The organism is [Flexibacter] sp. ATCC 35103 (assembly GCF_001975985.1).
GTDB lineage: Bacteria > Bacteroidota > Bacteroidia > Flavobacteriales > Flavobacteriaceae > Flavobacterium.
On sequence record NZ_MTQF01000004.1, the window covers coordinates 285,078 to 400,420 of the forward strand.

Consider the following 115,343-nt stretch of genomic DNA (forward strand, 5'->3'; position numbering starts at 1 on the left):
CTTAAAAGATTTAAATAACGTAGAAGAATGTCTTAGGCCTCTTCTCAAAAAAATAATTACTTTTTTTGATATTTTAAGTAATTATAACCCAAAAGCGATTGTTTCAGGACAGTCGCTTTTTTATAAATGAAAAAGCCATTCCACTTTTAGTGGAATGGCTTTTTTTCCTTGTAAGTGGAAATTTATGTTAATGCTTCAACAGCTGGCGACATTACTTCTACATTTGTAATAGATAGAGTTAACGGGTCTGAATATCCCATAAAAAAAGTATTCAATATTTCCTGAAATACAGGATGAGCACCTTCGACCTGAGAAAAAAGTGTCATAGACGAACATAATTTACGAGCACCTAAATCTCCTAAAATACCTTCGATAGATTTTCTTTTAAATGTTAGCAGAAGCTCTGAAATTTCTATAAGATGTTTTGCCAAAATAGGATGATCTAAAAATTCTTTAGCTTCTTCAAGATCAGCGATCGCATAATATTTAGAAATATTACTCGTTCCTAATCCTTTTATTTGCGGAAAAATAAACCACATCCAATGTGTTTCTTTTTTTCCTTTTTTAATTTCGGAAAAAGCGGTAAGATAAAGTTTATTCTGCGCATCTAAAAAACGTGTTATGTCATTATTTGAGTAAGCCATTATAATAGAATTGTATTTATAAAAGTTAATAAAACCGTTTTAATCGTTATTCGTCTTCATCAAAAATTAAATAAAAATCTATTTTAAGATTCGTTTTAATTTCGTTTTAAAGACATTTCAAAACTACTTATCAAGTCGCTTTAAAAAATTATACAATTAATGTCCATTGTTACATAATTTTTAGTCTTCCTATAAAAACAAAAAAGTTGCAGAACATTTCTGCAACTTTTATAACAATATTCATATTCTTTTTTATTCTCTGAAATCATTTAATGATTTCTCGATAATTTCCAGACATTCCTGAATTTGTGCCTCATTCATAACCAATGGCGGCGCTAATCTTATCTTATTACCATGAGTTGGTTTTGCCAGTAATCCGTTATCTCTAAATTTAAGACAAATTTCCCAGGCAAGATCAGAATCTTCTCCGCAATTAATTACAATAGCATTCAGTAATCCTTTACCGCGAACGAGCGTGATCAGATTGTTTCTCTCTGCAATTTCGTTTAAACCTTTTCTTAAAATGATTCCTAAACGTTCTGCATTTTCGGCTAGATTTTCTTCTTTAATTACTTCAAGTGCGGCAATTGCAACGGCAGCAGCAACAGGATTTCCACCAAAAGTAGATCCGTGTTGGCCTGGTTTAATTACATTCATGATTTCATTGTTACACAAAACCGCAGAAACCGGATAAACTCCGCCAGAAATTGCTTTCCCTAAAATCAAAATATCAGGCTGTACATTTTCATGATGCACCGCTAATAATTTTCCGGTACGTGCAATTCCGGTCTGAACCTCATCTGCAATAAACAACACATTATGTTTCTCACACAATGCTTTAGCTTTAGATAAATATCCTTCTGAAGGTACATAAACTCCAGCTTCTCCCTGAATTGGTTCAACTAAAAATCCTCCTATATTTTTTGATGATTCCAAAGCTTTTTCAAGAGCTTCAAGATTATCATATTCAATTTTTAAAAATCCTTCTGTAAATGGACCAAAGTTTTTACGGGCACCTTCATCGTTTGAAAATGATATAATCGTTGTTGTTCTACCGTGAAAATTGTTTTCACAAACGATAACCTGCGCTTGATTTTCCGGAATACCTTTTACTTCATAAGCCCATTTTCTACATACTTTTAGTGCAGTTTCAACAGCTTCAGCTCCGGTATTCATTGGCAGAACTTTATCAAAACCAAAATATTTGGTTACAAATTCTTCATAATCACCTAGTTTGTCATTATAAAAAGCACGGGAAGTCAACGTAAGTTTTTGCGCCTGATCTACCATTGCTTTTACAATTTTAGGATGGCAATGTCCTTGATTTACTGCAGAGTAAGCAGATAAAAAGTCATAATATTTTTTTCCGTCAACATCCCAAACATATACACCTTCTCCTCTTTCTAACACTACCGGAAGCGGATGATAATTATGAGCTCCGTATTTATTTTCTTTTTCTATCAAAACTTCTGATTTTGACGAAAGTGATTTTTCAGTTTGTATCATGATTTATTTCTTTTAAAGGGCAAAAGTATTAAATTTTATTCATTATTAGCCTCTAAAACCATAATTTTGACTTTTAAAACTAATATTAAAGTCAAAAATAACAATTTTAAACCATTAAAAAATCAAATATACTTGTCCTTATAAAGAGTTTTATCCTATTTATTGAAAAAAATAATTACTTTTATGAATCTGAAAAGTAGAATTTTAACTCAATTTAAAATAATGGATATATTAGACGAATTTGATATTAGCATCATTAAAGAATTAGAAAAAGATGGCCGAATGGCGTTTTCTGCAATTGCTGCTAATTTAAAGATATCAAACACAATGGTGCACCAGCGTATTAACCGAATGGTCGAGCAAGGTGTTATTAGCGGTATAAAACCCATTATTCAGGAAAAGAAAATTGGTTATGACTGGGCTTCTTTTACGGGAATCACCCTAAATAAAGATTCTGATTCTGACCGAATTATTGAAGCTCTCAAAGATATTCCTGAAATTACAGAATGTTATTATGTAACAGGTTCTTTTACACTATATATCAAAATCATTGCAACAAATCACGAGCATATGCGCAGGATTCTTTATGAAAAAATCGACAGCATTCCCGGTATTGCCAAGACAGATTCTATAATTGAATTAGGTTGTGCTTTTAAACGCAATATTAGCTTGTAATAACATCAATAATCATGTTCGATTACTTAAAAATACTAAAGTTGCTTTTTATCATTTGCTGCATCAACTTTCAGATTTCGGCACAAAAAATAAATCAAAAAGAAGTCAATCGTCTGGAAAAATCAGCGCAGCAAGTTTCTATTATCAGAGATAAATGGGGAATTCCGCATGTATATGGAAAAACGGATGCTGATGCTGTTTTTGGATTATTATATGCGCAATGCGAAGATGATTTTAAACGCATTGAGATGAATTATATTGAAAAACTCGGTCGCCTTTCAGAAATAAAAGGACAATCCGTTTTATACAATGATTTAGAAATTCGTCTTTTGATTGATGCTGACGAAGCAAAATCAGATTATAAAAAAGCACCACTCTGGCTCAAAAAACTTTTGAATAGTTATGCTGATGCCATCAATTTCTATTTATACAAACATCCCGAAATAAAACCTGCACTTTTAACCCATTTCGAGCCTTGGTTTCCGTTACTATGGACAGACGGAAGTATAGGCGCCATAAGTACGGCAGATCTTTCTACAGGAGAATTAAAAGCATTTTATTCCGGCAATAATGATAAAGTAGCTTACGTGGAACGCGAGAAAAATGTACAAACCGGATCGAATGGTTTTGCCTTTTCTCCCTCTAAAACCGCTGACGGAAATGCTATTTTATACATTAACCCACACACAACATTTTATTTCAGGCCTGAAGTTCAGGCAACAAGTGAAGAAGGACTGAACGTTTATGGAGCCGTAACATGGGGGCAATTTTTTATTTATCAGGGTTTTAATGATTATTGCGGATGGATGCACACTTCATCAAACGTAGATGTTGCGGATATGTATGCGGAGAAAATCACCACAAAAAACAATAAATTATATTATGAATTTGATAAAAAGCTTGTACCGGTTATCGAAAAAGAAATCATAATAAAATATACCGAAGGTGGAAAACTAATTCCCAAAAAAATCAAAACTTATTATACTAATAACGGTCCAATTATGGCCAAACGGGACGGAAAATGGATCAGCTTAAAATCGAATAATCGATCGATGACAAGTTTGATCCAGAGTTGGGTCAGAACTAAATCAACCAGTTTTGACGATTATAAAAAAGCAATGGATTTAAAGGCAAATACCTCCAATAATACTGTATATGCAGACAGTAAAGGAAATATTGCATACTGGCATGGCAATTTTATCCCTGTAAGAGATAAAAGCCTTAATTGGTCAAAAGTAGTCGACGGATCAATTTCTTCTACACAATGGAAAGGTTTGCATGAAGTCAGCGAAACTGTTCATATATATAATCCCGTAAATGGCTGGCTGCAAAATTGTAACTCAACTCCTTATTCTGTTGCCGGAGAAAACAGTCCTAAAAGAGAGAATTATTTGCCTTATATGGCGCCTGACGGAGAAAACTTCAGGGGAATAAATGCCGTTAGAATTTTTAGCAAAGGCGACAAATATACTCTGGACAAGGTAATTACTGACGGATACGACACAAAACTATCTATTTTTGAAATTTTGATTCCAAGCCTTATTTCTGTTTTCGAAAAAAACATCAAAACTACAGATCCGGACTATACAGAACTTAGTGAAGCAATTTCGATTTTAAAAAATTGGGATTATTATGCCAGAGAAAATTCAATAGCAACAACATTAGCGGTAGAATGGGCTTATAAATTAGATCCCATTATCTTAAAAGCTTATATTAATGAAGGTCAGACAGATCAGGTTCAAAACACCAAAATTTTTGCTGCAAATGCAACCGTAGCACAACTGATACCACAACTGCAGGAAGTTCTAAAAGATTTAAAATCAAAATGGGGTTCCTGGAAAGTGGCTTGGGGAGAAATCAACCGTTTTCAGCGTTCCAGCGGTGATATTGATTTAAAATACGACGACTCTAAACCAAGTTTACCAATTGCTTTTGGTCCGGGTTCCTGGGGAAGTTTGCCTTCTTTTAAAAGCAGTTATCAAAAGGATTCAAAAAAACGTTACGGATATAATGGCAATAGTTTTGTTTGTGCCGTTGAATTTGGTACAAAAATAAAAGCAAAATCATTATTAGCCGGAGGAAACAGTGGTGATCCTAATTCAAAACATTTTGATGATCAGGCCGAAATGTATCAAAACGGACAATTTAAAGATGTCTTATTCTATAAAGAAGATGTTCTTAAAAACGCAGAAAAAACATATCATCCCGGCGAATGATTTTATAAAATAAAGTAACATACACGAACCTCGAAAGAAATATTTTTTCGAGGTTTTTTTGTAACATAATATTTCTGATATTTGTTTAAAATTGTATTACTATGAAAAATTCAGCCCTTGTATTAGTTGCTACCATACTGTTTTCTAACACTATAGCAGCACAATTAAAATCTGTAAAATATACAGATGGTTCTCAGGCATTAAATGGATTATTTGCAAAATCCACTAAAAAAAGCAATCAGAATCCAGGAATTTTATTGCTGCCGGCGTGGCTGGGAATCGACAAAGCATCAAAGGATATTGCAGAAAACTTATCTAAATTAGGTTACAATGTTTTCATCGCTGATATTTATGGCGAAGGTAATTATCCAACAAATACAACCGAAGCCGGAAAACAAGCCGGTTATTACAAAAAGAACTACGAAGTGTACCAAAAACGTATTAATGCTGCTTTGCAGGAATTGATAAAATCAGGCGCAAATGCTGATAATATTGTCGCTATTGGGTATTGTTTTGGAGGAACCGGAGTACTTGAGGCAGCACGCGGACATTTGAATCTAAAAGGTGTTGTGTCTTTTCACGGAGGTCTTGGTAAAGATACAACCCGTAAAGTTGAGCCAATTACCACAAAAGTTCTGGTTTGCCATGGTGCAGATGATCCGTTTGAATCTCCAGCAGAAATTACTGCTTTTCAGCAAGAAATGCGTGACTCAAAAGCCGATTGGCAAATGATTTATTATGCAAATTCAGTTCACTCATTTACAAATCCAGAAGCCGGAAACGACAACTCAAAAGGCGCAGCTTACAATGCAGTTGCAGCAAAAAGATCATTTGAGCATTTACAGCTTTTCCTGAATGAAGTATTGAAAAAATAAATTTTGAATAGCTTACAGATGTTATGGATTTAAAATGATTTACACTGATTTTACGCTATTAAATTAAATTTAAAATTTGCGTTAATTCGTGGCAAAAAAAACAGCGTAAACCATTTTAAATCTGTGATATACGTGGGCAAAAATTAACAACCAAAACCAAACCAACCAATTAACCAATGTCACACAGTCCGATTAGAAAAGATAAAACCTGCCTGAATTGCCGGCACGTTGTCGAACAAAATTTTTGTCCGCATTGCGGACAGGAAAATACAGATAGCAGAAAAACATTTCATCATTTATTTATTCATTTTTTTGAAGATCTGACGCATTACGAAAATGCCTTTTGGAAAACCATTCGAAATCTGCTTTTTAAGCCTGCTACATTAACCAAAGAATATCTTTCCGGAAAAAGATTGTCCTACCTCGCCCCTGTCCGGCTTTATATCTTTATTAGTTTTATTACTTTTTTAATGATCGCCTTATTTCCGGGTCATGATAAAGAAATTGTAACATCTGATAATTATACAAAATCCGGTAAGAAAGAAATCCCTAAAAATATTTTTACAGGAGATCTCAATGATCTTAAACCCGGAAAAGATTTTGACAATTTTACAAAGAATGTTGATTCGTTACAAAAGTTTGCTCCGGAAGAAAAGAAGCTGGATAGTTTTAGTTATTGGATTATCAAAAAAGCTAAATACGTAAAGGATCATAATACGAAAGAAAACATCATAGAAAAATTTACGGAGTCATTCGTTCATAACATACCTAAAGTATTATTCATTATAATGCCATTCTTTGCTTTCTTTTTATGGCTTTTTCACAATAAACGAAAATGGTATTACTTTGATCATGGCATATTTACACTGCATTATTTTTCATTCTTGCTCTTAATATTCCTGATTTTATTTATAATTCGAAAATTGATTGGTTTATTTGGAGAAGACAATCCGTTTACTTTTATTTCAGATATAGCTGACTTTGTGGGTTTTATATGGATGAGTTATTATTTTTATCCGGCACATCACCGTTTTTATGGAGAAACCAGATGGGTTTCGTTTCTAAAAAGTGTCGCTTTGTTTTTTATTAACTCCTTTTTTATTCTATTTTTACTAATCATATATGCGTTTTATACATTTCTAAACTTACATTAAACAACAATGAAAAAACTTATAATTTTATTATTAATCGGTACTGCTTTTTCTTGCAAGAGTCTCCAGTCGACCGCATCAAAAGACAATTCGGACCCAAGCAAATACATCAAAGCAATTAGCGAAAAAGACCTTAAAACAATGTTATATGTTGTTGCTTCTGATGAAATGGAAGGTCGCGAAACCGGATCAAAAGGACAGAAAAAAGCGGGTCTTTATATGATTGAACAATACAAAAAAAGTGGAATTTCTTTTCCTAAAGGTGCAACAGATTACTACCAACATATTCCGGCTTCTTTCCTGAACGCAAGACGAAACGAAAATTTACCGGATTCAGAAAATATCTGGGCTTATATTGAAGGTTCTGAAAAACCGAATGAAGTGCTTGTAATTTCTGCACATTATGATCACGTAGGAATAAAAAATGGCGAAGTTTATAACGGAGCTGACGATGATGGTTCCGGAACTGTAGCTGTAATCGAAATGGCAAAAGCATTTGCAAAAGCTAAAAAAGACGGACATGGACCAAAACGTTCGATCCTTTTTCTACACGTAACCGGTGAAGAACATGGTTTACACGGATCACGTTATTATTCTGAAAATCCTTTGTTTCCAATCGCAAATACTATTGCAGATATCAATATTGATATGATTGGCCGTCGTGACGTAGAACATGCTCAAACTAATAATTATGTATATGTAATTGGTGCCGACAGACTTTCAACAGATTTACACAATATTGTGGTAGCTCAAAACGAAAAATATGCCAAATTAGACTTGGATTTTAAGTTTAATGACCCAAAAGATCCAAATCATTTCTATGAGCGTTCTGATCATTATAACTTTGCCAAATTTGGAATTCCTGCAGTTTTCTTCTTCAACGGAGTTCACGAAGATTACCATGGAAAAGGTGATGAACCTCAAAAAATCGAATATGATGCTTTGACTAAAAGAGCTCAATTAGCATTCTCAATCGCTTGGGATTTAGCCAATAGAGAGAATAGACCGGTAGTTGACAAACCTATTAAATAAAGGCGCTAAGTTGCTGAGGGACTAAGGTACTAAGTTTTAAAAATTTACAAACAAAAAGGGATGAGTTTAAAACTCATCCCTTTTTTATATTGTAGATTCCAAAAAGAAAACATCAGAACCTTTGTAACTTTGAAACTTAGAACCTTCCTCTAGTCATTCATAGAGATCAAAAACTCTTCGTTATTTCTTGTTTTCTTGAAACGATCATTTACAAAATCCATAGATTCTACAGGGTTCATATCTGATAGATATTTACGCATGATCCACATTCTTTGTAATGTTTTCTCGTCTAATAATAAATCATCACGACGTGTACTTGAAGACGTAAGATCGATTGCAGGGAAAATACGTTTGTTGGCAATTTTACGATCCAGTTGAAGCTCCATATTACCGGTTCCTTTAAATTCTTCAAAGATCACCTCGTCCATTTTAGAACCTGTTTCAGTAAGTGCAGTTGCGATGATACTTAACGAACCGCCATTTTCTACATTTCTGGCAGCTCCAAAGAAACGTTTTGGTTTTTGTAATGCATTTGCATCAACACCACCACTTAAAACTTTTCCGGATGCTGGCTGAACAGTATTATAAGCTCTTGCCAAACGTGTAATCGAGTCTAAAAGAATTACAACATCATGACCACATTCTACCAAACGTTTTGCTTTTTCAAGAACGATGTTAGCAATTTTCACGTGTTCTTGCGGCTCTCTGTCAAAAGTAGAAGCAATTACTTCTCCACGCACACTACGCTGCATATCTGTAACCTCTTCAGGGCGCTCATCTATCAAAAGAACAATAAGGTAAACTTCAGGGTGATTTGCTGCTATCGCATTTGCAATGTCTTTTAATAACATTGTTTTACCTGTTTTAGGTTGTGCGACAATCATACCACGTTGTCCTTTACCAATTGGCGAAAATAAATCGATAATACGGGTTGAAACAGAACTGCCTTTTTCGGCTAATTTAAATTTTTCAGAAGGGAAAACAGGTGTCAGGTGTTCAAAAGAAACTCTGTCGCGAACCACTTGCGGATCGTGACCATTGATTTTAAGTACACGAACTAAAGGAAAAAATTTCTCGCCTTCTTTAGGAGGACGAACCACCCCTTTTACAGTATCTCCGGTTTTAAGACCAAATAATCTGATTTGTGAAGTTGATAAATAAATATCATCCGGAGAAGCTAAATAATTATAATCTGATGAACGTAAAAAACCATAACCGTCCGGCATCATTTCAAGAACACCTTCACTTTCGATAATTCCGTCAAACTCAAAGTCTGAATCTCTGAAATTATTTTTCTTGTTTTTATGATTTGGATTTTGATTCCCATTATTGCCATTTCCGTTACCATTTGCATTTGGATTAGCGTTTGGATTAGAATTTGGATTTGGATTTTGGTTTGGGTTCGGGTTTTGATTTGGATTCTGGTTTGGGTTCTTATTTTGGTTCGGATTAACCTTTTTAACCGCAACGGGTGCTTCTGTTTTTTCAGCAGTTAAAGGTTCTGCTACAGCTTCGCCTTCCGGAGTTACTTCCTTTGTGGCTTCTTTTTCTTTTTGCAAAGCGACTTTTTTCTCGTAAGCTGATTTATTAAATTTTACGATTTTTGGTCCTTTTTTTTCTGGCACAGTATCCTCAGCTATTTCCTGAACTTCAGGATTTTCCTGCTCTGCAACTATCTTTTCTTCCGGAGCTTGTTTAACTACAGGAGCTTGTTTCGTTTTAGGAGCTATTTTTGCTACTGGGGTTTTTACAACTGCCGGAGTTTCTATTTTTTCTGGAGTTTCCTCTACTTTATCAAATTCTAATACTGGAGCATTTTTGCTAATAGGCGCTTTTTTTACAGGAACAATCCTTGCTCTTTTCGGCTTATCATCAACTTTTTCAGTTTCAGTTACAGCACTAGCAGGTGGTGCTACAGTTGTTTCCTGATGTGCTAAAATCTGGCTGATTAAAGCCTCTTTTTTGACACCGGTAAACTTTATAGTTTTAGCTAACTTAGCTATTTCTTGAAGCTCAGAAAGCTTCATTTCTTTTAATGCAGAAATATCAAACATGAATGTTCTATGAATTTAATTATTTTAACGGAAATACTGTAAAAAGAATAGGTAGATAATTGTTTTCGATTGACCGCAGTATGAAGTGCTTACGGTATTATGATGCAATAATACGAATAAAATTTAATCATACAATAGTATTTTAAAAAAAGAAAATATATTTTTGTAAAACAATTTTACATCATGATACAACGAATTCAAACTGTATATTTAATTCTTACCTTTTTAATTACGGGAGTATTATTATTTTTTATTCCGCTTTGGACATTAAATAATGGTAAAACATTTTATTTTATGCAAGATCAGTTTTACACAATCTTGCTTGGATTAAGTACTATGCTTACTATTATAAGTATCATTTCATACAAGAAAAGACAAAATCAGTTTGTAATGGGCAGACTGAACATAATATTAAATTTAATTTTATTAGGATTGTTTGTATATCGTTCTCTAAATTTATCTGGAGAAACACTAGCTGTTTCAGAGAAAGGTATTGGGATGTTTCTACCAATTGTTGCTATCGTATTATTAGTTTTAGCTAATAAGGCCATCAAAAAGGATGAAGATCTCGTAAAATCTGTAGATCGTTTGAGATAAACCTATAAACTTAAGTTTTTTGTGCGAAGAGAACCCGAATTTTATAATTCGGGTTTTTTTGTATCTCCTGTTTTCAAAATTATCTTATAGGATTTAAAACAAAGACTAAAACAACTTTGTAAGATATTTTTTTCATAAATTTGCTTTTTTAAGTTCCAAAAAAATCATGAAACAAAAAATAAGGATACATCTAGCTGATGATCATCAAGTACTTATCGATGGCCTTACTAATCTACTTCAAACCGTAAACAACTTTGAGGTTGTAGGCAGTTCACTAGACGGAACTACTGTTTATGATGATGTCATTCTGGACAAAGCCGATATTTTGATCCTGGATATAAGCATGCCTAAAAAAGATGGAATTGAAACGCTAAAAGAATTCAGTCAGAAACAGTTTCCCTGTAAAGTGATTATTTTATCCAGCTATGATGATCTAAAACTTATAAAGGAAGTGATGAAATTAGGCGCCAGAGGTTATCTCACAAAAAAATGTGCCGGTGAAAACATTATTGAGGCTATTGAAGCTGTTTATCAGGACCAGGAATATTTTTGTGATGCAGTCAGAGAAAAAATCTTTAATAGATTCACTCACAATAATCCTAAATTAAACAGGGATCTCTATGTTATGAATCCGGTTTTAAGTGCCCGAGAAATCGAAATTACTATATTGATTTCACTCGAATACAGCAGCAAAGAAATAAGCGAGGAACTTTTTATAAGCATGAATACAGTTGAAACCCATCGAAAAAACATCATGAAAAAACTACAGATTAAAAGCACTATTGGTCTTGTAAAATATGCATTGAAAAACAATTTAATAAATTCTTAACCACATTCAAAAAAATCAAATCTATTTCGTAATTCACAATTGGTTATGACTTTAATCAGAGTTTTTATAGCATTTATTTTCTTTACTTCCATAGGCGGAAATACCGTATTTGGTCAGCAAAAATTGTCCTTGAACACGAATGAATTAAGTATAGTAACTCAGGAAAATTTAAAGAAAATAACTGATGCCAAAATTCAAAAATTTGAGCAATTACGCAATAAAAAAATAGTCAGCCTGTCTATTGTTATTATAATCATACTTTGTTTTTTATTCTATTTCTTTTACCAGAACAACAAACTAAAACAAAAAATCAAACGAAAGGATACCAAGCAAAAGATATTACTTAATATTATTAATGCCGGAATTGACAGTAATGAAATCGAACGCAAAAAAATCGCCTCATTCTTACACGACAATATCAATTCGTTATTGTCTTCTGTTGGTTTGCATTTAAACACTTTTACTGCACAAAATAATATAAAATCTGAAGAAATCCAGAAAGCAAAAGCAATTCTACAAGAAGCGCATGATCTTTTACGAGATATTTCACATGACCTGATTCCAGCACTTTTGGTTCGTTTTGGTTTAATTTTTGCGTTGGAAGATTTATGTGAAAAAAACTCAAATTCCAGTATTAATTTTGAGTTTTCAAGTAAAATCCCAACAGATAAAAGGTATACCGAAAAATTTGAAATGAAAGTCTATTTTATTGTTTCAGAACTATTCAGCAACATTATAAAACATAGCTGCGCAAAAAAAGCCAGCATTTTACTAGAGGAAAAAGAAAACAAATTCAGCATTATCATAAATGATGACGGAAAAGGTTTTAAAACCGAAAAACTAAATGACTCCGAGGGTTTTGGTCTGAACCAAATCAGAGCCAGAATCAAAAAATACAAAGGAAGTCTGTCAATTGTTTCAAAGGCAAATGAAGGAACCTTGATTAAAATTAAAATTCCGCTTCCCCATTAGCCCGAACTACTTCTTGCCGATCTCGATAATTTCCAGATCTTTTATCTTATCATCATCAATTACAAACCTCAGCATGGTTCGCACCTGATGAAATCCACTTTTTCCTGCTGCACCGGGATTCATGTGCAATAAATTATTCTTTTTATCGAATATTACTTTTAAAATATGCGAATGCCCGCAAATAAATAATTTAGGCGGATTTAAAGCCATTTCTTCTCTAATTGCCGGATTGTATTTTCCCGGATAACCACCAATGTGAGTAATCCAGACAGAAACATTTTCGCATAAAAATCTGTTATGCAAAGGAAATTCTAACCTGGCTTGTGCATCATCTATATTCCCGTAAACGCAACGCAAAGGTTTTAGCTTTTTTATTGTATCCGTCACATTCAAATCACCAATATCTCCGGCATGCCAAACCTCATCGGCTTGATTAACATATTTTAAAATAGTATCATCAATATGACTGTGAGTATCGGAAAGGAGAAGGATTTTTTTCATTTTTTTTGAGGGGAAAAGATTCAAAGGCGCAAAGATACAAAGGTTTTCTTTAAAGATGCTAAGGTTCTAAGACACTAAGTTGCTAAGCTTTCAATTAAAAAAATCCGATTCGCTTACGCAAATCGGATTTGAAACTTTGCTTTAGACGCACTGCTGTGCATCTCTACGTTATAAGATGTATTTTACATCTCACATCTGATATTTCACATCTAACATTTTACAACAATTATTATTTCTTCGGATTTTTTACGTCTTTAGAATCTTTGGTATCCATCATTTCCATTAGTTTTAATCCTAATAAACCACTAATAGAACCATCAGAACCGCTATTTCCTGAAATCAATACGTCCGGAATTACTTTGATATTTCCTTTACCAATTTCCTCAGTTACTTTATATCTTGTAAAATTGTCTCCACCCATTGCTGTAACCTGAAGTTGATACGATTCTGCAGTTGATTTACCAATTGCCATGATTTTCTCTGCTTCGGCTAAACCGGTTTTTGAGATTCTTTCAGCTTCTGCACTTGCGTTCAGTTTTGTCGCTTCTGCCTGCGCTCCTGCTCTCGCTTTTGTGGCTTCGGCTTCGGCATTTGCGCGCATTTTTGTTGCTTCTGCTTCAGCGTTTACATTCAGTTTTAAACTGGTTGCATCTCCTTCTGCTTTTTTAACCGTTGCATCTGCGGTACGTTGTGCGATTTCGACACTTTGCGAAGCACGAACGATCTCTTTTTGCATATCTGCAATCGCGGTTTCTTTCTCCATTCCCTGACGCTGTTCTTGCGCCATTCTTTGGGTTTGATACGTTTTTTGTTCCTCTTCTGCCAGTTTTCTGTCCGTTAAGGTTTTCATCAATGAATCTGGCGGAACGATATCCCCAATCAAAGTATCAACAGCGTTTACATTATATTCGTCAAGTACTAATTTTATATGGTTTTTAGCTGATTCCTGACGTTCTTTTCTTGTACTTAAAAAAGAAATAACATCGCTGTCCTGCGCCGAGTTTCTAAAATAATTACCAATTGTAGGCTCTAAAACCTGAGAAACCAGATTGTTCATACTTCCAAAACGCGCAATTACTTTTGGTGCTTCGTTTGCCGGAACGTGAATAATTTGTGCCACATCAAGATTAAATGGAAAACCATCTTTTGAACGCACCGTAATTGTAGAAAGATTTTTATCTAAATCATGTGATTCACTTCTGGCATTTGCCCAGTTTAGCACTAAGTTAGTTGTTGGAACCGGCTCTAATTTTGTCGTGTATTTATTCAATGCATATTTTCCTGGTCCAAAAGGCTCCATCCAGACACCACGTTGTCCTTTAGAAACAATATTTCCATGTTTGAAAGTATCTCCGGTAACATCTTGCCCATCTTCGCCAATATACGAAATCACGACGCCAACATATCCAATAGGCACATCTGTCATTGGGTTTTGTTCAATTAAAATTCCCCAAGTATTAATGTAGTACGAACCTGCTAACATTACCTGAGGCTGTAATCCACGGTTTCCGCCTTTGTCCAGAAATTTATCAAAATCCTGAAAGTTATTATGGCCTTCAACAAATTTACCCGCAATTTGTCCTTGCGGAATTGGTTCTCCGTCAAGAGCCGTTACGATCCCAATCATGTTCTCGTAGATTTTGATTTGATCTGCAATTACAATTTCGAACAAGAACGTATTTATACGATACGAACCTGTTGTGATAAAAGCAGTCTGACGTCCTTTTTGTCCGCCATTGTTTAAGAAAAAAGTAGCATCCTGAAAGTTATCACTGTCTACTTTTCTGGCCAGGATTCGTCCGGTTGGAATTTCCTGTCCGTCCTTACTTAAAACCAATCCAATTTTACCTTCCGGTATAACTGTAAATCCCGTCATATCTATCGAATATTGCCAGATCCACATTCCCCAGTATAAACCCGGGGCAAGCGTTTTTGCCTGATATCCTGCTTCTCCTTTTGTCGCAATAATACGACCATCAGGAAGCGATTTATCCGCTCCAAACAAAACGAATTTCTTGGTCACTAAACCAATTTTATCTTCCGGAACCATTACCATTCCGAAGAATACACGTAAAATAAATTTGTAAAAAATAATGGAGAATAAGATTAAAATTATCCACCAATAAGAAGTAATTTCATTCATAATTTTTGGTTATATTAGATTACAAACATAGTAGAAATATTTCCTATTAAAATGAAATAATTTTAAAATTAACTATTGTCAATTTTTTCAAAATAATGTTAAAAAAAGCCTTTGATTAAATCGTTGGAATTGTCAATTTCTGACACGATTTTTTGCTGTGTAAACTATGATTGGTATTTTTGGTTTTAACAGTTTTTAGAAACGTTCTGAGGTTCATAGATGCAAAGGTTCAAAGGTTTTTATATTTGATTTTTAAAAATACAGCAATAAAAAAAATAAACATTTTTCTGAGAAAAGATTTCCGCAACGTTTATCGTAGAGACGCACTGCAGTGCGTCTAACTCAATGTTAAATATCCAGTTAAATACGCCATATACCTTTACATCATCTGTTATGTAAGATGCACAGCAGTGCATCTCTACAATAGTGTCATGTAAAAAACCTTTGAACCTTTGCATCTATGAGCCTTTGAACCTATAAAGAAAAAATCTTTGTACCTTTGCCACTCAGAACCTTTGAACCTTCACTTTGAGATATTTTATTCAATTCGCTTATAACGGAACCCATTATCACGGTTGGCAATTTCAGCCCAATGCCTCATCTGTTCAGGAGACTTTAAACAAAGCTCTTTCGGTTTTATTAAATTCGCCTATTAATGCAATGGGTGCCGGAAGAACTGACACTGGTGTGCATGCACGGGAAATGTACGCACATTTTGATTTTGACACTTTAATCGATATTCCGGTTTTAATACATAAACTCAACTCGTATTTACCAAAAGATATTGCGGTTTTTGATATTATATTGGTTCACGATGATGCGCATTGCAGATTTGACGCCACTAAAAGAACCTATGAATACCATATCAATACTGTTAAAAATCCGTTTTTGCAGGAATTGAGTTGGTATTTTAATCAAAAATTAGACGTAGATTTGATGAATGAAGCGGCAAAAATCTTACTGAATCATACGGATTTTCAATGTTTTTCGAAGGTAAATACAGATGTAAATACTTTTGATTGCACGGTTTTTGAAGCGTATTGGAAAATAGAAAACAACAACCTGATTTTTACTATTTCGGCAAACAGGTTTTTGCGAAATATGGTTCGTTCTATTGTGGGAACTTTGGTGAATATTGGTTTACATAAAATTTCCCTAAGTGATTTCGAAAATATTATTGCCAGTAAAAGTCGGGAAAAAGCCGGATTTTCGGTTCCGGCACACGGTTTATATTTAACCGAAATAAAATACAATTACATCATAAAATAGCCCTGATTGCAGTGAAAAGCTTTTTTGAAAAAAATGTAGTTTTTGTGATTTTTATGGAGCGACCAACGGAAGCTTTATAAAAATAATACAAAAACATATTTTTGAGAAAAACTTGTAACGAAAAGCAGGAATAGCTCCAGAAAACAAAAATGAAAGCAAAAGCATTTGATACCGGATTATTTAAACGAATTTTAAAATATACCAAACCTTATAAATGGCGCTATTACGGCGTTATCATTTTTGCTGTTTCGCTGTCAATTTTTGCAGCACTTCGTCCCTATTTATTAAAACAAACGGTCGACGGCTATATCAAGACGCATGATAAGCAAGGTTTGTTGATGTATATTATTTTAATGGGTGTGGTTCTTTTATTTGAAGTTTTCTCTCAGTTTTATTTTGTGTATTGGGCAAACTGGCTGGGTCAGGATATTGTAAAAGATATCAGGACAAAACTTTTTAAGCACATTTTGAGTTTTAGAATGAAGTATTTCGATTTGGTTCCGGTGGGACAATTGGTTACCAGATCAGTTTCTGACATTGAATCGATTGCACGTATTTTTAGTCAGGGTTTGTTCATGATTATCAGTGACCTGATGAAAATGTTGGTCGTTTTGATTTTTATGTTTTACATGAACTGGAAACTCACCTGGATTGTGGTGGTTGCAATGCCGATTTTGGTTTTTATTACCCGAATTTTTCAGCGTAAAATGCAAGTAGCTTTTGAGGAGGTTCGAACTCAAATTGCCAACATGAACTCGTTTGTACAGGAACGTGTTACCGGAATGAAAATCGTACAGCTTTTTAACCGTGAAAAAATCGAAGCCGAAAATTTCAAGGTAATTAATGATAAACACAGAGTAGCGTGGATTAAAACGATTTTATACAACTCGATATTCTTCCCGATTGCTGATATTATTTCGTCGATTACTCTAGGATTGGTAGTGGTTTATGGTGGATTTAAAATCCTTAACGGCGATCATTTCACCACTTTTGGAGATTTATTTTCGTACACCATGTTTATTGGGATGTTGTTTAACCCATTGCGTCAGATTGCGGATAAATTCAACGAGATGCAATTAGGAATGATTGCTGCCAATCGTGTTTTTGATATTATAGATACTCAGGATCATATTCAGGACACCGGAACTCTTGAAGCGCCTGTTTTTGATGGAAGCATTGAATTTAAGGACGTTCGTTTTAGCTACATTCCGGAAGAGGAAGTTATTAAAGGTATTGATCTTTCTGTAGCTTCCGGTCAAACTATTGCAATTGTAGGTTCTACGGGAGCAGGAAAATCAACTATAATAAATTTACTGAATCGTTTTTATGAAATAAACAGCGGAACTATTTTTATTGATGGTCACAACATCGAAAATTATACGCTGGCATCGTTGCGAAAACAAATTGCAGTGGTTTTGCAGGATGTCTTTTTGTTTGCTGATACGATTTACAACAACATTACTTTGCATAATCCTGAAATTACGCGTGAGCAAGTTTTAAATGCTGCCAAAAAAATTGGTGTACATGAGTTTATCATGAGTTTGCCGGATAATTATGATTTTGATGTTAAGGAACGCGGTGTGATGCTTTCGTCAGGACAAAGACAATTGATCGCCTTTTTACGTTCATACGTGAGTAATCCTAGTATTTTGATTTTAGATGAAGCTACATCATCAATTGACACTTATTCTGAAGAATTGATTCAGCGTGCAACGGAAACAATTACCAAAGGACGAACTTCTATCATTATTGCGCACAGATTGGCAACAATTGTAAACGCAGACAAAATTGTAGTAATGGATAAAGGCCTGATTGTAGAGCAGGGAACGCATCAGGAATTACTGAATAAAGCCGACGGTTACTACAAAAACCTCTATGACTCCCAATTTTCGGTCGCTAACTAGATTTTTAAATGCTAAAAAATTTCTTAAAAAAGTTAAATTAGCGTTATAGGAATCATAAAACTGGTATTACATAGAAATTATGTAACAATAGTGCTTTTTGAATTAATTATATTTGAGAATCTATAATTAAATGTAAAAGAAAATGCCACAAAATAGATTTTATCCAAACGAACAATTTAAAGAAATAGAAATAAACGCATCATTACAACTTAGATATGCAATTTCAAATAAAGGTCGTCTAATTAGTTTTTCTGATGAAATACAAAACGGACGTCTTTTAAAAGGCGGTTTAAGCGATGGTTATCCAACTTTTAGATTTAAGGTTAAAAATGACGACAAAATTGTCAATAAATATCTCTTTTTATACAAATTAGTTGCCCAATATTTTATTCCGAAATCATCAGAAGATCAAACATATGTTTTGCATCTTGATTATAACCGAAGCAATGATGATGTAAATAACTTACGCTGGGCGACAAAAGCCGAAATGATGGCACACAGTCGTAAAAGTCCACGTGTGATTCAGGCTAAAAAGAACCTGATTGAACACAACCTAAAAGCCGACGGAAGAAAATTAACAACGACCAAAGTAATGTTAATCAAGAAAATCCTGGCTAGACCTGAACAAAAAACCCGCCTAAAAATGATCGCAAAACAATTTGGCGTAAGCGAAATGCAAATCAGACGTATTGCCAGCGGTGAAAACTGGGGACACGTTAAAGTTTAATTGTCTTTTTTTGTTAAATGATAAAGGTAAAATGTGAAATGTTTGAATATTAAATCAACATTTCACATTTTACCTTTTTTCTTTTTACATCTTAAACATTTATACAGCTCACATTTTTCACAATTTACCTTTTACTTTTTTACAACTTACTAGTTTTTTAAAATAAATCCTTAAATTCGCAATCACAAATAACAAAAGAATAAAATCGGAAAATGAGTTTCGGAATTAAACTTCGTTTTCGGTAATAAATACTAAAAACCAAAAAAATGAAATACGACGTTATTGTTTTAGGAAGTGGTCCTGGCGGATATGTAACAGCAATTAGAGCTTCACAATTGGGCTTTAAAGTAGCTGTAGTTGAAAAAGAAAACCTTGGTGGTGTATGTTTAAACTGGGGATGTATCCCAACAAAAGCATTATTAAAATCAGCTCAGGTTTTTGATTATTTAAAACACGCTTCTGATTACGGGTTGAAGGTTTCTGAATTCGATAAAGATTTTCCTGCAGTAGTACAACGCAGCCGTGGTGTTGCTGAAGGAATGAGCAAAGGAGTTCAGTTTTTGATGAAAAAAAACAAAATTGACGTTATTGAAGGTTTTGGAAAACTAAAACCAGGTAAAAAACTTGACGTTACTGATAAAGACAATAAAGTTACTGAATATAGCGCTGATCATATTATCATCGCAACCGGAGCTCGCTCTCGTGAGTTACCAAACTTACCACAAGATGGTGTAAAAGTAATAGGTTACAGACAAGCAATGACTTTACCAACACAACCAAAATCTATGATTATTGTAGGTTCTGGAGCTATTGGGGTTGAATTTGCTCATTTTTACAACTCAATGGGAACTGATGTTACTATTGTAGAATTTATGCCAAACGTTGTTCCTGTTGAAGACGAAGATATCTCAAAACAATTTGAGCGTTCTTTGAAAAAAGCCGGAATTAAAGTGATGACTAACTCATCTGTTGAGCGCATTGACACAACTGGTGCCGGAGTAAAAGCATTTGTTAAAACTGCAAAAGGTGAAGAAGTTCTTGAAGCTGACATCGTACTTTCGGCAGTTGGAATCAAAACTAACATTGAAAACATAGGTTTAGAAGAAGTTGGAATTGCTGTTGACAGAGATAAAATCTTAGTAAACGCTTACAACGCAACTAACATTCCAGGATATTATGCAATTGGAGACGTTACTCCGGGACAAGCATTGGCTCACGTAGCTTCTGCTGAAGGAATTAACTGTGTGGAGAAAATTGCCGGTTTACACGTAGACCCAATCGATTACGGAAACGTTCCTGGTTGTACATATGCAACTCCTGAAATCGCTTCTGTAGGTTTAACAGAGAAACAAGCTAAAGAAAAAGGATACGAATTAAAAATTGGTAAATTCCCATTCTCAGCTTCAGGAAAAGCGAAAGCTGCCGGAACTCCGGACGGATTCGTAAAAGTAATCTTTGATGCTAAATACGGAGAATGGTTAGGATGCCACATGATTGGTGCTGGTGTTACAGATATGATTGCTGAGGCAGTTGTAGCGCGTAAACTAGAAACTACAGGTCATGAAATCCTTAAATCTATTCACCCTCACCCAACAATGAGTGAGGCTGTTATGGAAGCTGTAGCTGATGCTTACGGCGAAGTAATTCACTTGTAAAAAAATATTGTATTGATGCTTTTGCGTCAATACGAGTTACATATTATTTTCAATTTAAAAAATCCGATTTGTGAAAGCAAGTCGGATTTTTTTTGAAAGCTCTTGAAAAATCAAGCTAAACAGCATAAAAAAATCTTAAAAATTGATCGATAACATTTTCATTTTGTAGCAAAAATTTTATATTTACCTAATATGAAATAATATTCTAAAATATCAGTAATGGAAAATACACCAATATTTTTTGCAGACGGAGAAAACCCAAAAATGATTGAAGCATTCAAAAAGGCACAAGAAACTTTTAAATATTTCTGGAGAGAATTATCCTGGGAATATCGCCGCATAGTTCCTGCCCTGGATGTTGCCTGCGTAAAATTAGCTTTTACCCAGGAAATAGATAATGAAACAGTAGTAGAACATATGTGGATAAACGAAATCAATTTTGATGGCGATAAAATAAAAGGCATATTAGTAAACGATCCTAATGAATTAACAAATGTCAGCAATGGCGAATATGTCGAAATTCCTGCAAATCAAATCAGCGACTGGCTATTTGTTACTCAGGATAAAACATATGGAGGTTTCACAATACACGCCATGCGATCAGAAATGAACGAAACCGAAAGAGAAGAACACGATGAAGCCTGGGGATTAAATTTTGGTGATTACAACGATATTCTGGTTGCATATGAGCAAAAAGAAAACCCGGAAAACCTGATCGAGCATCCAATGAGTAAAAACATGAACGAAAGTCTTCTGGAATTTATAAAAACCAATCCAGCCGAACTTACCTCTCAGGACGAATCAGGATATACTTTTTTACATCGAGAGGCAATTGCAGGAAACAGCACAACGGTAAAAATATTAATAGATGCCGGCGCAGATGTAAATGCAAAAACCCACAATAATAAAACTGCTTTAGATTTTGCAGAACAACTTAAATGGGAACATTTAATTCCAATCTTAAATTAAATTATTTAAAAACCGATTTGTGAGAGCAAGTCGGTTTTTTTATAATCCAATTATACTTTATTACAAAGTATTCTTTAAACTCATCAAAAAAACTGATTTGCAAACAAGTTTAAAAAAAAATTAACCTCGTCAACTTTTAATATGACAACTTTCTCAAAGAATTATATCACATTTGATTTCAATTCGAAACAAACTAAGAAGGCAATAATTAATTGACAATGATAAACTCAAGAAAAATAAAAATTCACACAAAGTCCAAATCTGGAGTGCATATGCCTACAAAAATTCCGGTGATAAGACTTGAAGGCAAATGGCTTAAAAAACTAGGTTTCAACGAGGGACAAATGATAAATGTAGCACAAGAAATAAACAGGCTCATAATTACTATTGACGATCAGGAGAAATGATCTTATTTTAATAATTCAACAAAAATTAAAGGCTATATTTTTATAACTTTATACCTAAATAAGTAAAGTCATGAAAGAAATATGCATTGTTGAATTTCCATCAAATTTGGGTCTAAAAGAACCTCAACCCGGAAAAGAACCAGGCGTAAAAAAATTGCCGGACTGGTTATGGAAACATAATTTGCATAAAGCAATTGATCCTAAAAATATTCTAAGACTTGATGCCCCAAAATATACCACTATCAAGGATCCGGAAACTAATATTCTCAACGCAAACACATTAGTAGATTATGCCAGAGAACAAGCTTATTTAATAAACAATTTACTTTCTCAAAATAAATTTCCGTTTGTACTTGGCGGAGATTGTAGCATATTATTAGGTACTGCAATTGCTTTAAAACAAAAAGGCAATTACGGATTATTTTATCTCGACGGCCATACTGATTTTATGGATGTTTCTTTGTCTGAAACTGGCGGAGTTGGCGGAATGGCCGCTTCGATCGTAACCGGAAAAGGACCTGAAAAACTAACCAATATTCTTAATCTGGCGCCTTATATAAAAGAAGAAAATCTTTGGTGCGCAGGAAATCGCGAATACGACGATGAATACGAAAATGAAATTCGCAATTCGGCTGCCACTTATATAAGTCTTTATGAATTACGAAAACAAGGCATTTCAAATTGCATTGAAGCTTTTCTTTCAGAAGTTAAAACTAAAAATCTTGATGGTTTCTGGCTTCATATCGATGTCGATGTTCTAAACAACTCCATAATGCCATGCGTAGACAGCCCAACTCCGGACGGACTTACTTATGAAGAATTCAATGAACTTACCTCCTCTTTATTTGAAAGTGATAAACTATGCGGACTCGAAATAACAATTCTCGATCCTGATCTTGACCCGACAGGTCAATACACAAAAGAATTTGTAGAGAATCTTACGAAGACCTTTAATAAGTTCAAAAGTTAGATTTTATTTAATATATAAAAAACTTTTTGTGGCAGTTTCAATTTTAAAAGGCAAGTAATTTTGCACGGTTCTATTAAAAATAATAGATCACAACTTTTAAAAATTGAATTATGAAAACAAAAATCGCAATATTATCCCTAATATTCTTTACTGTACTTGCCTGTAAACAAGGAGAATCACAAAATAATAATCCTACTGAAAAAGAACTTACTCCTTTAGAAAAACTAACAACCGGAAACCAACGTTTTCTGGATCAAAAATCACTACATCCGCATCAAAACAAAAAATCTGTTTTAGAAAATCAGGATTCACAAAAACCTTTTGCTGTAATTATTACCTGCTCAGACAGCAGGGTTTCTCCAGAAATTGTATTTGATCAGGGTATTGGCGATTTGTTCGTGATACGAAATGCTGGTAACTTAATTTCTGATATCGATATGGGAAGCATCGAATATGCGGCAGAACATTTAGATACAAAACTAATTGTAGTTTTAGGACACACAGAATGCGGTGCCATAAAAGCCTATATCAATGATAAAGACGGCGCTTACAAAAAGCATTTTAATCATATTGATAATATTGTTGAAACAATTTCTTTAGAAAATGAAGAAATCGAAGCCGATAAAATTACTCCTAAAATAAACAATTATCTGGGCACCATAAATGCCAATATCAAACACTCGGCAAAATTAATAGAAGATAATCCGGTTTTGAAAAAACAAAAAGTAAAAATCGTTTCGATGCAATACGATGTACATACCGGAAAAATAATTCAGTTATAATTCCAGAATAAAAAAGAATAAGAATCCGATTTGTGAAAAGCAAGTCGGATTTTTTTATTGTATTTTCTGAGTATTTCAATTTTTATTAGGACAATTTAAAAAAAGTTTTAAATTTATAATATCAATATTCAAAGCTCAAAACATGACATTAGACGAATACAAAAAACAATTTTCAGATGATGATGCTGTAGGCTGGTTGTCTATAGACAAAGAGCTTGATGCGCTTTATCCGGATCAGGAACCCAAACATTATGTACCGCCAATAAGTTATATGCTGGGCGGCCCGGATCCGCTTGACGGTATAAGTGTTTACGAAAGCAGCAAACAAACAGATCATTTGCATTTTGTAACCTATGGTTTTTCGGAGTTGTATTATGACGAAGCAAAACTAGAAAGCGAATTTAGCAAATGGGGTTTCGAACTCACCTTTAGACTTAAACCTTTTGAAGCAGATAACGGAAATCCAAGCTGGGCAATTGCACTTTTGCAAAACATTGCCAGATATGTTTTTGACAGCGGAAACTGGTTTGAGGAGTTTCATTATATGCCCGCAAACGGACCAATACGTCTTGAGACTGAAACGGATATAACTGCGTTGATTTTTGTGACAGATCCGGAGCTGGAAAAAATACAAACGCCACATGGCGAAGTTACCTTTTTGCAAATCGTAGGAATCACATCTGCTGAATATGATCAGTTGATAGAAAACCCTGAATATGCCGAAGAATTAGTAAATAAACTCAAAGAAAATAATCCGTTGCTGATTACAGATTTGACAAGAAAATAACCCAGGAATCCGATTTATAAAATTAAGTCGGATTTTTATTTGGGCATTACCCGCAGAAAAAGCGGGTCGGGCTTTCGGCTTTATCTTTTGTTCCGTTCCTCTTCACAAAAGGATACCGCCTCTATCCCTAACGCAAACCGGTTCTTATAAGAACATTTTATTTGTAAACTAGATTATTATAATAAAAAGATTATTTTAGCTTTGTTTAAGGTTCAGCTTCAAAGCAAATACATTCAATTAGTTACAATCTAAAAAAGGTATTATTATGAATGCAGAAATACTGGAATACAACAATTTACAAGCTCCGGCAGATCAAGAAATCTGCAATCAGTTAGCCGCTATAATCGATAAAAATTTGCCCAATGCCGAAAACAAAATCTGGCACGCGCATCCGGTTTGGTTTCTAGACGGTAATCCTGTCGCTGGTTACAGCAAACTAAAAGATAGCGTTCGTTTATTATTCTGGAGCGGACAATCCTTTGACGAAGAAAAACTAATTGACGAAGGTTCCTTCAAAGCTGCAGAATTACGCTATACAAATGCCCAACAAATCGATACTCAAGATTTAGAACGCTGGCTCAAAAAAGCACAGGAAATACAATGGGATTATAAAAACCTAATCAAGCGAAAAGGAATTTTAATACGATTAAAATAAAACAAGCATAAATAAGGCAAGAATAAAATTATTATGAAAATTGTAACGATCAAAAAAAATCATTACGACGCTTTAAGAAAACTATTTTTAAAAGAAAGAAAAAACACGTTCTCGTGGCTGGATCCTTTAAAATTTAAACTCGACGATTTTGAAAAGCATACAAAAGGAGAATTAGTTTTAGTTGCTTTAGATCAGGAAATTCCAATTGGATTTATCTCTATTTGGATGCCAAATAAGTTTATTCATCATTTATTTCTCGATCAAAAATACCAAAATAAAGGCGTTGGAACTCAATTACTCAAAGCTGCAATTCAGGAAACAGGCCTGCCAATTACCTTAAAATGTTTAGAGAAAAATATCAAGGCAATCAATTTTTATGAAAAAAAAGGATTTATTGCCATAGAAAGAGGTCCATCTGAAAATGGAGATTATATATTATTTGAATTAGCAGAAAATTTACAATAACAGTACCCAAATAAACCAAACAATAACCTAAATCAAAACATGAAAACAAATACCATTATTCTACTCGCAGGTTTAATACTTATTTTAATTTCTATTTTTACTTCTTATAGAAAAGCCCAGAAAAACGAAAGTCTCAAAGATATAGATCCAAATCAATTAATTCCCGGACCAATAGTTCATGATAAGTTAAGTGATGAACAAATCGAAAAAATCACCAAAATTCAATCTGTTTTTTCAGATGTTTATCCTATATCACTCGAAGACTCTATAAAAAACTTTAAAAGAGACCGAAATCCGGATAACGAAATTAGAGTGTGGTATAACATGATGAACGCTTATGAAAAATTCGTTTCTAAAGACCCGCAAATTACATTAGAAAAAAAATCTGAAGCTTTTAAACTGATTTTATCCCGCTCCATGATGGACGAAAGCAAAGTAAGAAATCAAACCGAATTTAGAGTATTAAACGATAATGAAGTAAATGAGATATTTGCGAATTACACCTTACAATCAAAACCAATAATTACAGCATAACATCCCTTAAAAATAAACAATAATGGCCCATACTTTCTATTCTTATTTAGCATTTATAACACCTGGTTCTGACGCAAGCCTGATTACTTTAAAAAACAATTTAGAAACTTTTTATGAAAAATCAGAAATAGAAAACAAACCCGAAATTGTACTTAACGATCAACAAATTGATATTGTTTTTGATGATGAATACCAATTTTACATCGCTTTCTCACAAGAAGAATATGTAAATGAAGAAGCACTAGAGCTTGCACAGGAAAATGAACTTGACTGGAATGAAAATGTCATAGATAAAGCAAAATTAGAAACCTGCCATAAAAGATTTGAAATTTGGGGCGATGACGATTTTGATATGGATTATTTTAACGATAGCTTATTTATTATAGAACAAATAGAGAAGTTTAACGACGTGATTATTTTTGCTGTTCAATAAGAGACTTAACACATATCTGCATTAAATTTTACAAAGAGAAAATAATAAACAACTCTTTTAAGATATTAAGCAACAACAACGCAACCATTTAATAAATCTTACATCTATTAATTAAACCAACGTAAAATTTATAACTATGAAAAAATTGTTCTTGTTAATCGCAGTTGTCTTATTTTGTTCTTGCAGTAATGATGATAACCATTCGTCTCAAAACGAATTAAAAGGCAAATGGAACCTGACTAATACTTCTGGAGGTATCACCGGTACAACATATCCTAACCCTGCAGATCAGCAAATGGTTTTAGAATTTTCTGAGAATACTTTAAAAACCTATTTAAATGGTACTTTATTAAATACGCAGACCTATAGTTTTCAAACAAAAAAATCGATTTTTGGAGGCATTAGAAAAATGATCGTTACCCAAAGTAATTCAATAGCAAATGACATTAACAGAGTACAATCTTTTAAAATTGTTGGCGACAAATTATACTTAAGAGACGAATGTTTAGATTGTTACACATCAGAATATACGCGTATAAATCTTGCCGCATTTTAAAAAAGTTAAATCGCAAACAGCCTTAAAAAGTCTGATTTTTTAACCCTAAAAAAATCAGACTTTTATTTTATACCCTTAACACTCCAATTCTCTATTCTCTTTTCTCTATTCTCTATTTTCTATTCTCTAATTATCTAATTATCTAATCTGTTTTTAATTTGTATTTTCGTTCAGTAGAAAAGAATTGCAAAAATATAAATAAGCCAATCAGAAATTGATGGAAGAAGCAGTAATCGAAAAATCAGTTTTTGAAGAAATCCCAACAGAAAAAATTTATACCGAAAAAGCCATTACTGTCGGCACATTTTTAGGAGGTCCATTAGTAGCCGGTTATTTTATGGCAGAAAATTTTAAAGTTTTTGGTGATTTCGATAAAGCACGAAAAACCTGGATTATAACGATTCTGGCAACTCTGTTTATCTTTGGCCTGATTTTTTTGATTCCGGAAAATATAAATATTCCAAATATGGTTTTTCCAATTATTTATATGGGAATCGCAGCTTATTTTACCAAAAAATATCAGGAAAAACAAATCAATACACACATTGAGAATGGCGGGGAACATTATAATTGGTGGCGCACCCTATTAATTTCGATAATAGGGATTTCGGTTTTGCTTGGTGCAATATTCAGCATTTCCTTTTTGACAGAAACTGTAAACGGAGGACTTACAGAATCAACAAAAAAATATGGAACCATGAATCATGAAATTGCCTATCAAAGCAATATCAATGAAAATGAAGCAGACAAAATTGCTGCCGCTTTTGAGAAGACAACCTTTTTTGACGATTCTATAACTAAATATGTCTATCTGGAAAAAATCGATAACAATTACGAAATTTCTATTTCATGCAATGAATCAGTTAAAGACGATGCCGCAGCCGCACAACCATTTGTACAATTAAGAAATGATATGCAGAAATATTTCCCTGATAATAAAATCATCCTGAAACTTGTCGTTGATAACCTTGATAATGTGGTCAAGAGAATTGAATAGATATTCAAACTAAAAGGTTTTAAAAACCTGTTAGGATTAGCTCAAAATTAATTTCATCCTCTTATTGCTTCCCACTTTTAGACTACGACAAAAATAGTTTTGGCTAAATCTGCCTGATGAATGTTGCGCAACTTTGTACTATAAAAATATAGACAAATGAAAATTACAATTACAGGTTCTTTAGGGAACATTAGCAAACCGCTAACACAAGAGTTAGTACAAAAAGGACATCACGTTACAGTGATTAGCAGCAGTAAAGAGAAACAAACGGAAATTGAAACTCTTGGAGCTCACGCAACAATTGGTTCTGTTGAAGATGTAGCTTTTTTAACAAAAGCTTTTACTGGTGCAGATGCCGTGTATTGCATGATTCCGCGTGCAAATTATTTTGATCCCAATCTTGATCTCGATGCTTTTACCCAAAGAATTGGAGACAATTATGCAGAAGCCATTCAGAAATCAGGTGTAAAACGTGTCGTATTTTTAAGTAGTATTGGCGCGCATTTAGAGCAAAATTCAGGAATTATCCAGCGCTATAATGAGATCGAAACTGTTTTGAAACAACTCCAGAATGTTTCGATTACGTTTATGCGTCCGGTTTCTTTCTTTTATAATTTATTGCCTTATATTCCGCAGATTAAATCGCAAGGGATAATTTCCGCAAATTATGGCGGAGACAGCATGATTCCGTGGGTTTCACCAAACGATATTGCCGCTGCAATTGCTGAAGAAATAGTAAATTTACCTCAACAAAATACTATTCGTTATGTAGCAAGTGAAGAACTTACAGGCGATGAAACGGCACAAATTTTAGGAGAAGCTATAGGAAAACCAGATTTAAAATGGGTTTTAATCAGCGACGAAGAAACATTAAACGGTTTGGTACATGTTGGTATGCAACCCAAAATAGCTGCAGGTTTAGTCGAAATGTATGCCGGACTTTACAATGGTTTATTATCTGAAGATTACCTGCGCAACAAACCTGCTGTTATGGGAAAAGTAAAACTGGCAGATTATGCCAAAGAATTTGCTGCAATTTATAATCAGAAATAAGTACCTTAGACTATGTCAAATCATCAACCTGTTCGAATAAAAACGATAAGCGAATTTCATAAATTTAGAGATTTGCAAAAACCGGAACATCCGTTAGTGAGCGTTTATAATTTTGAGGATCTTAAACGCCTTAACGAAGATGAACCCAAAAGTTTAATGCTGGATTTTTATTCGATTGCCCTAAAACGAAGCCCAAATGCCAAGATGCGATACGGGCAACAGGAATATGATTTTAACGAAGGTGTTTTATTGTTTATTTCGCCTGGACAGGTTTTTTCTATAGAAGGTAATGCAGAATTAGAACATACAGGATGGGCATTAATTGTTCATCCTGATTTTTTGTGGAATACGCCACTGGCAAAAAAAATCAAACAATACGAATATTTTGGTTATTCAGTTCATGAGGCTTTGCATTTATCAGATAAAGAAGAGAAAATGATTATAGGCATCATGAAAAATATCCAGCACGAATATCAATCCAATATTGATAAATTCAGCCAGGATGTTATTATCGCCCAAATCGAATTGCTGCTTACTTATGCTGAACGCTTTTATAACAGACAATTTATTACCAGAAAAATAAGCAATCATCAAATTCTGGCCCGCTTAGAAACTTTACTTGAGGATTATTTCAGCACAGATTCATTGGCTAAAAGTGGCTTGCCAACCGTGCATTATATTGCAGAAACCCTAAATGTTACGCCCAATTATTTAAGCGGTTTGCTAAAATCACTTACCGGTCAAAGTACGCAACATCATATACATGATAAACTGATCGAAAAAGCCAAAGAAAAACTATCTACAACAAACTTATCAATAAGCGAAATTGCTTTTGATCTGGGTTTTGAGCACCAGCAATCATTCAGTAAATTATTTAAGACCAAAACCAATGTTTCGCCTCTAGAATTCCGACAATCTTTTAACTAAACAAAACTTTATTTTTAGTAAATTCGCTACAAAAAAAGTTTTATGAATCCAGTTTTTAAAAATACTTTAGCTGTAATAATTGGTCTTTTTGTTGGCAGCGTTGTCAATATGGCAATTATTTTAATGAGTGGTTCTGTAATTCCTCCTCCAAATGGTGCAGATGTTACAACCATGGAAGGACTAAAAGCTACGATGCATTTATTTGAACCCAAACATTTTATTTTTCCATTTTTGGCACATTCCATTGGTACTTTTGCAGGCGCGGCAACAACCGCATTAATTGCAGCAACCCGCAAAACAGAATTGGCTTTGGTAATTGGTGCCTTCTTTTTATTGGGCGGGATTGTAAATGTTTGTACATTGCCTTCACCAATTTGGTATAATATTATAGATCTTGCATTTGCATATTTGCCAATGGCTTATTTTGCCAGAAAAATAGTCGCTGGCAAAAAATCATAAAAAAGTATCATTTAAACTATTGTCGAAATGAATGAGAAATCAAACACCAGAAAACCGGCAAAAATGTGCTACGAACATATTGGTGGAAAACTAGGCCAATTGCTTCTGGAAAATTTTGCCGATAAAGGATGGATTGCTAAAAACAAACCAACCGATAAAAATTTTTATATTACTGATTTAGGACAAAAAGAATTTGTGAAATTAGGTATAGATGTTTCGCAGATAAAATCAGAAGTTTTATAAATACACAGCTGATTTTGCCCCATAATAATAACAATAACAGAATGAAAAAAGTTGGACTTGTAGGCGGAATCAGTTGGGTTTCTACCATAGATTATTATAAATTAATAAACGAAGGCGTAAATAAAAAACTGGGCGGACTGCACTTTGTAGAATGCCTGATTTATTCCCTAAACTTTGCCGATATTCAGGAAAAAACCTGGACAGACTCCTATGAAATTATTTTAAATGCTTGTTTAAGTTTAAAAAATAGCGGTGTCGATGCCATCGTATTATGTGCCAATACCGCACATATGTATGCAGACAAAATCGAAAAAGAAATTAATTTGCCTTTAATTCATATTGGTACAGAAACGGCTAAAGCTGTAAAACAACAAGAAATTACCACGATTGGACTTTTAGGAACTTCGTTTTCTATGGAAATGGATTTCTATAAAGATCGCCTGAAAAGTTTTGGACTTAATGTGCTGATTCCTGAAAAGCAGGAAACAAGAGACTATATTCAACACGTTCTAAAAGAAGAACTTGGCAGAGGTATTATTAATCCGGATTCAAAACAAAACTATATTAAAATAGCAAATGAACTGATAAAAAGTGGTGCCGAAGGTATTATTGTAGGTTGTACCGAAATTCCGTTATTGATCGATCAATCTCATTTTTCGGTTCCGGTTTTTGATACAACCAAAATACATTCTGAAGCTATTGTAAACTTTATTCTCTCTTAAAAAAACAACAATTCCCGAATTATTTTTAACTGTAAAATCATTTATGAAAAATCTCTTTAGAATATTTGTTGTTTTATTAGTTTCAGCCTTACTTTTTAATTGTGCTTCGTTTTCTAAAAAAGATTTTAAAAAGGACTATATCAGTTTAAATCCAGTTGATATCTACAAATTTAACGGAAAATATACTTTTGCACCAATAAAGAAATACGATAAAAAAAATGAACATTCTGATTTAGAAAGTATAAAAAAATATATCAATTCTTATAATTATATCACAAATGATATTTTAAAATTTGAAAATATAGATTCTACCGTAAACAATGTTTCCCAGTATTACATTGAATTAAAAATCCTTAATACTACTGAATTAAGTGTTGAATTATTTAAAAATAATAACAGCCTGAAAAAGCAGCAAATAAAAGGGACCTTAAAAAAAGACGGAATGTTTTATCTGGATAATAATTATCTGAAATGTACCGGAATCCCATATCTTTTTGGAGGATGTAACAATAATAAAAGGCGAATTGCTGTTTCGAAAAATTATAATTTAATTATAAATGAAGCCGTCGATAATACAGGTGCGCTACTATTTCTTTTTTGGGCTGGTCAAACTTACAATGATGTATACGAATTTAAGCGTCTGGAATAAATTATTAAGTCCTTTTTGGTTTTCCTAAACACATATTTTATAACTTAGTTAGCTTTTAAATTTTAAAATTATGACTAAGAAAGAAATAGCCCGGGACTTTTTAAAACTTGCTGCAAACGGACATTCCCATGAAGCGTTCCGTCTTTATGTTGGCGAAAAATTCAAACATCATAATGCCTATTTCAAAGGCGATGCAGATACTTTGATGCTTGCAATGGAAGAATCGACCAGAACAAACCCTAATAAAGTTTTTAAAATTCACCACATTCTCGAAGACGGAGATCTGGTCGCCGTACATTCTCATTTAAAACAAACTCCCGTAGATTTGGGTTTTGCCGTAGTTCATATTCTAAAATTCAAAGCAGATAAAATTGTTGAACTTTGGGATTTAGGACAACCCATCCCAAAAGAACCTATTAACGAAAATGGAATGTTCTAGTTCGCAGTAATATAGTATACAGTCTCAGTTTTCAGTCGCAGTTGTATACTGTTAACTGAGACTGAAAACTGAGACTGAGACTGAAAACTGCGACTGAAGACTGAAAACTAAATAATATGGCAAAAAATAAAACTACAGAAACACAAAGCAGCGTTCCTGATTTTATAAATGCTTTTGTTGAAGACCAAACCAAAAGAAATGATGCTTTTGAAATTATCAGAATAATGCAGGAAGTTACTCATTTTGAACCCAAAATGTGGGGACCAAGTATTATTGGTTTTGGAAGTTATCATTACAAATATGCCAGCGGTCACGAAGGCGATGCACCAATTGTTGGTTTTTCTCCCAGAAAAGCCGCAATTTCGCTTTACATTTATAACTCGCCAAAAAATAGAGAAGAGTTACTTTCTAAGCTGGGAAAAAATAAAGCATCAAAAGGGTGCATTTATATTAAAAAACTAGCCGACATTGATCTCGAAGTCCTTAAAAATATGATTACACTTTCTTTAGAATATTTTAAAAAAACATATCCCTCAAATTAAATACTACCATGATTATTACCCTTATTATTCTTTTATTCGCCTTGCTTATTTTTGTTTTTCAACATCCCAGATATGGTAAAAAACCTTCAGGCGAGAGATTGGCTTTGATTCAAAAATCACCTAATTATAAAAACGGAAAATTCGAGAACGTCAACTTTACGCCTGAACTTGCAGAAGGTTACGGGTATTTTAATGTAATTTCTGAATTCTTATTTAAAAAAGTAGAGAGAAAAATTCCAACTGATCTGATTCCGTCAATCAAAACCAATTTGCTTGAACTTTCTATAGGTCAGGATGTTTTGGTTTGGTTTGGGCATTCGTCCTATTTTATTCAGCTTGAAGGAAAACGGTTTTTAATCGATCCGGTTTTTAGTGGTAACGCCTCCCCTGTTTACGGAACTACAAAAGCCTTTAAGGGAACTGATATTTATACCGCCGCAGATTTTCCTGAAATTGATTATTTACTAATCACACACGATCATTATGATCACCTGGATTATAAAACAATTATGGAATTAAAACCGAAGATTAAAAACATAATCTGCGCGCTTGGCGTAGGTTCGCATTTTGAATTTTGGGGATTTCCTAAAAATACTATTATCGAAAAAGACTGGCATGAAAAAATAGAACTCGACCAAAATTTAACTCTTTATACTACGCCTTCAAGGCATTTTTCAGGCAGAAGCATTAAACGCTGCAATACACTCTGGACCTCTTTTGTATTAGAAGCCCGCAATTTTAAAATGTATTTGGGCGGAGACAGCGGTTACGATTCTCATTATGCTGAAATTGGTGCTAAATTTGGTCCTTTTGATATTGCACTTATCGATAACGGACAATATAATCTAGCCTGGAAATACATTCATAATCTACCCGAAGATGTCATAAAAGCGATGAAAGACATAAAAGCAAAAAGAGTTTTTCCGGTTCATTCCTCAAAATTTTCACTGGCGCTTCACCCTTGGGATGAACCTTTGATAAAAGTAACAGAATCGAATGCCGCTTCAGAAAATCCAATTCCGCTAATCACACCAAAAATTGGAGAATTGGTAGAATTAAAAAATGAAAAACAAGAATTTCAGCAATGGTGGAAAGGGATTAAGTAATTTTAGATTGCAGATTTTAGATTTTAGATTTTAGATTGAAAACTGGAACTGAGACTGAAAACTGAGACTGAGACTAAAGACTAAAAAAAACTGAAAACAAAAAAATGAAACTAAAATTCATAACAACGATTATTTTCCTGATCAGCTATACTATTTTCTCTCAAAATACATATGTGTTTTTAGGAAGTTATAACAGGGATAAAACGGCTGAATCTATTCAGGTTTACCAATTAGATACCATAAACGGAAACTTAACCAAAGTAACCTCAGCAAAAAACACCATTAATCCATCGTATTTGACTGTTTCGCCAAACGGAAAATATTTATATGCCTGTACGGATACCAGAACGCCAAATGCAGGAAGTGTAAGCAGTTTTGAATTTAATACCAAAAACAAAAACCTGACTTTTTTAAACAAGCAGTCCAGTGGTGGTGAAAATCCCGTTTATCTGTCAGTTCATAAAAGCGGAAAATGGCTCGTAAATGGCAATTATACAGCAGGAAGTGTTTCAGTTCATCCGATATTAGAAAATGGCCAAATCGATTCGCTTGCACAGAATTTCCAGTATACAGACGGAAGTGTCAATAAAGAAAGACAAACCAAATCGCACGTTCATTCGACTGTGTTTTCTCCTCAAAATGATTATTTATTTCTTCCGGATTTAGGTGCGGATAAAATTCGTTGTTATCGTTTTGATGAAAATCAGAAACAGCCTTTAGTCGAAACAAAAGTTCCGTTTACAAAAACAGATTTAGAAGCCGGACCAAGACATTTTACTTTTCATCCCAATCAAAAATTTGGATATTGCATCGAAGAAATGTCAGGATCAATAAGCGTTTATCAATACAAAAACGGAACTTTAAAAAAGATTCAGCGTATCAATACACATCCGGATACGATAATATCCGGTTTCGAAAGTTCAGATATTCATATCTCGCCTGACGGAAAATTTCTATACGCATCAAATCGGGGAAAAGAAAATAACATTGCTATTTTTTCTATTGCCAAAAACGGACTTTTGAAAAACATTGGTTATCAATCGACTTTTGGCAATCATCCGCGAGTTTTTGCCCTCGACGAAAGTGGAAACTTTTTGATTGCAACCAATATGAATTCCGGAAATGTCACTGTTTTTAAGAGAAATTCTAAAACAGGATTACTTGATAAAGTTGGAAATGAAGTTAAAATGGAAAATGTAACCTGCGTTCAAATCAAAAAGATATAATAATCCGCAGATTTACAGTTTAAAAAAATAAATTCGTGTCTTCTTGACAAAAAAACAAAACTTAAAAAAATGAATAAATCAGAATTCAATTTGCAGCCTGAAATTTTAGAAGACGACATTACAAAATTAGTTCCGCTGCAGGAAAGTGATTTTGACGCACTTTTTAAAGTAGCTTCAGATCCATTAATTTGGGAACAGCATCCCATGAAAGACCGTTATAAAATAGAAGTTTTCAAACCGTTTTTTGATGCAGCCATAAATTCTAAAAGTTCCTTTTTGATTTTAGATAAAAAGACTAATGAAGTTATTGGCAATACCAGATATTATGATTACAATCCGGAGAAATCCAGTATTGCAATTGGTTTTACCTTTATTGGTCGAAAATTCTGGGGAGGTTTGTACAATAAATCAAATAAAAAACTATTGATCGATTATGCTTTTCAACATGTAGATTCGGTATTATTTCATATTGGTACAGATAATATACGTTCGCAAAAAGCAGTATCAAAATTAGGCGCTGTAAATATTGGCGAAGTAAATATTATAGGTAATATTCCGGTCAATTTACCTCATTTTGAATATGAATTAAAGATTGAAAATTTTAAATTATAAGATATAAATAAACAATTATAAGTTATTAATTATTATTGGGAAACCTTTTCTATTTTTTGATACTTTAGCTTCAAAATGTGCCGTTAGGCACTAAATATTGGTAACAATTTCGATTCAAAATTCATTGGCGTGCCGTAGTATGCAACATAAAAATACTATTGCGTACCTACGGCACGCTAAATATATTATAATGTATCTTTTCTACCAATATTTAGTACCTAACGGCACAGAACACAGATTTAAAATATTTGATTAAAATTATAACTTCAACATTTAACTAACAACATATAACTTCTAACATATATAGAATGAAAAGAATTACAGTTTTCTGCGGATCAAGCTTTGGTACCGAAGAAATTTATAAAGAACAAGCCGAATTACTGGGAAAAAAATTAGCACAACAAAATATAGAATTGGTTTACGGTGGAGCAAACGTTGGTTTAATGGGTGCTGTAGCCGATGGAGTTTTAAATGAAGGCGGGAAAGCAATTGGCGTTTTACCAAATTTTTTAAGATCGAAAGAAATTGCCCATCTCGGTTTAACCGAATTAATTTTGGTGGAAAGCATGCATGAAAGAAAAACCAAAATGAGCGATTTATGCGATGGTGTAATTGCGCTTCCGGGTGGTTTTGGAACTCTTGAAGAGCTTTTCGAAATGCTGACCTGGGCACAATTAGGACTTCACAAAAAACCAATTGCCATCTTGAACATCAACGGTTTTTATGATGCCCTGATCGAATTAACGAAGGTTATGGTAGAGAAAGGTTTATTGAAAGATGTAAATCAACAAATGCTTTTGGTAAGCGATAACATTGATGATTTATTAGATCAAATGAAAAATTATGTTGCTCCTGCCGTGGGAAAATGGATCGATAAGAATAAGGTATAAATTCGTTTTATTTTAAAGGCAATCGTGTATTGCTGAAATGGCACTAAATAATAAACTACAATACGGGAATAGGAATATATTTCCAGCATTTAAAATCCATACAGGTGAAAACCTTTGTGGATTTTTTTATTGAATGTATTTGAGATTTCTTTCTTAAATTAGGGGCTGGAAAAATGTTTCAAGTTTTTTTGTTTCAAGTTTCAGGTTATGCGCCATTTTTGTCATTTCGATCCCGAAGCATCGGGATCGAAATGACAAACTAAACTTTATTCAAATTTTACATCTTACAAACAACATTTTACAAACAATCTTTTACCAATAAAAAATGAAAACAGAAAACAACCACTTCGCAAAAGCCGAAATGCTGATTAGAAAACCTGTTTCAGAAGTTTTTCAGGCTTTTATAAATCCGGAAATAACAAGTAAATTTTGGTTCACAAAAGGTTCCGGAAAATTAGAACAAGACACAAAAACCGAATGGACTTGGGAAATGTATGGTTTTTCATTAACCGTAACAACTCATGTTTTGCAGGAAAATAAAAAAATCGTAATCGAATGGGGAAATCCTGATGAAAGCACCATTGTAGAATGGATTTTTAATGCGTTAGACGAAAATGAAACATTTGTAAGCATTATTAATTCCGGTCTAAAAGGAGATCATGATAAAATAATCGATCAGGTTCGCAATTCAACAGAAGGTTTTACGTTAGTTTTAGCAGGAGCAAAAGCATATTTAGAACACAATATTCAGTTGAATCTGGTATTAGATCGATTTCCTAAGGGATTAGCGTAAAAAGTTTAAAGTTTCAGGTTTCAAGTTTAAAGTTACTAAGCGGACTTGAAACGTGAAACCTGAAACTAAAAAAAACAAAACCATGGATACAAAAAAACCGGAAAATATTGATGAATATATTGGTGCATTTCCTAATGATGTTCAGGAGATTTTAGAAAAAATAAGAACAACGATTCAGAAAGCAGCGCCTGATGCCAAGGAGAAAATCAGTTATTCGATGCCAGCTTTTGATCAAAACGGAATCGTAGTTTATTTTGCCGCTTTCAAAAATCATATTGGTTTATATGCTTTGCCAAGCGGTCATGAAGCTTTTAAGGAAGAACTTTTAAAATATAAATCAGGAAAAGGTTCTGTACAATTTCCTTTGAAGCAGCCAATACCATATGAATTGATTACCAGAATTGTAAAATTCAGAGTAAAAGAAAATATTGAAAAAGTAAAAAAGAAATAATTTTAAATGAACTTAATCCAGCATTACAATCAACTTTACAAAACATCATCTGAATCTATTTTAGAAGGAAATTATAAATTTGATACACAAATAAAAGACACTTCAGATTCCCGATTTGGAATCACTTTACTTATCCGCCCAAACGAAACTATTAAAGCAAATATTCAGTTGTTTTTAGAAGAACTAAAGGCGACAAATCCTGAACAATATTATTATCCGGATTCAGATCTTCACATTACCGTGCTCTCAATTATTTCGTGTTACGAAGGGTTTACTTTAGACAAAATCGAGATTAAGGATTATATCAACGTGATTCAGCAAAGTCTTGTGCATCTGGATAAAATAAATATTGAGTTTCGCGGTGTAACAGCTTCTCCTTCTGCAGTGATGATCCAGGGTTTCCCTACAGATGAATCTTTGAATAACTTCAGGGATAAACTGCGTGAGAACTTTAAAAAATCAGATTTGGAACAAAGTATCGATAGCCGATACGCCATTGCAGCAGCACATTCTACTGTAATGCGATTTCAGGAAACGCTTCAAAATCCAGAAAAGTTAATAGAAATCACAGAGAAATTTCGTGATTATGATTTTGGAGAATTAAAAGTAAAAAACTTAGAATTGGTTTATAATAATTGGTACCAGAGAGAAGAAAACACCATTCATCTGGCTGATTTTATTATTTGAATTTTTAGTCCCGAATTTCAAAAATTGGAATTTTTAAGTTTATTCTAATTAGTGTAATTCGTGGAAAACTTCAAGCATTAAAATTATTTATTAAACTTGCCAAAATGCCATAAAATACCTGAAGGATCGTGTAAAAAACATTCGCTTCCCCAGTCTAAGTGGCGAATTGGCGTTAGTTTTACACCATATTTTTCAGTTACGTTCAAAGCTAATAACTGATTGTAATAATAATCGACATCCTCGACTTCAAGAAAAATCATGGTATTTTCTATCCATTCTTTTGCATAATAATCCTGAAGATAAAAGGCTAAATCCCCTGTTTTAAAAACAGAAAAATTAGACTCTAATACGGTTTCTTCAAAACCTAAATCACAGTAAAAAGTTCTGGAGACTTCAAAATCTTTTGCTCCAATAAAAGGTCGGATTGATGTTGCTTTGTGATTCATCTTTCTCTTATTTAAAATTATTTACACCACTCAAAACTAATTTTTATTTATCAAATCCAAGTTGTTTTCTCAAATCCAGATTTAGACTGTATTGTTCCTGAACCGGAATAATTTTGCGGGAACTTTTATTTATATCACTTCCTTCGGCAGACCAAAGAAATGGATAAAAATTAAAAACTTCATCCCCTTTCAATTTAGAAACTTCCTGTCTCCAGCCATTCCATCTGTTGCCTTCGTAAAACTTATCCAAATCATTATTAAAACAAAATCCTAAAAATTCAGAATACGTAATATCCAGTTGTTCATACTCCAGATTATCAGGCGAAAAATAATAGACTTTTCCAACATCCGTTCCTAATCCTCCTCCATTTAAAAGATAAAAACCACCTATTGCATCATCTGCAATCAATAAAAAAGGAGGTGTTTCACCAAACTCCTTAAACGATTTTCCTTTGTTCCAATCCGGAAGTGTACGATTAAATTTTAAATTTCCTGAACCCAAAATCCTGATCCAGCCGTCATCAATTAAAAGACCGCCTGTCATAAAAACTATTGCTCCCATTGACGAACGCGTTGTAACCTGGGTTTTGTATAAGGCATCTTTCGCTTTTGATGCATCTACGGGTAAAACTTCTACTTTGTTTTTTGCTGTTTTAATCCAATCTTCGACAATTGTCCAGCCCGGATCTGCTTTATCTATAAGTTCTTCTGCTTTTTTCATTTTGGTTTGTGCAGTTACTGCAAAAGTTATAAATGTCAATACAATTAATGGAAACTTTACTATCATTTTTCAATTGTAAAAATTAATATAATATAATTATCCTTTCTTTAAAATATTACCTAAACCTCAAACTATCTCTTCAAAACTTAAATTACAATAAAACTTTCAGAATATTGAAGTGTTGATATGGCTATGGTTTTGTGATTCATTTTTATTACAACATTAAAAACATCATTAATTTTCTTTACGACCATTCATCAGTACCGTAGCAATTCTTTTATAGGCAACGACAATAGTTAACCATATAGTAATAAAAAAAGAAATTTTACCTAGTAAGTCATTCATGTGATTAGTATAAACATCTCTCAACATTGAAAATATAATATAAAATGGAATAAATCCGATTAAAATTACGGGAATCAATACAAGTAAACCAAAAGTAATTTCGACTTTTTTTGCCTTTTCATTAATAAAATTTGAAATTGAATTTGTAAAAGCATAAGGTTTATAAATTCTGCTCAAGTAACTATTAGAATCTTCTTCTTTAAACAATTTATCAAATCTAACTCTGGTTATAATATTAAATGCGAACAAAATTTCTTTCTTTTGATAACTTACTGAATTTAAATCATACAAAAGATACACAAAAACCAAAGGTATTAATTTCAATAATAAAGAAGTATCAGTTATAGATACAGGTCCTAAATTCAAATTTTCAATTTTAATATTCCCCGCAAATAAATAAAGAAAAATAATAATAATTTCCCACAGAATTAACTTATCATGTCTTTCATTCAATACCGTTAAATTTTCAAACAATTTATCATGATAATCCTTAATTACTGATTCATCATTATTAGCTATAAATTGATCTACTTTTTCAGAATTTTTCATATAATTAAAACTATCTTAAAATAGGTTTATTTTTTATCCTTTCTTCAGGATATTCCCTAAACCACGACCTATTTGTTCTATCGCTTCAAGACCTTTTGTCAATGGCGTAGCAGTAAAATCTTCATATGCATCCATAGAAGTTCCTTTGCGATCGTCATGGGCATACACTAAAATCAAGTTGTTTTCATTGAATGATTTTTCGAATTTCTGAGGCAATTTATCAAAGATCGACTGATAGGAAACAGAACCTTTTCTGGATAAATTAAATACAATCAGATCGGTTGGTTTGATTTCATCTGAGATTGATTCGAAATCATCCCAATCCAGAATACTTTTGAAGCCTAATTTTGCATTTAGTTTTAAATTAGCGGCAACTTGCTGGATCGCCTGATGTGTCTTATACTCGGCATAAATCACAATCGGAATACTTAATTCTTGTGACAAACGGCATATTTTCTGTAATAAAAGGTGAAAACCAACTCCTCTTTCTGAAAAAGGCGGACAAATAAAAACCAATCTTTTTTCTTCTATAAAAGTCTTTTGAAACCTGCAGATAAATAAACTCTTGTCTACATTGTTGATAATTGAATCTACGTTTTCTCCAAAAATTTTATCCAGGAAACCTGTTTTTCTTGGCCAGCCCACAATCACAATATCCGACATGATTTCTTTTGATGTTCTCGCAATTCCGCTTGCAGGATTATGGTCGATTCTCGCAATCGTATTTATTTTCACTTCAGATGCTGATCCCTGAATTACAAATTTATCAACTGCTTTTCTATACTTTAAAATATTTTTCTCAGCCTGATCATTATTGGGAACAATCGTTAATAAAGTCACTGGATTAGCTGATTTTTTATCCTTTATCAAAAGTGCAAAGTCTAATAAAGTGGCTGTAGCCGAAGTTTTTGCTAAAGGAATCAAAATATGTTCGTCTAAAATCTGATCGCTGTGAGCATCTTCATGTGAAACTTCTTCTTCGCAAATCGCAATTTTTTTTGCTGCTTTTTCAGTTGCGAAAGAAGCTACGATACACGTAATTAAAATTAGAATAATAGTTCCGTTAAGGATATTTTCATCCAGGATTTTCGCTTTAAATCCAACCAGAATAACTGCTAAAGTTGCTGCAGCATGTGCACTGCTTAACCCGAAGATAAGCTGTCTTTCGGTCTTTGTATATTTAAAAACGATTTGTGTAAAAAAAGCGGCGATCCATTTTCCAAAAATAGCCACAACACTCAAAGTACCGGCTACAATTAAAGCCGTTGGTCCGCTAAGGATTACGCTAATATCTACCAGCATTCCTACAGAAATCAGGAAAAACGGAATAAACAATGAATTTCCAATAAACTCAATTCTATTCATTAATGCAGACGAATGCGGAATCAGTGGATTTAATGCCAAACCAGCAACGAACGCCCCAATAATTGGCTCTACTCCTGCTACTTCGGCTAAAAATGCTGCAAAGAAAACGACAGATAATACGAATATATAATGAGCATGTTTTTCACTTTCCAATTTCTTAAAAAACCATTTGGCAATTCTTGGAATAACCAGAAACATAATAGCGGAGAAAATTGCCAGTGAAACCGTTAATTTTATCCAGAAAGCCTGATTCAGGTTTCCCTGACTGCTTCCCATAATAACCGCCAAAATGATCAAAACGGCAGTATCCGTTAAAATAGTTCCACCAACGGTAATGGCAACGGCCTGATTTTTTGCGATACCAAGTTTACTCACAATTGGGTAAGCTACAAGCGTGTGCGTTGCAAACATACTCGCAGTCAAGAAACTGGCATTAAAATCATATTGCAATAAATAATAACAAACCGGAAAACCAATCGTTAAAGGAAAAATAAACGTGAAGAAACCAAATAATAAACTCTTATTTCTATTGGCCTTAAACTCATTCATATCCAATTCCAGACCCGCAATAAACATAATGTATAAAAGTCCGATTGTGGAGAATAAATCTACGGCTGAATTTTTTGCCAGAATATTAAGTCCGTGTGGCCCAATGATAACTCCGGAAATGATAAGACCGATAATTCCTGGAATATTTATTTTTTTTAGTAAAATAGGTGACAACAGAATAATGAAAAGTATCAAAGAAAAAATCAATACTGGGTTGCTGAGTGGTAATTCGAATTCTTGTAAAAAATGCTTGAAAAATTCTATCATAATGTAATTTTATCTTCTCTGAGTTATTTTAGTTTTTCGTAAAAAGAGTATTCAAATTAAAATAAAACCAAGAAGTATTTACCGATTTATTTAAAACGAAAAAATCGGATTCTTTAGTGATTGCTTCATTACAAAAATACCTAAAAAAAATGCGAACTTTTCACGAAAACCGCATATTAAGCAATAAAAAATGTTTCGTTGCCAAATTATTAATATTTAATATATTTTTTAACAAAACTGCAACATTAACAAACGAAAATAAATGTTCATTGCATTATTCAATTATCTTTGTCTTAATAAATATTGCACAATGGAAGAATGTATCTCTGTTTTTGATATGCTTAAAATTGGCGTTGGTCCCTCAAGTTCTCATACTTTAGGGCCTTGGAGAGCCGCAGAACGTTTTTTAGAAGAGTTAAAAGACGAATCAATTTTAGACCAGATTAAACGTGTAAAAGTAGACTTATACGGATCTCTTTCTTTAACCGGAAAAGGTCACGCTACAGATTTGTCTGTGATGCTGGGTTTAAGCGGACAAGATCCCGAATATATTCCTATTGATGATATTGCGGGAATCATTAAAACTATCGAAGATACAAACGAAATTATTCTGGCAAACGAATATAGAATTCCGTTCTATTTTCTTCAGGATATTGTTTTCAATAAAGAGTTTCTTCCTTTTCATGCCAACGGATTAAAATTCACTGCCTATAAAGAGGATGATTCTGAATATGAATCTACTTTTTATTCTATTGGAGGAGGTTTTGTCGTTAAAGAAGAACGTACAAATGCCAAAATCAAAGAGGTTATTAAATGTGCTTTCCCCTTCCCGATTCAAAATGCTGTTGAGCTTTTAAATTATACGGTTTCAGAGAACAAATCAATATCTGAAATTGTGTATGAAAACGAAAAATCGATGCGTCCCGAAGCAGAAATTCATTCTGAATTAATGCGTATCTGGAACACAATGTTAGAATGTATGTATATTGGTTGTCATACCGGAGGCGTCCTTCCGGGCGGATTAAACGTTCGCCGAAGAGCTTTTGATATGCACCAAAACTTAATAGGTTTATCGAATTATTCGAACCCGCAAACGTGGCTGGAAGAAATTAGAAAAACCGAAGTAAAATTTCGTCAGATCTTAAAATGGGTAAGTTGTTTTGCACTTGCCGTAAATGAGGTAAATGCTTCTTTAGGCCGCGTAGTTACAGCGCCTACAAACGGAAGCGCTGGTGTAATTCCGGCTGTTTTAATGTATTATCTGGTAATCGAAAACCATAATGCAGGCGAAAAAGAAATCAAACAATTTTTGATGGTTGCCGGAGAAATTGGAAGTATCTTCAAAAAAGGATCAACCATTTCAGCCGCTATGGGCGGTTGTCAGGCCGAAATTGGCGTTTCATCATCTATGGCCGCCGCGGCACTTTGCGAATTAATGGGCGGAACTCCTGCTCAGGTTTTAATGGCTGCCGAAATCGCAATGGAACATCATCTTGGTTTAACCTGCGACCCAATTGGCGGATTGGTTCAGATTCCTTGTATCGAAAGAAATACAATGGGTGCCATAAAAGCCATAAATGCTGCCGAATTAGCGCTTGAAACTGATTCTAAAAATGCAAAAGTGCCATTGGATAAAGTGATCAATACCATGTGGCAAACCGCAAAAGACATGAATTCTAAATACAAAGAAACCTCTGAAGGCGGATTGGCAATTGCCGTAAATATGGCAGATTGTTAAAAAATATTTTTGTTTCACGCAGATTTGAAAGATTAGAGCAAATTAATTTTAGATTTTTATTAAATTAATCTGCGCTTATCGGCTTAAATCTTTTTAAATCTGCGTGAAAAAATAATTCGTGAATTCGTGGCAAAAAATCAAAATCAACTTCATGAAAAAACAGTACTTTCTCTTAATCTTATTATTTTGCTCCGTTTTATTGCATTCACAAGAACGCTATTTCCTTAATTCGGATACGCGTTTATATACTTCACCAAACAATTCTGCTGAATTTCTGGGCTATTTTAGATATGGTGCCGAAGTACAATTATTATCCGAAAGCAAAAATGGCTGGTATAAAATAAAAGCCGATAACTTATCTGAGGGTTATATTCCTGAAAAATATGTCGCCACAAGATTAAATGCAAAAGATATTAAAGTCAAAGACAATGAAAATCCTATTTTAGAAGGCGGAGACAATTACTATGGAGGAAACCACCTTTTTGTTTTAGTAGCCGGTTTAAAGGCACGTGCACAACCAGATAAAAATTCAAAAATTAAGGAAATCCTATATACCGGCGATCCTGTAGCCATAAATTATTTACCAAAAAATCAGGATGAATGGGTAAATATTAGCGGTCAGTTTAGTGACGAATATGCCAAATTTACCTTAAGAAAATTTGTTGGAAACAGACCTGATTTCAATACTTTAATAAAAGAATTTGACAAACTCGATGTTACTAATATTACAGAACGCAAAACCATTGGTGAACGACTTGTAGAACTCGCCTGGAATAGTGACAACACAACATTAGCTCCTGCTTATCAAAGGCATTATGAAGTTGTAAAGCAATTAAACGATCCTAAACTTCTGGCTGATACAGAGCTAAATATAGCTATAGCCAAAGGAGTATCCAAACATAAAAAACCGGAAGAGATCCTGGCTTTCGTTAAAAAATCAGAATTCGTTTTGAAAGGATTAAAAACCAAAGCCTGGTACCTGACTCAAAAAGATCTGGTAAAAATATTTGGAAAACCTCCCAAAAAGGCAAATGTAAGCGATGAATGCGGTGTTTATCTAAGCGAACTTTTTTATTATTATCCAGACTTGCAAGCTTCTGTAGACGAGCAAAAAAATCAGGCAGAAATCACTAAAGTATTCCTAAACGAAAACAATAAACTGGTTTTAAATCCAAATGCAATATTAGATCACACACTATCTGAAAAGGCATTTATAGAAAAATACGGTACTTATATTGGCGCTTCTATAAAAGCACCACATTCTTACTCAATACAAATAGAAGACAGCGAATTTAGATTAGAATTTAAAGATGGAAAGTTATTTACCATCGAAATATTCTTCTATTGCTGATTTCAATCTATAATTATTCAATACTTTTACATCTTCAAAAAAAAACAAAATGTCAGTAGCAAAAAAAGATTATAAAAGAATCACAACAAAGTCATTAATCGAAATGAAAAGCAATGGAGAAAAAATCTCTATGCTAACGGCTTACGATTTTACAATGGCTAAAATTGTTGACACCGCAGGAGTCGATGTGATTTTAGTGGGCGATTCAGCATCAAATGTTATGGCAGGTCACGAAACGACATTGCCAATTACTTTAGATCAAATGATATATCATGCTTCATCTGTAGTTCGTGCTGTAGAAAGAGCTTTGGTTGTGGTAGATTTACCTTTTGGAAGTTACCAGTCTGATCCTAAAGAAGCATTGCGTTCTGCTATCAGAATCATGAAAGAAAGCGGCGGACATGCTGTAAAACTTGAAGGAGGAAAAGAAATTAAAGAATCAATCAAAAAAATATTAAACGCAGGAATCCCGGTTATGGGACATTTGGGTTTAACACCTCAGTCTATCTATAAATTTGGAACTTACAGCGTTCGTGCCAAAGAAGACCAGGAAGCTGAAAAACTAATTGAAGATGCCAAACTCTTAGAGAAAATTGGTTGTTTTGGAATTGTTTTAGAAAAAATACCAGCCGATTTAGCTCAAAAAGTGGCTGAAAGTATTTCAATTCCTGTTATTGGTATCGGTGCCGGAGGTGGTGTTGACGGACAGGTTTTGGTGATTCACGATATGTTAGGAATGAACAACGAATTTAGTCCGCGTTTCTTGCGTCGTTACTTAAACCTATACGAAGAAATGACAAAAGCAATTGGCCAATATGCCGCTGATGTTAAGTCAAGTGATTTCCCAAACGAGAGAGAACAATATTAGATTAGACTTACTTAGATTTTTAGACTGACTTAGACTTCTTAGATTTCACTCTTTAGTTCATTAAAACATAAATCGAAGAAGTCTAATATCTGAGACATCTAATCTAAATCTTAAAATATGCATCAATTTAAAGAGCTTTTAATTTGGAAAAAAAGCAGGTTATTTTGTTCTAAAATTTATAGCGTAACTTCTACTTTTCCAAGTGAAGAGAAATTTGGAATAACGAATCAATTACGAAGAGCTTCTGTTTCTATTCCTTCAAACATAGCAGAAGGTTCCTCAAGAAAATCCAATAAAGATTTTGCGAGATTTTTAGAAATTGCAATTGGTTCTGCTTACGAAGTAGAAACGCAACTTTTAATCTCATCTGATTTAGGATTCATTAATGAAGAAAAAACTAGTGAATTAATCCATATGTTAGAAGAAATTACAAAAATGACATCCAGATTTAGAGCGACTTTAATAGTATAAAAAAATAAATCTAAAAAATCTAAGTCTAAGAAGTCTAAGTCAGTCTAAGTCAGTCTAAAAATCTAAGCCAGTCTAAAATGAAAATTCTATCCAATAAAAATAACCTCCAAATTCTACACGAAGACAACCATATAATTGTCGTAAACAAGCGTGTGGGCGATATTGTTCAGGGTGATAAAACGGGTGACAAACCTTTATCTGATGTTGTAAAAGAATACATTAAAGACAAATACAATAAACCCGGCGATGTATTTCTGGGTGTAATTCATCGTTTAGATCGTCCTACAACCGGAATTGTTGTTTTTGCCAGAACGAGCAAAGCCTTAACCCGAATGAACGAAATGTTCAGCAATCGTGAAACGCAAAAAACATATTGGGCAGTTGTCAAGAATAAACCTCAGGAAACAAGTGCTAAATTGGTTCATTATTTAAAGAGAAACGAAAAAAACAACACTTCAAAAGCACATTTAAAAGAAGTTCCGGACAGTAAATTAGCCAGTTTAGACTATACTGTTTTTAAGGAGCTTCAGAATTATGTGGCGCTGGAAATCAATTTACATACAGGGCGTCATCATCAAATCAGGGCACAATTAGCAGCGATTGGATCTCCTATAAAAGGGGATTTAAAATATGGTTTTGACCGAAGTAATCCAGACGGAGGAATTCACCTTCATGCCAGAAAACTGGTTTTTGTACATCCTGTTTCTAAAGAGAACATTACAATTGTTGCGCCAACTCCGGATGAAACAATTTGGAATGCACTCTGATTTTATGATACAATTCAGAAATTTTTAAATTTTATCGATTAACTTGCATAGGAAAAATCAAGCGAATCACAAAAATGGACTATAAAAACGACATCGGATACAGAAAAGAAACGCTAAAAAAATTGTTGTATAACATTCAGAAAAGCGAAGACTTAATTGTAAAAGCTTTATACGATGATTTTAAAAAGCCAGAATTTGAAGCTGTTTTAACCGAAACAAATTATGTTATTTCGGAACTGAAAGACACGATAAAAAACATCCATAAATGGGCAAAACGAAAACGTGTTTTACCATCACTTCTCAACTTTCCTTCTACAGATTATATTTATAAAGAACCTTACGGAAACGTGTTGGTTATTGCACCTTGGAATTATCCTTTTCAATTGGCATTATGCCCTTTGATTTCTGCTGTGGCAGCCGGAAACAGAGTTGTTTTAAAACCCTCTGAACTTACGCCCAATACCTCAGCGATCATTTCGAAGATAATCGAAAAAACATTCCACGTTAGTCATGTCGAAGTTTTTGAAGGCGGTGTTGAAGTCTCTAATAAATTACTGGCACAACGTTGGGATTATATTTTCTTTACAGGAAGTGTCTCTGTTGGAAAAATTGTTGCCAAAGCCGCAGCCGAAAATTTAACGCCCGTAACATTAGAATTAGGCGGAAAAAATCCTTGTATTGTTGATGAAACTGCGAATCTAAAACTGGCCGCAAAACGCATTGTATGGGGAAAATTCATTAATGCCGGACAAACTTGTATTGCTCCCGATTATATTTTGGTTCAAAAAAACATGAAAGTTAATTTCATCTCTTTTTTAATCGAAGAAATCATAAAATCTTACGGTAAAAAATTAGAAAAATCACCTGATTTTGCACGTATTATCAATACTAAAAACTGGTTAAGGCTCGCTAATATGATAGAAGCCGAAAAAGTAATTTTTGGCGCAGAAACAGATGCTAATAAACTTTACATATCTCCAACATTAATTGAAGAACCCGCATTGGACAGTCCGGTGATGAAAGAAGAAATTTTTGGACCCATTTTACCAATTCTTACTTATGAAACAGAAGCTGACATTGAAAACGTAATCAGACGTTATGAGAAACCCCTTGCATTTTATATTTTTAGCGAAAATAAATCGTTTGCCAGAAAATTAATCAAAACCTACTCATTTGGAGGTGGTTGTATCAACGATACAGTCGTTCATTTTTCTAATAAAAGGCTGCCTTTTGGCGGTGTTGGACATAGCGGAATCGGCGCATATCATGGTCAGTTGAGTTTCGATATTTTTTCGCATCATAAAGCAGTTGTAAAAAAAGCAAACTGGCTGGATTTACCCATGAGATACGCACCTTACAAAGATAAATTAGCCACTATTAAAAGAATATTGGACTGGATGTAACAACAAAAAACAATTTCGTAATGTTTTTGAGATTTTCATATGAATTTGATTAAAAATATTATATTTACGTCACATTATTTATCTTAAATCCCAGAATATAAAACAATTCTACTTTTACAAAAAATGAAATCCACAATTGATCAAATCAAAGACATTAAGAATCATGGCTATACCTTAGATTTTTCAACTGTCTTTAACAATGCTTTTGAAAACTATAAAAAAATAGCGCTTTATGCCGGATTAATACTTCTTGTATTTTCGATATTGTTTGGTGTAATCGCTTATAGTATTTTAGCTGCAATTTATGGAATCAATAAATTAAGCAACCCTGAATTTTTCAACATACAAACACAACATTTATCACAAATCAACCTTGTTTATTATTTGTTGGGAACAGCATTTTTTTCTGCCATATTAAGCCCTTTTGCTGCCGGATTTTTAAAAATGGCAGAGTGCGCAGATAAAGATCAGGAATTTAAAGTTTCTACAATTTTCACGTATTATAAAACCCGTCATTTTTTCCAGCTTTTTATTGGCACGTTGCTTATTTCATTATTAGGAGGTATAATAACGACCTATCTTGAAACTCAAAAGCTAAATAGTTTAGGCATTATAATCTCATTATTGATCTCCTATTTTACGTTTCTAATGGTTCCTCTTATAATATTTGGAAACCTAAATGCCATTAATGCAATCAAATCAAGCTTCATTCTTATTTTAAAACAGCCTTTTGTCCTCTTAAGTTTAATGATAACTATTGTAGTTGCTTTATTCGTAGGCTTTCTGGCACTTTTTATAGGAATCCTTTTTACTGTTCCGCTTAGTTATTCAATTACATATACTATATATTTTTCAATTTTTAAAAATGACAAAGAAGATCCAATTGATACTATTGGGCAATCGGATTTAGAATAAAACCGAAAATTCTAAGCACAAGCAGGGCTTAACCTACTCTACTTTTAGATTTTTTCAAAAAGACATTTACTAAACCAAACATACCCCGAATTCTATGGTAGAAAACTATAGTTTCTTCAATTCGTTGATTTCTGGAATTGCCGTTATTGGCAATGGCCTAAAATCAATTATTGCAAACTGGTATGTTTTTACTTCAGATATTATTTTTTATAATAATCCTAAACTCATTATTTTAGGATTATCATTATTTGGGTTTCTGGGAATTCTCGTTTACCAATTTTTTAAGATCAAAGCCAGGATTGGTTATTTTATCGAAAAGAAATTAGAAACCGAAACTGCCAACAGAGAATATCAGCTTTATCTTTTATTTTTTGGTATCGCCATTATCGTTATCGAAATCATCAATGAAATATTTAAAATCAGACCTCGCAGTTTATTGGTTTTAAATGTAACAATTGGCTCAGCAGTTCTCCTGATTTACCTCATCACAGATAAAGTCCAATTTCTACGCAACAAAGTCCAGCAAATTTTTATTGCACTATTTTTAAGCTTTCTTGTTTATGTAGGCTATAACATTATATATCTGGATAATGATGTCGTTCCTATCGTGGCTTTTTTAATCTCATTTTACTTTTCATACAGCATTTTAAAACCCATAAAAGTATATTGGGCTTTTGTTGGGATTGTGTTTATCTATCTGATTATAAATGTTATTTTTCATCTTATCCCCATAAAATCATCCATTTTACTGATCAACTACTGTATTATTGTCTTTATAATTAATCAGGTTAAATATGCTGTTTTATTAAATAACAAAGATAATTTCAGGTTTACAAATGAAATTGTTCATAAAGGAAATTCCCTGACAATTGCTACCAATAAAAAAAATGAAGTCGTTTTTTGCAGCGAAACCATCACCTCAATCTTAGGCTATTTGCCAGATGATGTAATGGGTTTGAAATTCTGGAAATTAACAAAAGAAACAGAGTTTATTGCTGATATAAAAAACCTCAATCACGAAGAAAACAAACTGTATATCCGGAAATTAAAAAGCAAAAATGGTGAGTATAAATACATTCAATGGAAAGACAAAAAATTCTCTGAAGATTTAATTATCAGTATTGGTCAGGACGTTACAGAACAAATAAATGTTCGCGATCAATACAAAAATCTAATTCAGACTGCTACTGATATTATTTTTGAAATTGACACTGATGGTTATTTTACTTTTGTAAATGAATTTGGGTTTTCGATTTTAGGATATTCTGAAGATGAAATTATCGGACAGCATTATTCTAATTTTATTCATGAAAATTATCAGAGAAATGCGGTTGACTTCTACGAAAATCTGGAGATCAACGAGAACAATTTTCCAACAATCGAAATTCCGATTTTAAAGAAAAATGGAAAAACATTATGGATTTCACAAAAAATAATTGTTCGCAAGAATGATCTCGAACAAACTATTGGTTTTGCTGGTATAGCACGTGATATTACAGATATTAAAAACATAGAAAACGAGAAGAAAAAGCGTCTTAAAAAAATCGAGTCTTATAACAGTTCTACAAAAAAATTATCGACCTCAGATTTTAGCCAATACGATAATTTAGATTCTGTCATAGATTATATTATTAAAGAAGCAGCGACAGTCAGCAAAACAAATCGCGTAAGTTTCTGGAAATATTACAACGATTTAATTACTTGTAAAAATCTATTTAGCGTAGACAATCAAAACTTAAGTGACAAAAATATTCTGGATAAGGAATCCTATCCCATTTATTTTGAAACCTTAAAAAGCAAGGCCATCATAAATGCTCCGGATGTTTTTAATAAATTAGAAACATCAGAATTCCAACGATTATATTTTACTAAAAATCATATTAAGTCAATGCTGGATGTCCCGATTTTTTTAAACGGACAATTGGCAGGTGTGGTTTGTTTTGAAAGTACAGATGAAAAAAGAGATTGGGATAATGAGGATATTAATTATGCCAGAACAATCTCTGATGTGATTTCCTTAGCCATTTCGTCGCAAATGCGCCTTGAAGCTGAACGCAGGTTAGAGTTTAAAAGTCAGTTACTTTCTGCGCTTTCTTTATGTACCGAGAAATTTTTATTGAGCAAAACAACTCATGAAATGTTTCAGGAAACATACGATTTAATTGGTAAAGCCGCAAAAGTCGATCATATGTACTATTATGAAAGAGACTTTACAACAGATACTGTTTCTCAAAAATACAAATGGTCGAGAAAAGGAATCGAACACCAAATAACCGAATTACGACAACTTACCAAAGATAATCTGCAGGAAATCTACGAAGCGGCGCAAAACAAAAAGATTTTAAACACCCATACCCGTAAACTCGAAGATACTTTTTTTAAACAATTATTAATCGAAAACGAAATTCAGTCGATTTTGATTTTACCATTGTACATCAACGATATTTTTACTGGTTTTATTGGTTTTGATGATTGTACAAAAGAAAGAAAATGGTCTGATGAAGAGATTTATATCTTTCAGGTTCTTGCCAACAACATTTCATCAGCTCTGGAAAGAAATAGAAATGAGACCCGAATTCTCGAAAGCGAACAGAAATTTAAATTAATTGCCAACAATATTCCCGGCACAGTTTACTTGTCTAAGTTTGATGCTTTTTCGACCAAGATATTTCTTAACGATGAAATCCTAAACCTGACAGGATATTCAAAATCTGAATTCATAGAGAATAATTTATCCTTTTTATCGCTAATTCATCCGGACGACAAAGATGAAGTTATTAGCAATCAGATTGATAATTTACAAGCCGGAATGCCACTGCACAATGTGTATAGAATTCGTCGAAAGACCGGTGAATACATTTGGGTAGAAGAATTTGGCGACGTTATAAAAAAAGGGGATGAAATTGAATTTGTGGGCGGAATTTATTTTGACATCACCAACAAAAAAGAAACTGAAGATGCCATAAAAGCCAAACAACTTGCTGAAGCAGCTAATAAATCCAAATCTGATTTTCTTGCCAATATGTCGCATGAAATCAGAACGCCACTAAACGGGATCATAGGTTTTACGCATTTATTGATGAAAACTGAACTGGAGGAAATTCAGGAAAAATACATGACAACCATCAATCAGTCAGCACATTCACTGTTAGAGATTATAAATGATATTCTTGATTTTTCTAAAATCGAAGCCGGAAAACTCGAACTTTTTATTGATCTGTATGATATTAAAAAAGTGCTGGGTCAGGTTTTTGATTTAATTGTTTATGAATCAAACCAGAAAAATCTTAAGTTAGAATTAAATGTAGATCCGGATGTTCCTAAATATATCTGGACTGATATTGTGAGGATCAAGCAAATTTTAATCAATTTACTTTCGAACGCGGTAAAATTCACGAATGAAGGCTCTATCAAACTGAATGTTTCTGTTTTAGAAAAAAATAAAAACAACAATTGCGTTATTAGATTCTCTGTTGTAGATACCGGAATTGGAATTCTGGAGAAAAACCAAAAGAAAATTTTCAAAGCTTTTTCACAAGAAGATAGTTCCACAACGCGAAAATTTGGAGGCACCGGTTTAGGTTTAACAATTTCGAATCAGTTATTAGCCTTAATGGAAAGTAAACTTCAGCTGGAAAGCCAAATTGATAAAGGAAGTAACTTTTATTTTGATTTAAATTTAAAAACAAGCAATCAGAGTATTAATGAAAAATACAATTCCGAACTTAAAAAAATCAATCTTGAATTAAGCTCAAATGGAATCACTACGAACCATAAACACATTACGTTTTTGATTGTAGAGGATAACAAAGTAAACATGTTATTACTAAAAACCATTATTAAAAACCTCTACAGTACAGCTTATATCTACGAATGTGAAAATGGCTATGAAGCCGTAAATCAATTTGAGACTATTAATCCGGACCTTGTTTTTATGGATATCCAGATGCCAATCATGAATGGTTACGAAACTACAAAAGCAATTAGAAACACCATTATAGGTAAAGATATCCCTATAATTGCCGTAACTGCGGGAGCAGAAAAAGACGAAAGAAACAAATGTATCTCTGCAGGAATGGATGATTATATCTCAAAACCAATCATAAAAGGAACGGTAGAAGAAGCTTTGGTAAAATGGTTAAAATAGTAAAAACTAAATTGTAACTGTAATGTGTATCTCCTAAAAAATATATAAATTCGTACAAGAAAAAAAATATAATAAACTAAAAATACACTATAATATGAAGTGGTTAGGCAGAAGACAAAGTGATAACGTAGAAGACAGAAGAGGTGTTTCCGGTGGTAAGGTCGCTCTTGGAGGCGGAGTTATTGGTATCATTATTTTATTATTAAACGTATTTGGAGGTGAAACCGGTCAAACCGTAGGAAATGTTTTGGAGCAAATGCAAGGCGGACAGCAAACACAAACCGAAGCTGCAGCTCCGTTAAGCAAGGAAGATGAAGAAATGGGAAATTTTGTCAGAGTTATTTTAGCCGATAATGAAGATATCTGGAACAAAATATTTGCAGAAAACGGTATGAAATATAAGAATCCTAAATTAGTACTTTTTAGAGGTTCTGTAAATACTGCCTGTGGTGGTGCATCATCTGCTTCGGGTCCGTTTTATTGCCCGGGCGATCAAAAAGTCTATATGGATTTAGGCTTCTTTGAGGAGCTAAAAAATAAATTTGGTGCCAAGGGTGGTGATTTTGCAATTGCGTATGTTATCGCGCATGAAATTGGGCATCACGTACAGACTTTATTAGGAACCTCAGCAAAAATGCGTCAGGAACAAGAAGGAAAAAGCGAAGCCGAAGCCAATAAACTTTCGGTAGCATTAGAACTACAAGCTGATTTTTATGCCGGAGTATGGTCACATTACAACGAGAAAAATTTAGATGTTGGTGATATTGACGAAGCTTTGAGTGCTGCAAATGCCGTTGGAGACGACGCGATTCAAAGCAAAATGCAAGGACATGTTGTGCCGGATTCCTTCACACACGGAACATCTGAACAAAGAATGTACTGGTTTAAAAAAGGTTTTAAAACCGGAGATATCAAGCAGGGAGATACTTTCGACGAAATACGATAATTCATAAACCAAAAATAACAACCAAAAAAGCATGACTTAATCGTCATGCTTTTTTTATATTTTTTTCCATCTAATATAGATGAATTTTCTATATCCGGTTTAATGTTTTATGGGCTAAGAAAATTATACGCACAAAAAAAGCCTTGAATTTCTTCAAGGCTTTAAATTTCTGGGTGGCTGACCGGGTTCGAACCGGCGACCCGCGGCACCACAAACCGCTACTCTAACCAGCTGAGCTACAACCACCATTTTTGCTTAGCGAGTGCAAATATACAACAAAGGTTTATTTATGCAAAAAAAAGGCTTTAAAAACCGGAGATATCAGGCAAGAAAATGGTTTTATAAAACAATACATTTCACAAACTAAACCGTAACAATCAATAAATCAATATTTAAACATTGATCTTTTTTTTGATTTATTTTTAAATTAAATAAGTGATTTAAGTTCGTTTTAGATAATGTATTAACGAAGATCCTCATTCTTTATTTCGAAAAACGGCAAACCAGACGGAAATGTTATGATGAAATGATTGTCCTAGCCCCGATAGAAGTGGAAATCCTTTTGTGGCGGCGTTCGCCACAAAAGATTGGAATGTATAGCGGGATTAGCTCCTAAACAAAAAGATTATATTTTATGATAGAAATTGAAATGACAAAAAACGTTCAAAAAAATAAATGCACAAAAAAAGCCTTGAATTTCTTCAAGGCTTTTACAATTCTGGGTGGCTGACCGGGTTCGAACCGGCGACCCTCGGCACCACAAACCAATACTCTAACCAGCTGAGCTACAACCACCATTTTTCTTTGCGGTTGCAAATATACAACAAAGGTTCGCTTCTCCAAAGAAAAAAATGAAATTTTTATATCAAAATTACATCAAATCTTCTAAGCTATTGACTGCCAAACATCTTTCGACAGTAAAACCTTCTGCAAAATCTTTACCAACTAACCTTCCTAAGTCCTGCGCACGATAATTTAAGCTTTCCATAAAGTTTTTACTTGTAATTGGCGTAGTAGGTTCTTTTGAATTTGGATCATAAAATTGCGTTTTATACGCCATGACAGCTTCAATTTTCTTGTCTTCAAATCCTGTAATATCGACTACAAAGTCTGGTTCGATATTTTTCCACTGAATATAATGGTATACGACTTTTGGTCTCCATGCTTCTTGTTGTTCTCCATCTATAGCAGTTTCAATTTTCATCAATCCTGATAAAAAGCAAGCATCAGATACTAATTTGCTTCCTTTACCGTGATCGATATGGCGATCATCAATAGCGTTGCATAACACGATTTCAGGTTTGTATTTTCGAATCATTTTTATGACTTCTAATTGGTGCTTTTCATTATTGGCAAAAAAACCATCACGCAAACCTAAATTTTCACGAACTAAAACCCCTAAAATTTCAGCCGCATCTTTTGCTTCCTGATCTCTGGTTTCTGCCGTGCCGCGAGTTCCTAATTCACCACGCGTTAAATCAACAATACCTACTTTCTTGCCCAGAGATACTTCTTTTAAAATTGTTCCCGCACAACCCAATTCTACATCGTCCGGATGTGCACCAAAGGCTAATATATCTAATTTCATTTTTTGTCTTTTGTTTTTTTTGTTTCAAGTTTTACGTTTCACGTTCTCTTAGCAACTTGAAACGTGAAACTTTAAACTTCAAACTATTTTTTCAAAACTCTTTTCATCGTCATTGACTTATTCACGCTTTCCTCCCATTCTTTTTCAGGAATACTTTCTTTGGTGATTCCACAGCCCATATATAAAATGGCTTTGTTTTCCTGAATTTGCATGCTACGTAAATTTACAAATAAATCAGAACTAATATCATTATGTGCAAAACTGCTGTTTAATTCACCCAGAAAACCGGTATAAAAAGTTCTGTCGTAATTTTCGTTTTCTATGATAAAGGCTTTTGCTTTTTTCTTTGGCAAACCACAAACCGCAGGAGTTGGATGCAAAGTATCAATGACTTCTTCCAGAGTCGAATTATCATTTAAAACTCCTGAAATATCAGTTTTAATATGCCATATTGAACCCGCTTTTACACTGTATGGCTCTGTTACATTCACTGAAGAAGCAACTTCGCGCAATCTTTTTACAATAAAATCAGTTACATATTGCTGTTCGTCTTTTTCTTTTTGCTGCCACGAAATTTCAGCTTCTAAATTGGCTTTTTGAGTTCCCGCCAAAGCTGTAGTTTCAAAAACACTTCCGTTTGCCTTTAATAATTGTTCCGGTGTTGCTCCCATCCAAAGTCCAACTTTTGGATGAAAAAAACAATACGAAAAAGTTGTTGGATATAATTCGATCAAATGCTGAAAAGTCGTTACAAAATCAAATTCGGCAAGATCAACTTTTTCGCTTCTGGATAAAACTACTTTTTTGAATTCATCGTTTTTGATGGCTTTAATTCCTTTCGAAACTAAATCTTCATATTGTGCTTTCGCATCTGAATCAAAATTTAAATCTTCGATTTCGATCGTATCAAAAGAAGTTTCGTCTTGTTCTGCTGTTATAATTTCAGACTCGTTCTCCGGAATCAAAATCAGTTGTTTTTCATCAAAAGAAGCAAATACAAAACCTTTTTCTTTATAATTAAAGATTTTATGCAACGTATCATTTTGCTGTAAAAGCCCAAAAATATTTCTGGAATTGGGTTTAGAATACATTACAAAAGGCAATTGCTTTTCGTAATGTTTTTTTATTTTAGAAAAAAAGTCATTCATGTTCTATTCTGTTTTCTTTTTTTCTAAAACCATATTCGTCAGTTTGCAAAGCGATATGAGATTTCCGGCTTCGTCTGTAATTTTAATTTCCCAAAGATGAATACTTCTCCCTTTATGGATGATTCTTGCCGTCCCGAAAACCCAGCCTTCACGAATACTTTTTAAGTGATTGGCCGAAATCTCAATTCCGCGTACTTCTTGTTCTTTTGGATCGATGAAAAAAAATGATGCTGCACTTCCCACACTTTCTGCCAAAGCCACAGATGCACCTCCATGCAAAAGTCCCATTGGTTGGTGAACTGACGGATTTACTGGCATTTTTGCTGTCAAAAAATCTTCGCCGGCATCTATATATTCTATTTTTAGCGTTTCCATTAGCGTGTTTTTAGAAAACTCATTACAACGCGCTAATATTTGCTCTTTTGTATAATTCATTTAAATCAGGCTTTAAAATCGTAAAATTAAAGAAAAGAAGAGATACAAATTAGAAAATCCAATTCTAAATTAAAAATCATCTGCAAGCGTGTAAGTTTTTTGTTATTTTTACAAAAACAATCAATATTTGTCTGCGGAAGAAAATTTATTTTTTTCGCCACAGATTATCACAGATTATCACAGATTATTATTTTTTTGCCCTTGAGCAGGAAATCATTAAAATCTTTTTTAATCTCTGGCAAAAAACAAACCTATCAAATGCGTCAATACTTTATACTTTTTATTTTTGGTTTACTTATAACTTTCGGCTCTTGCAGAACTGATTTTGATACCGTTGCCAGTTCCGGAGATTTAAAGTTTTCAAAAGATACCGTATACTTAGATACTGTATTTAAAAATATTGGTTCAAGTACGTATCAGCTTAAAGTATATAACAAAAGTAAAGACGATATTTCGATTCCTGTGATTCAGTTAAAAAACGGATTAAACTCAAAATACCGAATGACGGTTGACGGAATGAGCGGAAATAACGGAAAAATCTTTAAAGATATTACGCTTTTAGCCAAAGACAGTTTGTATATTTTTATAGAAACTACAGCAGATATTACAGATGCAAATCCTGCAGATTTTTTATACACAGATCAAATTCAGTTCGATAGTGGCGCAAATCTTCAGGAAGTGGCGTTGGTTACTTTGGTTCAGGATGCTGTTTTTCTTTATCCAAAACAAAATCCTGACGGAACTAAAGAAAAAATTAAAATAGACGGAAAAGATGTTGATGGTTTTTATCTAAATGAAAGTGACGCTGTAAATGGAAATGAATTGCTTTTTACCAAACAGAAACCGTATGTGATTTATGGTTTTGCAGGCATTCCTGAAGGTAAAACCGTTACTTTTGAAGCCGGTGCACGAGTTTTTTTTCATGCTAATTCAGGACTTTATGTAGACAATCAGGCATCACTTCAAATCAACGGTACGGCATCTGTAACTGATAAACTGGAAAATGAAGTTATTTTTGAAGGTGACCGTTTAGAATCTCTTTACGATGATATTCCCGGACAATGGAACTCCGTTATTCTTGCCAAAGGAAGTAAAAATCACTCAGTAAATCATCTTACACTAAAAAATGCTATTACAGGCTTAAACATAAAAAGCCCTGATAATACAACTACAATTCAAATAAAAAATACACAGATTTATAATTGCGCGGAATATGGAATCCTGGCTCAAAATGCCCATATTAATGCAGAAAATATTGTAATCAATTATGCTGGTTTAGCAAGTTTATCCTGTGTTTATGGCGGAAATTATATTTTCACGCATTGTACCTTCAATAATAATTGGCAGGGAAGTTCGCAGTTTGCCGTTAATTTAAGCAACAGTTTAGCCGGAGCAACACCGGAAACAAATCCTTTAACTCAGGCAACTTTCAATAATTGCATTATTTATGGTTCAGGAACCAACGAATTTAATTTAAGTAAAAATACAAATACTGCTTTCGTTTATCAATTAAACAATTGTTTATTAAAATTTAGTTCTACTTCAAATCCTGATTATCAGTTTAAAACCGATGTGGCGCATTACAACCAAATCATCTTAAATGAAAATCCTAAGTTTTTGAATGTTTCAAAAAACAAATTCAATATCGACAATACTTCTGCCGCTTTCGCGAAAGGGAATCCTGCTTATATAATTCCGTTAGACATTATTGGGGCAACCAGAACTTCTCCACCAGATTTAGGCGCTTATCAAAATGCGGTATTTCCTAAATAGTTTTGTTTTCACCATATAAGTGATATAAGTTAATTTAAGTTTTTTTTGCTCGTAAACTCACGAAGCCTCAATATTTTTGAATACACATTATATGTGCTATTTGTCATTTCGATCCCGAAGTTTCGGGATCGAAATAACAAACTTAATGATAAAAAAAACTTTGCGACTTCGCGTCTTTGCGAGATTATTTAAAAAACTTTCAAAATGTACTTATACAACTAAAAGTCAAAGAGTAAGAAAATTTTTCTAAAATTAAAGATCACTTAACACAGTGTATTCTTAAAAGTAGTATTTTTGATACAATTAATAAATTAGACCTTTAGAATTCAATTTATTAAACCCAAATCTTAAACTATTTTTATGAAAAAAAACTACTCTTTGCTCTTATTGATTTTTGTTACGCTGGGTTTTGCCCAAATACCTTCAGGCTATTATAACACAGCAACCGGAACAGGTTACACCTTAAAAACTCAATTGTACAATATTATTAAAGATCATACTAATAATGGTTATGCCGGTTTGTACACTACTTATCAAACCTCCGACGTTGATAATTTCTACGAAAATGACGGAACTGTTTTAGACATGTACTCTGAAAATCCTTCAGGAACAGATCCTTACAATTACAGTACCGGAACCACACAAAGATGCGGAAATTACTCTGCAGAAGGCGATTGTTACAATAGAGAACACATTATACCTCAATCTGTATTTAATGAGCAATCACCAATGGTTGCTGATGCACATTTTATAACTCCAACCGACGGAAAAGTAAACGGAATGCGTTCTAATTATCCACATGGAACTGTAAGTTCTGTAACTTACACTTCACAAAATGGAAGCAAATTAGGATCAAGTTCTGTATCTGGATATTCAGGAACTGTTTTTGAACCTATAAATGCTTTTAAAGGTGATATTGCCAGAATGTATTTTTATTTTGCAACCCGATACGAAAATAACATTGCCGGATATTCTTACCCAATGTTTGATGGCTCAAGTAATAAAGCTTTTACAACTGCCTTCTTAAATATGCTCTTAGCCTGGAACGCACAAGATCCGGTAAGCGCGAGAGAAATTGCCAGAAACAATGCCATTTACGCACGTCAGAATAATAGAAACCCATATATAGATCATCCGGAATATGTAAATCAAATTTGGGGTGGTACTGCACCTTCAGGAGATACTCAGGCTCCAACAGCTCCTGCAAGTCTGGCTTCTACAGCAAAAACAGCGACTTCAATCACGGTTGCCTGGAATGGTTCTACAGATAATGTTGCCGTGACTGGTTATGATGTTTATGCTAATAATGTCCTGAAAAACACAGTTAGCAATTTAAATTACACCATTACAGGATTGACTGCTTCAACAAGTTACAGCGTTTATGTTAAGGCAAGAGATGCGGCAGGAAATACTTCCGGATCAAGCAACGTAATTTCTGTTACAACAAATGCAAGCGGTGGAACCGGCGGAACGGCAAGCGATATTTTATTCTCTGAATACATAGAAGGATCCGGAAACAACAAAGCCCTTGAAATCGCCAATAATACCGGAAGTTCTGTGAGTTTATCTGCTTATACGGTAAAAAAACAAACCAATGGCGCCGGATCATGGAGCACAGGTTTAGCATTAAGCGGAACATTAGCAACGGGAAGTAAATTTACGATTGTAAACAGCTCGATGTCATCAACTTGTTTTGCAACGAGTTCTGCAAATATCTCGACAACAGCAACTGAATTGACTTTTAACGGAAATGACGCTGTAGGTTTATTCAAAAATGGAGTTTTGATTGACATTATAGGAACTTTTAATGGCGGAACTGCCAACTTCGCTGCTGATGTTACTTTAAGAAGAAAATCAACAGTAACTGCTCCAAGTACAACATTCAGCCTAAGCTCACAATGGGATTCATACGCAGTAGATACTTGCTCTAACCTGGGCGCTAAACCGGGACAAACTCTATCTGTTGAAACTCCGGAAGAAACCATTACTGAATTGAGAGGCGTTATTTTATATCCAAATCCATCTCACGGAAGCTTTACTATTTACTTTGACAATACAAGTTCACCATATTCTATCGAGATAATTTCTATATTAGGTCAAAAAGTATTTGAGAAATCAAACATTACTGATTCATTATCTACGATAAACAATTTGCCAAAAGGCATTTACATTGTTCGTATTAATAAAGATGCTGAAACTTTTGCAAAAAAAATCATTATCAACTAATTAAAACGAGTGCTTACTAAAGTAAAAGCGGCAATATTGCCGCTTTTTTTATTTTACTAAAGTTTTAAAATTAATCTTTCCCGCAGATTTGGCAGATTGAGCAGATTTAAATTGATTCGGATTTTATCATAAATCTGCATAAATTTTTTATTCAGTTTTGTAATCTGCTCAATCTGCCAAATCTGCGGGAAACAAAAAAACTTTACGTCTTTGCGACTTTGCGAGATTAAAAAAAAATGTTTGTGAGATAGACGCACTGCTGTGCGTCTCTACGTATGTAGGATTCAAAAAAGCACCGCATATATTTTTTCAAAAGAGTTTGTTTTCAAATTTGCGCTTACTATTTATTTACACTAAATTTGCACCTCAATACAACAAACTACACATCACAATGATCCATTTCTTTGAAAACCAAAGCAAAACTGTTTTTGCCGTACAAACGCAAAACGAAATTTCGGCTCAAGACATTTCAAAACTAAACTGGCTTTTTGCCAACTCTAATAAGATCGAAAAATCCGCGCTGTCGGATTTTTTTGTTGGTCCTCGTGCCACTATGATCACACCCTGGAGTACAAATGCTGTAGAAATCACTCAAAATATGGGTATTCCGGGCATTATCAGAATTGAAGAATTTCATCCTGCAACGGAAGATTTTACCGATTTTGATCCGATGCTTTCACAAAAATTCAATCAATTAGATCAGGAGATTTTCACGATTAACGTTCAGCCTGAACCAATTCTGGAGATCGATGATATTGCGACTTATAATAAAGTTGAAGGTTTGGCTTTAAGCCAGGAAGAAGTAGATTATTTAGACAATCTTGCTGTAAAACTAGGAAGAAAGTTAACCGATTCTGAGATTTTTGCTTTCTCACAAGCAAATTCAGAACACTGTCGTCACAAAATCTTCAACGGAACTTTTGTAATTGACGGTGAAGAAAAAGAAACTTCTCTTTTTAAATTAATCAAAAAAACATCACAGGAAAATCCTAACGATATAGTGTCTGCTTACAAAGACAACGTTGCTTTTGTAAAAGGACCAAAAGTCCAGCAGTTTGCACCAAAAACAGCTGACAAACCTGATTATTACGAGATAAAAGAATTTGATTCAGTTTTATCTTTAAAAGCAGAAACGCACAATTTCCCAACAACTGTAGAACCTTTCAACGGAGCTGCAACAGGTTCTGGAGGAGAAATTCGTGACCGTTTAGCTGGAGGACAAGGTTCACTTCCATTAGCTGGAACTGCAGTTTACATGACGTCATATTCTCGTTTGAATGATGACAGAAAATGGGAAAATGCTGTTGAAGAAAGAAAATGGCTGTACCAAACTCCAATGGATATTTTGATCAAAGCTTCAAACGGAGCTTCTGATTTTGGAAATAAATTCGGGCAACCATTAATTACAGGTTCGGTTTTAACTTTCGAACATTCAGAAAACGACCGTAAAATTGGTTACGATAAAGTAATCATGCAAGCGGGCGGAATTGGTTACGGAAAATTAGATCAGGCAATCAAAAAGAAACCACAAGAAGGCGATAAAATCGTAATTCTTGGTGGAGAAAATTATAGAATTGGTATGGGTGGAGCTGCGGTTTCATCTGCAGATACCGGAGCTTTTGGTTCAGGAATTGAATTAAATGCAATCCAACGTTCAAATCCTGAAATGCAAAAACGTGCTGCCAACGCGATTCGTGGTTTAGTAGAAAGTGACAATAACCCAATTGTTTCGATTCACGATCACGGAGCTGGAGGACACTTAAACTGTCTTTCTGAATTGGTGGAAGAAACCGGTGGATTAATCGACTTAGATAAATTGCCTGTTGGAGATCCTACACTTTCTGCAAAAGAAATTATCGGTAACGAATCTCAGGAAAGAATGGGATTGGTTATTGGTCAAAAAGATATTGATACTTTACAAAGAATTGCTGACAGAGAGCGTTCGCCAATGTATCAGGTTGGAGATGTAACGGGAGATCACCGTTTTACTTTCGAATCAAAAACTACAGGTTTAAAACCAATGGATTATGCTTTAGAAGATTTCTTCGGAAGTTCTCCTAAAACGGTTATGACGGATAAAACTATCGATAGAAAATATGCTGATGTTGCTTACAACGCAGGAGATTTCGAATCATACTTAAAAGACGTTTTACGTTTAGAAGCTGTTGCCTCAAAAGACTGGTTGACCAATAAAGTGGACCGTTGTGTTGGTGGAAAAGTTGCTAAACAACAAAATGCAGGACCATTGCAATTGCCTTTGAATAATGTTGGGGTTATGGCGCTGGATTATTTAGGAAAAGAAGGAATCGCGACTTCTATTGGCCACGCTCCTATCGCTGCTTTGATTGATCCGGTTGCAGGAAGTAGAAATGCTATCGCCGAATCATTATCAAACATTGTTTGGGCACCAATTAAAGATGGTTTAAAAGGAATTTCATTATCTGCAAACTGGATGTGGGCTTGTAAAAACGAAGGTGAAGACGCTCGTTTATACGCTGCTGTTGAAGGTTGTTCCGATTTCGCAATCGAATTGGGAATCAATATTCCGACAGGAAAAGATTCACTTTCGATGAAACAAAAATATTCAAACGACGAAGTAATCGCGCCGGGAACGGTTATTATTTCGGCTGGAGGAAACTGTACAGATATTAGAAAAGTAGTTGAACCGGTTTTACAGAAAAACGGAGATTCTATTTATTATATCAATTTGTCTCAGGATGATTTCAAATTAGGAGGTTCATCTTTTGCACAAATCAGGAACACAATCGGAAACGAAACTTCTACAATTAAAGACGCTTCTTTCTTCAAAAATGCTTTTAATACCGTTCAGGAATTAATCGGCGAAAGCCAAATCTTAGCCGGACACGATATCGGAAGCGGTGGTTTAATTACCACTTTATTAGAATTGTGTTTTGCTGATGTAAATCTTGGAGCAAAAATTGATTTCAGCGCTTTCGCGGAAAAAGACTTATTGAAAATCCTTTTCGCTGAAAACATCGGAATCGTTTTTCAGGCTAAATCTGATGCAGCTGTTGAAGCTAAATTAAAAGCAAACAATATCGAATTTTTCAAATTAGGAAAAGCGACAACTACTGAGACTTTAGACCTTGGACTTTGGACTTTAGACATTAAAAAGTACAGAGATATTTGGTTTGAAACTTCTTATTTATTAGATCAAAAACAATCTAAAAACGGAAGAGCTCAGGCACGTTTCGAAAACTATAAAAATCAGGTTTTACAATATACTTTCCCAGTGCACTTTACAGGAAAAAAACCAGTAATCGATGCTTCAAAACCAAGACCAAAAGCAGCTATTATCCGTGAAAAAGGAAGTAATTCTGAGCGTGAAATGGCAAATGCTATGTACTTAGCAGGTTTTGATGTAAAAGATGTTCACATGACGGATTTAATTTCTGGTCGTGAAACGCTTGAAGACATTCAGTTTATTGGTGCAGTTGGAGGATTCTCTAACTCTGATGTTTTAGGTTCTGCTAAAGGTTGGGCCGGAGCATTTTTATACAACGAAAAAGCAAAAACAGCTTTGGATAAATTCTTCAAAAGAGAAGATACTTTATCTGTTGGAATCTGTAACGGTTGCCAATTATTCATGGAATTGGAAGTGATTAATCCGGAGCATGAAGTTCACGGAAAAATGCTTCATAACGAAAGCCAGAAACACGAAAGTATCTTTACATCTGTAAAAGTACAAGAGAATAATTCGGTTATGTTATCAACTTTGGCCGGAAGTACTTTAGGAGTCTGGGTTTCACACGGAGAAGGAAAATTTAATTTGCCTCTTGCGGAAGAAAACTACAACATTGTTTCTAAATATGCTTACGAAGGTTATCCTGCAAACCCTAATGGTTCTGATTATAACACAGCAATGATGTGTGATAAAACCGGAAGACATTTGGTTATGATGCCTCACATTGAGCGTTCGACTTTTCAATGGAACTGGGCTCATTATCCAAAAGACAGAAACGACGAAGTTTCGCCTTGGCATGAAGCTTTTGTTAACGCAAGAAAATGGATTGAGAAAATCTAAAAAATATATTTTTACTAAAAGCGCCCGATAAATTCGGGCGCTTTTTTTGCCACGACCCGAGCGATAGCGAACAGGCGAAGCAATTTCACGAATTAGCACGAATTATTTTTTAATTATTTGCGCTAACTACAAATAAATGAACAACTTTTAAAATCATTTTAATCCTTTAATCTGTGGCATTTTTTTGCATAATTAATTCGTGCTAACTCATGAAATTCGTGGCGAAAAAAAACTCGTGGCAAAAAAACACTTAAACTACTCTAAGCCTAATTTAATGATATCTTAAGGTACTTTAAGAAGCTGTATTTACTGGGATAAATATCTTTGTCTCATGAAAAAATGGAGTCAAAATCTATCGCTTTTAAGTATCTTATTTATATTAAGTCAATTTTCATTTGGACAAAACTCTTCTATAAAAGGAACTGTTTCTGACGGAAAACTTCCTGTGGAATTTGTAGATGTTATTTTAAAAAATGCAAACGATTCTACAAAAGTTGCAAGTTATACTGTTACGGATGCTTCCGGAAGTTTTGATTTAGAGAATATAATTTCCGGTGATTATCAATTATCATTCAGATTAATTGGGTTCAAAAGTATTTCTCAAAAAGTAAAGCTTAACGGTTCTCCTCTTTTTATAGGAAATATAATTTTACAAAATGACACTAATTTACTGAATGCTGTTATTGTAAATTCCCAGAAAAAACAAATCCAGAAAACAGACGAAGGTTTTGTTTTTAATGCTGTTTCGAATATTTCTCAATCCGGAGGAACAGCGACAGATATGCTAAAAAGTATTCCTACGGTTGCCGTTGATGCAGATGGAGGAATAACACTGAGAGGAAAATCGCCTATGATTTTAATCAACGGAAAAAATTCTGCCATTACCAATATGGATCAGATTGCAGCAAGCAGCATTGAAAGCATTGAGGTGATTAGTAATCCTACGGCTAAATATGATGCAAATGCAGAAAGCGGAATCATCAATATCAAGCTAAAGAAAAACAATCAAAATGGTATTAATGGCGCTGTGGTTTTGGGCAGCGGATTTGGTGCAAAGGGAAGACTGAACAGTTCTGTACTTTTAAATCAGAAAACCGAGAAATGGAATTTTGGTTTAGGTTACGACAATCGATTTGCGGGAAGAACAAAAAAGATAAAAGGCGAAAGAATTAATAATTTTATTGATGATGAACATTTTATCAATCAAAACAGAAATGACGAACGAACTGAAGGATTGCAGAATCTAAAACTGAATATTGATTTTTCGCCAAACGATCGAAACAGCTTTTCGTTTGAAGCTTTGGGCAATATGGAAAGTCAGGATAATGATGAAACTTTACACACTCAGGTAAACACTAGTACAAATCAGTTTTACTCCTATAACAGAAGACATTCTCTAGAATTAGAACGTTCAAAAGTGGGCGAACTGGCTTTTAGCTATGATCGCAAATTTACTGATGACCGCAAAAACCTCAACGCCAGTATCACTTCCTCTTTTAATAAACATAGGGAAAATACCAATATTGACACTTTTAATTATGATCAGTATAATACTCAGATTGCTGATGCTTTTTTACAAAGAACACACAATTATGAGCATGAAAATATATCTAATGCTATTGTAAATTATACCTTTCCTATTTCTGAAAAATCAATTGTAGAAACGGGTTATAAAGGAACTTTTCGTTTTTTTAATTCTGATTTTGAAAGTGCTGATTTTACAAATGGAGAATATGTAATAAATCCGCTAGCGAGCAATAGTTTTAAATTCAACGAACAAATAAATGCAGTTTACGGAATGTTGAATTCTTTTATGGGTGATAAAGAGAACCCAAAATGGAAATACAATCTGGGATTGCGTGCAGAAAATGTTTCTAACACCGGAGCAACGCTAAATAATAGTGATCGTTTTAATAATGATTATCTAAAACTTTTTCCTTCGGCATCATTGCAAATGAATTTATCTCAGGATGAATTTGTGAAAATTGGCTATAGCAAACGTATTAATCGCCCGGATTTAGATGATTTGAATCCTTTTGTAGATATTACAGATGCCCTGAATCCTCATGGTGGAAATCCGTATCTAAAACCTGAGATCATACATATTACCGAAATGAGTTATAATAAAGACTGGTCGAAATACTCGTTTTCTACGAATGCTTTTTACAGAAATGCTACTAATACGATAAAACAATATGCAGAACTACAGGATAATGGAGTGATTTTGCTGCAGCCTCGTAATATAGGAAGTACCATAACGTATGGTTTGGAAACTATTTTTAGTCTAAAACCAATTGGGTTTTATGACGCCAATATTAGCATAACAGCTTTTGAGCAGAATATTGATGCTTCAAATCTGGCGCAAGATGTTGTAAATAGCGCTTTTAGCTGGTACGGAAAAATTATCAATAATTTTGCTCCCTGGAAAGGCGGAAAACTACAAATAATTGGTAATTATAATTCGGCATTGGCAACTCCGCAAGGAAAAAGAATTCCTATTTATAATGTTGATATGGGTTTTCAGCAAAAGATTGGTAAAGGAAATGCGCGTTTAGGATTAGTGGTCACAGATATGTTCAACACACTTGAAAGCGGCTATAAAAACAATACGTTGTTATTTAGTAATAACAGAACTTCAAAATCAGACACTCGTGCAATAATGCTAACTTTTGCTTATACTTTTAAGTCTGATTTTAAAGAAAAACTTTTGGAAAATCAATTTTCTACAGAGTAAAATTATTAAGTAAATAAAAATTTCATTCTTGTAATTCAGATTCATTTTATTTATGAAATTTGAACTATATTCGCCAAAAAAAATCTGCCACCAAATTTTTTTTACGTTTCAAAGAACACTTAAACCTACATAGAATGAAATCAATACATTTATTGCTTATCACGTTATTTTTTGTCTCTGCACAATCCTATTCTCAAGTTCAGGTTGACCAAATTACCTATAACGGTCGTGATCATTATATTACAACTACTATTGGTTATCCTGCTCCGGGAACTTATATCCCAACAGGTCAAAAAGCACCAAGTACGATTTTAAATCCGGATGGAACAGGTATAATTCAGGCAGATGATTTGACTAAAACAAAAATAAACTGGGGAATCGAATGTACTGAAGAAGGAATTCCGGTTTTTAAAGAAGGTTTCAATAGTGCATCTTATACATTCTGGTATAGAAATAACGGAAGTGAAGCCTGGAATTATTCTCAATTCTCTATTCATTTTACCAAGAAAAAAATGTTTTTAATGGGCGAAAGAGTAAAAGATTATGTAGATTATAATGTGCAATAATCTTAATTGATATTTGATCAAATTATAAGATTTTCTCTGTATTTCAAAAAATTACTACAAAAAAGAAAACGTTTTCGTAAAATTTCTATATTACCTATAATTTTTCCCATAAAATTGTATAAAATTAAAAATCATACCTAAATTTTATTTAATTTGCGGTAAAATTCAATATATTAAACATGGTTTCAATCACACGCCTTTTTGATTTTCCCTATTATCAACAAGAAACTTACAACCTTCCAGTTGCTTTGGCAACCAAAAAAAATGGAGTCTGGGAAAAAACATCTAGCCAGGAATATATTGCAAAAGCTAATGCTGTTTCCAGAGCATTATTACGTTTGGGGGTTCAAAAAGATGATAAAATTGCCTTAATTACCTCAAATAATCGCAGCGAATGGAATATCATGGATATTGGTATTCTGCAAACCGGAGCTCAAAACGTTCCAATTTACCCAACAATTGCCGAAGAAGATTACGAATACATATTAAATCACAGCGGCAGTATTTACTGTTTTGTGTCTGATGAAGAAGTACTTCAAAAAGTAAATGCTATAAAAGCAAATGTGCCTGCGTTAAAAGAGGTTTACTCGTTTAATGAAATTGAAGGCTGCAAACACTGGTCAGAATTATTGACGCTTGGTGAAGACGAAAGTAATCAGAACGAAGTTGAAACAAGTAAAGACAGTATCAAAGAAGACGATTTAGCTACTATTATATATACCTCAGGAACGACAGGAAGACCAAAAGGGGTTATGCTGTCGCACAAAAATATTGTGTCTAATGTTTTAGACAGCGCACCAAGAATTCCGTTTGATGCAGGAAAAAGTACCGCGTTAAGCTTCTTGCCTATTTGCCATATTTTTGAAAGAATGATTTTGTATATCTATCAATATTATGGTGTTTCTGTTTATTTTGGAGAATCGATTGATAAAATTAGTGACAACTTAAAAGAAGTACGACCTACAGTAATTACAGCTGTACCGAGACTTTTAGAAAAAGTTTACGATAAAATTTATGCTAAAGGAAGTGAATTGACCGGCATCAAGAAAAAACTATTTTTCTGGGCTATCGATTTAGGTTTAAAATATGAGCCATACGGAGCAAACGGTTTCTGGTATGAATTTCAGTTAAAAATTGCCCGCAAACTTATTTTCAGTAAATGGAAAGAAGGATTGGGAGGTAATTTAGACTTAATGGTTTCAGGAAGTGCTGCTTTACAACCCCGCTTAACGAGAGTTTTTGCTGCTGCCGAAATTCCGGTTATGGAAGGTTATGGTTTATCTGAGACATCGCCTGTAATTGCCGTAAACGACCAAAGAAATAAAGGTTTTAAAATAGGAACCGTTGGAAAAGTAATTCGTAACGTTGAAGTTAAGATTGCACAAGACGGAGAAATCCTTTGCAAAGGACCCAATGTAATGTTGGGATATTTTAAGGATCCTGAAAAAACTGCCGAAGCCTTACAAGACGGATATTTTCATACCGGAGATATTGGAGAAATTGACAGCGAAGGTTTCCTGAAAATTACAGACCGTAAAAAAGAAATGTTCAAGACTTCAGGCGGAAAATATATTGCACCTCAATTGATTGAAAATGCCATGAAACAATCTCGTTTTATTGAGCAAATCATGGTGATTGGTGACGGAGAAAAAATGCCTGCAGCTTTTATCCAGCCAAATTTTGAGTTTGTAAAAGAATGGGCAAAGATTCACAAAATAACTTTAGGAAGCAGTAATGCAGAAATTAGTGCAAACCCTGATGTAATAAAACGTATCGACGAAGAAGTAGAAGGAATTAATGAAAAATTTGGTCATTGGGAAAAAATCAAACGTTTTGAGTTAACTCCGGATGTTTGGTCTATCGATGGCGGACAATTGACGCCAACTTTGAAACTGAAACGTAAAATTATCAAAGAAATTTACAAAGATCTTTACGCTAAAATCTACGATCATAATTAAATCAAAATAATATAACCAAACGGAAAACGGCTGTCTACAAAGACAGCCGTTTTTTATTTCACGAAGATTTCTCTCAATTGAACAATGGCGTTCTAGCCACTTGAAAACCTTGGGTTTCCCGGATAGCTTTCCTGATCTCTTTTCTTAGAAAACAGCGTTGCGAAATTTGAAAAAAGATTTCTTTGTTTAGGATATTCTCCTGATTTTTCATTTTTATCTTGTCCAAAACCCGCTATTTCTCTTCTTTTCTTCTCTGGTCGAACAACCGGTTTAGCATTGTAGCTATTTTCAACTTGTTTTGCATCTTCGATTCTACACATTTTATTAAAGTTTTTAAAAGGACGCGGTTGAAAATCAACCATAACCGCTGCCAGATTTATTGCATCAATATTCGATGGATCTGTTTCACCTTTAAAAAAGGTTTCAATAGGTCTGAACTTATCTTTTTGCTCCTTAAATTTATTCTTTTTGGTATGATCGAAATCAATAGAAAATAAATTTCTAAAAACATTCAAGTCATCCTGAGTTGCGTTGTTCTCGAAAATAAGCCAGCAAAAATCACGTAGTTTTCCACGAGAAGGGCTGTACAAATAATCGAAGTATTCGCCTTCTTTTTCGATCTCATATTTATTTCTGATCGCTTTTTTGTATTGGTCTAATGTATTGTTATTCATAATATTTTATTTTAATTGGTTAGTTATTGTTAATCTTAGGTAATTTGCCACTAAGGCTCAAAGACACTAAGGTTTATTTTTTATTTTTACGAGATAATCACTCGCTTTTTTGTTTCATCAATATTTTGTCTGTCTCTCGCTAAGACGCCAAGTCGCTAAGCTTTTTACTTTGAATCTTTGCGCCTCTGCGACTTTGCGCGAAAATCATTTACGGATTACTTTTTCAGTCTGTTGCTAAGTCACTAATTTTTTTAATTCAGTTCTTTATAAAAAATCTTTGTGCCTTAGTGCCTTCGTGGCAAACTTTATTTTTTTTGCATAAAAAAAGCACCCGATTAAAGGTGCTTCATGAGATTGCATAAGATATGTATATCCTACTGCCATTCATGCACCTGTATTGTAAAACATCCCAAAACGAATCCTGGGGCGTGTAATTCTGTACTATATGAGTTATATTTAAAATCCATTTTGTTTTTATTTGTTGTGTTGTATTTATTCTATTGTATGTTTAAATCATTGTTGTTTGAAATTCTATCTTCAGATTTCTTCGACAAAGATATAGTGTAAAAGATCAATTATCCAAATCATTTTTAACATTTATTTTACTGACAATCAATCACTTATAACCAAAAAAGAGCATAAGAATTCCTGTCCGCATACTTGAGCAGATTCTTAATTATATCAATTGATTGTATCTCACCAGATTACTTTTCAAGATTATATTTTGCTATTAGATTTAATCATTAAATTTTGGTTCATTATTTTTTTAATTATTTTTAGTCAACTGTTATTTTCTATCATTTTCTATCCTAATAAGTAATCTATAATGTCGTTTTTCGACTTTATGCAATCTCACAAAAACAAAAAAAGCGCCCCGAAAAGGACGCTTTTATATATTTATGTTGATTTTGTAACTATCATTTACACTTCAATTCATTAAAATACATATCACATCCTGAACCTTTAGCAAGAACAAATCCGGCTAAAAGATCACTATATTGTCTTTCTGACAAGTTGATATTTATGTTTTTCATTTCCATTTCAGGTACAAATCTACAATATATTTTAACATTTCTAAAATATTCTCACATAATTATTTATAAAACGGAGACGAATTTTAACCAAAATTTTCATTTAAAAACACTGATAAACCTTAATAATTTTATATTTTTGAGAATATACGCACACTTTATTTTTTATCAATACAGTCCCTAAAATAGCATGAAAAAATACCTCAAATACATCGACGGAAACTCTGATAAGTTTTGGCAAATTGAAGTTACAGGATTAGAATATACTGTGACTTACGGAAAAAACGGAACATCAGGAACTTCTCAAACCAAATCATTCTCTACAGACGAAGAATGTCTGAAATCAGCAGAAAAAATACTGGCCGAAAAAGTTAAAAAAGGATATTCAGAAACTGGTGACGCTGCTGTGGCTTCAAAACCCAAAACAGCTAAAAGCGCTAAATCTGATGAAGTTCTGGAAGAATATGAAGCTATTGTAAAAGCTAAAAATATAGATTTATTACTGCCTCTTCTTAAAGAAAAATCTAAAGGAAATATTGAAGCCCTAAAAAAGCTGATAAAAAAAAGCAAACGTTATTTTATGACCTATACAGATCTTACAAAAGATCCGGGTTATGCAAAAAAAGACAAACACGATTATGGCTGGGGAACCCGCGGCGATAAAAAGCAAAGCGATATTATCATACTTAGCGCCATCGCCTTATTTGATAAAACCGAAATTAATTCCTGGGATGAAGCATTGAGTTTATTGAACGAGCTTGACGAAAAAAAACAAGTACTGGAAGTTTTACAGTGGGCAAAACCCAACTGGCTTGACACTTTTATTTTAGATAAAGTAAAAAGACAAGATTGGGTAGGTTTCAATTATCATACGCTGCGAAAATTAGAAGAACAAGGTTTAATGCCATTTAATCCTGAATTATATGCCTTAGCACTTGCCGCGACAAATGAGTGGCGCGCAAAAGTAAAAACACGGGCTTTTATCAATAATTTACTAAAGGACAAACTCGCTTATGAAAGGGATATTCCGGAATTATTTAATTATGAAACGATTCTGCACAATAGTTATTTCAGAGATAATGACTCGCAAAAACACGATGAATATCTAACTTGGGCAGTTGTTTATCAATCATTATTAGAAGAGAAAAAGATGGATCGTGCTTTTTTTATCGAAAATGCCATCCTGATCCAGACCAAAGAATGGAACAATAACCTGAAATCTTTTTTTAGAAAAAGAATCGAAGAATTTAATCTTACTGCTGACGAACTTATTATTCATCAGGAAAATATATTCTCGTATTTGCACAATCCGTATCCACCAATAACGAGTTACGGAATTGAACTGATCAAGAAAATTTACGATCATCCAAAATTCAAAACCAAATCATTTCTGGAATGGCTTGAACCGCTAATGATGCGAAGTGATTGCAAAGCAGCTATTAAAAATGTTTTGCCAATTCTGGAAAAAATCACCAAATCAAACCCGAAATTAAGCCCATCAATTGCTGCTATCATTGCAGATATTTATGTCATTGCAGATCTGGCGCTGCAGGAACGTGCTACCAAAATTATTACCAAAATTGCGAACGTAAAAGATAAAGTACTCAAAGAGAAATTATCATCGTATGTAACGCTGATGCAGGGAAATATAAAATCAGGATTGACGCAATTTATAGATGAAGATTCCTTGACAATTGATGATTCTGCACTTGAAGAATATACATTTAATCCTCAAAAAGAGTTATTGCTTAATGAGGAAGTTCAATTGCCAAAGGATTGGAATGATGTTGTTTTTCAGTTTGGAAATTTCATCAATTCAGAAGAAACCGTAGATTCAGAAATTCTATTGAATATCTATATTTCACAAAGAGATTTATTTCCGGCAGATTATGCTTCGCAATTGCAGCCTTACGAAAAACAATTGCAGAAACATTATTTTGAAGCCGTTCATAAAAATTTTGTGAAAGCATTTTTACAAAACAAAATAGCAAATATCGATAACAGGTTCAACAGCAAAGTCAATCATTATTCTAAGATTAATACCCTTACCTTAATGCAGTCTTTGATGGAAAAAGTACAGCAAAAAATAGATTCAGGCTCTACTTTGCCCCTGCTTTCTTTACCGAGTCATAAACCATATTGGGTTGCTCCAAAGGTTTTACTGGAAAGAGTTATTGCGTACCAAAATACCAATGAAGAAATTGATTCTGTCGATTTAGCAATTGCAATTGTACGTATGCCGAGAGAAAATGTAGCAGAAGCGATTCCGTTATTAGATAAAATCGAAGGCGAACTCAAACAATTATTATCATTTTGCCTGGGCGTAAATGAAAAAGTCGAATTAGATCCTACATCTTTATTCTCGAAACTTCTGGCAACAATGGGTAAAACAACCAAAGAAACCGGAAATTTATCGTTATGGGCGGTTGCGGCAAGAACTTTTTATCCGGACAATACTTTCCCTGAATTTGAGAATACGTATCTAAAAGAGATTCCGTTTGTGGTTGCTCCTTTTCAACCTCAGCTTAAGTTTAAGGAAAAATGGAACGAATGGACGAATTACAAAACCAAAGAAAAAGAGAGAACGCCGTCGTGGTATGAATTAAGATTCGACTTGCCTAATTATGCTAAAATTCCTAATTATTTGCTGTACAGCCTTGATATCTATCAGCGATCAAACAGTTGGGATTATCTAATAAATTATGCCGGAAATACCTATTACTGGCACAGTCTTACACCACAAAACTCAGATGCGCTGACTTTGACTTTATTACAAAATTGCGGAACTGCCGATGGTGCAAAACCGGAATTAAAAGGTTTTCTGGACGTAATAAACCGACCAGAATTTAGATTCTCAGACATTAGTTTGCTTTTGTATGCGTGTTGCTTTTTTCAGGAAAAGAAAGATTTACGATTAATGGCATCCGAAGTTTTGATTCAGCTAATCGAAAAACAAGCGATTGACATTGAACTTTTTGCCCAGAAAATTGCCTATCTCGCAACCGAAAAATATGGTGTGTTTTTAAGATTGGTCGACGGGTTAATCGCCATCAAGGATGTTTCGTCCTTGCATAATGATGCTTTATTGAAGTTGTTGAACTCATTTTTTTCAACTCTTGATTTAAAAGACAAGTTGCCAACCAACTTCAAGAAAATTATAGAAAACTATCTTGATATTTTAACCAAAACAAATCAGAAACCATCTGCTGAGGCAATTGTTTTCTTTGAGCAATGGAAAGATAACGCATCGCTTAAATCATTGATTAAGCAAATTTTAAAATAAAGAAAATGACAGATCTAGAATATAATTATAAAGGAATTTCGACTTACAGTAAAACCAAAGGCATCAACAATCTGGTTCTGGCGCACCAAACCGAAATTGAAGAAGTCAATAACATTCCGTGTTTTTTCTGGGGAAGTTTGACTGATCCTTACATTACCGCAAAATGCTGGACTACGATTGCCAAAGTGGTTCGTTCCAGTTTTGGATCAATTCCGCCAAGTCTTCGCGATCCTATTGTTTCAGCAGGATCTGAGCGATTGCGTTTCGAAGGATTTTCGTCTTGCAACGGTGTTTATGTGCGACTCGACATGAAACCCGAAGCCATCGACGGAGAATTTATCGCGAACGGAACGACAAATGTCGACTTTAACGACCCGATGCTGAATGCGTTAAACGCTATCCAGAAAAACGAAAAAGTAACCCTTGCCGTTGGTCAGCAGGATGTTCAGGTAATTACCAGCAAAGCAAAAGTGACGGAAAAAAAAGTGACTTTGCCCATGCGCTGGATAAAAGGTTTAACAAGCGTTCAGTTGTATCTGGCAGATATGGATATTAAGTTTGAATTGAATAAAATTCAGACCATTCAATTGTTTCAAAGTTTACCAAAAGGAGCTGTAAAAGGTGATTTTTTCATAACCAAAAGAGCCGGAAAATTTATGTTTTCTACTTTGGCAACAGCCGATAGTGTTAGAATTGGCGGTGTACAGCGATTACGATTATTAGAAGGAATTCTGGCCATTGTAGATAAAATTTTCATCTACGAATCATCAGACAAGCAAACTTGTGCGATTGTGGCCGAGTTTGGAAAAATGCAGCTTCTCATGGCTTTTTCTCCTGATTCGTACCGAGGATTTTCGGGAGAAGGAAATGTCCTCGAAACCATGACCGAAAACCTGCCAATAGAATGGGTTTACGGTTTGAACAGTTTATTAAAATCAAACGAAACTTTTGACCCAACAATGCTTTCTATCGAAAATGATATCGATTTTGGCACAATGGACAACCTGACTTCAAATTTATCATCGATGGGATTATTGGGTTATGATTTGAGCGAAAAGGCGCATTTTTACCGTCGTCTTCCGTTTAAGACTGAACGTATTTTATCGCTAAACCCAAGACTTAAAAATGCAAAAAAACTAATCGATAACGAAGACATCGAAATCGTAGAGCGAAGAGCTGATTATATCGAAGCCAAAGTAAAAGGTTCAGGCGTTTTGCACAAAGTAATAATCGACCACAATTCGCAAAGATGTACTTGCGACTGGTTTACGGCTTATCAGGGCAAAAGAGGAATTTGCAAACATATTTTGGGAGTTAAGATGATGGTTTCTTAGAAATGATAACTTTTATATAAAAATAAAAATCGCCCTGATATTGGGGCGATTTTAGACGCAGATTATACGGATTCGCTTTCGCGAAAACGCTGATGTAGAAGGATTTTTGATTATTGCTTTAATAATTTAAAGTTTATAGAAGTCTTCTGTAAGATAAAAAACGGTGTCGATAAAAAATAAAGTCCCCTGAAAAGTCAAAACATTTTCATCATGTAAATCTTCAAGGATAATCCCTAATTCCGGATTAAAATAATCGTTATTTCTAGTGTTAATAAAACCGTTTGAAGTTAAAAAAACTTTTACGTTTTCTAATTCTGTATCACTATCAGACTTTACAAACTGCTGTTCTACTACGGCATATACTATTTCATTTTGTTCATAAAAACCAATTAATTGATATGCAGTATCAGGAAAATAGAAATTATTTAATAATAAATTATTCAAATAATCTTCCCAACTTTCATAATAAATACTATCATTTAGCTTTATTACTTTATGTTTGTTTTGAAGGTAAACTTTTTGTTCTGCTCCCGAGGAAATGAAAGCATTGATATTAATTGCTGTAATCCAAAAACCATTCCTGTCACAGAACTGTTTTATTAGCGCTGTTTCTTCACTTTTGATTTGCTTGCCTGACTCAAACGTTCCGCTTGGGCTCTTGCTTTTTCTAAGGTAACCGGAGATTGTTTGGATAGAATTTCCATGCCTAACTTGGCTCTTTCCTGAAATGATATTTTGTAGTTCATTTTTCATGAAGTTTATAATGCAAATATAAAGATTATAAATTTACTATTTACTTTACCCTTTATAAAGTAAGAAAAAGAATATATTTATTAAATAAGAAAAACAATTAAAATTATACTTTTTTGTAAATCATTTTACTTTTAATCGTCTTCATAAAACTTGTTGAATTTTACAAACGTTTCATTCAGGCTGAAAAGAAAACCTAATATTTAGAAAATATCATAAAATCTACACTATTCTTGATAAGAGAATTTCTCATTATATAAAATGTGCAATGAAAATTGCACATTTTTTTTTGTTCTACAACAGTTAAGATTAGTTTTATAAATAATTATTTTTTAGATTATTTCTTATTATTTTATAAAATTTATGTTTAAAAAATTGTTTACTATATTATTTTGTAATATTTTTACCTCAATTTATTTCTTCAACACAAAGAACAAGTAAGAAATATTTTATTTTACAATAATATCAAATTAGTATAAACCAACAATTTTTATTATGTTTAGAGATAGATTTGGAAAAAATGGAAATCCATTTGACAGCGATGATTTTATGAGTGATAACATCTGGGAAAGAAAAGATGTTATGGGAGGAATGCTGGACGCCAGAAAAAGTAAAGATCGTTTTGATTCCTTTTCTTCCAGCAATAATTTTTTTGCTGATGGCCCAAATAGAAGAGCTACTGAAGGAGAACTTTATTTTGAGAGTAAAGACAATACCATTTATCGAGGAAACCGCGACGGCAGCTGGACAAGAGCGACACAATTGAGCGAAGTTGTAGTAAAACATTTAGTAAGTATAGGAGTAAAAAGCGATGGTATAAGAGTTTTTGGGTTTGGTGCAGACCCAATTGCAGGAAGCGGAAGTATAAAAAACGACAGAGGTGCCGGATCTATTGATGCTCCGGGTCATGATTTTAATACTTGTATTGATTTAGGCAATTTATTAGGTAAATTATTTCCTAAATCTTCATTAATGATGCCGTGGCTTCTAGAATTAGAAATGAGATTAAGATATGGAGTTCCTGTCAGACAGCCATTAGTTACAAAAAATGCAACTTTATCTGATCCCGATTCAATTCGTATGCCGTTGTATCATTATAATGTTTTTGACATAGCAAACAATGAGCGTAAAGTGATTGCATCTAGGCATCATGATACAACTGTAACACGATCACAATCAAAAAATATTGATACAATCAATGCAAAAAACAAAAATATTCAAGAAAAAAAATTAGATTCAATTAAACGAGAGCTCAAGAAATAAAACATTAATACAAAAATAAGCGATGAAAAAAAATGCAATCTTATTAATCATCTTGATGTTGGTAATCTGTTGTAAGAAGAACAATGATAATGATATGGTAAAGAAAAAGTATTTGAAAAGTTCTACTATCTCTGTGGATTTTCCTGATACCGTTTTTATTGGTAGAGGATATGATGGTAAAATAAATTATCAAAATGGTTTAGATACAGTAACAACCAAACTACTGGACATTAAAAGATTAAGATTTATTGAATATGGGTTTTTAAAAACTACTACAATAAATTACGATTATAAATATTTAAAAAAAAACATGATAGATACTTTTACCTCAGAAACTAATAGAACTATCCCTTTATACAATATTTCCTTTAACAAATTAGGAGTAAATTTTATCGACGGTATAATTACTGACCAGGTTAGAATTGATACTATTATGCTCCACGATGGTATAATGCAGCCACGTACAAGAATTATAACCGATGAGTTTAGAGTCACAAAAAAAGTGTTAGTAATTAAAGATCGTACCAAAAAGTAATTTTAACTTTCAAGAAATGAGCAATAAAACAATAAAAAGCCTACCCTGTTTCTTGACAACTATATTCGTACTTCTAGTCTCTTGCAAGCAAGAAACTAAAAAAATTCAAGAAAAAAAAACTACTGATTCCAATATAGAATTTAATTTCCCAGATACAGTTTATGTTGGTAAATATTACAATGGAAAGATATTTTACAAAAATATTTTTGACACAGCAACAACTAAATTACTAGATATTAAAAAACTTAGAATTATTAAATATAGTTTTTCGGTAACTAAAAATTTAAACTATGATATTGAAAATTTAAAAAAGTCAATAACTGATACTTTTATTGCTGATAACAATAGAATGATTCCATTATACAATATCAGTTTTAATAATCCTGGAGTGCGTTATATTGATGGCGTCATTACTGACGAGATAAATATAGACGGTATAACGCTTCTTGAAGGTAAAATGCAACCAAGTACTAGAATTATCACTCATGAATTTAGAGCGACTCATAAAGTAATAGTTATCAAGGATCGTACTCAAAAAGTAATTTTTGATCATGTAGATAATGAACAATAAAAGAATAAAAAGTCTCACCTGTTTCTTGACAACTATATTTGTGCTTTTAGTTTCTTGTAAAAAAGAGAAAAAGATAGTGGAAACAAGTGATAATTATAAAATAAGTTTTGTTTTTCCTGACACTGTATTTGTAAATGAGCTATATGATGGAAAAATTAATTATAAAAATAGTTTAGACAGTATAACAACTAAAGTTCTCGATGCAAAAAAGCCTAGATATATTAGTTATGCTTTTACGATAACAAAAGACATTAATTACAATATCTCACATTTAAAAAAAATAGAGCAAGATACTATTTACACAAATAGCAGTGAATTTATTCCTCTTTCTATAATATCATTTAATCAATTAGGAGTTAATTACATTGACGGAATTATTACTGACAAAGTAGAAATTGAAAACGTTAGCAAAAATAATCAAGGTGAACTTATGACTAGGGTAATTACCAACGAATTTAGAGTTACGAAAAAAGTGCTAGTAATTAAAGATCGTACCAAAAAGTAATTTTGACTTTCAAGAAATGAACAATAAAAGAATAAAAAAACTAACCTGTTTCTTGATAACTATATTAGTTCTAATTTCTTGTAAAAAAGAGAAAAAGATAGTAGAAAAAAGCGCTAAGGACAATTATGAAATAAGTATTGTTTTTCCAGATACGGTGTTTATAAATAAACCCTATAATGGAAAAATAAATTATAAAAACAGTCTCGATACCATTACAACAACTTTAGATGACATACATAAAGCAAGGTTTATTGAATATGCTTTTATAAAAACTCAAACTATAAATTACAGTGACAAATATTTAAAGAAAATAGTAACTGATACATTTGTTACAAGAAATAATAGGGAAATCCCTTTATACAACATTCGATTTAATCATTTGGGTTTAAATTACATCGATGGCATCATAACCGATAAAGTCATGATTGAAATTGGTGAAGAAGACGAGAAAGGCAATATATTGACACGAATAATTACTGATGAATTTAGATTTACAAAAAAAGTGTTTGTGATTAACAATCGTACCAAAAAGTAATTTTGACTTTCAACAAAATGAATAAAAGAATAAAAAGTCTAACCTGTTTCGTGATAACTATATTCGTAGTTCTAGTTTCTTGTAAAAAAGAGAAAAAGATAGCAGACAGAAGCACCAAGAACAATTATGAAATAACTATGGATTTTCCAGATACTGTTTTTCTTGGTAAAGGATATTATGGTAAAATAAATTATAAAAATGATTTAGATACAGTAACAACCAAATTACTTGACATTAGAAGGTTAAGATTTATAGAATTTGGTTTTTTAAAAACTACTACACTAAACTACGATTATAAATATTTAAAAAAAAATATGATAGATACTTTTTACTCAGAAACTAATAGAACTATCCCTTTATACAATATTTACTTTAACAAATTAGGAGTAAATTTTATTGACGGGATAATTACTGACCAGGTTAGAATTGATACTATTATGCTCCACGATGGTATAATGCAGCCACGTACAAGAATTATAACCAATGAATTTAGGGTTACAAAAAAAGTGTTCGTGATTAAGGATCGTACAAAAAAATAATTTTTTGACTTTGTAAGGATGAACACTAAAAGAATAAAAAATCTAACCTGTTACTTGACAACTATATTTGTACTTCTAGTTTCTTGTAAAAAAGAGAAAAAGATAGTGGAAACAAGTGATAATTATAAAATAAGTTTTGTTTTTCCTGACACTGTATTTGTAAATGAATTATATGATGGAAAAATAAATTACGAAAATGATTTAGATACAATTGATACTACTTTAAATAACCCCAAAAAATATAGATATATTGATTACTATTTTGTAAAAACAAAAAATGTAAATTATACTGATGAATATCTAAAAAAAATAACCAGTGATACATTTACAGCCGAACATTACAGAAGTATTCCTTTATATGCTATTAGATTTGACAGTTTGGGTGTTAATTATATTGATGGTTTAATAACAGATAAAGTCATGATTCAAATTGGAGAAAAAGACGAAAAAGGCGATATACTGACACGAATAATTACAAACGAATTTAGAGTTACGAAAAAAGTGTTGGTTATTAAGAATCGCACTCAGAAATAAGTTTTTTAAGGTTGTATAAGATACGCCGTTAATAAAGAGACTTCGCTTTAACTATACATCAACCAAATTAAACAAAGAGAAAATTGAAAAAAAATATTTTATTACCAATATTAATTTGCTTACTATTTTGTTGCTGTGAGAAAAAAACAGTAATTGAAAATGAATTAAGCAGAATAGGAATTACTAAAGAAAATTATAAGGTAAGAGACACATTTTATTATGAAAATAAAAAAATAAAAACAATACGGTTTTACAAAGCAAAATCAGATTATATTAAGGTTGATTTTTATGAATCCGGAAAAAAGAAATCAATTGTCAATATTAAAAACAAGAATCTAATTTATGATAAAGCGGTCGATTGGTATGAAAACGGAAAACTTAAAAATGTTCGCGAATATGATAGTAATGGCAAGCAAATTGGAGGAAACACAAGTTTTAGAGAAAATGGAAAACTCGAATACGCTTACAATAATGACACAAATGAATTTACTGATTATTGGGAAAATGGAGAACCAAAATTAAAATTTATAATAAACGTATCACAAAGTTATCATTATTTTAATGGCAACTTCATGGAAAAATATACACAAAAAACAAAAGGAGAATATTACATAGAATATTTTAACGAAAATGGAGATTTAGTTTTTTCAGGACTTTATAAAAAAAATATTCTTTTTAAAGACAATGTAAGATATAATGGAAAAATTATTTGCTATTTCAAAAATGGAAAAATTTCACTAACCCAAAATGTTATAAATGGAATCCCTGACGGGGAATTTTATGCTTATTATGAAAATGGAAAAATTCATTTTATTAGGGACAGAATAAAAAACACGTATACAGAATGGGACAAAAACGGGAAACTAATAGAAGAACTGCCACTCAAAGGAGTTTAGCCTAAAACAACTAAAATTGTATTTTATCAATTCGATCTTGTTTTTTACCGATCCGTATTTTTTTAAAGAATTTTAAATACCTTTGAATTATGAGCACAGCAACTAAACCAAAACATATTGGCAGAAATATTAGCCGAATCAGAGAACTTCGCGGAATGAAACAAGAAGCGCTTGCAGATGCAATTGGCGTAACTCAGCAAACTGTTTCCAGTCTTGAAGGAAGTGAGGAAGTTGAAACTAAAAGACTTGCAGAGATTGCCAAAATCCTGGGAGTTACCGTAGAAGCTATTGAAAACTTTTCGGAAGAATCTGTTTTTAATTTCTTTAATAATTTTTATGACAATAGTGCTAATAATGGTTATTTAAATAACAGTAATAATCATTGTACTTTCAATCCTCTTGATAAAGTTGTGGAGCTTTACGAACGTTTGGTTCAGTCTGAAAAAGAAAAGGTTGAGTATTTAGAAAATATTATAAAAGGGAAATAGGATTCTTGATAAGAGAATTTTTTATATATAAAATGCGCAATGAGAATTGCGCATTTTATTTGTTTTATTGAGATTAGATTAGTTTTAATTTAAAGATATCTGTTATTAGAAGTCAGTATTTCGCAGATCAGATTTGGTTTTATATACAATCAGTTTCTTACAAACGGATGTATTAATTTTTATTTAATTTATTATTTTGCTTTTCAGAAAAACTTCTATGAATCGAGCCTAAATCGGTATCATTATTAAATTTCAAGTATTGATTTTGTATATTTTTGCGTAAAATCCTTTGTAAATCTTTATTAGCATTAACTTTAAATCCTAGATAATAATTCATTTTTAAAATAAATGAATACTTTATTATCGGTATTTTTATCATGGGTATTAATTCTTCTAATAAATCCACGTTGTCTTCCAAATTAATATCTGTTAATAAGAATGCTAGAATAAAAATTTTAAATTGATTTTTCGATGGATTATTTTTTGCTTGATTTAACCTTTCGATAATAATTTTTTCCAAATTCTTATGTCCAATCATTTCATTTAACCTTACCTGAACTAATGTAGGGATAAAATTCCCAATGAATTTTAATAGATGCTTAGCCTCGACTTCATTCCCAGCTTTCATTATTTCAGAAATATCTAGCTCTTTAAATTCATCTATTAATTTAAAACTCCATAAAATTGCATGGTCAATTATATAATCAAATATTTCATAAACTAAACTGACATCAGTTATGTCATCAATATTTTTAAACACTTTACCTAAAATCTGTAAACTAGCTTCTAAAGATTCTGATTGGTCATTAATTATCTTTATTTGTTTTGTTCTAATATCACTATTCGAATCATCAATACCTAACTCTTTAATTAGATCTTCTTCTATTGTATCTTGTTCTTGAGCCGTCAAACCATCTTGCATTCTCTTCGAAAATTTATCAATGATTTCACTAAAATCTCTAACTTCAATTATTTTACTAATTAATAATACGTCAATACTATCGCTGGTAATAGAATAATCTTTATTTAGATATTTAAAATGCTTTTGAGTTTTTGAATAAATTTTTTTTAAAAATTTATGATCTTCTCGATTGAAACCTGCATATAATTCGAATTCATTAGCAAATGACAAATAAAATTTTTCGTCCTTAATGACACTTTTTAAAAATTTACCATCTATAGTCATATAGAAAGCTATAAAATATTCAAAAACACCATTTAGCCTAAAAGAATATAAATCATCATTTTTCTTCCTCAAAATTCCTTTTTGATCTAGATACTCAAATATTTCTTTAGAAGTAACACTAAACCTAGGATTCTTACTCAAATAACCATCTATAAAACTAATTATATCTGAGTATTTAGCATAATATGAAGTCTGATGATAATTCGTAAGTAAATAATGAGCTAAATTGGCAAGTAATTTTTTATAGTTAACAAAAGTAAACGACGATTTTGTTAAAGTTAATTGATCTTTTTCAATTAATCTTTCGATATATAAATTTATTAAATCAACATCATTATTAAAACTAGCATTAAGATCTTTTTTAAAAATCCACAAAAAAACTGATATTGTCCAGTAATTAAATGGAATCGATAGTTTTTTAAAAATATTATCAATTCTATCAACTATTTCATCTTGTTTTTCTTCCGATAAGTCAGAATTTTTTTTAGCAAGTTCTTTAATATGTATTTTTCTTAATCTGTGGAAATGTAACTTATACAATGTTCTGCCATCAATACTATTAGTATCAAAAGAAGTAAATGTAGAATCAATTGAACAAATTATTAATCTTACCTTTTCATGCTTTTCTACAAAATCCTCAATATTATCTTTAATCCCTTTATTTTCAACATGATAATTATCAATTAACAAAACAATTTGTTTTTCCTCTAGTAACTTTGCAGATTCTGACTTATTTACATAATAATATTTTGAAAATTCTTTGTTAAAATCAAAACGTTTATTAGAATTTTTCCACTCTTTAATATCAATATAAAATGGTATGTAATTATGTAAAGAATAATTATCCAACAACTCTAATTCTATCTTCTTTAATAAAATTGTTTTCCCACATTTATCCTTACCAAAAATGATATAATCATTATCAAACTTGTGAAAATTACTCCATTTGAAATCTGTTTCTATATTATTCTCATCTTTAACTATTTCAGATTGAGACTTCACCTTTAGAACAGGCTCAGTACTCAATTCCAGAAGAGTCTTTCCTTGACTTTCATTTTCATTCTCTACAAATAAATCTTTGGAATCCTCAAGTTCACTAAAAAATCTTTTTCGAATGTTTATTCGTAATTTATTTTGATCTCTTTTTAGCTCAGTACTAGGAATATCAAAATTTTTATCTTCTATAGAATAAAAAATTTCATTTTTAATATCGTAATGCCTAAAACAAGATGTTCCTTTCAATTCGCCTTCATTAATCTTTATTACTGAATATCCAATTTGAGAAAAATTATCGAATGATAAACTAGCACAACTTCCAATTTTCACAACACCTTCATTATGAGTCAAATCTACACTCAATGAATTTTTATGAATATGACCACTAAAAATATAATCAAAACGTTTATGAATTAAATCTTCTAAATCATATTTATTAAAGGGTTTAAAATCACTAATTGGATGATGGTGAATAAGTATTTTTGTTTCACACGAAATTATTTTATCTAGTGCTTCATTAATCTTATCAAGTGGAAATAAAAGATTATTATCATCATTAATTCCAACAGCCCTCCAAGAAGAATTGATGCTTACAAAACCAATTTTACCAAAACTATTTTCACGAATATGTGTGGAAAACATATCATCAAAATAATCTCTAGCTGATGTTGATCCATCATAAAAATCTTTAACAAAAGAATTATAATTTTCTAAGGGAAGAAAACTTTTCTTTAAATCTTGAGAAGTTGTTTTAAAAAAATTGTCTAATTTTTTATTATCAGTAATATCTTCATCTAAATATTTTATTAATGAATTTGACACTCCACTTCTACTTACGTCGTGATTCCCAGGACATATAAAAAAATTGCTTTTATCAATCTTTAAAATTTCAATAATTTTCGAGATAAACTCCTCCTTAGCTTTCTTAAATATAGAAATATTATCCCCCGAATTCACCAAATCTCCACCAAAAATAACATAATCTATCGAATCTATATTTTTCGAAATGTCATCAAGAAAATCTCTTATTATTTTATTTTGCTTAGTTAAACTTCCAATTGTATTTGTATAATGTAAATCCGTGATGTGTAAAATCTTCATATTAACAATTTTATCACAATTATACCTAAATATTAGTTAACAAACTACTTAAATCAAAACAAAAATAACATTTTATTGATTATTTAATTTAAAATCAAAAAGACCTTTAAATTTATCTATTTCTAAATACCAAAAAACTTCTTAGCATTCCTAGTAGTTTCCTCCGCAACTACAATCCCCGAAACTCCTTTAAACTGCGCTACAGTTGCTGCAACAAAAGGCAGAAAAGCAGGTTCGCAACGGCGTTCGTGGTATTTTTTCAGGAGATTATTGGGTACGTTTTTCGGCAACATAAACGGCGCATCGGTTTCGATCATCATTCGGTCGAGTGGTACGTATTGAATCACTTCTTTTAAATGCTCAAAACGTTTACTGTCGGATATTGCACCGGTAAAACCAATATAAAATCCGTTATCCAAATAAGTTTTGGCTTCTTGCAAAGTTCCGGTAAAACAATGCACAACGGCTTTTGGCAATTGTGGCAAATAGTCTTTGGTAATACTCATAAACCTTGTAAAAGCAGCACGCTCGTGCAAAAACAAAGGTTTCTGAACTTCGATCGCCAGTTCTAGTTGTGCTTTATAACAGGTTTCCTGTACATTTCTGGGCGAAAAGTCACGATCAAAATCGAGTCCGCACTCGCCAACCGAAACGACTTGTTTCTGCTTTAATAAATTGCGAAGTCTTGCAATACTTTGCGCATCAAAACTTTTCGCATCATGCGGATGAATCCCCGCTGTGGCATATAATATTCCCTGATATTCTTTTGCCATTTGAGCCGAAGCTTCACTATTTTTCACGCTTGTTCCAGTGAGTATCATTTGCGATACATCAGCATCCAGAGCGTTTTGTACAACATCGTCTATGTCGTTGTGGAATTGTTTATTGGTTAAATTAATTCCTATGTCTATATATGTATTCATTTTTTTCTTTTAAGTTATAAAGGCTCAAAGGGACAGAGGGACAAAGGTTTCTTCTCTTTGAGTCTTTTTATTATTTTTTATTCTTTTACTACTTAGGCTCTAGGCGCTAAGTTTTGTTGTTTCACGCAGATTTAAAAGATTTAAGCAAATGTTCGCAGATTATTTATAAAAATCATTTTAAATCTGCTGGATCTGTTAAATCTGCGTAAAAAATTCTTTAACCACCCCGTTTGTCATCCTGAGGAACGAAGGATCACATCCAATATTCCTCAAAGAGAATCGCTAATCTTTGTATAGTTTCTTATGTGATCCTTCCTGAGTCGAAATGACATAAAATGAGGATAAACCTTTGTCCCTTTGCAACTCTGAACCTTTGAACCTTCAGTTTTCAATTTTCAATTTTCACTAAGCCATTTCTCTGCTTTTTCGACAACTTCTTGTTCGATAGTATCCAGATTAAGATCTTTATTATACCAATAGACTTCGCCTGCCAACAGATCATCCCAAACATATTGAAGAGAATACAAATCACGTATATCTATTTCTTTATTAAAATCGTAATCGATATACAGCAATCTTTTCAAATTGGTTTTTACATCGTCATGTTTCACTATTTTATTGAGAAAATATCTTATATGGCATTTTTCTGATTCCTCTTTATTTTTTAGCGTTAGATTCAATTCTGAGAGAACGGCTTCGAGATAAGGCTGAACTTCATGAAGATCAATTGGTTTATAGAAACAAGCCAGGTTATAAATAGCTTCACTCTCATAACCTGAATTGATCAATTCGATTGCCCAGTCTTCGATTAGATCAACATTTAGATATTCATAAAAATGAAAAGTCAGGATGTAATCTGTGAGTATTTCGAAGTCTCTGTTTAGTATTTCCATGTCTGTTTTTTTTTGCCACTAAGGCGCTAAGACGCAAAGTTTTTTGTTTTCTTATATTTTTAGCCACTAAGGCGCTAAGGCACAAAGTTTTTTGTTTCACGCAGATTTAAAAAGATTTAAGCAGATGTTCGCAGATTATTTTATAAAAATCATTTTAATCTGTTGGAATCTGTTAAATCTGCGTGAAAAATCTTTAACCACCCCGTTTGTCATCCTGAGGAACGAAGGATCACATACAATATTCCTCAAAGAAAATTGCCAATCTTTGTAGAGTTTCTAGTGTGATCCTTCCTCCGTCAGGATGACATAAAATGAGGATAAATTTTTCCTCAGAATGTGTTAGACGCACTGCTGTGCGCCTCTACACTGAAAACTGTTACTGCGACTGATCACTAAAAACACGCCCCTACAATGAAAACTGAGACCGTGACTGAACACTAAAAATAAGTCTCTACACTGAAAACTGAGACTGAGACTGAACACTTAGTCCTCCCTGCTTCCGTCATCTGCCATTCTAACCAATTTTGGTGTAAACTTCGCTACGACATCAACCAAATCCTGTTGCGCTTCCATCACCTGATTGATATCTTTATACGCCATTGGCGCTTCGTCAAGACCTGCACCAATAAGTGTTACCCCATGATGATTTAAGATCGATTGCATTTCGGTTTTAGTAATATTTTTTATGGCTTGAGTTCGGCTCATTTGTCTTCCTGCTCCATGCGAAGCGGAATTGATTGCGTTCTCCTCGCCTTTTCCTCTCACTAAAAATCCCGGCGCGGTCATACTTCCCGGAATGATTCCCATCACGCCTTTTCCGGCTGGAGTTGCGCCTTTTCTATGCACGATCACTTCTTCGCCGTTCCAGATTTCTTTCCAGGCAAAATTATGGTGGTTTTCTACTTTGGCTAAAATTGTGGCTCCCAGAGCGCGTTCCATTTTGTTATGGATAATCTCATGACAAGCCGAAGCGTAATCTCCCGCAAGATTCATCGCCATCCAGTATTCCTGACCCAATTGTGAGTTCATATCCAGATAGGCTAAATTTTTAGCCACTTCCGGAAGTTTACAAACGTCTTTTGCCATTTTAGTATAATGTCCGGCAATGGTTGCACCCATTCCGCGTGAACCGGAATGCGTTAACAAAGCAACATATTTACCTTTTGGGATATTCAAAACCGCATCGTCTTTGGCAAACTCCATAATTCCGAATTCCACAAAGTGATTTCCACCACCTGAAGATCCCAATTGCGACCAGGCTTTATCTTTTAAATTCTTCACGAACGGAGTCATATTAAAAGCATCGTTTTCTAAAACCGCATGATCTGATTTGTATTGACCGTGAAAACCGTGACCTGCTCCAAAAATCGAATTCGCAATTAATTCCTTTTTGAATTTTGCTTCGTTTTCAAAGTAAAAAGCTTCCGGAATATCGTAAACTGACAATGCCATTCTACATCCAATATCAACCCCAACTCCATACGGAATAATGGCGTTTTTTGTCGCTAAAACTCCGCCAATCGGCAATCCGTAACCTTGGTGCGCGTCTGGCATTAAAGCTCCTGCAACGGTCACGGGCAATCTCATGGCCACTTCCATTTGTTTTCTGGCTCCGTCTTCGATAGCTTCTAATCCGTAAGCCGAATATGCATTTGGGTTTTGATTTAAAGCGATAAAATCTTCTGGTTTTTCGTTTGCTTTTTCGATCAAGGCAATTGCCAGTTTACTAAAAATAGCATCGTCTATATAATTCTCTGGTGTTTCAAGAACGTTTTTGAAATTAGCAATCATTTCGTCTCTTGTGAATCCGTTTCTTTTGCTGTTTATTTTTAAGGCAATCCCAATTATTTTTCCTTCAGGGAATCCTAATTCTAATATATCTGTACCGTTTATTTGTGTTTTCATTGTTTTTGTTTTTTGATAGTACAAAGGTTTAAATGTACTGCGCAGTTATTTTGCGTAGATATATTTAATTCTAAGTTTTTTTTGCTCAGCGAAGAGATAGTTCTCGCAAAGTCGCAGAGTCGTAAAGTTTTTTTTAGCCACAGATTAATATGATTAAAATGATTTTTTTCTCATTTTATGTCATTTCGATCCCGAAGCTTCGGGAGAGAAATCACACTAGAAACTCCACAAAGTACGTCGCCAATCTTTGTCGAGCTTCTCGTGAAGATTTCTCCTTATTTCGAAATGACAAACTGTGTGGTTACTACTGTAACTCAAAGATTTTTTTCTCGCAGATTTTGCAGATTCTGGAGATTTTTAATAATCTTTTTAATCCTCATAATCTATGGCAAAAAAAACTTTGCGACTTCGCGTCTTTGCGAGATTAAATTTACCAATCTTTGCGGAGACGCACTGCTGTGCGTCTCTACAAAAATCTTTGTGCCTTGCACCTCTGAACCTTTGTACCTTTTCTTAATCTATCAATAATTGCGTAACTGCCGCAGCATTTATCGCCCATTTTGCGTCGTAAACCTCATCAGCATTTTGATCTTCGGTGATGGTTAAACCCTGGGCTTCCGCTTTAAGTTGTAATAAACTACCAATATTCAATTTGCTGCTTAGTTTTGATAACAAAGCCTGAACTCCTTTAAAATCCAAACCTTGAACAACTTGTCCTCCAAAGGTCATCTCTAACCAAACGATTTCTCTTTTGGCTACATCAAGAACTCCAAAGACCAAACCTTTGGCAACATTTTGCGTCACACGAACCTGATGATCTACACACGACGGATCGTATGCTACTCCGGTTTTCTCAGAGATTTTCATAGGGTGTTTACTGTTCATCCAACCTACAACAAGATTTGGCGTAATACTTCCGTTGCAATAAGCGTTACAAGTAAAAGTTACAAATTTAGCTTTGGCTTTCGCCAATTCGTCAATGTTGATGTTGATATATTCGGCCGTTCCAATTTTATTCGGAATGCTTCTGATATCACCGCTATGTTTACAACCAACAGTTTCCAATCGGCTAAAAGAGCATATATCAGCTTTATCTTCGTAAGCAATATGGCAGCTTAAATCCATATCAAGGTGTTGTGCCGATAAACCTGCGCCCCATTGCATAAACAATCGCACTTCGTTACCTTCAACTGGAAAACGTGTTCCCATTAAAGCAACCGGTAAATCCTGAACAGTCTCGCTTCTATCACCAATAGAAACTGGCATATTAAACAATTGCGGATCGATATACATCGTTTTATTTGGGTTTGCGATTGCAGCAAATCTTTTCTTCATTGCCAAAAGACACAACGCCTCGATTTGATTTTTCATCGCCTCTAATTGTTCTTCGTCATATAAGTTTAATAATGCATTTGGTGCAATTCGTTTGTTTGTTCCGCCTAAAGGTTTCACACTTCTTTGCATGTTTTTGTCAAAATAATTTTGAGCATACATGTTTATTGTAAACACCAATCTTGCCGGAACTTTATCGATAATTTCTTCAAAATGTGCTACAGTTTCGTCTGCACCAAACCATAACATATTCGAGAATAACGAACGTGCAAACAATCCCGGACGTTGTTTTAATAATGCAAATGTTTTATCGGCATCAAATTTCAATCTTGACGTGTTTACTTTGCTTTGCCACACATCATAAACCTGGTTGTAGAATACATCCAATAAAAAATTCAATTTCTCAAATCCTTTTCTTTTGCTGTATTCTGCTAAACGTAATGCACGGATAAAACGAACCCACATTCCTCTTTTTGGGTGCATGATTTCGCACATTGTTTCAACATCCATATCAAGATTATTCAACCAGTTTGCCACCATTAAACATTCTTTTCGGGAATATTTAACTTTCAAATCATTTGCAGATGCAATTCTGGCTTGCGCACTTGTATCTAAAATATTGAAAAAGTGCTGAGCATTTTTTGATGTTCTTTTTATGATCGTTTTTGGCTCGATAATTTGCAATAATCCTGTATTCTTGAACCATAAATATCGTAAGATATCTGTTGGAGATTTAAAATACTGAGACGCATTTTCGGCTTGACCTTCTTCGATTAAAACATCAATAACAAGCATTAAAGTTTCCTTCATTGCAACATCTGTTTTTGGCAAAGGCAAATATTTTAATGCCGTTTTTAAACTATCTATCTGCGTAGCGTCTAAAGCCGTTTTTGATTGCAACAATGATTTATAGAAATCTTCTAATTCAGTTTCTGACCATAAATCCAATACTTTTAATTTGCTTCCTTGTCCGTAATTTTCGATTTTACCAAATTCAAACGGAGTTCCGCAAAACGGACAACCATTGTATCGTTCTAACGGAAAAGTATTATCCGGAATAATATGTCCGCATTGCAAAGTTGTTCCGCTCTTTATGTTTAGAACATTCCAGAAATACGTAACAATATGATCTAAAACAGATTCTCCGGTTGGGATATTCCATTCTTTAACTAAAGGCGTCCAGTTTTTATTGGTTCCTAAAACTTCTCTTAGTACTTCTAAAACTTCAACTTTATAATTTGGGTTTACATTATTTAAAGCGTGTAATAACGACTCAGAAAATGTAAATCCAAGTTTTGAAACATTGGCCACTAAAACCGATGTTGTTCCTGATAATTTTTTGATATCATTCGAAATCATTGCTGATGGAATGAAAATAGCATTTTGACGTAAACTGATTTTTAATAATTCTTGTGTTTTCATTTTTTTTAATTTTTAAAATTTAGATAATTGCGTTTCTGATTTCTACCTAAAAGAGTTTTTGAAGTAAGAAACACTTGACCTGAAATTGGAGTGTAATTGATGAACTATTTTATCTGATGGGTTTCCCCGAGAAGTAAGTTAATCTTGACCTTCCTTTTTATTAATGATGATTTTAAAACTTGTTCGGACTCGAACCGAAAGTTACCAATTTCCTGAAATAAGTTTTAATTGACCATTAATAGTGAAGCAGATGGGATTCGAACCCACGACCCAGACATTAAAAGTGTACGAAGTAAGTTTTGATTGACCTTTTAAGGATAATTTCAAAACTACCTGCTCTACCGCTGAGCTACTGCCTCATAATAATAGAATAAAAAGATAATGGTGTAAGTGTGTACGTTGGAAAGTTTTCGAAGTAACTCAAACTTGACCTGTTTTATTCTTTATTTTATTTCTATGAACGTTTGTTTTTATTTCCTGAACAAAGATTTCGATCGTACTACGCATTTATTCTGCGCAGTAAAAAAAGAAATCTATTTTTGAGCAAAAAGGTAATGGTGTAAGTATATCTCTTAATGGTTTTTGAAGTAACTTAAACTTGACCTGTTGAACTCTGTAAATATTTTAATGAACTTGTTTTATTTCCTGAGCAAAGATTTCAGAACTACTACGCAATTATTTTGCGCAGTAAAAAAAGAATTTTATATTTGAGTAAATATTTATTTACCAAACCGCGTAAGTCTCAGAGTGACGGCATATTTATAGTTTTTAGATAAAGTTAATAAAGCCCCATCGGGGTGACATATTTATAGCATTTTAAATAAAACCAATAAAATCCCAGAGGGATGACATATTTATAGATTTAGATAAAAACAATAAAGTCCCAGAGGGACGACATATTTATAGCCATTTTCGAGAATGTATTTTAAAAAGCCCCAGCGGCGTGACACATTTATAGCATTTAAATAAAATCCCAGAGGGATGACATATTTATAGATTTAGATAAAAACAATGAAGTCCCAGAGGGACGACATATTTATAGCCATTTTCGAGAATGTATTTTAAAAAGCCCCAGCGGGGTGACATATTTATAGCATTTAAATAAAGTCCCAGAGGGATGACATATTTATAGATTTAGATAAAAACAATGAAGTCCCAGAGGGACGACATATTTATAGCCATTTTCGAGAATGCATTTTAAAAGCCCCAGTGGGGTGACATATTTATAGCATTTTAAATAAAACCAATAAAATCCCAGAGGGACGACATATTTATAGATTTAGATAAAACAATAAAGTCCCAGAGGGACGACATATTTATAGCCATTTTAGAGAATACATTTTAAAAAGCCCCAGCGGGGTGATATATTTATTGATTAAATCAAAAAACAGAAATGTCGCTCCGCTGGAGCTTTTGATCCTCTTTCTAATAAATTGCTATAGATATTACGCTCCGCTGGAGCTCAATGCTGAATAATGCAAAATCGGCTATAAATATTACGCTCCGATGGAGTTTTTATAACGTTTAAATAAAAAAACAATATGAATTTAGAGAAAATTTATTCTGAATTACTTTCCAATATTGGCTTTTCAGCACATGACATTCAGAAAAACTGGCTGGATTTAGAAAAAGCATATTCTAAAAAGTCAAGACATTATCATAATCTGACGCATATTTCGGCTATGATTGAGAGTTTTGAAACGTATCGCAATAAACTTCAAAAACCTGACGAAATACTATATTCTATTTTTTATCACGATTATATCTATAAGAGTTCTAAGAAAGACAACGAACTTAAAAGTGCAGAATATGCTTTGTCGATTTTATCTGAAAATATCTCATTTGATCGTCAATTGGTTTTTGATGCCATTTATGCTACACAATTGCATCAGCAAAATATAAAGGATGATATTAATTGGTTAATCGATTTTGATTTGAAGATTCTTGCGCGAGATTGGGAAGATTATAAAATCTATTTCGAACAAATTAGGAAAGAATATCGCATTTATCCTGATTTGCTATACAAACCCGGACGCGCAAAAGCCCTGAAACATTTTCTGGAGAATGAATTTATTTTCCAAACTGAGGAATTCAGGAATTTATATGAAGAGAAAGCAAGAAAAAATATTGAACAGGAAATTTTATTATTGACGTAATGATTTACGATGTTAAACCTGACAGGTTTTAAAAACCTGTCAGGTTTGTCAATGATGCCAAAAAACAGATTTTCTATTGACGTTTGTATATTGTAGAGACGCACAGCAGTGCGTCTACGCAACGAATGTCCGTAACTATTTAGGTTCATCGAAATGTGAATAAATTGTGGTTACGTTGTGTTAGACGCACTGCTGTGCGTCTCTACAGGAATTGGAACGGAAATTGGAAACGGAAATTGCTTTTAAAAACAGATATAATAAAATATTGTTGTTGCCTAAAATGCGTGAGGGATTGCAGTGGAAATCCTTTTGTTTTTTTCTTTAAAAAACAAAAGATTGAAACGGAAAGCCCGACCCGGAGGGACACGCCCAAAACATGAAACTATGTCACAAAACAAGAATGCCTTAATAAGATACAAAACGATTGATAAATGCCTACAAAATAAATACAGGCAATGGACTTTGGAGGATTTAATCGAATGTTGTTCTGAAGCTTTATTTGAATATGAAGGTCGCGAAAACCCGATTAGCAAACGAACTATTCAAATGGATATTCAGCTGATGCGAAGTGAAAAACTGGGTTATAATGCGCCAATTGTGGTTTATGATAAAAAGTATTATAAATATGAAGACGATGAGTTTTCGATAACCGATATTCCGCTGACAGAAACGGATATGAATGTTTTGACAGAAACGGTTTCGATGTTGAAACAGTTTAAGGATTTTTCTTTATTTAATGATGTATCTGATATTCTACAGCGATTGGAAGATAAAATCTATGCAGAGAAATCGCATACAAAACCCGTTATTTATCTGGATAAAAATGAAGAATTAAAAGGTTTACATTATCTGGATGAAGTATATCAGGCGATTATCAAGAAGATCGTTCTGGTAATTAGTTACAAATCTTTTAAATCTATAGAGGAAACTAAATTTCATTTTCATCCTTTTATCCTCAAGGAATTTAATAACAGATGGTTTTTAGTGGGAAAAAAAAAGGGTTCTGCTCCTATTACCAATTTGGCTTTGGACCGAATTATTGGAATCGATTATGATTTTAACCTGCCTTATTTAGAAGAAGATTTTGATGCTGAATTGTTTTATAAAAATGTAATTGGCGTGACGGTAAATTCCGGTTTACAGCCCCGAAAAATCGAATTGTGGGTTGATGCGACAAATGCGCCTTATGTTATTACCAAACCGTTGCATCATACACAAAGGCTGATTAAGGAAAATGAGGATAAAAGTGTCATTGTACATTTGTTCATTTCTCCTAATTATGAAATGGAACGTATTCTCTTAGGTTTTGGTGACGGAATCGAGGTTTTGAAACCGGAAAACTTGCGAAATCGTATGAAAAAGATTCTAGAAAAGGCAATCTCGCGATATGAACCTGAAATTGTTTCTGAATTAAAATCATGATTTTTTACAAAATGTGGAATTAAACCTTAATTTAAATCCATAAAATAATTTTTACAACATAAAAATTGTTAAAATCACAAAAAAGAATAGTATATTTCAATTAAAATTAAACCATAAACCACTCTAAATCAGAGATATTTTTTTACTAACCAAAAAAATATCAAAAAATAATATGCATGCATAGTATTTTTTGATTATATTTGAAATCGATATAGTTACATATGAAAGACAAAACAATAGATTATATTTTAAGAGCTACATGGCAAGCTGTATCAAGAATGTACAACGAAGAAGCAGCCAAATACGATGCTACAATGGCGACGGGATTTGCACTTTTGAGTATTGATAAAGAAGATGGAACTCCATCGACAGCTTTAGGCCCAAGAATGGGAATGGAAGCTACGAGCCTTACCAGAACATTGAAATCGATGGAAGACAAAGGTTTGATTGTTCGCAAAAAAAACCCAACTGACGGTCGCGGTGTTTTGATATACCTGACGGATTTTGGAAAAGAAAAAAGAGAATTATCTAAAAATACAGTTCTGAAATTTAATGAAACAATCAGAAAACATGTCTCTGACGAAAAGCTGAAACATTTTATCGAGGTTTCGGAAATTATCAATGAATTGATTCAGGACAAAAACATATTTAATCAAACAGAAAAACAGGAAAATGAATAACCTTATATAGTAAGGAAACCTCAAATTCAAACAAAAAACAAATATTAACGACTTATGAAACGCACAATTAAAAAAGTTGCTGTAATTGGATCCGGAATTATGGGTTCAGGAATAGCTTGTCATTTTGCCAATATTGGTGTTGAAGTTTTATTACTTGACATCGTACCACGCGAGTTGACAGAAGCTGAAGCTAAAAAAGGATTAACGCTTGAAAGTAAAGTTGTTCGCAACCGTGTAGTAAACGAGCACTTGGCGAATTCATTAAAATCGAAACCGTCTCCTATTTACAGTCAAAAATTTGCTAACAGAATTACGACTGGAAATACTACTGATGATATGGCAAAAATTGCCAATGTTGATTGGATTATCGAGGTTGTTGTAGAACGTTTGGATATCAAAAAATTAGTTTTTGAGCAAATCGAGAAATTCCGTAAACCGGGAACTTTGGTTACTTCAAACACTTCTGGTATTCCAATTCATTTTATGAGCGAAGGAAGAAGCGAAGATTTTCAACAACACTTCTGCGGAACTCACTTTTTTAACCCTGCGCGTTACTTAAAGTTATTTGAAATTATTCCTGGTCCAAAAACTTCAACTGAAGTATTGGATTTCTTAAACGAATACGGATCTAAATTTTTAGGAAAAACTTCTGTTGTTGCTAAAGATACTCCGGCGTTTATTGGAAACAGAATTGGTATTTACGGAATCCAGAGTTTATTCCACTTGGTTAAAGAAATGGGATTAACAATTGAAGAAGTTGATAAATTGACTGGTCCGGTTATTGGTCGTCCAAAATCGGCTACTTTCCGTACTGTTGACGTTGTTGGTTTGGATACTTTGGTACACGTTGCCAATGGTATTTATGAAAACTGCCCAAATGACGAACAACACGAATTGTTTAAACTTCCTGATTTCATCACAAAAATGATGGAGAACAATTGGTTAGGAAGCAAAACCGGTCAAGGTTTTTATAAAAAAGTAGATAAAGATATTCTTTCTTTAGACTTAGATACATTAGAATACCGCGCTGCTAAAAAAGCAAATTTTGCTACGCTTGAACTTACAAAAACTATCGACAAACCTATCAATCGTTTTAAAGTTCTTGTGAAAGGAAAAGATAAAGCAGGAGAATTCTACCGTAAGAGTTTCGCTGGAATGTTTGCTTATGTGTCAAACAGAATTCCTGAAATCTCTGACGAATTATTCAAAATTGATGATGCGATGAAAGCTGGTTTTGGATGGGAAAATGGTCCATTCGAAATCTGGGACGCTATTGGTGTTGCCAACGGAATCGAAATCATGAAAGCAGAAGGTCTTGAGCCAGCTGCGTGGGTTACTGAAATGTTGGCTTCTGGAAGCGAAAGTTTCTATTCTGTAAAAGAAGGAGCAACTTATTTCTATAACATTCCAACAAAATCACAAGTTAAAGTTCCTGGACAAGATTCATTTATTATTCTAAACAACATTCGCGAAAGCAAAAAAGTTTGGAGCAATAGTGGTGCAATCATTCAGGATTTAGGAGACGGAATTTTGAACTTAGAATTCCAATCTAAAATGAATACAATTGGTGGCGATGTACTTCAGGCTATCAATAAAGCAATCGACTTATCTGAAAAAGAATATCAAGGTTTAGTTATTGGTAATCAAGCAGCTAATTTCTCTGTAGGTGCTAATATCGGAATGATTTTCATGATGGCAGTTGAGCAGGAATACGACGAATTGAATATGGCTATCAAATTGTTCCAGGACACGATGATGCGCGTTCGTTACTCTTCTATCCCTGTTGTTGTTGCGCCTCACGGAATGACTTTTGGTGGTGGTTGCGAAATGAGCTTACACGCTGATAAAGTAGTTGCTGCTGCTGAAACTTATATGGGATTAGTTGAGTTTGGTGTTGGTGTCCTTCCTGGTGGTGGTGGATCTAAAGAAATGGCTTTGAGAGCTTCAGATTTATTCCGCAAAAATGATGTGGAATTAAACGTTCTTCAAGAGTATTTCTTAACAATCGCTATGGCAAAAGTTTCGACTTCTGGTTATGAAGCTTTTGATACAGGACTTCTTCAACATGGTAAAGACGTTATTGTAGTAAACAAAGATCGTCAGATCGCTGAAGCTAAAAAACATGCTTTATTAATGGCTGAAGCTGGTTATACGCAACCAATCAGAAGAACTGATGTGAAAGTATTAGGAAAACAAGCTCTTGGAATGTTCTTAGTTGGAACGGATCAAATGGAAGCTGGAAAATACATTTCTGAGCATGATAAGAAAATCGCTAACAAACTGGCTTACGTAATGGCTGGTGGTGATTTATCTGAAGCAACTTTAGTATCTGAACAATATTTATTAGATATCGAACGTGAAGCTTTCTTGAGTTTATGTACAGAACGTAAGACTTTAGAGAGAATTCAATATATGTTAACTAAAGGAAAACCACTTAGAAATTAGAAAATAGAACAAAGAGAATAGAATATAGATTTCAGACTTTGTAAAGTCTATTTTCTATACTCTATCTTCTATACTCTTAAAAAAATAGAATAAAGAGAAAAGAATATAGATTTTGAGACAAAGTAATAGTCTATTTTCTATGATCTATTTTCTATAATCTTAAAAAAAACGAAACAAATGAAAACAGCATATATAGTAAAAGCTTACCGTACTGCGGTAGGAAAAGCACCAAAAGGGGTTTTTAGATTTAAAAGACCTGATGAATTAGCTGCAGAAACCATTCAGTTTATGATGGATGAATTGCCTGATTTTGACAAAAAACGTATCGATGACGTTATGGTAGGAAATGCCATGCCGGAAGCGGAACAAGGACTTAACGTTGGACGTTTGATCTCTCTTATGGGATTAAAAGTTGAGGATGTTCCTGGTGTAACGGTTAACCGTTATTGCGCATCTGGATTAGAAACTATCGGAATGGCAACTGCTAAAATCCAATCAGGAATGGCAGATTGTATCATTGCCGGTGGTGCAGAAAGTATGAGTTTTATTCCGATGGGAGGTTACAAACCAACTCCAGATTATAAAGTTGCTGCTGCAGGTCACGAAGATTACTATTGGGGAATGGGTTTAACTGCGGAAGCGGTCGCTAATCAATATAAAATCTCAAGAGAAGATCAGGATGAGTTTGCTTATAACTCTCATATGAAAGCCTTGAAAGCTCAAGCTGAAGGTAAATTCGACAAACAAATCGTTCCGATTACTGTTGAACAGACTTTCATCAATGAAAATGGTAAAAAAGAAACTAAATCTTATGTTGTAAAACAAGACGAAGGTCCAAGAGCCGGAACTTCTGTTGCTGCTTTAGCGGGTTTAAGACCTGTTTTTGCTGCTGACGGAAGCGTAACTGCCGGAAACTCTTCTCAAATGAGTGATGGTGCTGCTTTTGTTTTGATCATGAGCGAGGATATGGTAAAAGAATTAAATCTTGAGCCAATTGCAAGACTTGTAAACTTTGCTTCTTCTGGTGTTGAACCAAGAATCATGGGTATTGGTCCTGTAAAAGCAATTCCGAAAGCGTTGAAACAAGCGGGATTAACATTGAACGATATCGAGTTAATTGAATTAAACGAGGCTTTTGCTTCACAAGCTTTAGCAGTAACTCGCGAATTAAAGATAAACCCGGAAATCGTAAACGTAAACGGTGGAGCTATCGCTTTAGGACACCCTCTGGGTTGTACTGGTGCTAAACTTTCTGTTCAGTTATTCGACGAAATGAAACGCAGAGGTAATAAATACGGAATCGTTTCTATGTGTGTGGGAACTGGGCAAGGAAGTGCTGGGATTTACGAGGTTCTTTAAAAAGAGGATAGAGCAAAGAATAAAGAGTATAGAATAAAGAGAATAGATGTTTTTTAGATGAAAGAGACAAGAACAAAGATTTTTAAAAAGTAATAAAAAACTTACTTTTAAATTATAGTTTCTTACATTGGCTCAAAAAAACATGAGACATAATTATAAGAACTTAAAGATTTGGAAGATCGGGATTGCAATTGCTAATGAAATTTCAGATGTATTAATAGAATTTCCAAAACACGAACGATACGATTTGAGTTCTCAAATAAGCAGATGTTCGGTTTCGATGCCTAGTAATATTGCCGAAGGATCTTCAAGAACTGATAAGTCTTTTAGTCACTTTATAGACATTTCTCTTGGTTCTTCATTTGAGCTAGTTACACAATTATTGATTGCTAAACATAGAAAATATATAAACGAGATACAATTTAACCAATTAGAAATTAAAATAGAAGAATTCCAAAGGATGACAATGGGTTTTCAAAACGGACTGAAGTAAAGTCTATTTTCTATACTCTATTTTCTATTTTCTTTCAAAAAAAACAAAAACAAAATGGCAGATACAATCGAAAAAAACGTAACCCGTGGTGGTCAGTTTTTAGTTAAGGAAACAAAGTGCGAAGATATCTTTACACCAGAAGATTTCTCGGAAGAGCAGTTAATGATGCGTGACTCTGTAAAAGAGTTCGTAGACAAAGAATTATGGGCACACAAAGATCGTTTTGAGAAAAAAGATTATGCTTATACTGAATCATCTATGCGTAAAGCTGGTGAACTTGGACTTCTTGGAGTTGCGGTTCCTGAGGAATACGGTGGATTAGGAATGGGATTCGTATCTACTATGCTAGTTTGTGATTACATTTCTGGTGCTACAGGATCGTTCTCAACTGCTTTTGGTGCGCATACAGGTATTGGAACTATGCCAATTACGCTTTATGGAACTGAAGAACAAAAGAAAAAATACGTTCCTAAATTGGCTTCTGGTGAATGGTTTGGAGCTTATTGCTTAACTGAACCAGGTGCAGGATCTGATGCAAACTCAGGAAAAACTAAAGCAGTTTTATCTGAAGATGGAACACACTACTCTATTACAGGACAAAAAATGTGGATTTCGAATGCAGGTTTCTGTAGCGTTTTCATCGTTTTTGCACGTATTGGAGATGACAAAAATATTACAGGTTTCATCGTAGAAAACGATCCGTCTAACGGAATTTCTATGAATGAAGAAGAACATAAATTAGGAATCCGTGCTTCTTCTACTCGTCAGGTTTTCTTCAACGATACTAAAGTTCCTGTTGAAAACATGTTGTCTGAAAGAGGAAACGGTTTCAAAATTGCAATGAATGCCTTGAATGTTGGTCGTATTAAATTGGCTGCGGCTTGTTTAGATGCTCAACGTAGAGTTACTACAAATGCAGTAAAATATGCTAACGAAAGAATTCAGTTTAATACTGCGATTTCATCTTTTGGAGCGATCCGTTCTAAACTAGCTGAAATGGCAACTAATGCATACGCTGGAGAAAGTGCTTCTTACCGTGCTGCAAAAGATATCGAAGACAGAATTGCTGCTCGTGAAGCTGAAGGAACTTCTCATCAAGAAGCTGAATTAAAAGGTGTTGAAGAATATGCTATCGAATGTTCTATCCTTAAAGTTGCAGTTTCTGAAGACGTACAATCTTGTGCTGACGAAGGAATCCAAATTTTTGGCGGAATGGGATTCTCTGAAGACACTCCAATGGAAAGTGCCTGGAGAGATGCTCGTATTGCTAGAATCTACGAAGGAACAAACGAAATCAACAGAATGCTTTCTGTAGGTATGTTGATCAAAAAAGCAATGAAAGGTCACGTTGAATTACTTGGACCAGCTATGAAAGTTCAGGAAGAATTAATGGGAATTCCATCTTTTGATACTCCTGATTTCTCTGAATTATTTGCTGAAGAAAAAGGAATTATCGCTAACCTTAAGAAAGTTTTCTTAATGGTTGCCGGAAGTGCTGTTCAAAAATACGGACCGGATTTAGATTCTCACCAACAGTTATTAATGGCTGCTTCTGATATCTTAATCGAAATTTACATGGCTGAAAGTACCATTCTTAGAACTGAAAAATTAGCTAAAAATCAAGGTGAAGCTAAAGTACAAGAGCAAATCGCTATGGCAAAATTATACTTATACAAAGCGGTAGATATCGTAAACTCAAGAGGTAAAGAAGGAATTATTTCTTTTGCTGAAGGAGACGAACAACGTATGATGTTAATGGGACTTAAACGTTTCACAAAATATACAAACAATCCAAATGTTGTAGCCTTAAGAGAGGTTATTACATCTAAATTAGTGGCAGAAAACGAATACTGCTTCTAATATAAAAATAGTTTTTAGCTTTTAATTTGTTTAAACCCGCACTAATCCGAAACAGTGCGGGTTTATTTTTTTGTTTTTCACCATATAAGTTATATAAGTTCATATAATTACTTAGAAGACATGTTCGCTAATTTATTTCTTATATTTCTATAGCGCATTTTAAACATACGGCTTATATTTTCTTATATGACTTATATGGTTTAAAAAATTCAATTTCACAAATCTTTATTAAAATTGCATTTCTGATACAAGATCAATAGCAAAATTTATAATCTAATGTTTTATATTTAGCGTTCTAAAACTTCAAAAAATATAAAATGAAACAAATTAACCTAATTGCTCTTCTATTTCTTTGCCTGATATCTACCAATATTTTTGCTCAGAAAAACAAGAAATTTGACATCATTGCTTATTACACAGGCGATGATAAACTAATTAACGAATACGAAGTAAATAAACTGAATCAAATTATTTTTAGTTTTTGTCATCTTAAAGATGGTAAACTTAGTGTTGATTCTCCTAAGGATTCCACCACAATTAAATACCTGGTTTCTTTAAAAGCAAAAAATCCGCAACTTAAAATTATTCTTTCACTTGGTGGCTGGGGAGGTTGTGAGCCTTGTTCTGCTGCGTTTTCTACTGTTGAAGGAAGATTGACTTTTGCAAAATCAGTAAAAGAAGTGAGTGATTACTTTAAAGTAGATGGTTTAGATTTAGATTGGGAATATCCGGCAATTGAGGGACTGCCTGGACATTTATACCAAGCTGTGGATAAGCCTAATTTTACAGAATTAATTAAAATTTTGCGTTCTACTTTAGGCAAAAAATACGAACTAAGTTTTGCAGCTGGTGGATTTCAGAAATATCTTGACGAATCTATAGACTGGAAAACTGTATCACCATTAGTAAACCGCATTAATATTATGAGCTATGATTTAGTAAATGGATATTCTAAAGTTACCGGACATCATACGCCTTTGTATAGTACTAACCCAAAAGAAGAATCTACAGACAGAGCAGTTACGTACTTAATAAAACAAGGAGTTCCTGCTGAGAAATTAATCATTGGAGGTGCTTTTTATTCCAGAACATGGAAAAATGTAGAAAATATAAACAATGGACTTTACCAGGCTGGAGAGCACATTCAAGGTGTTGATTTTAAAAATTTTGCCTCGACTTATACTGAAGCCAATGGCTGGAAATATTTTTGGGATGATAAGGCAAAAGCGCCATATTGGTATAATGCGGCATCAAAAACCTTTGCAACATCTGATGATATAAAATCGATAAAAGAAAAAACTGAATATGTAAAATCTAAGAAATTAGGAGGTATTATGTTCTGGGAACTTACTTTAGATAGTCCGCATGACGGAATGGTAAATGCAATTTACGAAGTAAAAACAGGTAAATAAATCAAGCTTTTAAGGATAAAAAACGGCAGTTATAAAATTATAACTGCCATTTTTTTTATAAAGAGAGCTATTGCAATTTTGATTTATCTAATTCACCTATAAAAGGAATTGATTCTAAAATTTCAGCACGAATTATAGTCTGTAAATAAATTTCTAACTGAAGAAATTTTGCAGCATTTATGGCGCCAACAGCTTTTTTAGCCTGCCCATACGTTTTAGAGTATAATTTTTCATAAGCTAAATGATTCTTGAGTGTTCCTTTTGCCAATTCATCAGCTTTTTCATCTGTAAGTGTCGCATAATTTGCTGCATAATCATTAATGAGTTGAAATTTTGCCTGACCTAAAGCTTTACGTTCTGTTTCGTAATTATCGTAAACTTTTGTAAAAGCAGCATTTTGAGTATCAGACAAATTCATATACTGTTTTACAAGATCACTTTTTGATTTGCCATAAACACTTTGCAGTACCTCAACATCTTCTTTAAACGAAGATTGAGCATAAGATGAAAACGACGCAATGGCCATAACAAGAATTAAACTTAATTTTTTCATAGTAATAAATTTTAATTTGTTTTTTAAAAATTCACGCACTATCAAATATACTGATTTTTAACCTGTTAAATTATTTATTATAAAAACATTCTTACACATTAAAAAAATGAATATTGGTAAGATACAGATAAAGCATAATAATTTAATCCGTTATTTGTGTAGGCACCTACATGGTATTGAAACCTGATAGATTGGCCTTTTGCAACAGGTGTCGAAAAGGTTCCTCCTACTCGCCAATTATCTATTTCACTATCGCCTGAAATTCCGTCTGTAATTGTTCTTCCTCCAAAAAACCAATTCGTATTGAAACCTATCCACATATTGTTTTTAAAATAATAACTCGCATGTGCTTGCAGGCTATAAGTGGGTTTCTGTTCTAATTTTTTCCCCAGGAAATCGTTATTATCAGTATAAAACCAAATTCCTCCATAAGCCTCAGCATACACATGAGCAAATCGTTTTGACACTCCAATTTCTGGTTTAAATGCCCAACGGTTAGTCCCTATATTAATTTGTTTATCATCATAATATCTTCCTGTAGGAATTGAGGTTACGAGACTGACACCTAAAATTGTTTTTTGTTCAAAATTTTTAAATTCAGATTTATCAAGAGCCGGCGAACCCAAAATATTGATTCCAAGGCGAACTTTTGTATCAGCAAAACCGGTTCTCGATCCTGTTATAACCTCACCACTTGTGCGCGTTTGTGACCCATCCATAAAAGTAAATGGAAGTGCAACCTGAACACGGGCCAGTTTATTATAAATCCCAAAAGTTCTAATATAATTGAGAGCGACATTATGACTTTGAAGTGTAAAATCAGTAATAGGCAATGATGGATCTGTGAGCACATTTCCATCTGTAAAAAGATAGCCAATTGATGCTACATTTAAGTTTTTGGCAACATTGGCATAAACTCTTGGTTCAAGGTCCTGACTATTAACAGACACTGCTAATAAAAAAAACATCATTATAAAATGATACCTTTTAAAAATTATATTAAAGATTTTTTTCGGCATAAATTATAAGGATTCGTGAATGCTAAAAATCTAAAAAACTTTATTTAATACTTTTTTCAGTTTTAGGAGCTCTAATTTCTCCGTCATAAGAAATTGGTCCTCTGTTATTACTATTTACAGAAAGTGTTGCACCTCCATTAAAAAAAACAGAAAGCATTAAATCATATGAATCGTCTTTGCCTCGGACAGTCGCTCTTATGATATAATTTTTTTTATTTTTTTCAATTTTTATATTTTCGGGAGTACCTTCAAATTTTATTCCGCCATCGCCACCGTATGGTACATTAAAACCTCGTCCAAAAAAGGGTAAATCACAAGTCGTTTTTTCAGTATTAAACTTTAGAAAATAAGTATTATAATCCAGAAAAATAAGCCTTCCTCCTTGCGGATTAGCTTTTTGTGCTTCAAAATCAAACTTCTTAGAATCAATCAGAGTTTCAATTTCTTTTTGTTGCTGCAAATCTTTTTCTGCCTTTAATTCCTTCTTTGTTTTTTCTTGTGCAAAAACACCGAAACTTAAAAAGCATACTAACACTATTAATAAAATGGGTCGTTTAGTTTTCATAAAATAAATATTTAACAGAACTAAAAAAGTATTTTTATTTTTTCGTAAATCGCATCATCGCAATATCTCCTGAAATAAAATTCAGGGTTTTTCCATCATCAGTAATATCATATGAAGTTATTTTTTGCAAAGTACTCATAAAAACGGGTTCGCCCTGCGCATCAATACACATCATTCTGGTAACAGCCATAGGTTGTGTAAAATCAATTTTATTACCTGTTACTTTTAATTTTCCTGTAAACGAATTACAACTGTTGTTTCCGGAAACCTGATTTTCTTTTGTATTAAAATTTAGGGTTGGTTTTTTATTTGGATACAAACCATCAAAAGTTATTCGAGGTCCGGTTATATAATTAAGTTCCCAGCTTCCTTCGAGTTGCGAAACAGAATCATTTTTTGGAGTCTTAGATGCATTACATGACAGTAACACAATTCCTGAAAAAACTAAAATCAAAACATTCTTTATCATAATTTTATAAATTAAATTAAAAAATAATCAACACTGACTTTTGAAATTTTCAATTCGAGGTATACGAAATTACGCAATAATAATTTGTTGTTCCCTTAAAGCAGCATTAAATTACAAGTAATAGTTTTAGATTTTTTTAACTCTTGGCGCTAATCAATGTCGGAATTTTATGTTAAATTTACTTAATCTTTAATTTAAAAGCCTTTCATATGAAAAAAATAATCGTTTCTTTCGCTATAATTACAGCCTTAATTATTGGCTGTAAGACCAATACAAAATCAAATGATGCCAAAACACTTACTGTTGCCTTAGAACCAAAAAGTAATAGTAAAGTTGGAGGAACTGCTACTTTTACAGAGAAAAATGGTAAAGTAACATTTGTTGCAAAAGTGACTGGTTTAGAACCGGGAGTACACGCGATTCACATTCACGAAAAAGCAGATTGCAGCTCTGCAGACGGAAGTTCAGCCGGAGGACATTGGAATCCTACTTTTAAAAAGCACGGAAAATGGGGTGTTGGAGAATACCACAAAGGTGATATTGGAAACTTTACTGCAGATGCAAAAGGTAACGGAACTATTACACTAACAACTGATGAATGGTGTATTGGTTGTGGAGATACCAACAAAGATGTTCTTGGAAAAGGTTTAATTGTACATCAGGGAACTGATGATTTTACAACTCAGCCAACAGGAAATGCAGGCGGAAGAGTTGCTTGTGCAGGAATCATCAAATAAAAAAACACAATAACCATTAGATTTTCACAAAATCTAGTGGTTATTTCATTTAAAAACTTATCCTAACACAAGAAAAAGATATAGCTTTGCAGCTATAAATTAAAGTTAATGATTAACCCATCGGCATCAGGTTGGATAGACAAGTTTTTTAGTGAACAAAAGTTTTCAGAGGCAATTCCTTTTGAGACTACAGAATCTTTTTACTACAAAGTCAGAGAAACCGGTTTTATCTATGGTCATATCATAGCAATTGATTCTCAGGTTCCGGTACCTATAAAAGGCTGGTTTAAAACCGAGATTTCTAAAGTTGCTTTACTAAATACTTTATATCACGTTTTTTGTTTGGAAAAAAGAAGTTCTGAACCAAAAAACTTTATAACCGAAGTATTGAAATTTTATAATGAAATGAATCCGGAAGGATTTAATTTATTTAAAATTTTACTTCCTAAAGATACTCCTTCCCTTTCTTTAGAAAATATAATTGATCAAAGGGTACAAACCAATGACAGTATTATAAGCAAAAACTTTTCGCATTTAGTTACTAATGCGCTTTTGTTTATTGATGTTTTAGCTTTCAGACAATACCTTCAACACGGTTCAATTCCTGAAAAATATCTAAAACGAATTGAAGAAACTGTTTTAGGCATTGTAGCTTTAGCCCTAAAAACCAAAACGGTCAAATCACAACACGATGATTTATTGATTAAACTTTTTGAAGCTTCAATACGATACTCTAAATTCTCGAAAGTAACTGTTGATACTTTAGAAACTTTGCAATTAGAAAATTTTGGCAACAAACTGGAACACTATTATTTTATTGACATGGCCGGAATGGCGCTATGGAGTGATGGCGTTGTAGAAAATGAAGAATCTTATTTTCTATATTCTTTAGGATCAATGATGGGTGTTTCTGATGATTTTGTGACCAAAAGTATTGATACAACCCACACCTTTATAACAACCCATAAAAAGAAAATTCCGTATTTTAATTATTCAAATCCTGTAAAACATTTTTATGATCAAATGACGCACAGCGTTGTAAAACTGATTGTAAGAAACAAAAACAGACTTGTTAAGGAGATTATCCAGAGTAAGGAATTAATGGTTTTATTGGCTTATTCTACAACCAGAGATCTGGATGCCAAAGAAAAGAAGAAGGTAAAAAAACAGTTATTGGATATTTGCAAAACGATTCCGTCACTGACCATATTTTTACTACCGGGTGGAAGTTTATTATTGCCTATTTTAATAAAGTTTATTCCAACCTTATTACCATCTGCTTTTAATGAAAATTTAGACGAAAACGAATAAAAAAAATCGCCCTTTTGAGGCGATTTTTATTTTTTTACAGATTGCTTAGTTGATAAACCTCATCTAATTCTTCGTTTGATGCGATATTTACATTAAGATCTGTTACAAATCCTGAATTTAAACCATAAACCCATCCGTGAAGCATTAAATCCTGACCGTTTTTCCAGGCACCTTGTACGATTGATGTTTTGGCTAAATTGTAAACCTGTTCTTTAGCATTTACCTCAACAAAAGCATTAAAACGTTCTGTTTCATCTTCAATAGAGTTTAGGTATTTATCATGTAAACGGTACTCATCTTTGATATGACGTATCCAGTTGTCTATTATTCCAACAGATTGATTTCCCATTGCAGCTTTTACACCACCACAACCATAATGTCCGCAAACAATAACATGTTTTACTTTTAGAACATTTACAGCATAATCTAAAACACTCAGCATATTCATATCAGAGTGCACTACCATATTGGCAATGTTTCGATGTACAAAAACTTCTCCAGGTTTAGCACCAATAATTTCATTTGCAGGAACACGACTGTCAGAACATCCAATCCATAATAATGGTGGTGTTTGTCCCTTAGCTAAATCAGCAAAATAATTAGGATCTAATGCTAATGATTTTTCAACCCACTGTTTGTTGTTTTCTAGTAATTGTTTATAAAACTCTCTCATTTTTTTTGTTTTTTGATGGTACTTCTACATGTTTAAACATATCAAAAATAACTTTACTGTAAAGTTATCCAATTTTCATACTTCTCACAATGAAGAAATACCTTTAATTAATTTAATTTGTTTAAAAATCTTCTTTTACCGTTTCTTTTTTAACCAATGCTCTTTTTGCAACATCATAATAATGTTCTATAGATACATGATTGTTAATATCAGGAGAGTTTTCAAGTTCGTATGCTTCTTTAAATCCTTTTAGTTTTACTTTGATATTTTCATCAATAGCTCTTGTTTCTTTAAACTCACGGATCAAGTCTAAAACATCATGGGCAATATACTCTGTATCATGTGCATTGATGATAACTTTTGAGTTTTGAGGAATCTCGTTTAATGTTAATTTAATTGCTGCTTTATTCAGAAATGAAACTTCCTGCGCTAAATCAATATGAATAACATCTCCGTCTTCGTACTCCTCTTTTTTGAAACTGTAGGCTCTTTTTAGATTCCCTCTCAATACAAAAATTATACTAATAATAATTCCCAGCGCAACTCCTTTAAGTAAGTCTGTTGCTACAACAAATACTAATGTGGCCACAAAAGGAATGAACTGGTATTTTCCTTTCTCCCAAAAGTGTTTGAAAGTTGCAGGTTTAGCTAATTTATATCCAACCAGGATTAAAACGGTTGCCAAAGTTGCCAACGGAATTTTATTCAAAATTGTTGGTATCGACATAACACTTATCAGTAAAAGTACACCGTGAATAATCGCTGACATTTTTGACTTTGCTCCTGCATTATTATTTGCTGATGATCTCACCACAACTGATGTCATTGGTAAACCACCTAAAAGTGAGCTCAGGATATTACCAATACCTTGTGCCCTAAGTTCTACATTTGTATTGGTGTAACGTTTTTGAACATCCATTCTGTCAGCAGCTTCAATACAAAGTAATGTTTCTATAGAAGCTACAATGGCAATTGTAACAGCAACTACCCAAACTTGCGGATTTGTAACGGCAGCAAAATTTGGTGTAATCAGAATAGATTTAAATTCATCAAAAGATTTTGGAACTGGCAATGAAACCAAATGTTCTTTTGCAATTGCCAATGAGCTTCCTGAAGAAACAAAAAATTCGTTTAAAACGACTCCTGCAATAACTGCAATAAGTGCGCCCGGAACTAATTTTAATTTCTTTAAAAAGGAGACTTTTTCCCATGAAATCAATATAATCAGTGAAACAAGTGAAATAATTACTGCTCCTAAATGAATGTGATTTAAAACATCGAATAAAAATGAAAATGAATTGCTTCCATCATTTTGTACAAAAGCCTGATCTCCTTCAAAATCAGCATCGTACCCAAAAGCATGAGGCAATTGTTTTAAAATGATAATAATCCCGATACCGGCTAACATTCCTTCAATAACATTGGTTGGAAAATAATTTGATATACTTCCGGCTTTTAAAAACCCTAATGCTAATTGAATTAATCCAGCAATAAAAACCGACATTAAAAACACATCAAAGGCGCCAAGATCACTAATAGCTGTTAAAATAATAGCTGTTAACCCAGCTGCAGGTCCTGAAACACTAATGTGCGACTGGCTTAAATAACCAACCACAATACCACCAATAACACCTGCAATAATTCCAGAAAACAAGGGAGCTCCAGAAGCCATTGCAATACCTAAACACAACGGAAGAGCCACCAGGAAAACCACTAAACCTGAAGCAAAATCAGATTTGAGGTTGGCAAAAAGATTGATTTTTTTTGTCATAATACAATACTAAAAAAATTATTCATTAAAGATTTACCACATTTAATTAAAAATGCAGTTGTAGTTCAAAATAATCGGAAGTATTATACTAAGTTAGGAGGTGGAGCAAAGATGCTCGGAGAAATATTATCTAATTTTACGATGTTTTCAGAAACGATCGTTTTCTTTTGAATATAAACAGGCAACAAAACTTCATGCTCTAATATTGTAGCATGAACCACTGATTTAAGTTCTTTATGAACTTCTTCTTCTGCGCAATTAAAAGATATAGCCGTATTCGTCCCTTTCTTTATCACCTGAACAATTGTTGGGGTCGATAAGAAGGCAATAAATATGAATAATAATATGCGAGCGATTAGTTTCATTGCAGCAAAAATAGTGTTAAAGAAATAAAATCAAAGCGCAAGGGCAAAAAATTTATACAAATTTAACAATCATAAAAAAACAGAATAAAGAAAAGACCCTTATTCTGTTTATATAGTATTAAAAAACAATTAATTACAATGATTCTTCTAACCATGCATTCATCATCCAGATGGTTTTTTCCTGTTCTGCAATGAAGTCGCTCATCATAGAATTTGTTCCTTCATCATTAATATCATCTGATTGTTTTAAAATTTCTCTTTCAATTTTTAATAAATCTGATAAAGAATTTACAATTAACTGAACTGCTTTCTCATCATTTGAAATATTCTTTCCTACCGCTAATTTATTATTTTTAATATAATCTTCAAATGTATGTAATGGAGTCCCGCCTATTGTTAAAACCCTTTCTGCAATCATATCGATTTTTAACTGTGCATCTGTATACAATTCTTCAAATTTAACATGTAAATCAAAGAAACGTTTGCCACGAATATTCCAGTGTATTCCTCTTAGATTCTGATAGTATACCTGAAAATTTGATAACAGAATATTCAATTCATTGACTAATAATTCTGACTCTTTTACCGGCAATCCTAAAATATTTGTTTTCATAGTATTCATTTTATAATAAGTTTACTACAAATTTAAAACAACTTCTTTAAAAATATTATAAAAAAAAATTATATTTTCTTATTTTTGCATCACAAAATACTATCAAAATGACGATTACTCAATTACAATATGTGTTAGCTGTTGCCGAACATAAAAATTTTACACTTGCTGCCGAAAAATGTTTTGTTACCCAACCAACATTAAGTATGCAAATTCAAAAAATCGAAGAGGAACTTAATATTTTAATTTTTGACAGAAGTAAAAAGCCTATCCAACTTACTGATATTGGTCAAAAAATTGTCAATCAGGCAAAGAATAT

The 115,343-nt window shown here is 33.2% G+C and carries 103 protein-coding genes and 3 tRNA genes (2 of these 106 cut by a window edge); 76 read left to right on the plus strand and 30 right to left on the minus strand.

Annotation, left to right across the window (positions count from 1 at the left end; genetic code table 11):
- Positions 1-18: the end of a family 2A encapsulin nanocompartment cargo protein cysteine desulfurase gene (locus BXU01_RS09250; RefSeq protein WP_083692907.1), read on the plus strand. 1,914 nt of this gene lie to the left of the window's left edge; the window shows 18 of its 1,932 coding nt (coding positions 1,915-1,932); the start codon falls outside the window, past its left edge; its stop codon occupies positions 16-18.
- A 164-nt stretch (positions 19-182) separates the two neighbouring features.
- On the opposite strand, the gene BXU01_RS09255 is transcribed toward BXU01_RS09250, so the two are convergent.
- Both BXU01_RS09255 and rocD read right to left on the minus strand, forming a co-directional pair.
- Positions 183-644 (minus strand): DUF1810 domain-containing protein, encoded by a 462-nt coding sequence (locus tag BXU01_RS09255; RefSeq protein WP_083692908.1) that lies wholly within the window; start codon positions 642-644, stop codon positions 183-185.
- 252 nt (positions 645-896) lie between these two features.
- The gene (gene rocD / locus BXU01_RS09260; protein WP_083692909.1) at positions 897-2,150 is read right to left on the minus strand and encodes an ornithine--oxo-acid transaminase; all 1,254 of its coding nucleotides are present in this window, start codon (positions 2,148-2,150) and stop codon (positions 897-899) included.
- Between the two features lie 222 nt (positions 2,151-2,372).
- Here rocD and BXU01_RS09265 point away from each other — a divergent pair, with 222 nt between their 5' ends.
- The 5 genes from BXU01_RS09265 (at position 2,373) to BXU01_RS09285 (ending at position 8,099) form a co-directional block, all read left to right on the plus strand.
- Positions 2,373-2,825, plus strand: coding sequence for an Lrp/AsnC family transcriptional regulator (locus BXU01_RS09265; protein ID WP_083693282.1), 453 nt, complete (start codon positions 2,373-2,375; stop codon positions 2,823-2,825).
- 14 nt (positions 2,826-2,839) lie between these two features.
- Positions 2,840-5,041: a penicillin acylase family protein gene (locus tag BXU01_RS09270; protein WP_083692910.1), complete on the plus strand. Its 2,202-nt coding sequence runs from the start codon at positions 2,840-2,842 to the stop codon at positions 5,039-5,041.
- A gap of 101 nt (positions 5,042-5,142) precedes the next feature.
- Positions 5,143-5,916 (plus strand): dienelactone hydrolase family protein, encoded by a 774-nt coding sequence (locus BXU01_RS09275; protein ID WP_083692911.1) that lies wholly within the window; start codon positions 5,143-5,145, stop codon positions 5,914-5,916.
- A 176-nt stretch (positions 5,917-6,092) separates the two neighbouring features.
- Complete coding sequence (locus tag BXU01_RS09280) at positions 6,093-7,070, plus strand: DUF3667 domain-containing protein (protein WP_083692912.1); 978 nt, start codon at positions 6,093-6,095, stop codon at positions 7,068-7,070.
- 6 nt (positions 7,071-7,076) lie between these two features.
- Positions 7,077-8,099 carry a M28 family peptidase gene (locus BXU01_RS09285; RefSeq protein WP_083692913.1) on the plus strand — a complete coding sequence of 341 codons (1,023 nt, stop codon included), beginning with the start codon at positions 7,077-7,079 and terminating at the stop codon, positions 8,097-8,099.
- Between the two features lie 149 nt (positions 8,100-8,248).
- Here the strand turns inward: BXU01_RS09285 and rho are convergent, their stop codons facing one another.
- Entirely contained in the window at positions 8,249-10,153 is a 1,905-nt protein-coding gene (gene rho / locus BXU01_RS09290) for a transcription termination factor Rho (RefSeq protein ID WP_083692914.1), read from the minus strand.
- Between the two features lie 183 nt (positions 10,154-10,336).
- Between rho and BXU01_RS09295 the strand changes: the two genes are divergently transcribed.
- The 3 genes from BXU01_RS09295 to BXU01_RS09305 all read left to right on the plus strand — a co-directional run bounded on the left by BXU01_RS09295 (position 10,337) and on the right by BXU01_RS09305 (position 12,551).
- Positions 10,337-10,750 carry a DUF4293 domain-containing protein gene (locus tag BXU01_RS09295; protein ID WP_083692915.1) on the plus strand — a complete coding sequence of 138 codons (414 nt, stop codon included), beginning with the start codon at positions 10,337-10,339 and terminating at the stop codon, positions 10,748-10,750.
- 166 nt (positions 10,751-10,916) lie between these two features.
- Positions 10,917-11,579 carry a response regulator transcription factor gene (locus BXU01_RS09300; protein WP_083692916.1) on the plus strand — a complete coding sequence of 221 codons (663 nt, stop codon included), beginning with the start codon at positions 10,917-10,919 and terminating at the stop codon, positions 11,577-11,579.
- A 45-nt stretch (positions 11,580-11,624) separates the two neighbouring features.
- Complete coding sequence (locus tag BXU01_RS09305) at positions 11,625-12,551, plus strand: sensor histidine kinase (protein ID WP_083692917.1); 927 nt, start codon at positions 11,625-11,627, stop codon at positions 12,549-12,551.
- A gap of 6 nt (positions 12,552-12,557) precedes the next feature.
- On the opposite strand, the gene BXU01_RS09310 is transcribed toward BXU01_RS09305, so the two are convergent.
- Both BXU01_RS09310 and BXU01_RS09315 read right to left on the minus strand, forming a co-directional pair.
- Positions 12,558-13,052, minus strand: a complete 495-nt coding sequence (locus tag BXU01_RS09310) for a metallophosphoesterase (RefSeq protein ID WP_083692918.1) — start codon at positions 13,050-13,052, stop codon at positions 12,558-12,560.
- 229 nt (positions 13,053-13,281) lie between these two features.
- Complete coding sequence (locus BXU01_RS09315; RefSeq protein WP_083692919.1) at positions 13,282-15,195, minus strand: SPFH domain-containing protein; 1,914 nt, start codon at positions 15,193-15,195, stop codon at positions 13,282-13,284.
- Positions 15,196-15,723: 528 nt separating this feature from the next.
- Here BXU01_RS09315 and truA point away from each other — a divergent pair.
- The 30 genes from truA (at position 15,724) to BXU01_RS09465 (ending at position 39,104) form a co-directional block, all read left to right on the plus strand.
- Complete coding sequence (gene truA / locus BXU01_RS09320) at positions 15,724-16,464, plus strand: tRNA pseudouridine(38-40) synthase TruA (protein ID WP_083692920.1); 741 nt, start codon at positions 15,724-15,726, stop codon at positions 16,462-16,464.
- A gap of 149 nt (positions 16,465-16,613) precedes the next feature.
- Positions 16,614-18,368: an ABC transporter ATP-binding protein gene (locus BXU01_RS09325; protein WP_083692921.1), complete on the plus strand. Its 1,755-nt coding sequence runs from the start codon at positions 16,614-16,616 to the stop codon at positions 18,366-18,368.
- Between the two features lie 142 nt (positions 18,369-18,510).
- Complete coding sequence (locus tag BXU01_RS09330) at positions 18,511-19,095, plus strand: NUMOD4 domain-containing protein (RefSeq protein WP_083692922.1); 585 nt, start codon at positions 18,511-18,513, stop codon at positions 19,093-19,095.
- A gap of 266 nt (positions 19,096-19,361) precedes the next feature.
- Positions 19,362-20,750 (plus strand): dihydrolipoyl dehydrogenase, encoded by a 1,389-nt coding sequence (lpdA, locus tag BXU01_RS09335; RefSeq protein ID WP_017496030.1) that lies wholly within the window; start codon positions 19,362-19,364, stop codon positions 20,748-20,750.
- 219 nt (positions 20,751-20,969) lie between these two features.
- Positions 20,970-21,719 carry a DUF2314 domain-containing protein gene (locus BXU01_RS09340; protein ID WP_083692923.1) on the plus strand — a complete coding sequence of 250 codons (750 nt, stop codon included), beginning with the start codon at positions 20,970-20,972 and terminating at the stop codon, positions 21,717-21,719.
- 272 nt (positions 21,720-21,991) lie between these two features.
- Entirely contained in the window at positions 21,992-22,126 is a 135-nt protein-coding gene (locus tag BXU01_RS09345; RefSeq protein WP_255373732.1) for a SymE family type I addiction module toxin, read from the plus strand.
- A gap of 70 nt (positions 22,127-22,196) precedes the next feature.
- Positions 22,197-23,096 (plus strand): arginase family protein, encoded by a 900-nt coding sequence (locus tag BXU01_RS09350; protein ID WP_083692925.1) that lies wholly within the window; start codon positions 22,197-22,199, stop codon positions 23,094-23,096.
- 110 nt (positions 23,097-23,206) lie between these two features.
- Positions 23,207-23,878, plus strand: coding sequence for a carbonic anhydrase (locus BXU01_RS09355; RefSeq protein ID WP_083692926.1), 672 nt, complete (start codon positions 23,207-23,209; stop codon positions 23,876-23,878).
- Positions 23,879-24,020: 142 nt separating this feature from the next.
- Positions 24,021-24,665, plus strand: a complete 645-nt coding sequence (locus BXU01_RS09360) for a suppressor of fused domain protein (RefSeq protein WP_083692927.1) — start codon at positions 24,021-24,023, stop codon at positions 24,663-24,665.
- A 265-nt stretch (positions 24,666-24,930) separates the two neighbouring features.
- Complete coding sequence (locus BXU01_RS09365) at positions 24,931-25,320, plus strand: DUF1801 domain-containing protein (RefSeq protein WP_083692928.1); 390 nt, start codon at positions 24,931-24,933, stop codon at positions 25,318-25,320.
- A gap of 33 nt (positions 25,321-25,353) precedes the next feature.
- Positions 25,354-25,785: a GNAT family N-acetyltransferase gene (locus BXU01_RS09370; protein ID WP_083692929.1), complete on the plus strand. Its 432-nt coding sequence runs from the start codon at positions 25,354-25,356 to the stop codon at positions 25,783-25,785.
- A gap of 39 nt (positions 25,786-25,824) precedes the next feature.
- Complete coding sequence (locus BXU01_RS09375; protein WP_083692930.1) at positions 25,825-26,319, plus strand: hypothetical protein; 495 nt, start codon at positions 25,825-25,827, stop codon at positions 26,317-26,319.
- 22 nt (positions 26,320-26,341) lie between these two features.
- A complete protein-coding gene (locus BXU01_RS09380) occupies positions 26,342-26,752 on the plus strand; it encodes a hypothetical protein (protein ID WP_083692931.1) in 411 nt (136 codons plus the stop codon).
- Between the two features lie 136 nt (positions 26,753-26,888).
- Positions 26,889-27,308 carry a hypothetical protein gene (locus tag BXU01_RS09385; protein ID WP_083692932.1) on the plus strand — a complete coding sequence of 140 codons (420 nt, stop codon included), beginning with the start codon at positions 26,889-26,891 and terminating at the stop codon, positions 27,306-27,308.
- 217 nt (positions 27,309-27,525) lie between these two features.
- Complete coding sequence (locus tag BXU01_RS09390; protein WP_206196611.1) at positions 27,526-28,305, plus strand: hypothetical protein; 780 nt, start codon at positions 27,526-27,528, stop codon at positions 28,303-28,305.
- Positions 28,306-28,461: 156 nt separating this feature from the next.
- Entirely contained in the window at positions 28,462-29,358 is an 897-nt protein-coding gene (locus tag BXU01_RS09395) for an SDR family oxidoreductase (RefSeq protein ID WP_083692933.1), read from the plus strand.
- A gap of 12 nt (positions 29,359-29,370) precedes the next feature.
- On the plus strand, positions 29,371-30,285 hold the full coding sequence (locus tag BXU01_RS09400) for an AraC family transcriptional regulator (protein ID WP_083692934.1): 915 nt from the start codon (positions 29,371-29,373) through the stop codon (positions 30,283-30,285).
- A gap of 42 nt (positions 30,286-30,327) precedes the next feature.
- A complete protein-coding gene (locus tag BXU01_RS09405; protein ID WP_083692935.1) occupies positions 30,328-30,744 on the plus strand; it encodes a hypothetical protein in 417 nt (138 codons plus the stop codon).
- Positions 30,745-30,771: 27 nt separating this feature from the next.
- Positions 30,772-30,987 carry an ArsR family transcriptional regulator gene (locus tag BXU01_RS09410; RefSeq protein WP_083692936.1) on the plus strand — a complete coding sequence of 72 codons (216 nt, stop codon included), beginning with the start codon at positions 30,772-30,774 and terminating at the stop codon, positions 30,985-30,987.
- A 41-nt stretch (positions 30,988-31,028) separates the two neighbouring features.
- On the plus strand, positions 31,029-31,709 hold the full coding sequence (locus tag BXU01_RS09415) for an aspartate/glutamate racemase family protein (protein ID WP_083692937.1): 681 nt from the start codon (positions 31,029-31,031) through the stop codon (positions 31,707-31,709).
- Between the two features lie 43 nt (positions 31,710-31,752).
- A complete protein-coding gene (locus BXU01_RS09420; protein ID WP_083692938.1) occupies positions 31,753-32,358 on the plus strand; it encodes a hypothetical protein in 606 nt (201 codons plus the stop codon).
- Positions 32,359-32,428: 70 nt separating this feature from the next.
- On the plus strand, positions 32,429-32,797 hold the full coding sequence (locus tag BXU01_RS09425; protein ID WP_083692939.1) for an ester cyclase: 369 nt from the start codon (positions 32,429-32,431) through the stop codon (positions 32,795-32,797).
- A 116-nt stretch (positions 32,798-32,913) separates the two neighbouring features.
- The gene (locus tag BXU01_RS09430) at positions 32,914-33,339 is read left to right on the plus strand and encodes a DUF1801 domain-containing protein (RefSeq protein ID WP_083692940.1); all 426 of its coding nucleotides are present in this window, start codon (positions 32,914-32,916) and stop codon (positions 33,337-33,339) included.
- 8 nt (positions 33,340-33,347) lie between these two features.
- Positions 33,348-34,445, plus strand: a complete 1,098-nt coding sequence (locus BXU01_RS09435) for an MBL fold metallo-hydrolase (RefSeq protein ID WP_083692941.1) — start codon at positions 33,348-33,350, stop codon at positions 34,443-34,445.
- Positions 34,446-34,549: 104 nt separating this feature from the next.
- Positions 34,550-35,671 (plus strand): lactonase family protein, encoded by a 1,122-nt coding sequence (locus BXU01_RS09440; RefSeq protein ID WP_083692942.1) that lies wholly within the window; start codon positions 34,550-34,552, stop codon positions 35,669-35,671.
- A 69-nt stretch (positions 35,672-35,740) separates the two neighbouring features.
- Entirely contained in the window at positions 35,741-36,283 is a 543-nt protein-coding gene (locus tag BXU01_RS09445) for a GNAT family N-acetyltransferase (RefSeq protein WP_083692943.1), read from the plus strand.
- Positions 36,284-36,591: 308 nt separating this feature from the next.
- Positions 36,592-37,173, plus strand: a complete 582-nt coding sequence (locus tag BXU01_RS09450; RefSeq protein WP_083692944.1) for a TIGR00730 family Rossman fold protein — start codon at positions 36,592-36,594, stop codon at positions 37,171-37,173.
- A gap of 325 nt (positions 37,174-37,498) precedes the next feature.
- Entirely contained in the window at positions 37,499-37,966 is a 468-nt protein-coding gene (locus tag BXU01_RS09455) for an SRPBCC family protein (protein ID WP_083692945.1), read from the plus strand.
- 82 nt (positions 37,967-38,048) lie between these two features.
- Complete coding sequence (locus tag BXU01_RS09460) at positions 38,049-38,417, plus strand: iron chaperone (protein ID WP_083693284.1); 369 nt, start codon at positions 38,049-38,051, stop codon at positions 38,415-38,417.
- Between the two features lie 6 nt (positions 38,418-38,423).
- Entirely contained in the window at positions 38,424-39,104 is a 681-nt protein-coding gene (locus BXU01_RS09465) for a mutarotase (protein WP_083692946.1), read from the plus strand.
- A gap of 83 nt (positions 39,105-39,187) precedes the next feature.
- Here the strand turns inward: BXU01_RS09465 and BXU01_RS09470 are convergent, their stop codons facing one another.
- The 4 genes from BXU01_RS09470 to BXU01_RS09485 form a co-directional block, all read right to left on the minus strand.
- Positions 39,188-39,550, minus strand: coding sequence for a VOC family protein (locus BXU01_RS09470; RefSeq protein ID WP_083692947.1), 363 nt, complete (start codon positions 39,548-39,550; stop codon positions 39,188-39,190).
- 43 nt (positions 39,551-39,593) lie between these two features.
- Complete coding sequence (locus tag BXU01_RS09475) at positions 39,594-40,337, minus strand: DUF2625 domain-containing protein (protein ID WP_206196612.1); 744 nt, start codon at positions 40,335-40,337, stop codon at positions 39,594-39,596.
- 168 nt (positions 40,338-40,505) lie between these two features.
- The gene (locus BXU01_RS09480; protein ID WP_083692948.1) at positions 40,506-41,165 is read right to left on the minus strand and encodes a hypothetical protein; all 660 of its coding nucleotides are present in this window, start codon (positions 41,163-41,165) and stop codon (positions 40,506-40,508) included.
- Positions 41,166-41,198: 33 nt separating this feature from the next.
- Positions 41,199-43,346 (minus strand): cation:proton antiporter, encoded by a 2,148-nt coding sequence (locus BXU01_RS09485; protein WP_083692949.1) that lies wholly within the window; start codon positions 43,344-43,346, stop codon positions 41,199-41,201.
- 310 nt (positions 43,347-43,656) lie between these two features.
- Between BXU01_RS09485 and BXU01_RS09490 the strand changes: the two genes are divergently transcribed.
- The 9 genes from BXU01_RS09490 (at position 43,657) to BXU01_RS09530 (ending at position 55,952) form a co-directional block, all read left to right on the plus strand.
- Positions 43,657-45,084, plus strand: coding sequence for an L-serine ammonia-lyase (locus BXU01_RS09490; RefSeq protein WP_083692950.1), 1,428 nt, complete (start codon positions 43,657-43,659; stop codon positions 45,082-45,084).
- A gap of 151 nt (positions 45,085-45,235) precedes the next feature.
- Entirely contained in the window at positions 45,236-46,435 is a 1,200-nt protein-coding gene (locus tag BXU01_RS09495) for an SH3 domain-containing protein (RefSeq protein ID WP_083692951.1), read from the plus strand.
- A gap of 49 nt (positions 46,436-46,484) precedes the next feature.
- Entirely contained in the window at positions 46,485-47,303 is an 819-nt protein-coding gene (gene panB, locus BXU01_RS09500; protein WP_083692952.1) for a 3-methyl-2-oxobutanoate hydroxymethyltransferase, read from the plus strand.
- 117 nt (positions 47,304-47,420) lie between these two features.
- Positions 47,421-47,774 carry a four helix bundle protein gene (locus tag BXU01_RS09505; RefSeq protein ID WP_083692953.1) on the plus strand — a complete coding sequence of 118 codons (354 nt, stop codon included), beginning with the start codon at positions 47,421-47,423 and terminating at the stop codon, positions 47,772-47,774.
- A gap of 77 nt (positions 47,775-47,851) precedes the next feature.
- On the plus strand, positions 47,852-48,541 hold the full coding sequence (locus BXU01_RS09510) for an RluA family pseudouridine synthase (RefSeq protein WP_083692954.1): 690 nt from the start codon (positions 47,852-47,854) through the stop codon (positions 48,539-48,541).
- A 74-nt stretch (positions 48,542-48,615) separates the two neighbouring features.
- Complete coding sequence (locus BXU01_RS09515; RefSeq protein WP_083692955.1) at positions 48,616-49,944, plus strand: aldehyde dehydrogenase; 1,329 nt, start codon at positions 48,616-48,618, stop codon at positions 49,942-49,944.
- Positions 49,945-50,067: 123 nt separating this feature from the next.
- Complete coding sequence (locus BXU01_RS09520; RefSeq protein ID WP_083692956.1) at positions 50,068-50,859, plus strand: hypothetical protein; 792 nt, start codon at positions 50,068-50,070, stop codon at positions 50,857-50,859.
- A 94-nt stretch (positions 50,860-50,953) separates the two neighbouring features.
- The gene (locus BXU01_RS09525) at positions 50,954-55,006 is read left to right on the plus strand and encodes a PAS domain S-box protein (protein ID WP_083692957.1); all 4,053 of its coding nucleotides are present in this window, start codon (positions 50,954-50,956) and stop codon (positions 55,004-55,006) included.
- 94 nt (positions 55,007-55,100) lie between these two features.
- Positions 55,101-55,952, plus strand: a complete 852-nt coding sequence (locus tag BXU01_RS09530; RefSeq protein ID WP_083692958.1) for a neutral zinc metallopeptidase — start codon at positions 55,101-55,103, stop codon at positions 55,950-55,952.
- Between the two features lie 172 nt (positions 55,953-56,124).
- On the opposite strand, the gene BXU01_RS09535 is transcribed toward BXU01_RS09530, so the two are convergent.
- From BXU01_RS09535 to BXU01_RS09555, 5 genes are all read right to left on the minus strand, one after another.
- Positions 56,125-56,198, minus strand: a tRNA-His gene (locus BXU01_RS09535).
- 475 nt (positions 56,199-56,673) lie between these two features.
- A tRNA-His gene (locus tag BXU01_RS09540) sits at positions 56,674-56,747 on the minus strand.
- A gap of 76 nt (positions 56,748-56,823) precedes the next feature.
- Positions 56,824-57,540: a bacillithiol biosynthesis deacetylase BshB1 gene (gene bshB1, locus BXU01_RS09545; RefSeq protein WP_083692959.1), complete on the minus strand. Its 717-nt coding sequence runs from the start codon at positions 57,538-57,540 to the stop codon at positions 56,824-56,826.
- An 83-nt stretch (positions 57,541-57,623) separates the two neighbouring features.
- The gene (locus BXU01_RS09550; protein WP_083692960.1) at positions 57,624-58,688 is read right to left on the minus strand and encodes a chorismate-binding protein; all 1,065 of its coding nucleotides are present in this window, start codon (positions 58,686-58,688) and stop codon (positions 57,624-57,626) included.
- A gap of 3 nt (positions 58,689-58,691) precedes the next feature.
- Entirely contained in the window at positions 58,692-59,123 is a 432-nt protein-coding gene (locus BXU01_RS09555) for a PaaI family thioesterase (RefSeq protein ID WP_083692961.1), read from the minus strand.
- Between the two features lie 258 nt (positions 59,124-59,381).
- On the opposite strand from BXU01_RS09555, the gene BXU01_RS09560 reads away from it, so the two are divergent.
- The 6 genes from BXU01_RS09560 (at position 59,382) to BXU01_RS09585 (ending at position 72,425) form a co-directional block, all read left to right on the plus strand.
- Positions 59,382-60,896 carry a hypothetical protein gene (locus BXU01_RS09560; RefSeq protein WP_083693286.1) on the plus strand — a complete coding sequence of 505 codons (1,515 nt, stop codon included), beginning with the start codon at positions 59,382-59,384 and terminating at the stop codon, positions 60,894-60,896.
- A 360-nt stretch (positions 60,897-61,256) separates the two neighbouring features.
- Positions 61,257-63,122, plus strand: coding sequence for an endonuclease (locus BXU01_RS09565; RefSeq protein WP_083692962.1), 1,866 nt, complete (start codon positions 61,257-61,259; stop codon positions 63,120-63,122).
- A gap of 391 nt (positions 63,123-63,513) precedes the next feature.
- Positions 63,514-67,167: a phosphoribosylformylglycinamidine synthase gene (gene purL / locus BXU01_RS09570; RefSeq protein ID WP_083692963.1), complete on the plus strand. Its 3,654-nt coding sequence runs from the start codon at positions 63,514-63,516 to the stop codon at positions 67,165-67,167.
- A 331-nt stretch (positions 67,168-67,498) separates the two neighbouring features.
- The gene (locus BXU01_RS09575; RefSeq protein WP_083692964.1) at positions 67,499-69,901 is read left to right on the plus strand and encodes a TonB-dependent receptor domain-containing protein; all 2,403 of its coding nucleotides are present in this window, start codon (positions 67,499-67,501) and stop codon (positions 69,899-69,901) included.
- Between the two features lie 134 nt (positions 69,902-70,035).
- Positions 70,036-70,467, plus strand: coding sequence for a hypothetical protein (locus BXU01_RS09580; protein ID WP_083692965.1), 432 nt, complete (start codon positions 70,036-70,038; stop codon positions 70,465-70,467).
- Between the two features lie 179 nt (positions 70,468-70,646).
- Complete coding sequence (locus tag BXU01_RS09585; protein ID WP_083692966.1) at positions 70,647-72,425, plus strand: long-chain fatty acid--CoA ligase; 1,779 nt, start codon at positions 70,647-70,649, stop codon at positions 72,423-72,425.
- Between the two features lie 92 nt (positions 72,426-72,517).
- Here BXU01_RS09585 and BXU01_RS09590 read toward each other — a convergent pair whose 3' ends face one another.
- Positions 72,518-73,099 (minus strand): hypothetical protein, encoded by a 582-nt coding sequence (locus BXU01_RS09590; RefSeq protein ID WP_083692967.1) that lies wholly within the window; start codon positions 73,097-73,099, stop codon positions 72,518-72,520.
- 1,221 nt (positions 73,100-74,320) lie between these two features.
- On the opposite strand from BXU01_RS09590, the gene BXU01_RS09595 reads away from it, so the two are divergent.
- Both BXU01_RS09595 and BXU01_RS09600 read left to right on the plus strand, forming a co-directional pair.
- Positions 74,321-77,413 (plus strand): DUF6493 family protein, encoded by a 3,093-nt coding sequence (locus BXU01_RS09595; protein WP_083692968.1) that lies wholly within the window; start codon positions 74,321-74,323, stop codon positions 77,411-77,413.
- 5 nt (positions 77,414-77,418) lie between these two features.
- Complete coding sequence (locus BXU01_RS09600; protein ID WP_083692969.1) at positions 77,419-78,747, plus strand: hypothetical protein; 1,329 nt, start codon at positions 77,419-77,421, stop codon at positions 78,745-78,747.
- 126 nt (positions 78,748-78,873) lie between these two features.
- Here BXU01_RS09600 and BXU01_RS09605 read toward each other — a convergent pair whose 3' ends face one another.
- Positions 78,874-79,500, minus strand: a complete 627-nt coding sequence (locus BXU01_RS09605) for a hypothetical protein (RefSeq protein ID WP_083692970.1) — start codon at positions 79,498-79,500, stop codon at positions 78,874-78,876.
- Between the two features lie 492 nt (positions 79,501-79,992).
- On the opposite strand from BXU01_RS09605, the gene BXU01_RS09610 reads away from it, so the two are divergent.
- The 9 genes from BXU01_RS09610 to BXU01_RS09650 all read left to right on the plus strand — a co-directional run bounded on the left by BXU01_RS09610 (position 79,993) and on the right by BXU01_RS09650 (position 85,363).
- Positions 79,993-80,760 (plus strand): hypothetical protein, encoded by a 768-nt coding sequence (locus tag BXU01_RS09610; RefSeq protein ID WP_083692971.1) that lies wholly within the window; start codon positions 79,993-79,995, stop codon positions 80,758-80,760.
- Positions 80,761-80,782: 22 nt separating this feature from the next.
- Positions 80,783-81,295 (plus strand): hypothetical protein, encoded by a 513-nt coding sequence (locus BXU01_RS09615; RefSeq protein WP_123774005.1) that lies wholly within the window; start codon positions 80,783-80,785, stop codon positions 81,293-81,295.
- A 16-nt stretch (positions 81,296-81,311) separates the two neighbouring features.
- The gene (locus tag BXU01_RS09620; protein ID WP_083692973.1) at positions 81,312-81,866 is read left to right on the plus strand and encodes a hypothetical protein; all 555 of its coding nucleotides are present in this window, start codon (positions 81,312-81,314) and stop codon (positions 81,864-81,866) included.
- Positions 81,867-81,891: 25 nt separating this feature from the next.
- On the plus strand, positions 81,892-82,371 hold the full coding sequence (locus tag BXU01_RS09625) for a hypothetical protein (RefSeq protein WP_123774007.1): 480 nt from the start codon (positions 81,892-81,894) through the stop codon (positions 82,369-82,371).
- Between the two features lie 16 nt (positions 82,372-82,387).
- Positions 82,388-82,906, plus strand: a complete 519-nt coding sequence (locus BXU01_RS09630; protein ID WP_083692975.1) for a hypothetical protein — start codon at positions 82,388-82,390, stop codon at positions 82,904-82,906.
- A 17-nt stretch (positions 82,907-82,923) separates the two neighbouring features.
- A complete protein-coding gene (locus BXU01_RS09635) occupies positions 82,924-83,445 on the plus strand; it encodes a hypothetical protein (protein WP_083692976.1) in 522 nt (173 codons plus the stop codon).
- Between the two features lie 54 nt (positions 83,446-83,499).
- Positions 83,500-83,979: a hypothetical protein gene (locus BXU01_RS09640; RefSeq protein ID WP_123774009.1), complete on the plus strand. Its 480-nt coding sequence runs from the start codon at positions 83,500-83,502 to the stop codon at positions 83,977-83,979.
- Between the two features lie 83 nt (positions 83,980-84,062).
- Positions 84,063-84,875, plus strand: a complete 813-nt coding sequence (locus tag BXU01_RS09645; RefSeq protein WP_083692978.1) for a hypothetical protein — start codon at positions 84,063-84,065, stop codon at positions 84,873-84,875.
- An 89-nt stretch (positions 84,876-84,964) separates the two neighbouring features.
- Complete coding sequence (locus BXU01_RS09650) at positions 84,965-85,363, plus strand: helix-turn-helix transcriptional regulator (protein WP_083692979.1); 399 nt, start codon at positions 84,965-84,967, stop codon at positions 85,361-85,363.
- Between the two features lie 172 nt (positions 85,364-85,535).
- Here BXU01_RS09650 and BXU01_RS09655 read toward each other — a convergent pair whose 3' ends face one another.
- The 6 genes from BXU01_RS09655 to BXU01_RS23650 form a co-directional block, all read right to left on the minus strand.
- Positions 85,536-88,646, minus strand: a complete 3,111-nt coding sequence (locus tag BXU01_RS09655) for a metallophosphoesterase (protein WP_083692981.1) — start codon at positions 88,644-88,646, stop codon at positions 85,536-85,538.
- A 122-nt stretch (positions 88,647-88,768) separates the two neighbouring features.
- Entirely contained in the window at positions 88,769-89,569 is an 801-nt protein-coding gene (locus BXU01_RS09660; protein ID WP_083692983.1) for a TatD family hydrolase, read from the minus strand.
- Between the two features lie 395 nt (positions 89,570-89,964).
- Positions 89,965-90,462 carry a hypothetical protein gene (locus BXU01_RS09665; RefSeq protein WP_083692985.1) on the minus strand — a complete coding sequence of 166 codons (498 nt, stop codon included), beginning with the start codon at positions 90,460-90,462 and terminating at the stop codon, positions 89,965-89,967.
- Between the two features lie 483 nt (positions 90,463-90,945).
- A complete protein-coding gene (locus BXU01_RS09670; RefSeq protein WP_083692987.1) occupies positions 90,946-92,367 on the minus strand; it encodes an RtcB family protein in 1,422 nt (473 codons plus the stop codon).
- A 513-nt stretch (positions 92,368-92,880) separates the two neighbouring features.
- Entirely contained in the window at positions 92,881-95,121 is a 2,241-nt protein-coding gene (locus BXU01_RS09675; protein WP_083692989.1) for a hypothetical protein, read from the minus strand.
- A gap of 242 nt (positions 95,122-95,363) precedes the next feature.
- A tRNA-OTHER gene (locus BXU01_RS23650) sits at positions 95,364-95,480 on the minus strand.
- Positions 95,481-96,662: 1,182 nt separating this feature from the next.
- Between BXU01_RS23650 and BXU01_RS09680 the strand changes: the two genes are divergently transcribed.
- The 8 genes from BXU01_RS09680 (at position 96,663) to BXU01_RS09715 (ending at position 106,948) form a co-directional block, all read left to right on the plus strand.
- Positions 96,663-97,277: a hypothetical protein gene (locus tag BXU01_RS09680; RefSeq protein WP_083692991.1), complete on the plus strand. Its 615-nt coding sequence runs from the start codon at positions 96,663-96,665 to the stop codon at positions 97,275-97,277.
- Positions 97,278-97,661: 384 nt separating this feature from the next.
- Positions 97,662-98,699 (plus strand): YafY family protein, encoded by a 1,038-nt coding sequence (locus BXU01_RS09685; RefSeq protein ID WP_083693287.1) that lies wholly within the window; start codon positions 97,662-97,664, stop codon positions 98,697-98,699.
- Between the two features lie 221 nt (positions 98,700-98,920).
- Positions 98,921-99,379 (plus strand): MarR family winged helix-turn-helix transcriptional regulator, encoded by a 459-nt coding sequence (locus BXU01_RS09690; protein ID WP_083692994.1) that lies wholly within the window; start codon positions 98,921-98,923, stop codon positions 99,377-99,379.
- Between the two features lie 54 nt (positions 99,380-99,433).
- The gene (locus tag BXU01_RS09695; protein ID WP_083692996.1) at positions 99,434-101,824 is read left to right on the plus strand and encodes a 3-hydroxyacyl-CoA dehydrogenase/enoyl-CoA hydratase family protein; all 2,391 of its coding nucleotides are present in this window, start codon (positions 99,434-99,436) and stop codon (positions 101,822-101,824) included.
- Positions 101,825-102,001: 177 nt separating this feature from the next.
- The gene (locus BXU01_RS09700; RefSeq protein ID WP_083693000.1) at positions 102,002-103,183 is read left to right on the plus strand and encodes an acetyl-CoA C-acyltransferase; all 1,182 of its coding nucleotides are present in this window, start codon (positions 102,002-102,004) and stop codon (positions 103,181-103,183) included.
- 142 nt (positions 103,184-103,325) lie between these two features.
- Positions 103,326-103,676 carry a four helix bundle protein gene (locus BXU01_RS09705; RefSeq protein ID WP_083693001.1) on the plus strand — a complete coding sequence of 117 codons (351 nt, stop codon included), beginning with the start codon at positions 103,326-103,328 and terminating at the stop codon, positions 103,674-103,676.
- Between the two features lie 54 nt (positions 103,677-103,730).
- The gene (locus tag BXU01_RS09710) at positions 103,731-105,536 is read left to right on the plus strand and encodes an acyl-CoA dehydrogenase family protein (protein WP_083693002.1); all 1,806 of its coding nucleotides are present in this window, start codon (positions 103,731-103,733) and stop codon (positions 105,534-105,536) included.
- A 317-nt stretch (positions 105,537-105,853) separates the two neighbouring features.
- The gene (locus BXU01_RS09715) at positions 105,854-106,948 is read left to right on the plus strand and encodes a glycoside hydrolase family 18 protein (RefSeq protein ID WP_083693003.1); all 1,095 of its coding nucleotides are present in this window, start codon (positions 105,854-105,856) and stop codon (positions 106,946-106,948) included.
- A 67-nt stretch (positions 106,949-107,015) separates the two neighbouring features.
- Here BXU01_RS09715 and BXU01_RS09720 read toward each other — a convergent pair whose 3' ends face one another.
- The 4 genes from BXU01_RS09720 to BXU01_RS09735 form a co-directional block, all read right to left on the minus strand.
- Entirely contained in the window at positions 107,016-107,501 is a 486-nt protein-coding gene (locus BXU01_RS09720) for a hypothetical protein (protein WP_083693288.1), read from the minus strand.
- A 98-nt stretch (positions 107,502-107,599) separates the two neighbouring features.
- Complete coding sequence (locus BXU01_RS09725) at positions 107,600-108,472, minus strand: transporter (protein ID WP_255373733.1); 873 nt, start codon at positions 108,470-108,472, stop codon at positions 107,600-107,602.
- Between the two features lie 88 nt (positions 108,473-108,560).
- A complete protein-coding gene (locus tag BXU01_RS09730; RefSeq protein WP_083693007.1) occupies positions 108,561-109,085 on the minus strand; it encodes a DUF4251 domain-containing protein in 525 nt (174 codons plus the stop codon).
- 34 nt (positions 109,086-109,119) lie between these two features.
- Positions 109,120-109,554 carry an META domain-containing protein gene (locus BXU01_RS09735; protein ID WP_083693009.1) on the minus strand — a complete coding sequence of 145 codons (435 nt, stop codon included), beginning with the start codon at positions 109,552-109,554 and terminating at the stop codon, positions 109,120-109,122.
- Positions 109,555-109,763: 209 nt separating this feature from the next.
- Between BXU01_RS09735 and BXU01_RS09740 the strand changes: the two genes are divergently transcribed.
- Positions 109,764-110,291 (plus strand): superoxide dismutase family protein, encoded by a 528-nt coding sequence (locus tag BXU01_RS09740; protein WP_083693010.1) that lies wholly within the window; start codon positions 109,764-109,766, stop codon positions 110,289-110,291.
- A 108-nt stretch (positions 110,292-110,399) separates the two neighbouring features.
- The gene (locus BXU01_RS09745) at positions 110,400-111,602 is read left to right on the plus strand and encodes an LETM1-related biofilm-associated protein (protein ID WP_083693012.1); all 1,203 of its coding nucleotides are present in this window, start codon (positions 110,400-110,402) and stop codon (positions 111,600-111,602) included.
- A gap of 34 nt (positions 111,603-111,636) precedes the next feature.
- On the opposite strand, the gene can is transcribed toward BXU01_RS09745, so the two are convergent.
- From can to BXU01_RS09765, 4 genes are all read right to left on the minus strand, one after another.
- Positions 111,637-112,275, minus strand: coding sequence for a carbonate dehydratase (can, locus tag BXU01_RS09750; RefSeq protein WP_083693014.1), 639 nt, complete (start codon positions 112,273-112,275; stop codon positions 111,637-111,639).
- Between the two features lie 121 nt (positions 112,276-112,396).
- On the minus strand, positions 112,397-114,046 hold the full coding sequence (locus tag BXU01_RS09755; protein ID WP_083693017.1) for a SulP family inorganic anion transporter: 1,650 nt from the start codon (positions 114,044-114,046) through the stop codon (positions 112,397-112,399).
- Positions 114,047-114,129: 83 nt separating this feature from the next.
- Complete coding sequence (locus tag BXU01_RS09760) at positions 114,130-114,411, minus strand: hypothetical protein (RefSeq protein WP_083693018.1); 282 nt, start codon at positions 114,409-114,411, stop codon at positions 114,130-114,132.
- 133 nt (positions 114,412-114,544) lie between these two features.
- Positions 114,545-115,024, minus strand: a complete 480-nt coding sequence (locus BXU01_RS09765; protein ID WP_083693019.1) for a Dps family protein — start codon at positions 115,022-115,024, stop codon at positions 114,545-114,547.
- 107 nt (positions 115,025-115,131) lie between these two features.
- On the opposite strand from BXU01_RS09765, the gene BXU01_RS09770 reads away from it, so the two are divergent.
- Positions 115,132-115,343, plus strand: partial view of a LysR substrate-binding domain-containing protein gene (locus BXU01_RS09770; protein ID WP_083693021.1) — the start only. 730 nt of this gene lie beyond the right edge of the window; the window shows 212 of its 942 coding nt (coding positions 1-212); the start codon lies at positions 115,132-115,134; its stop codon lies off the right edge, out of view.

Bases quoted from the DNA above. Each gene is read 5' to 3' on its own strand.
- BXU01_RS09345 (WP_255373732.1), top strand. From the start codon at position 21,992: ATGCCTACAAAAATTCCGGTGATAAGACTTGAAGGCAAATGGCTTAAA.
- BXU01_RS09370 (WP_083692929.1), top strand. From the start codon at position 25,354: ATGAAAATTGTAACGATCAAAAAAAATCATTACGACGCTTTAAGAAAA.
- BXU01_RS09515 (WP_083692955.1), top strand. From the start codon at position 48,616: ATGGACTATAAAAACGACATCGGATACAGAAAAGAAACGCTAAAAAAA.
- BXU01_RS09620 (WP_083692973.1), top strand. From the start codon at position 81,312: ATGAGCAATAAAACAATAAAAAGCCTACCCTGTTTCTTGACAACTATA.
- BXU01_RS09635 (WP_083692976.1), top strand. From the start codon at position 82,924: ATGAATAAAAGAATAAAAAGTCTAACCTGTTTCGTGATAACTATATTC.
- BXU01_RS09715 (WP_083693003.1), top strand. From the start codon at position 105,854: ATGAAACAAATTAACCTAATTGCTCTTCTATTTCTTTGCCTGATATCT.
- BXU01_RS09735 (WP_083693009.1), bottom strand. From the start codon at position 109,554: ATGATAAAGAATGTTTTGATTTTAGTTTTTTCAGGAATTGTGTTACTG.
- BXU01_RS09615 (WP_123774005.1), top strand. From the start codon at position 80,783: ATGAAAAAAAATGCAATCTTATTAATCATCTTGATGTTGGTAATCTGT.
- BXU01_RS09280 (WP_083692912.1), top strand. From the start codon at position 6,093: ATGTCACACAGTCCGATTAGAAAAGATAAAACCTGCCTGAATTGCCGG.
- BXU01_RS09520 (WP_083692956.1), top strand. From the start codon at position 50,068: ATGAAATCCACAATTGATCAAATCAAAGACATTAAGAATCATGGCTAT.
- BXU01_RS09665 (WP_083692985.1), bottom strand. From the start codon at position 90,462: ATGGAAATACTAAACAGAGACTTCGAAATACTCACAGATTACATCCTG.
- BXU01_RS09360 (WP_083692927.1), top strand. From the start codon at position 24,021: ATGACATTAGACGAATACAAAAAACAATTTTCAGATGATGATGCTGTA.
- BXU01_RS09605 (WP_083692970.1), bottom strand. From the start codon at position 79,500: ATGAAAAATGAACTACAAAATATCATTTCAGGAAAGAGCCAAGTTAGG.
- BXU01_RS09420 (WP_083692938.1), top strand. From the start codon at position 31,753: ATGAAAAATCTCTTTAGAATATTTGTTGTTTTATTAGTTTCAGCCTTA.
- BXU01_RS09710 (WP_083693002.1), top strand. From the start codon at position 103,731: ATGGCAGATACAATCGAAAAAAACGTAACCCGTGGTGGTCAGTTTTTA.
- BXU01_RS09465 (WP_083692946.1), top strand. From the start codon at position 38,424: ATGAACTTAATCCAGCATTACAATCAACTTTACAAAACATCATCTGAA.
- BXU01_RS09270 (WP_083692910.1), top strand. From the start codon at position 2,840: ATGTTCGATTACTTAAAAATACTAAAGTTGCTTTTTATCATTTGCTGC.
- BXU01_RS09350 (WP_083692925.1), top strand. From the start codon at position 22,197: ATGAAAGAAATATGCATTGTTGAATTTCCATCAAATTTGGGTCTAAAA.
- BXU01_RS09475 (WP_206196612.1), bottom strand. From the start codon at position 40,337: ATGATAGTAAAGTTTCCATTAATTGTATTGACATTTATAACTTTTGCA.
- BXU01_RS09555 (WP_083692961.1), bottom strand. From the start codon at position 59,123: ATGAATTATACAAAAGAGCAAATATTAGCGCGTTGTAATGAGTTTTCT.
- BXU01_RS09510 (WP_083692954.1), top strand. From the start codon at position 47,852: ATGAAAATTCTATCCAATAAAAATAACCTCCAAATTCTACACGAAGAC.
- BXU01_RS09400 (WP_083692934.1), top strand. From the start codon at position 29,371: ATGTCAAATCATCAACCTGTTCGAATAAAAACGATAAGCGAATTTCAT.
- BXU01_RS09685 (WP_083693287.1), top strand. From the start codon at position 97,662: ATGTCACAAAACAAGAATGCCTTAATAAGATACAAAACGATTGATAAA.
- BXU01_RS09720 (WP_083693288.1), bottom strand. From the start codon at position 107,501: ATGAAAAAATTAAGTTTAATTCTTGTTATGGCCATTGCGTCGTTTTCA.
- BXU01_RS09560 (WP_083693286.1), top strand. From the start codon at position 59,382: ATGCGTCAATACTTTATACTTTTTATTTTTGGTTTACTTATAACTTTC.
- BXU01_RS09505 (WP_083692953.1), top strand. From the start codon at position 47,421: ATGCATCAATTTAAAGAGCTTTTAATTTGGAAAAAAAGCAGGTTATTT.
- BXU01_RS09530 (WP_083692958.1), top strand. From the start codon at position 55,101: ATGAAGTGGTTAGGCAGAAGACAAAGTGATAACGTAGAAGACAGAAGA.
- BXU01_RS09690 (WP_083692994.1), top strand. From the start codon at position 98,921: ATGAAAGACAAAACAATAGATTATATTTTAAGAGCTACATGGCAAGCT.
- BXU01_RS09450 (WP_083692944.1), top strand. From the start codon at position 36,592: ATGAAAAGAATTACAGTTTTCTGCGGATCAAGCTTTGGTACCGAAGAA.
- BXU01_RS09340 (WP_083692923.1), top strand. From the start codon at position 20,970: ATGGAAAATACACCAATATTTTTTGCAGACGGAGAAAACCCAAAAATG.
- BXU01_RS09480 (WP_083692948.1), bottom strand. From the start codon at position 41,165: ATGAAAAATTCTGAAAAAGTAGATCAATTTATAGCTAATAATGATGAA.
- BXU01_RS09440 (WP_083692942.1), top strand. From the start codon at position 34,550: ATGAAACTAAAATTCATAACAACGATTATTTTCCTGATCAGCTATACT.
- BXU01_RS09305 (WP_083692917.1), top strand. From the start codon at position 11,625: ATGACTTTAATCAGAGTTTTTATAGCATTTATTTTCTTTACTTCCATA.
- purL (WP_083692963.1), top strand. From the start codon at position 63,514: ATGATCCATTTCTTTGAAAACCAAAGCAAAACTGTTTTTGCCGTACAA.
- bshB1 (WP_083692959.1), bottom strand. From the start codon at position 57,540: ATGAAATTAGATATATTAGCCTTTGGTGCACATCCGGACGATGTAGAA.
- BXU01_RS09385 (WP_083692932.1), top strand. From the start codon at position 26,889: ATGAAAAAATTGTTCTTGTTAATCGCAGTTGTCTTATTTTGTTCTTGC.
- BXU01_RS09695 (WP_083692996.1), top strand. From the start codon at position 99,434: ATGAAACGCACAATTAAAAAAGTTGCTGTAATTGGATCCGGAATTATG.
- BXU01_RS09660 (WP_083692983.1), bottom strand. From the start codon at position 89,569: ATGAATACATATATAGACATAGGAATTAATTTAACCAATAAACAATTC.
- BXU01_RS09285 (WP_083692913.1), top strand. From the start codon at position 7,077: ATGAAAAAACTTATAATTTTATTATTAATCGGTACTGCTTTTTCTTGC.
- BXU01_RS09650 (WP_083692979.1), top strand. From the start codon at position 84,965: ATGAGCACAGCAACTAAACCAAAACATATTGGCAGAAATATTAGCCGA.
- BXU01_RS09390 (WP_206196611.1), top strand. From the start codon at position 27,526: ATGGAAGAAGCAGTAATCGAAAAATCAGTTTTTGAAGAAATCCCAACA.
- BXU01_RS09455 (WP_083692945.1), top strand. From the start codon at position 37,499: ATGAAAACAGAAAACAACCACTTCGCAAAAGCCGAAATGCTGATTAGA.
- BXU01_RS09325 (WP_083692921.1), top strand. From the start codon at position 16,614: ATGAAAGCAAAAGCATTTGATACCGGATTATTTAAACGAATTTTAAAA.
- can (WP_083693014.1), bottom strand. From the start codon at position 112,275: ATGAGAGAGTTTTATAAACAATTACTAGAAAACAACAAACAGTGGGTT.
- BXU01_RS09485 (WP_083692949.1), bottom strand. From the start codon at position 43,346: ATGATAGAATTTTTCAAGCATTTTTTACAAGAATTCGAATTACCACTC.
- BXU01_RS09430 (WP_083692940.1), top strand. From the start codon at position 32,914: ATGGCAAAAAATAAAACTACAGAAACACAAAGCAGCGTTCCTGATTTT.
- BXU01_RS09265 (WP_083693282.1), top strand. From the start codon at position 2,373: ATGGATATATTAGACGAATTTGATATTAGCATCATTAAAGAATTAGAA.
- BXU01_RS09405 (WP_083692935.1), top strand. From the start codon at position 30,328: ATGAATCCAGTTTTTAAAAATACTTTAGCTGTAATAATTGGTCTTTTT.
- BXU01_RS09575 (WP_083692964.1), top strand. From the start codon at position 67,499: ATGAAAAAATGGAGTCAAAATCTATCGCTTTTAAGTATCTTATTTATA.
- BXU01_RS09310 (WP_083692918.1), bottom strand. From the start codon at position 13,052: ATGAAAAAAATCCTTCTCCTTTCCGATACTCACAGTCATATTGATGAT.
- BXU01_RS09675 (WP_083692989.1), bottom strand. From the start codon at position 95,121: ATGAAAACACAAGAATTATTAAAAATCAGTTTACGTCAAAATGCTATT.
- BXU01_RS09755 (WP_083693017.1), bottom strand. From the start codon at position 114,046: ATGACAAAAAAAATCAATCTTTTTGCCAACCTCAAATCTGATTTTGCT.
- BXU01_RS09725 (WP_255373733.1), bottom strand. From the start codon at position 108,472: ATGATGTTTTTTTTATTAGCAGTGTCTGTTAATAGTCAGGACCTTGAA.
- BXU01_RS09765 (WP_083693019.1), bottom strand. From the start codon at position 115,024: ATGAAAACAAATATTTTAGGATTGCCGGTAAAAGAGTCAGAATTATTA.
- BXU01_RS09300 (WP_083692916.1), top strand. From the start codon at position 10,917: ATGAAACAAAAAATAAGGATACATCTAGCTGATGATCATCAAGTACTT.
- rocD (WP_083692909.1), bottom strand. From the start codon at position 2,150: ATGATACAAACTGAAAAATCACTTTCGTCAAAATCAGAAGTTTTGATA.
- BXU01_RS09585 (WP_083692966.1), top strand. From the start codon at position 70,647: ATGGTTTCAATCACACGCCTTTTTGATTTTCCCTATTATCAACAAGAA.
- BXU01_RS09410 (WP_083692936.1), top strand. From the start codon at position 30,772: ATGAATGAGAAATCAAACACCAGAAAACCGGCAAAAATGTGCTACGAA.
- BXU01_RS09655 (WP_083692981.1), bottom strand. From the start codon at position 88,646: ATGAAGATTTTACACATCACGGATTTACATTATACAAATACAATTGGA.
- BXU01_RS09275 (WP_083692911.1), top strand. From the start codon at position 5,143: ATGAAAAATTCAGCCCTTGTATTAGTTGCTACCATACTGTTTTCTAAC.
- BXU01_RS09355 (WP_083692926.1), top strand. From the start codon at position 23,207: ATGAAAACAAAAATCGCAATATTATCCCTAATATTCTTTACTGTACTT.
- BXU01_RS09630 (WP_083692975.1), top strand. From the start codon at position 82,388: ATGAACAATAAAAGAATAAAAAAACTAACCTGTTTCTTGATAACTATA.
- BXU01_RS09495 (WP_083692951.1), top strand. From the start codon at position 45,236: ATGAAAAAACAGTACTTTCTCTTAATCTTATTATTTTGCTCCGTTTTA.
- BXU01_RS09590 (WP_083692967.1), bottom strand. From the start codon at position 73,099: ATGAATAACAATACATTAGACCAATACAAAAAAGCGATCAGAAATAAA.
- BXU01_RS09610 (WP_083692971.1), top strand. From the start codon at position 79,993: ATGTTTAGAGATAGATTTGGAAAAAATGGAAATCCATTTGACAGCGAT.
- BXU01_RS09315 (WP_083692919.1), bottom strand. From the start codon at position 15,195: ATGAATGAAATTACTTCTTATTGGTGGATAATTTTAATCTTATTCTCC.
- BXU01_RS09740 (WP_083693010.1), top strand. From the start codon at position 109,764: ATGAAAAAAATAATCGTTTCTTTCGCTATAATTACAGCCTTAATTATT.
- BXU01_RS09705 (WP_083693001.1), top strand. From the start codon at position 103,326: ATGAGACATAATTATAAGAACTTAAAGATTTGGAAGATCGGGATTGCA.
- BXU01_RS09255 (WP_083692908.1), bottom strand. From the start codon at position 644: ATGGCTTACTCAAATAATGACATAACACGTTTTTTAGATGCGCAGAAT.
- BXU01_RS09760 (WP_083693018.1), bottom strand. From the start codon at position 114,411: ATGAAACTAATCGCTCGCATATTATTATTCATATTTATTGCCTTCTTA.
- panB (WP_083692952.1), top strand. From the start codon at position 46,485: ATGTCAGTAGCAAAAAAAGATTATAAAAGAATCACAACAAAGTCATTA.
- BXU01_RS09415 (WP_083692937.1), top strand. From the start codon at position 31,029: ATGAAAAAAGTTGGACTTGTAGGCGGAATCAGTTGGGTTTCTACCATA.
- BXU01_RS09745 (WP_083693012.1), top strand. From the start codon at position 110,400: ATGATTAACCCATCGGCATCAGGTTGGATAGACAAGTTTTTTAGTGAA.
- BXU01_RS09425 (WP_083692939.1), top strand. From the start codon at position 32,429: ATGACTAAGAAAGAAATAGCCCGGGACTTTTTAAAACTTGCTGCAAAC.
- rho (WP_083692914.1), bottom strand. From the start codon at position 10,153: ATGTTTGATATTTCTGCATTAAAAGAAATGAAGCTTTCTGAGCTTCAA.
- BXU01_RS09700 (WP_083693000.1), top strand. From the start codon at position 102,002: ATGAAAACAGCATATATAGTAAAAGCTTACCGTACTGCGGTAGGAAAA.
- BXU01_RS09730 (WP_083693007.1), bottom strand. From the start codon at position 109,085: ATGAAAACTAAACGACCCATTTTATTAATAGTGTTAGTATGCTTTTTA.
- BXU01_RS09580 (WP_083692965.1), top strand. From the start codon at position 70,036: ATGAAATCAATACATTTATTGCTTATCACGTTATTTTTTGTCTCTGCA.
- BXU01_RS09525 (WP_083692957.1), top strand. From the start codon at position 50,954: ATGGTAGAAAACTATAGTTTCTTCAATTCGTTGATTTCTGGAATTGCC.
- BXU01_RS09395 (WP_083692933.1), top strand. From the start codon at position 28,462: ATGAAAATTACAATTACAGGTTCTTTAGGGAACATTAGCAAACCGCTA.
- BXU01_RS09295 (WP_083692915.1), top strand. From the start codon at position 10,337: ATGATACAACGAATTCAAACTGTATATTTAATTCTTACCTTTTTAATT.
- BXU01_RS09365 (WP_083692928.1), top strand. From the start codon at position 24,931: ATGAATGCAGAAATACTGGAATACAACAATTTACAAGCTCCGGCAGAT.
- BXU01_RS09375 (WP_083692930.1), top strand. From the start codon at position 25,825: ATGAAAACAAATACCATTATTCTACTCGCAGGTTTAATACTTATTTTA.
- lpdA (WP_017496030.1), top strand. From the start codon at position 19,362: ATGAAATACGACGTTATTGTTTTAGGAAGTGGTCCTGGCGGATATGTA.
- BXU01_RS09550 (WP_083692960.1), bottom strand. From the start codon at position 58,688: ATGAATGACTTTTTTTCTAAAATAAAAAAACATTACGAAAAGCAATTG.
- BXU01_RS09490 (WP_083692950.1), top strand. From the start codon at position 43,657: ATGGAAGAATGTATCTCTGTTTTTGATATGCTTAAAATTGGCGTTGGT.
- BXU01_RS09330 (WP_083692922.1), top strand. From the start codon at position 18,511: ATGCCACAAAATAGATTTTATCCAAACGAACAATTTAAAGAAATAGAA.
- BXU01_RS09445 (WP_083692943.1), top strand. From the start codon at position 35,741: ATGAATAAATCAGAATTCAATTTGCAGCCTGAAATTTTAGAAGACGAC.
- BXU01_RS09460 (WP_083693284.1), top strand. From the start codon at position 38,049: ATGGATACAAAAAAACCGGAAAATATTGATGAATATATTGGTGCATTT.
- BXU01_RS09470 (WP_083692947.1), bottom strand. From the start codon at position 39,550: ATGAATCACAAAGCAACATCAATCCGACCTTTTATTGGAGCAAAAGAT.
- BXU01_RS09380 (WP_083692931.1), top strand. From the start codon at position 26,342: ATGGCCCATACTTTCTATTCTTATTTAGCATTTATAACACCTGGTTCT.
- BXU01_RS09670 (WP_083692987.1), bottom strand. From the start codon at position 92,367: ATGAAAACACAAATAAACGGTACAGATATATTAGAATTAGGATTCCCT.
- BXU01_RS09565 (WP_083692962.1), top strand. From the start codon at position 61,257: ATGAAAAAAAACTACTCTTTGCTCTTATTGATTTTTGTTACGCTGGGT.
- BXU01_RS09435 (WP_083692941.1), top strand. From the start codon at position 33,348: ATGATTATTACCCTTATTATTCTTTTATTCGCCTTGCTTATTTTTGTT.
- BXU01_RS09680 (WP_083692991.1), top strand. From the start codon at position 96,663: ATGAATTTAGAGAAAATTTATTCTGAATTACTTTCCAATATTGGCTTT.
- BXU01_RS09600 (WP_083692969.1), top strand. From the start codon at position 77,419: ATGACAGATCTAGAATATAATTATAAAGGAATTTCGACTTACAGTAAA.
- BXU01_RS09595 (WP_083692968.1), top strand. From the start codon at position 74,321: ATGAAAAAATACCTCAAATACATCGACGGAAACTCTGATAAGTTTTGG.